Consider the following 113,118-nt stretch of genomic DNA (forward strand, 5'->3'; position numbering starts at 1 on the left):
CGACATCAGCCGCCGCTTCGACAATGGCGTGACGATCGGCGCCTATGCCACCAAGACCAATGTGTCGGCGGCGAGGTTCGGCGAAGGCAGCTTCGACAAGGGCATCTACATTTCGCTGCCATTCGACGCGCTGCTGCCGCGGTCCAGCAAGTTCTCCGCAAACTTCACCTGGGCTCCCCTGGTGCGGGACGGTGGTGCAAAACTGGGACGAATCAACCCGCTCTACGAAATGACGACCTCGCGGGACCCGAGGGCGTTCAGCTTCTCGCCGCCGGACGACAACAAGCCCAAGGCTGGGGACAACATTCTGGATTTCGGGCCGGCTCAATAACCGCGGCTTGCGAGAGAAGCCTGGCTATCGAATCTCGCACTTGGCGAGCAGAGAAGAAAGTCAGGCGGCTATCGCGATCGGGGATGCGGGCTTGCCACCATCGTCGGGGCGATGATGATGCTCGATGGCAAGTGGCTGGCTCGCGGGCCGCACACGATGCCGCTCCATGTGCACCCAGTCGACCACTTCCAGGTGCGGCTGATAGCCGGACAGCATCTGCTTCAGCGCAGCCTTCAAGGCTGGAACGTCGCTGCTTTCAAGCGTTGCATTCAGCACATCGAATTGGCGCCAAAGCTCTTCCCAAGGTGGGCAATTTTCGTGCGCCTTCATCACGCGCGGATGAGCCGTGGGCATGGCGTTGTTGCCGATCAGCAGCTCTTCGTACAGCTTCTCGCCAGGACGCAATCCGGTGATGTGCAGCTCGATGTCGCCTTCGGGCGTTGCCTCGTCGCGCACGGTGCGCCCCGAGAGTTCCACCAGCCGACGCGCCAGATCGATGATGCGCACCGGGTTACCCATGTCGAGCACAAACACGTCGCCACCCCAAGCCATTGCGCCTGCCTGGATCACCAGCTGGGCGGCCTCGGGAATCGTCATGAAATAACGCGTGATGTCGGCATGCGTGAGCGTGATTGGCCCACCCGCTTCAATCTGGCGCCGGAACAACGGCACCACCGAACCACTGGAACCGAGCACATTGCCGAAACGGACCATCGAGAAACAGGTTTCGGTACTCTGCTGCGCCAACCCTTGCAACGCCATTTCAGCCAACCGCTTGCTGGCCCCCATGATGTTGGTCGGCCGAACGGCCTTGTCCGTGCTGACCAGCACGAAGCGCCGGACCTTGCACTCCATTGCCACTCGCGCCGCGGTGAGCGTGCCGATCGCGTTGTTGCGCACGCCTTCGATCGGGTTGTGTTCGACGAGGGGCACGTGCTTGTAGGCGGCCGCGTGATAGACCGTGTCAGGGCGCCACGCATGCATGATCTCGCGCAGCCGGCGGGCATCGCACACCGAGGCCAGGAGCGGGATGACGCGAACTTCAGGCGCAAGCTCCTCGAGTTCCTGGTGAACGGCATAGAGCGCGTATTCGCTCAAGTCCACCAGCAGCAAGACCGATGGCGAAAGTTGGACGATCTGCCGGCAAAGTTCACTGCCGATGGAGCCACCAGCCCCGGTAACCAGAACCACCTGGCTGCGAATGTGCTTGTGCAGCAAGTCGGCAACCGGCGCCACCGGATCGCGGCCCAGCAGGTCTTCGATATCCACCTCGAGCAGGTCATTGACTTGCACCCTGCCGTTGGCCAGATCGGCCAGGGCCGGCAATGTGCGCACATGCAGACGCAGCGGCAAGAGCCGATTCAAAATTTCAACGCGACGCAAATGGCTGGCCGACGGCATGGCCAGCAACACATCGGTAATGCCCTGCCTGGCGGCGTTCTGCTCCAACCACTCAACCGAGTGAATTCGCACGCCGTTGAGCGTGTTGCCTTGAAGGTGGGCTGCATCGTCCACAAAAGCGCAAAGCATCATTTCGCGGCTTTGCGCCAATGCCGCGGCCAGCTGCAGACCGGCGCCGCCAGCACCGTAGATCACCACTTGCGGCAGGGCCTTGCGATGAAGTGCGCTCATGTACAGGCCGCCCAGCCAATAACGCGCAAACATGCGGCAACCCGCAATCGCGAGGAAGAGCAACAGCGGCGCCAGAATGCCCACCGTGCGCGGCACGCCCTTTACGCCGACCACGGAGAACATCAGTGCATAGCCGAGGCCAAACACGGTGCAGGCCCGCACGATCGCCATCAATGCAGCGCTGCCGGCATAGCGAAAGATGGCCCGGTACAAGCCGAAGACCACAAAAAGCGGCAACGCCAGGACCACAGCCATCACCGGCGCCGACCATTGCACCCCGCGCAGGGTTACCCATTGCTCATACCTAAAACTGAACGCCAGCCAAACGCAAAGCATGCACAAAGCCGCATCCACGGCCAATGCCAGCAAGCGTTTGGCAGGACGTGGCAGCGCAAGCAGCGGGGCAGCCAAACGATTGATCACCTGAGTTCCACCCGCCGCAAGCGTTGTTTCATTTCTTCATTTTCTGTGAAGAAATACCAGGGCACACCCCCAGTTCTGGGTATTCCGCCACGGTCAGATGTGAGTTTGTGTATTTTTTGTGTCGAGACAGGTGACGTGGTACTGAAGAAGATTTCCCTTTCTTCGAACCGAAGCCATGCTCAGTACAAGCTGCAAACTCAAGCCGCTTCCTTGTACTTGTACTCGGTATAGCGGTAGCCACCGTACTTGTAGCCGTAGCTTCCGTAGTGCCTGCGCGAGAGGTCCATGCCATTGAAGACCACGCCGTTAACTCGCTGCCCCGCGTGTGCCAGGCGCTTGACGCTTTCATTGAGCTCACCAAGTTGCGTGAGGCCGTCACGAGCAACCAGCAGGATGGCCCCGGTATGTGCAGCCACTGCCGCGGCATCAGCCGCAACCAGCACCGGCGGACTGTCGATTACCACCAGGTCGTACTGGGCAGACATGGCATTCAGCAAGTCGCCCAGCCTGGACGACAACATCATGTTCGCCGGGTTAACCGGGTAGTTACCGGTCGTAAGAACGTCGAGGTTAGGTACGACCTGGGCATGGATCGCCTGCTCGGTGCTCAGGTCTCCCACCAGCACGTCGGCCAGGCCGCCTTGCCGTGGAAGGCCGAAGGCTTTCTGGATGTGCCCCTTGCGCAAGTCGGCATCGATCAGCAGCACGCGTTTGCCGGCCTGCGCCATGATCACTGCGAAGTTGCCCGAAACAAAGCTCTTGCCCACGCCCGGCGTCGCGCCAGTGATGAGCACCCGGTTGTTCCCGGATTCCATCAAGGTCAGCTGCAGGGAGATGCGCAGGTTGCGCAAGCTCTCTATGGCGACACTTGCCGGCTCGGTGACGGCCAGCAATTGAACGCCGCCTGCACCGCCTGCAATGCGCTGGAGAATCTTCTCCTGTTCGACGGCAAGAGGGACAACGGAATAGACGTTCAATCCGAGACGATCTTCGATCTCTTGAGGATTCCGAATGCCGTTGGCCATTTTGCTGCGCAGGATGGCCAGCGAGATGCCAGCCAGCAAGCCCAGCACCAGCGACAGCGCCACAACCAGCGGTTTCTGTGGCCTAACAGGTCTCTTGGGCTCGGTGGCCTTGTCGAGCAAGCGCACGTTGCCGACCTTGCCTTCCTTGACGAGGCGCAATTGCAGCGAGCTGTTGAGCAGCGATTTGTAGAGTTCGCCGTTGACGCGAACGTCTCGCTCCAGCCGCAATGCGTCTCGCTGCTGAACCGGCATGGCGCTCACGCGGCGGTCGATGGCATCGAGTTCATGGCGGAAGGCAGCGATTTGCCCATCGACCACGCGCACCTTGGGGTTCGTTTCAGTGAAGCGCGAGAGCAAATCGCGTCGCAGTTGCTCTGACTCGAGCTTCTTGGTCTCCAATTGCACAGCCTGGCTCAAGATTGCCTTGGCTTCCTCATCGAAGGCAACGGTTCCGTTCTTGTTCCGGAAGTTCGCGTACGCATCTTCAGAGCCTTCGAGCTGTTTCTTGAACTCGGGCAACTGCCGGTCGAGAAATTCGAGCGTCTTCTCTGCCTCGGCTGCCTTGCGTTCGACATTTTGATGCACGTACTGCGCGCCGATTTCGTTGAGGATGCGCCGCAAGCGATCGCGATCGCTGTCTTCCAGGGTCGCGCTGATTACGTTTGACTGCTTGCCCTGCTCGCTGAGCTGGATTCGCTTTTGCAGATCCTCAGTGGTCGCAAGCACGGAAGCGCGAGAGACGACGAACTGTGCGCCGGGCTTGCCTTCGAGCTGCGAGACGATGAGCACGATTGTGCCGCCGGGCACTTGCTGGCTCAGCGGCTTGCCGAGCGTGCCGGTCAGCGGCTCGGCCAGGTCAGGGTGCGCGAGCGTGTATTGGCCATTGGCCTGTGCGGTGATGATGAAAGGCTTCTGGTCTTCGAACTCGGAAGGAACATCAAACTTGGCGATGTCGATCGCCTCCGTGCCCGAGACGTAACCGCTCATGCCCAAAAAACCAGGCTCTGACAGCACCTTGGCACGGCGGGCGAGCCACTCGCCGATCAGCGGCGTATAGCGTGGCTGCGCATCGATGTACAAGCGCGTTGCCTCGACCGCGCCGCTCATGATCATCCGCGACCGGATGACCTGGATTTCGCCAGTGGCTGGCGTCTTCACATCGAACAGGCTTCCCGTATCGCCAAGAAAACTCTTCGCATCGGGTGCGGAGTCTTCAACCTGGACCAGCAGGTTGGACTGATAGATGGGCGTTGAGAGCACCGCGTAGGCGACACCCAGCGCGACGGCGACGAACGTAATGCCCGCCACCAACCACTTGCGATCGATCAGGATGTCCAGGTATTCGGACAGGTGAATTACATCGTCGTCGTCGTCGCGCAGAGGCCCGGCAACGGCAACCGACGAGGCAGATGGGGAAGCAAGGGAAGTCATGAGAGTTTTCTAATGCGTTCGACCCACGCACTGGCGCCGGCATCGATGAGTTGCAGGGCTTGCTCGAAGGCCGGTCGGCCCAAGCGGTAGGGGTCGGGGATGTCGACGCGCGCAACCTCACCCAGACGGAACAATTTGCCGCGCGTAAGCGGGTAACGTTGGTTGATTTGGAGCCGCTGCTCTTCATCCATGACAAGGATCAGATCGGCCTGCTGGCACATCAGATTGGTCAGTTGGCGCGCGCGGTGGGCCTCGATGTCGAGCCCGCGCTCGGCCATGAGTTGACGCGCAATGGGATCAGCCGGCTGCCCCACCAGCGCACCAACGCCAGCCGAAGCTACCTCGAGCTGCGGCAAGGCAGCGGCGATCAAGGCCTCTCCCATCGGGCTGCGGCAGATGTTGCCGATACATACGACCAGGACGGACTTCATGACGCGGAACCGCCCATCAGGTCAGCAACACCCGGTGGTCGCACAAGACTATTAATCACAATTTGAAAACTCCCCTTCCAATAGTATTTTAGTTCCCGGCAGTCACCACAAGCCTCATGCACGCGCCGATGCGCGACGCCACACCAGCCGCGCCAGCACCTCTCCCAGCAAGAGCCCAACCGCGTCTGCCAGCAAGTCCTCCCACTCGGCAAACCGGTCGGGCGTGAAGGACTGCAACACCTCGATGAGCCCCCCGTAGGCCAGAAGCCCCAAAAGCACCGGCACGGGCTGTTTTGGCCACGCCCGATTGCCAAGAAAGGCCAGCACCGCAAATGCCAGGGCGTGGTTGCTCTTGTCCCACCCCGTGCTGGGCATTTGCGGCGATGGCGGCATCAGGCTGAGCACCAGCAACACAAGCATTGCGACAAGCAGCAGCCCACGCCAGAGGGCAGCCCTTTGCGCGAGGCGGAACTGCAGCTTCAAGCCGACGCCTCGGCCAGCACCTGCGCAATGACCGTGCAGCTCTTGTCGACTTCGACAGGAGTCAGCGTGGGATGAACGAGAAACATCAGGCTCGTTTCGCCAAGTGCGCGTGCAACGGGCAGCGGTTCGGTCGGCCGCCAGCCGGTGCCGTCGAATGCGCGCTCCAGATACACCTCCGAGCACGAACCCTGGTAGCAAGGCACGCCATGTGCCTGAATGGCATCGGCAATGCGATCGCGGCTCCAACCTTGGGCCAACCGCTCCGGCTGAACGTACACATAGCATTTGTAGTGCGCATGCACACTGCCGGCCGCGACGTCATGCGCAAACTCCGGCACGCGCACCACTGAATGGGGGCGCGCTGCCGCCCGCAACGCCTGCGCGTGGCTCGTGCGCGCGGTAGTCCATTCGGCCATGCGCGTCAATTGAATGCGGCCAATAACAGCCTGCATTTCGAGCATGCGCCAATTGGTGCCGAAACTTTCGTGCAGCCATCGAAAGCCCGGAGCGTGCTTGCGCTCGTACACGGCCTCGTAACTCTTGCCGTGGTCCTTGTACTGCCACATGGCACGCCACAGCGCTTCGTCGTCTGTCGTGACCATGCCGCCTTCGCCGCCCGTGGTCATAATCTTGTCCTGGCAAAAGGACCATGCACTTGCATGGCCGATGGAGCCGACCGACCTGCCTTTGTAGCGCGCGCCGTGCGCCTGCGCACAGTCTTCGATTACCTTGAAGCCGTACGTGGCGGCGAGCACCATGATCGGGTCCATGTCGCAGGGCCAACCAGCTAGGTGAACGCAGATGACGGCCTTGGTGCGCGGCGAGATCACTCGAGCGATGGTCTCGGCCGACAGGTTGCCGCTTTGCGCATCGACATCCGCAAACACAGGCGTGGCCCCCGCATTCACGACGCACGACACGCTGGCAATGAAAGTGCGTGGCGTGACGATTACTTCGTCGCCGGGCCCGATGCCCATGCCCTTGAGAATCACATCCAGCGCCAGCGTGCCATTGGCCAGCGCAAGCGCATGCGCGGTGCCTGCCCAGGCTGCGAATTCCGTTTCGAATGTGCGGCACTCCTGGCCGGTCCAGTAGTTGACCTTGTTGGACAGGAGCACGCGCTGCACGGCATCGGCTTCTTCGGCTGTGAAGCTGGGCCAGGGAGAGAAGGAGGTATTCAACACGGCGGATCAACCTTTGACAAATGGTTTGGCGGGATTGCCGACAACGGTGATGCCGGGCGGCACGTCGCGCGTGACCACGGCCCCCATGCCGACCAAGGCACCTCGTCCGATAACGAGGGGTTGGCCAGGCTTGCCTTGCTTGATGACTGCCCCGGCACCGATGTAGGCATGGTCTTCGATGCGAACATTGCCATTGCACTTGGCGCCGGGTGCGAAAGTGACGAAGTCGCCAATCACGCAATCGTGCTCGACATAGCTGTACAAGTTGGCATGAAAGTGCCGGCCAATACGGATGTTGGACGTGAGCGTGACGAACGGACTGAGCGCAGCCCCCTCGCCCAGCGAGACGTCGTCCATGACCACTGCGTTGGAGGCCCGGACTGTCCAAGGCTGCACGCCGTCGGCTGCACAGCGGCCGGCCAGCCTTTCGCGGACCGCGCTGTTCGCGATAGCAATCACGATCTGTCTCGTGCTTGCATCGACTCGCACGAACTCTTCATAGCGCAGCACGCGATGGCCATTGACTTCCTCGACTTCGGGCCGATCGTCCACGAACACCAACTGCGTTGCCGGGATGCCTTCGCGCGCCAGCTGTGCACGGGCCAACGGCATCACGCCGCGACCACAGCCGCTGACGCCATACACAGCAAACAGCGGCAAGCTCATTGTTTGTGCTCCATTCGCGATCCCGTAAAGCGCGGCATCGTGGCTTCGCCCGCCGCACTGATGCCATCACGCACCAGCACCTTGCGCACGGTGAGCCACAAGATCTTGATGTCGAGCCAGAGCGACTGATGGTCGACGTACCACACGTCGAGCTTGAACTTCTCGTCCCAGTTCAACGTGTTGCGCCCGTTGACCTGGGCCCAGCCCGTGATACCGGGGCGCACTTCATGGCGCCGCGACTGCTCGGTGGAGTACAGAGGCAGGTAGTCCATCAACAGCGGACGCGGGCCGACCAGGCTCATGTCGCCCTTGAGCACGTTCCAGAGTTCGGGCAACTCGTCGAGGCTGCTGGCGCGCAGGAAACGGCCGAATGGCGTCAACCGATCAGCATCGGGCAACAGCTGTCCATCGACGCCGCGCGCATCCGTCATCGTGCGGAACTTGACCATGTTGAACGGTCGCCCGTGCAAGCCCGGTCGCGTCTGGCGAAAGAACGCGGGACTGCCCAGCTTGCGGCGCACTCGCCACGTCAGGCACAACAGCGGCAGACCCAGGAGCAGCAACGCCAGACAGGCGAGCACGATGTCAAAAAAGCGCTTCATTTCGATTTCGCACCATTGGCCAGGCGCGTGAAGATGGCACCGAATTTGGCGACGCCGACCTTCAGGGCCAATTGCTCCCGGTAGTAGCGCTGCGCCTGCTGCCCCATGACTACCAAKGCGTCAGGCGGCATGGCTGCGAGTGCTTCGGCGGCGTCGGCCAGTGCATTGGCGTTTTCGGATTCAACGACTGCGCCGCCGCCTGACTGTGCAACCAACTCGGCCGCATCACCGTCGACCGCCATCAACAGCGGCTTGCCAACAGCCATGTAGGCCTGTGTCTTGGAGGGAATGGTGATCTCGAACAACGGATCCTTGCGCAGGTGGACCAACAGAGCCTCGGCGGCGTTGAGCAACGCACCCACCTCCGACATCGGCACAGGCGGCAGAAAGGTCACATTACCCAACTGCAGGTCGGTCGCCCGCTGCTTGAGCCGGGACATCTCGACACCGCCGCCGAGCAGCACGAAGCACACCCGCGCGTTGCGCGCCTGCAGGAGAGCGGCTGCGTCGAGCACCGCATCGAGTGCCTGGGCCTTGCCCATGTTTCCCGCAAAGAGGATGCGGAATTTTTCCGGGCCCGGGAAGGTGGCTGGCGGATGCCCTTGCGGCGAAGCCAACGCAACTTCATCGGCCCAGTTGTAGATCACTTCGACCTTGGCATCAGGTACGCCACGCTCCAGCAGCAGACGCTTGAAACCCGGCGAGAGGACGGCGATGTGATCCACGCGGCGATACACCCATTGGCATACGGCGGCCACCGCGCTCAAGGCCCGGGCGTTGTTGACCATGCCGGTGGCACGCAAGGTATCGGGCCACATGTCCTGTATGTCGTAGACCACCGGAACGCGGCGCAGCAGCCGCAGCAACCCGGCCGTGATGCCCACCGTGAGCGGCGGATGGTAGGCATAGATCACATCGGGCCGCCGCGCCATGAACAAGCCATAGAACAGCGATGAGGCAGCGAAGCTGGCGTAGTTCAACACTCGTTTGATCGCCGACTGGTCATGGTTGGGATAGAGCGGCACGCGCGTTACCTGCACACCGTCGATCACTTCACGCTGCAGCAACTTGATGCGGTAGCCCGGATACACCTTGCCACCCGGGTAGTTGGGGAAGCCGGTCAGCACCTCGACCTCGAAGCCCTGGCGCACGAGTTCGCGAGCGAACACGATGCCCTTGAACGTCGGCTCGGGGTCGAACCACTGCGTCAACAGCAACACGCGAGTTGCCATGCCTCAGTACTTTTTCCAGACCACGCGATTCACGTAGTCGGTGTAGCTATGGACGATGCGAAGCACCTTGTCCGACACATTGGGCATGCTGTAGTCGGCCACCTGGCGCAGGCCGCGTGCCTCGCCTCGGGGCTGGGTGTCCAGAATGGCCAAGCCTTGGCGAACACGCTCCACTTCGAGACCCACCATCATCACGGCGGCCTCTTCCATTCCCTCGGGTCGCTCGTGCGCCTCGCGCAGGTTGAGCGCCGGAAAATTGAGGATCGACGACTCTTCGTTGATCGTGCCGCTGTCGGACAAGGTGGCTCGTGCTGACAACTGCAGCTTGACGTAGTCATGAAAGCCCAGCGGTTTCAGCAGCCGCACCTGCGGATGAAAGCGCGCGCCCGTTGCGTCGATGCGCTTTTGCGTGCGCGGGTGCGTGGAGACGATGACCGGCAAGCCATGGTCTTCAGCAACCGCATTCAACACGGCAACCAGCTTGGTGAAGGACTGCGCAGACTCGATGTTCTCTTCGCGGTGGGCGCTGACCACGAAATACTGCTCAGCCTGCAAGCCCAAACGCTGCAGCACGTCGGACGCCTCGATGCGCGGGCGATAGTGCGTCAGCACCTCGAACATCGGGCTGCCAGTCTTGATGACCAGGTCGGGCGGCAGCCCTTCGCGCAGGAGGTAGTCGCGCGCGATGGTGCTGTAGGTGAGGTTGACATCCGCCGTGTGGTCCACGATGCGGCGGTTGGTTTCTTCGGGCACACGCTGGTCGAAGCAACGGTTGCCCGCCTCCATGTGAAAGATCGGGATCTTGCGGCGCTTGGCCGGGATCACCGAGAGGCAGCTGTTGGTGTCGCCCAGCACCAGCATGGCCTCGGGCTGCACCTCGCCCAGCACCTGGTCCACCGCGATGATGAGGTTGCCGATGGTGTGCGCCGCACTGGTGGCGTTGGCCGCGCTGTTCAGGAAGTGATCGGGCTTGCGCACGCCCAGGTCGTCGAAGAAGACCTGATTGAGTTCGTAGTCGTAGTTCTGGCCGGTATGCACCAGCACGTGGTCGCAGTGCTCGTCCAGGCGGGCCAGCACCCGCGACAGGCGAATGATTTCAGGCCGGGTGCCGACCACGGTCATGACTTTGAGTTTTTTCATGAGCAAAGATCTGAAGTCGTGGGGTCTACAGCGGGCAAGCGAAGGTGTCAGGCCGCGCGCGGTCGAACACCTCGTTGGCCCAGAGCATGACGACCATTTCTTCGGTGCCGATGTTGGTGATGTCGTGCGTCCAGCCGGGCACGGTTTCCACGATTTCAGATTTGTCGCCCGCGGTAACCAGCTCATGGGTTTCACCGGTTTGCATGTGCCGGAACTTGAAGCGCGCCTGCCCCTTGATGACAAGGAACTTCTCTGTCTTGCTATGGTGGTAATGACCACCTCGCGTGATGCCGGGATGCGCGGTGAAGAACGAGAACTGGCCTGCGTCCGGCGTCTTGAGCATCTCGACGAACACGCCGCGCGCGTCTCCATGTTGTGGCACCGTGTAGGCAAACGACTCGGGCGGTAGGTAGCTCACATAGGTCGAGTAGAGCGCGCGCACCAGGCCCGTTCCCACGCGGTCAGTCATGAGGGTGTTGCGGCTGTCCTTGAACGACTGGATCTGCCGGGCCAGTTCGCCCACGGTGATGGTGTATTGCGGCGCCACGGTGGCGAAACCCGCCGCATCCGTTGCAGCATCCGCGCCATCCATCAACTGAACGAAACGCTCGATGACGTCGTCCACGTACACCAGCGTGACGGCCGCTGCCGGGTCGTTGACCTGGATGGGGAGTCCGTGCGAGATGTTGTGGCAGAACGTGGCCACTGCCGAGTTGTAGTTGGGCCGGCACCATTTTCCGAAGACGTTGGGCAGCCGGAAGAGATGCACTGGAATGCCGTGGCTGCGAGCGGCTGCCTGCAGCGTCTCCTCGGCCCCGCGCTTGCTGCGGCCGTAGGGATTGTCGAACCCCGCCTGGGCGGAAGAGGTATAGGCGACCGGCACCTTCTTGCCCGTGGCTTCGGCCACTGCGCAGACAGCACGACTCAGGCTCTGCGTGAGTTCCGCGTTGCCGGTAGCGAATTCTTGCGGGTCCTGCGGGCGATTGACACCCGCGAGATGGAACACGAAGTCCACCCCCTGCAGCAGCGCGAGCAGTTGGTCTACGCTGTCGTCGCGAGTGAAGCAGACCACCTGCACGTCCTTGCGCTCAGCCAGGTGCAACTGGAGGTTCTTACCCACGAATCCGCGAGCGCCGGTAATCAACACTTTCATGGTCTTATTCCTGCGCCTCGGCGACCTCACCGCGTGCAATGCGCTGCATGAAGTCGAGCTTGAGCAGCAGCTTCTTCATGCCTTCGACGTCGAGACGGGTGGTGTTGTGCGAGTTGTAGTCTTCGCCGTGCGTGCTTCGGGTAATGCGCTGCTCACCCTGCTCCACATACTTGGCGTAATTCAGGTCGCGCCCGTCGGGCGGCACGCGGTAGTAGTCGCCCTGGTCTTCGGCGCACGCCATTTCCTCGCGGCTCAGCAGCGCTTCGTAGAGCTTCTCGCCATGGCGCGTGCCGATCTCGCGCACTTCGTGATCGGGTTTGCGCATCACCTCCAGAATCGCTTGGGTCAGCACCTGTACAGTGGCTGCCGGGGCCTTCTGCACAAAGATGTCACCGTTATTGCCGTGCTCGAAGGCGTGCAGCACCAGTTCGACGGCATCTTCCAGCGTCATCATGAAGCGGGTCATGGACGGGTCGGTCACGGTGATGGGCTTGCCTGCCAGCACCTGCTCCACGAACAACGGAATGACCGAACCACGTGACGCCATGACGTTGCCGTAGCGGGTGCCGCAAATGACGGTGTTCGTGCTTTCCAGATTGCGGCTGGCAGCGACCATGACCTTTTCCATCATGGCTTTGCTGATGCCCATGGCATTGATTGGGTAAACGGCCTTGTCGGTGCTGAGGCACACGACGCGCTTCACACCTGCAGCAATGGCCGCCTCCAACACGTTTTCGGTACCAAGCACATTGGTACGGACCGCTTGCATGGGGTGGAACTCGCAGGAAGGGACTTGTTTAAGCGCCGCTGCATGAAAAACGTAGTCGGCGCCTCGCATGGCCGCGCTCACACTCCGGGAGTCGCGCACATCACCGATATAGAACTTCAGCTTGGGATGGTTGTGGCGCTTGCGCATGTCATCCTGCTTTTTCTCGTCTCGGCTAAAAACTCTGATTTCAGCCAAATCCGATGATAAAAAGCGTCGAAGCACCGCATTCCCAAAGGAACCTGTGCCGCCAGTTATTAACAAAACTTTATGGCCAAACATCTACGCATCCATTTCAAAAAGACTTCGATTGGCATCAACTGCGACCGGGTCAGTTGCGATTTTTGCAGCGTAGGCACGGCATTTATCGGAAATACCTAAATAAGCATTTCTATTAGAAAACAAATCGCTCAAAGCCTCATTAAATTTAGCCGGGGCATCCAACGAAATATCCCAACCAACCCCGGCAAAAGTCAAGTTTCTCCAAGGCGTTTGATCGCTAACCAGGATAGGCACGCCAGCTGACAACGCTTCTACGAAAATATGACCAAAATTCTCACCTTTTGTTGGCACAAACAAAACGTCATAGCGCGAAATCGCCAACCTCACCTCATCGGCCTTTAAGCCGCCTAAATAATTGAAAGATACATTCGAAGGCAGCGTCAAGCTAAGCGTTCGGCATTCCTCCCAATACTCAAAATCCTCTTGAAAACCATAAACATCAAAACGCACAGGAAAGCGTAGATTTTTCAGCACCTCAATCGCAAAAATCAAATTTTTGATCGGCACAATCCTAGACACAAAGCAAATCCGAAGTCCGTCCGAAAAAAATTTCTCGGCAGGCAAAAATTCATCAAAAACAACCAAGTCAGATGCAATTTTTATTCGCGACTGCGCAGAATTCGAATCGATTTTTTGCGCCCTCACAATATCGTTAAATTCAATTGACGTAGATGCATGCCACAGGACCGATCGATGAAGTCCGAATAGATCCGCCAGAAACAAAAATACCTTCTTTTTAAAAGATTTAATTTTGAGAGCAGATGCAGCAAACTCCCCACGCGGGGCCACAATTATTCGAGAAACCTTTACCAACCCCAATCTGACTAGAACAAGAGGAAATATCGAAAACCAAAACTCAAAACAACTATTTATATACAGCACACCAATCGTTTTTGAGCGCAACAACGATATCAACGATCGTGCAAAGTGCCTCGGAGGCAAATACATTACTCGCGCGCGACCTCGGGAGATCCATTTCGAAGAATCAATTTCAGGATATGGATCTGCCGAAAGCAGGTCTCTATCCCGGGTAACTACCGAGAATGCAAACTCGTCGCCCAGTATTTGAACCAAGTTTGCAATCGTTCTAATAGGCCCTCCAGCTTTAACTCCAGGAAGGAAAAAACCTATAAGAATTACTACGCGCGGTCGCTTATCAGCGCTCATTCGTTAGACACTCGCGGCTGTTCGAATAGTGATGCTAGTTTTGTCGTGAGCTTTGAAAACTCGTAATGCAGCAGATCAGGTTCGCGATCGAAATCCTCTTGAATTGCCCAATCCATATTGGCAGTCGCCCACGCAACGAAGGCATCAATATCACCTCTTCGAAAACAGACAGTTCCAGTGAAACGAGAAAGCAACTCAGTAGTCGATCCTTTCTCTCCGAAATAGACGATTCTTCTACCTGAAGCCAAATAAGAATAAGCCTTCAATGGAACAGTACCCGAAGGCTCTTCTTCTCCTGGCGGCATAATTAAAAGCAGAAGCCTGGCCTCTCGCATCAAATAAGCAGCGTCAGTCTCAGGCACCAATCCCAAATGACGCCAGCGAGCGAATTTAGGAAAAGGCTCCCAAGCACCCGGTCCTGCTGTTAAAACCTGCAACGCGCTCAAGCTTTCAATTCCGGTCACAGCATTGGCAAGCTGTGCAATGAAATTTTTCGCAAACCCATCATATGGAGAACCTACGTAGACAAGTGAGCGGGAGGCAGCTTCAAGATCTGTAAAATCGAGCCTGCCACCAAATCGGTAATTCTTTTTATAGCCATTTGGTACAACCCGAAGTTTGCTAGCGTGAATTGAGTATCGCTTTACAAATCTATTTCGCACCTCATCCGTATTCAGAACCACGCAATCGGCCATTTGAACCAAATCACTTTCAATTCTTTTTYCGGCAATTTTATGAATCGGGGTCCGCCACTTAATACGATGATTTGATAAAAAGTCATCACGCAAGTCAGCCAAGACGAACTTTTTGTAGTTCCTTTTTATATGCACCGAAATAGCCTGAAGGCCATGAGGTGGAGTGCTTACAAGGACTACATCAGCCCACTGCACCAACTCCGCAAACGCCAGATCGCTCATTACCTGCCTAGCCCAACCAATGCTTGGATCAGGCCAAGCAACCAGACGTCGGATCACCCTGCGAATCGAGCCAAGTGAGGCATAGTCGACCTGAGGCGGAATAACGGTGACGTCTAAATCAACATTAGGGTTGTCAGAAGAACTCGACGGGGCATCAGAAAACGCAGCGACCACCTTCACGGTGTGACCAAGCATGCCAAGCTCGATTGCAAATTGTCTCAATCTAAATGAGCCAGCAAGTGAAGACGCACGAAAATCGTAGCCAATAATTAAAACTTTTTTCATAGCTCCCCGTGCTGTCGACGAACCACCAGGACTTTAGATCGCGAGCCTTTAAAATAAAAGTTACAAAAAAAACCGAATATAAGAATTAGCAACGCGTATTGATTACCGGCCCAACCGCCCATCTTAAGAAAAAACAACCCAGAAGTAAAAAACTGAAAGAAAAAACCCATGCCAATTAGCGCCGCGACGGGATGGAGCTTATTTCGCCTCAAAATAAAAATGAAAAATGCCAAAAACGTCATGGCAGATAAGACCAATAACGAAGAAATTCCAAACATCGAATAATAGTCTTTCAAATAAGTCCCAAAGGACCATTCGTAAGGCAACGTTCTCTCGATCTCACGAGCAGGCTGGGCAAGCACCGCCGACATTAATGGCATTCGGAGATGAAACCCGTAATACTCATTCTGACGAACAATTGTCTCGACAAAGACGTATGGTTGCTGGCCTATGTAACCTAGCGTGCCTTCCGTCAAATCGTTAGCTCCGGTTTCCGCATTAAATCTCTGAATTGAAAAAGTGGATATTGCCACCAAGCAGACCCCGCCGGCAATTGCAATTATGCGCCCAATTTTTTTTACGTCTTTGGTCGCCAGCGAACCACGAAATAACTGAAAAGCAAATATTAATGTTATTACACAAAACAATGCACCATCACGTGCAGTAAAACATAGACTGGAGATTACATACAGTATTGATCCGGCCATCATTGAGACTCGAATAAAACGGGACATACGCTCTTTGATAGCAATAAAAAGCATAATTGTAAAAACAACGTAAAAACTGGAAACTGCAACAGCTACTGTGGTGAGCCAACTCTCCGGCAAGATTCCAATCTTCTCCATATTGAGCGCAGATCTAACATCCACCGCACCAAGCGCGAGCGCTTGAAATGCATAAGGTATTTGATACAGTAGCGCGAACCATATAAATACACTGCTGATTTTATAAAACGCCTTTACGCCGCGACGATTAGCGATAACGAAATCTGGAAGCCTGTAGCCATTCAAAAGCAAAATAGGACTCAGAGTAATCAGCAACAGAATTGAGTATAGTAAAATATATGGCGTCTCGTTAATGCCACTCATAAATTCCGCCGCATCTCCCGAATAGAAAATGGAGGCACCAGCACTTGCGACATACATCGCGAGAACCAATTTAAACGGGTTTGACACCCTTCGCCAGCCGCGACGGGTTAATCGCAAAGTGCAGAGCAAATACAATGCCGAGATTAACGCAAAATGTAGTATTAACATACCGCCATTGATCTTTGTTATGCGGCCATGGATTTATCTGCGCCTAATCACCATTGCCGGATTGCCAGCGAGGACAACCCCTCCTTCTGGAAACGATTTGGTGACAATCGCACCAGCACCGACAATAGAATTTGCACCTAGAACGACCCCAGGAAGAAGTACAGCGTTCATCCCGATCCAGCATCCAGGGCCAATTATTACTGCCCTACCAGCGGTATGCGAATCGAGATTGTCAGGGTCATGATTCGCCGTAATTATTCCAACGTTCGGTGCGATATAGCAGCCTGCACCGATCGATATCCTTGCCCCGAAGTTTTGCAGGTAGACTCCGGGGGATTGGAAAATATTTAGATCGTCGACGTCGAAATCAATTGCATCCGATTTTGAGATGCGACAGGTTAAGGCTGTGGGCCACGGCATAGGCGGAGCAAGCCTTAAGATATTCTTTTGCCAAATAGCCCTTATTGCCCAGTAATAGCCGATATAGCCGACCTCGAAATGCCGGCCTTTCAAATATTTTTTGTCGAAAAAAATGCCGCAGAATACATCCGCTGCAGGCCTCGTAATGAATGAAAATCGCTTGAGCAGCTTGAATATCATAATTCAGCAAATCTTCTGATCAAAAAGCACAACGTCGCTCCACCGAACACCCATGGAAATATCCATGGAATCGATCTAAAAATAATACTTCGTGCGCGGCTTAGGCCAATGTCAGCCGCGTTACAGAAAATTACCAGACATACAAGATAAAAGACAAGCCCGGACAAACCATAAGCAATGCTCTGGAATTCTGGGAAAAAGAGAATTGCCCCAATCACAACTCCAGTCCGAGTGAGAAATCCGAAACTGGTAATTTTTAGCATCTCTTTTTGAAGACCCTTTGTTTGCATAACGGTAGAGATTGGCGAAGCTAAAAGCTGACACGTAAACCATCCGGTCAACCAAGGAACGAGAGCACCGGCTTTTACCCAGCTATCGCCAAAAATCAAAGGGATAAGCTGAGGCGAAACAATAGCTGCAAATATTATTGGCCCAATTCCAATTTGAGCAATGGAAGAAAGTATCTTCCCGGTAAATTCCGGCAACACACCTTCTCTTTCTTTTTCGGCAGAGTGAGCGTAATAGACCTGAGATATCGACCCTGCAACAAGACTTACCGGAATCTGTAGCAATTTCATCGCGAGCAAAAGATAGCCCGCTTCTTGCGTCGACGAGTTTGCTGCAATCAACACAAGAGGTGCTTGAATGGCTGCGGTATTGGTCAGCGCCTCGGGCGCTGAGTATCTCCAATAGTCTTTGTATTTACTCAGCATTCTGAAGACCGTAAGTCTACTGATTGCATGGATGCAATTGGACAACCTCATTTCAATGCTGCTTTGCACGAGAAATGCAGCAACGTTGCCACCGACTTGCGAGCTGTAAAGACCCCATGCGCCAATCGGCGCAATTCCTCCGATGATTTGGACGCACGAAGAGACTAAGGATTGAACAATCCGAGCTTTAGCAACGACCGTGAAATTCTTTGCTCGAATCAATAAATACTGTCCGATACTCAGCAAGCCCGCACTAAAGACACCTAAAGGAACCAATAAGACAAAAAGAGGAATCCGGTCAAAAGCAAGCCATACGCATAGGCAAATTACGAGGGTAATTGCACTGAAAATCACAAGTATTGCGAGAGCCGTAGCCCCTATATCTCTGGCATCGTTTTTGTCAGCCGGCAGCGGAATGGCCAATTCCATCCTGCCGCACGCAATAACGCCGGCTGTACCAACTATCGCAGAATAGGTAGCGAATGCCCCGAAATCACTTGGCGAATATAAGCGAGTGACCAATGGGAGGCTAAGCAATGTTATTGCTTGCGCAGCAACGGTGCTTCCCAATAGTAGCCCTGCGGCACGTAGGATGGCCGTTTTAGCTTTAAGCATGACCGAGAATATCTAATTTGATGAACTAACTTCAAATTTACCGTGCTCGGTATTTACAAACGTCCATCTGAGGCGTTTTTCGGAAGAACACCCTTTACATCAAATACCACGCACTGTTCTTTTCCCAGAGCGCGTATGCCGTCCGCTCCCAATTTTAAAAATTGGTGATGGCTAACCGCGAGAACCACTGCATCATATTTTTCCGGAACCAGCTCTCTCAAACATTCTTGCTTCAAAATTTCTTGAGCTTCGTCTCGATCAACCCACGGATCAAAAACGTCCACGGATAGGTTGTATTCCTTCAGTGCGATGACCAAATCGACAATCTTGCTATTTCGTATGTCGGGACAATTTTCCTTGAAGGCAAGTCCAAGAATTAATACACGCCCACCGACGACAGAGATTTTTTTTCGGAGCATGAGCTTAACTACTTCGTCAGCAACATGCAAAACCACATGATTATTAATTCGTCGCCCTGCCAAAATCACCTCAGGGTGATATCCAACTTCTTGCGCTTTATGAGTTAGGTAATAGGGATCAACTCCAATACAGTGCCCTCCTACTAAGCCGGGCCGAAAAGGCAAAAAATTCCACTTGGTGCCCGCGGCAGCCAATACCTCCAGCGTATCTATGCTCAGCCTATGAAAAATCAAACTGAGCTCATTCATTAATGCGATGTTTACGTCTCGCTGTATATTTTCAATAACTTTGGCTGCTTCGGCCACTTTAATGCTTGAAGCCTGATGGGTGCCGGCCAAAATTATTTCAAGGTACAACTGATTGACGATTTCTGCTATTTCTGGAGTGCTGCCACTCGTCACCTTTTTGATATTTGGAAGACGATGCTCTTTGTCACCTGGATTGATGCGCTCCGGGCTGTAGCCGCAGAAGAAATCGACGTTGAACTTCTTACCGCTGCACTTTTCCAGCACGGGCACGCAGACTTCCTCGGTCGCGCCGGGGTACACGGTCGACTCGAAGATCACGATGGCGCCCTGGCGCATCACCTTACCGACGGTTTCGCTGGCCCTCACCAATGGCGTCAGGTCGGGCCGATTGGCGTTGTCGATGGGGGTCGGAACGGTCACGATGAACACGGCGCAATCGTGCAAGTCGTCGGCATACGACGTGAAGGCCAGTTGCGTGGCAGCCTTCAGTTCTTCCGGCGTGGTCTCCAAGGTGTGGTCGTGTCCACCCTGCAACTCGGTAATGCGTTTGGCATTGATGTCGAAGCCGACAACGGAACGCTTCTTGCCGAACTCCACGGCAAGGGGAAGGCCCACATAACCAAGGCCGATGATTGCAATGGGTTGATTTGGATGAATGGCTTGCATGATGGGAACGTTGGGAACAAGAACTCCGACAGCGTCCTCTCAATGGAAGCTGTCGCCCTATCGCACCTGAACTGTCACCTTCAAAGGCCCGTCCACTTCCCGCATCTCGGCAGAGAAAGAACAGGCCTCGGCTTCAGTTGGTGTGCCTGACGTAAATCTCGCTCGCGGTGTTAGCCACAGCCGCCGACGGCAGGATCAAGCTGACCACGCGGTTCCACTTGACCAGCGGCACGGGGTCGATATAGACCACGTCCTGCGACTGCAGCCTGAACTGGCTCGCAATGGCAAGCGCTGCCGGGTTCCGCGCATTGAGGTTGAAGATGGCGGGTGCACCCGTCGCGCCCTGGCGAATGACGTAGATCTGGCCGGCGTTGGCGGTGGAGTTCAACGTGCCCCCGGCTTCGCCCAGCGCTTCGCTCAGGCTGAGGCGGCCGTTGCTGCGCATGGGCAACGCCAGTGGAGCCACGACTTCGCCCATGAGGAAGACCTTGTCGTCTTCCCGGTTGGCCACGCGCACGGTGTCGCCGTTCTTCAGCGGAATGCTGTTGCCGTCGTAGCCGGCTTCGCGCAGCCTGGTCATGTCGATCCGAATCGACTGGCCGTTGCGAATGAGCGTGACGGCCGAGCGGTTGCCCGCGGCCGTAATGCCGCCGGCTCGGTTGATGGCTTCGTTCAGCGTCATCGGCACGTCGGTGAAGATCTGCGAGCCGGGGGTGCGCACTTCGCCTTCTACATACGCACGGCGGCTGCGGAACGACTGGATGCGCACGGTCACTTGCGGGTCACGGATGTGCGGAAGGAGCAGCTTGCCGATCAGGTCGGAGGCGTCGCCCTCGCTCAGCCCCGCCACCCGCACGCGGCCGATGTACGGAAAGGCCACCTCTCCGTCGGAATCCACAATGAAGCCGGGAGCCACCTGCACGCCCGTCGGGTCCGCAGACTGCGAAATGACGGCGCCGGCATTCGGCAGCAGTTCGGGGTGGTCGTAAACGATGACGCCCACCACGTCGCCGGGGCCGATGGTGTAGCGCTCGCTCTTGCCGAACAGCGCATTGACCTCAGGCGGAACGCCCTTCGGGGCCGCCTGCGCCAGCGTGCGCACGAGCGCGAGGGAAATGGGGGTGATCTGGCCTTCGGGCGCCTCGTCGGGAAGATAGCGGAACTGGGATGCCAGTTCGCCCCCTGCCTCGTAGGGCTCCACGTTGCCCATGCCCGGCACGACCGCGCAGCCTTGAAGCACCACCACACATGCCAGTGTCGAAGCGAACTTCAGGACATTTGCATTTCTTCTCAATTCCGATCCCCCAAGGAAATTCCAATTTTTTAGCGCCAAAATAGCCAGGCGATAAAAACTACGCATGCACTTATTGCGGTGCAATTCTTTTTCACAATTCGTGGTTACCGCAGGCACACTGCTGGGCACTGCCAGGGCGCAGAGTGCCTCGTGGAGGCGCTGAACCGAGAACATGCAACTGCATGTCAATACCGGTCCGCTTGTCGTAGCGGCGGGCGTGATCCTAACAGTGGCACCCCGCTCGGATGAGTCACCACGGGGGCCTTGTTTCCTTTTGTAACTAAAACTACTGAAACTGGGTACACCTAAGCACGCACTTTTCTTTCCGCATCGCGGATGAGGCAAATAGATCAAATGCGCCGAATGCTTCACGCCGGGCAGCCGATTCCGGCGCGCTTCCGCGGGCATACTCGACGCTCTTTCAACAGCAGAGCTCCAGCAGCCTTTTGAATCATGAGCATCCTCAGTGAATTCAAGGAATTTGCCGTCAAGGGCAACGTCATCGACCTCGCGGTGGGCGTGATCATCGGCGCCGCGTTCGGCAAGATCGTCGACTCGCTGGTGGGCGACATCATCATGCCGCTGGTGGGCGTGGTGTTCGGCAAGCTCGATTTCTCGAACCTCTATGTGGTGCTGGGCACCGTGCCCCCCGGCGTGGCGAACACACTGGCAGACCTGAAGAAGGCCGGCGTTCCGGTGCTGGCTTATGGCAGCTTCATTACGGTGGCCGTCAACTTCGTGATCCTTGCTTTCATCATCTTCATGATGGTCAAGCAGATCAACAAGCTGCGGAAGACCGAAGAGGCCGCGCCGCCTGCTCCTGCCGCAACGCCAGAAGACATCACCTTGCTGCGCGAAATCCGCGACAGCCTCAAGCGCCCTTAAGCGCCCTTCAGCACGCGGGCCATGCGCAGCGCCTCGACGAGGCTCGACGCATCGGCCAGGCCCGTGCCCGCGATGTCGAACGCGGTGCCGTGGTCGGGGCTGGTCCGCACCAGCGGCAGTCCCAGCGTCACGTTCACGCCCTTCTCCACGCCCAGGTACTTGACGGGGATCAGGCCCTGGTCGTGGTACATCGCAACCACCACGTCGAACTCGCCGCTGGACGGCACGCCCTGCCTGGCGCGCGCGCGCATGAAGACGGTGTCGGGCGCATAGGGGCCGCTGGCGTCGATGCCTTCGGCGCGCGCGGCCTCGATGGCCGGCGCGATGATCTCGCGCTCTTCCGAACCGAACAGGCCGCCCTCGCCCGCATGCGGGTTGAGCCCCGCCACGCCGATGCGCGGCACGCGGCCGAGGGCATGCGTCAGCGCGCGGTGGGTGATGCGCAGGGTTTCGAGCACACCGTCGAAATGCACCGCCTCGATGGCGTGGCGCAGCGACATGTGGATGCTGACGAGCACGGTGCGCAGCTCGTCGTTGGCCAGCATCATGCGCACCGGCACGTCGGCCAGGGTGCGGCCCAGGTGGGCGGCGGCCTCGGCCTGCAGCAGTTCGGTATGGCCGGGGTACGGAAAGCCGGCGGCCGACAGCGCTTCCTTGTGCAGCGGCGCGGTCACGATGGCGCCGATTTCACCGCGCAGCGCGGCCCGCGCGGCCCAGACGACGCATTCGCCGGCCACGCGGCCGGCTTCGGCGCTGATCTGGCCCAGCTCGATTGGCGATGGCGGCGCAATCACCTGCAGCACGGGAATGCAGCCCGGCGGCACCGCCGCGGCTTCGGCGGCGGTTTCGATTTCCAGCACCGGCCATGCCGGCAGCCCAGGTGCTGCGAGCGCCTGCGAGGCCTTGCGCATCGTGCCCACATCGCCGGCAACGAACGCGCCATGCGTTGCATCGGGCGCGTCGCGAAAGGCCTTGGCGATGATCTCGGGGCCGATGCCCGCGGGATCCCCGAGGGTGATGGCGATGGCAGCGCTCATTGGAAAGGCACCTCCGTGCTCCGCACTGCGGTGCAAGCTTGCTTGGGGCGGCCCGGCGCTGCGCTCATGCCGGGTTGTCGATGTCGATGAACTCGTGCTTCAGCCCGAGCTGCGCCGCAACGTGCCCGGCCACGGCTGGCGCGCCGTAACGTTCGGTGGCGTGGTGCCCGCAGGCCAGGAAGGCCACGCCCATCTCGCGTGCGTAGTGGGCCTGGGGCTCCGAGATCTCGCCGGTGATGAAGGCGTCGGCGCCGGCCGCGATGGCGGCTTCGAAGTAGCCCTGCGCGCCGCCTGTGCACCACGCGATATTCCTGATGGCGCGATGCGCCGTGTCGACGAGCGTGACCGGCCTTTTCAGCACTTTTTCGACGTGGGTGGCGAGCGCCTTGGCGTTGGCGAAGCCTTCGCCGTTTTCCTGCGCGCCGAGAAAACCCAGTTCCTGCTCGCCGAAGCGCCCGGCCGATCCGGCATGGGCCACGAGCCCCAGTTGCAGGCCGAGCTGTGCGTTGTTGCCGAGTTCGGGATGCGCATCGAGCGGCAGGTGATAGGCGAAGAGATTGACGTCGTCACCTAGCAGCAGGCCCAGGCGCTGCTTCATCCAGCCGGTGACGCAGCCGTCCTGGCCGCGCCAGAACAGGCCATGGTGGACGAAGATGGCATCGGCATCGGCGTGGATCGCGGCCTCGATCAGCGCGCGGCTGGCGGTTACGCCCGAAACGATCTTGCGCACCACGGTGCGCCCTTCGACCTGCAGGCCGTTGGGTCCGTAGTCTTTGAAGCGCCCGGGGGCGAGCAGCAAGTCGAATGCGTGAAGCAGTTCGTGGCGGGTGGTGCTCATCGCGCCATTGTCGCGCCGCCCGCGATGGCCGCGCCATCCCGCATGGCATGGCCACGAGCGGCCAGGGGCAACAGCGCCAGCAGGAAGCCCAGCCCGGCCAGCGCCGCCACGTAGTGCGCCGGCGCCATGGTGTCGCGCTGCAGCCAGAGCGTGAGGATCACCGGGGTCAGTCCTCCGAAGACCGCGTACGACATGTTGTAGGCAAACGAAAGGCCGGTGAAGCGCACCGGCGCCGGGAAGGCGCGCACGCCCGCGATCGGCACCGTGGCGATGGTGCCCACGAACAAGCCCACCAGCGCGTAGTGCGCATAGAGCGTCGACGGCGTGCCGGGCAGCCCGCTGTAGAACAGGTAGGCCGTGGCGAACAGGCCGCCCCAGCCGATCAGCATGACGGTGCGCGTGCCGATGCGGTCGCTGGCCCAGCCGGCCAGCATGCAGCCGAGCGTCAGGGTCAGCGTGGCGAGCGCGTTGGCTTCGAGCGCCAGCGCGGCCGGAATGTGGTGCACCTTCTGCAGGTAGGTGGGCGTGTACAGCACCACGACCACGATGGCGGCCGACAGCACCCAGGTCAGCAGCGCGACGTACACGCAGGCCAGGCGATGCTCGCGCAGCACGGTGCGCAGCGGCGTCTCGCGCGCCACGCTGCGGCGCCCGGCCAGCTCCTTGAACACCGGCGTCTCGTGCAGGAAGCGGCGCAGGTACACCGACACCAGCCCGAACACACCGCCCAGCACAAAGGGAAGGCGCCAGGCGAACTCGCTCACCTGCACCGGCGAATAGTGCCGGTTGATGGCCACCGCAACCAGCGAGCCCAGCAGGATGCCGCCGGTGATGCCCGAGGTCAGCATGCCGATGCCGAAGCCGTAGCGCCTGGCCGGAACGTGCTCGCCCACGAACACCCAGGCGCCGGGCATCTCGCCGCCGATGGCCGCGCCCTGCAGCACGCGCATGGCCAGCAGCAGCAGGGGCGCCGCGACGCCGATGCTCGCGTAGGTCGGCAGCAGGCCGATCACCAGCGTGGGCGCCGCCATCAGGAAGATCGACAGCGTGAACATGCGCTTGCGGCCGAAGATGTCGCCGAAATGCGCGATGACGATGCCGCCCACCGGGCGCGCCAGGTAGCCGGCCGCGAAGATGCCGAAGGTCTGCAGCTGCCGCAGCCAGTCGGGCATGTCGGCTGGGAAGAACAGCGCCCCGAGCACGGTGGCGAAGAACACGTAGATGACGAAGTCGTAGAACTCCAGGGTGCCGCCGAGGGCGGACAGGCCGAGGGTCTTGTAGTCGCTCGAACCGAGCGTGCGTGCCGGTGCCGGCTGCGCGCCGTCCGGGAGGGTTGCTTGTGAAGTCATGGCTGGCAGGAAGGTCGTGACCGCGCGCCAGCCCGCGAAACCGGGTGAGAAAACGGAAAAATGGCGCGCCGACGAAATGCCTGGCCGCTTCCGCCGGGTGGGCAGCGCGGGAGGCCGGGGAAATGGGGGCCGGGTGGGACCTGCAAGGCGATGCTACGGGTTAACCCGGATTCACGCAGTGCAGCCAGCTCAATCTCGACCGCGCGGCGCGGTTTCTGTTCCGTGCGGTTGAGGGACAATTGACAACATCGCTGCGCTCCACGGCAGCCTTCCAACGTCTTTTTCACCAATCTTTCATGAAACGCACCTGGCTGCTCTTTGCACAAGCCGTGACTGTCCTGCTCGCGGCCTATTTCGTCGTCGCGACGCTCAAGCCCGAGTGGATCCACAAGCGCGCGACCTCGCTGGGCGGCGTGGTGTCGATCGTCGAGGCGCCCGCGGGCAACCCGAACATCCCGACGGCCGGCAGCCTGAGCGTGCCGGCCAAGAAGGCTTCGCCGGCGGTGGTGAGCATCAACACCAGCAAGGCCGCGCAACGCCATCCGCGCAGCAACGACCCGTGGTTCCGCTTCTTCTTCGGCGACCAGGACGACCAGCCCCAGGTGGGCCTGGGCAGCGGCGTGATCGTGAGCGCAGACGGCTACATCCTCACCAACAACCACGTGGTCGAGGGCGCCGACGAGATCGAGGTAACGCTCAACGACAGCCGCCACGCGCGCGGCAAGGTGATCGGCACCGACCCCGACACCGACCTGGCCGTGCTGAAGATCGAGCTCGACAAGCTGCCGGCGATCGTGCTGGGCGACTCCGACGCGCTGCAGGTGGGCGACCAGGTGCTGGCCATCGGCAACCCATTCGGTGTCGGCCAGACCGTGACCAGCGGCATCGTCTCGGCGCTGGGGCGCAACCAGCTCGGCATCAACAACTTCGAGAACTTCATCCAGACCGACGCGGCCATCAACCCTGGCAACTCGGGCGGCGCGCTGATCGACGTCAACGGCAACCTGCAGGGCATCAACACCGCGATCTATTCGCGCTCGGGCGGCAGCATGGGCATCGGCTTCGCCATTCCGGTGTCGATGGCCAAGATCGTGCTCGAAGGGATCGTGAAGGAAGGCCAGGTGCGCCGCGGCTGGATCGGCGTGGAGCCGAACGAACTCTCGCCCGAACTCGCCGAGACCTTCGGCGTGAAGGCGGACACCGGCGTGATCATCACCGGCGTGCTGCAGAACGGCCCGGCTGCCAAGGCCGGCATCCGACCCGGCGACGTGATCACTTCGGTGGGCGAGAAGAAGACGGACAACGTGCAGGCGCTGCTGACCGCGGTGGCCGGCCTGAAGCCCGGCAGCACCGCGAGGTTTGCGCTGCAGCGCGGCAGCGACAAGATGGAACTGGACGTGATGCCGGGCCTGCGGCCGAAGAGCCCGGTGCGGCAGGTACCGAATCAGCAGCAGCCCGAATAACGGGCTGCCGTCAGGCCAGCCGGCGGGTCAGGACTGCGCCGAATCGGCGCTTTCGTCTTCTTCGGGCTTCCTGGCGGCACTGGCGAAGTACTTGGCACCGATGATGCCCACCTCGTACAGCAGGCACATCGGCACCGCCAGCGCCAGCTGCGACACCACGTCGGGTGGCGTGAGCACCGCGGCCACGACGAACGCGACCACGATGAAGTAGCCGCGGAAGGACTTGAGCTTCTCGATGGTCACCATCTCGAAGCGCACCAGCAGCATCACGACGATCGGCACCTGGAAGGCCACGCCGAAGGCGATGTACAGCGACAGGATGGCCTCGACGTACGATGAAATGTCGGGCGTCGCCTGCACCGCTGCGGGGGCAAAGCGCTGGATGAAGCTGAACATCTTGTCCAGCACGAAGAGCTGCACGAAGGCAATGCCGGCATAGGCCAGCAGGCTGCCGAAGAAGATCAGCGGCAGCGCGAATTTCTTTTCATGGCTGTAGAGCCCGGGCGCGACGAACATCCACGCCTGGTACATGAGCCAGGGCAGCGCCAGCAGCACGGCCGCCATCATCAGCACCTTGAGCGGCACGAAGAACGGGGAGAACACGCCGATGGCGATGAGCTTCGCGTCGTGCGGCATGTGCGCCTTGATCGGCATCGCGATCAGGTCGATCAACCCGCCCGGGCCGGGCCAGATGGCCAGCAGGATGCCCGCGACCACGAGGCCATAGACGCAGTAGAGCAGGCGGTCGCGAAGCTCGACCAGGTGCGCCACGAACGGCTGTTCGGTGCCCGCCAGTTCGTCTTCTTTGTCTTTGTTCTTGTTGTCGGAATCGGCCATTGGAAAAGAAGATAGCGTGACGTCGGCCGGCGTGCGGCGCTCGCGGAACGCGGTGGTGGGGGACGCTAGTTGATCTTGTTGATCGTGTGCGGGCGGAAGCGCGCGACACGCGCGGCACCCGACAGCGCCTTGGTGCGCACGCCGTTGCGCGCCTTGTACCACTGCGGCGTGGCGCCCTGCTTCAGTCGCCAGTTCTTGCGGGGATGCTTGTATTCGGGCGGCGACGGCTCGGGTTCGGCCAGCGCCGAGAGGGTTTCGCCCGAACCGCTGAACTGCTTCTCGAATTCGCTCGCGCCGGTGTGGATGCTGTGCTCGACGTCGCGCGCCGCATCCTCGACGGTGGTCTTCATCTTGCGGAGCTCGTCGAGCTCCATCGAGCGGTTGACTTCGGCCTTGACGTCGTTCACGTAGCGCTGCGCCTTGCCGAGCAAGGTGCCGACGGTGCGGGCCACGCGCGGCAGCTTTTCCGGACCGATGACGATCAGCGCCACGACGCCGATCAGCGCCAGCTTCTCAATGCCGAGGTCGAGCACGTGCTGCTGCCCGCGCTCAGGACTTCTGACGCGCTTCGACGTCGATCGTCGACTTGTCGCTGTTGGCCGGCTGGCCAGTCACTTGCTGGGTGGGGGCCGGCGGGGTGGCGGCGTCGGACGAACCGTCCTTCATGCCGTCCTTGAAGCCCTTGACGGCGCCGCCAAGGTCCGAACCCATGTTCCGCAGCTTCTTGGTGCCGAAGATCATGACCACGACGAGCAGCACGATCAACCAGTGCCAGATGGAAAAAGAACCCATGGAGAACTCCTAAGAATGTGTCCGATTTTAGTCGGGCGGAATGTGACAGTTTGGACTAACGCCACTCAACCGCGAAGCCACGGGCGGGGGCCGCCCATGACATGGACATGGAGATGGTGAACCTCCTGGCCGCCCTCGCTGCCCGTGTTGACGACGACCCGGTAGCCGCCGTCCGGATAGGGCCTGCAGCCCTGCTCCAGCGCCAGCTTGGGCGCCAGGATCATGATCTTGCCCATGAGGGCCGAGTCGTCGGGCGTGAGCTGCGCCATCGAAGCGATGTGCTTCTTGGGCACCAGCATGAAATGCACCGGCGCCCAGGGCGAGATGTCGTGAAAACCGAACAGGTCGTCGTCTTCGTAGACCTTGCGCGAGGGGATCTTGCCTTCGATGATTTTGCAGAAGACGCAGTTCGGGTCAGATGACATCTTTGGGTTCCATGGGACGGCCGTCGTTCATGCGGATCATGCCCTTCACGATCCGGTACAGGAACCACAGCGAGATCAGGCTCCAGGCGATCCAGCCCGGCACGAAGAACAGCAGCCAGAGCCACGAAGTAACGATGTACAGCAGGCCGGCCCACAGCACCGAGCGGATGCGCCAGCTGAAGTGCGATGCCTGCCAGGTGCCGGCCGCGTCGTCGCGCTTGACGAAGTCGATCACCAGCGCAATCAGCAGCAGCAGCACGGAGGCCTGCGCCCCCGGCACGACGGCGCCGATGGCCACGATCAGGTGCAGGATGTAACTGACCCAGCCCCAGGTCTTGAGGGAGTCGTCGGGTTCCACGTTCACGATGTCGTTGGCCATGGTCGATGTCCTTTCAATCGTTGGAGGCTTCGGATTCCCGCGCCTGCACCTTGCGCAGCGCTTTTTCCTCGATGCCGCTGGTGCCCTCGCGGCGCTCGAGTTCCGCGGTGACGTCGGCGGGGGAAAAACCGTAGTGCGCCAGCGCCACCATGGTGTGGAACCAGAGGTCGGCCACTTCGTTCACTATTTTGGAGCGGTCGCCGCCGTGGTCGGCGTCCTTGGCGGCCATCACGACCTCGGTGGCTTCCTCGCCGATCTTCTTGAGGAAGGCGTCGGGGCCCTTGTGCAGCAGGCGCGCGACGTAGCTCTTGTCGGGGTCGCCTCCGCGCGCGGGCAGGCGGCTTTCGATGACCGAGGCAAGGCGTGCAAGGGCGTCGGAGGTGCTGTGGTTCACTGTGGCCGTCATTTGTAGATCGACTCCGGGTCTTTCAAGACGGGTTCGACCACGGTCCAGCCGCCGTTCTCGTACTTGCTGAAGAAGCAGCTGTGGCGGCCGGTGTGGCAGGCGATGCCGGGCTCGTGGCCGAGCTGGGTGACCTTGAGCAGCACCACGTCGTTGTCGCAGTCGAGGCGGATCTCGTGCACGGTCTGCACGTGGCCCGATTCCTCGCCCTTGAACCAGAGCTTGTTGCGCGAGCGGCTGAAATACACCGCGCGGCCGAGCTCGGCGGTCTTTTCGAGCGCCTCGCGGTTCATCCAGGCGAACATCAGCACGTCGTTGCTGCCTTGCTCCTGCGCGATCACGGGCACCAGGCCGCTCGCATCCCACTTCACTTCATCGAGCCAATTCATCGCGGTATTGTCGGGGATGGGGAAAGACCCTTGAGGCACGTTCAACGGTCGATCCGCACGGGAATGCCCCGCGCGGCCATGCGGGCTTTGGCCTCGCCCACCGTGTGCTCGCCGTAGTGGAAGATGCTGGCCGCCAGCACTGCATCAGCGCCGCCGGTCTGGATGCCGTCGGCCAGGTCGTCGAGGCTGCCGACGCCGCCCGAGGCGATCACCGGCACATTGACGGCATTGCTCACGGCGCGGGTCAGTTCCAGGTCGAAGCCGCTCTTGGTGCCGTCGCGGTCCATGCTGGTGAGCAGGATCTCGCCGGCGCCGCGGCGCGCCATCTCGGCTGCCCATTCGACGGCGTCGAGGCCGGTGTTCTTGCGCCCGCCGTGGCTGTACACGTCCCAGCCCGCCCCGCGCGTGGCGGCCTCTTCGGGGCTGCGGCGCTTGGCGTCGATGGCGACCACGATGCACTGCGAGCCGTATTTCTGCGAGGCGTCGTTGATCACCTGCGGATCCGAGATGGCGGCCGAGTTGAAGCTGGTCTTGTCGGCGCCCGCGTTGAGCAGCCGGCGCACGTCGGCCACGGTGCGCACGCCGCCGCCCACGGTCAGCGGAATGAAGACCTGCGAAGCCACGGCCTCGATGATCGGCAGGATCAGGTCGCGTCCGTCGCTGGTGGCGGTGATGTCGAGGAAGGTGAGTTCGTCGGCGCCCTGCGCGTTGTAGCGCGCGGCGATCTCGACGGGGTCGCCCGCATCGCGCAGTTCGAGGAAGTTGACGCCCTTGACGACGCGGCCGCCGGTGACGTCGAGGCAGGGAATGATGCGTTTGGCAAGCATGAAAAATGAACCGGTAGGAGATCAGAGAACGCGGAGCTGTTGCCAGCCCTGCCATTGGGCGCCGGGCGCCAGCAGGACGGGCTCGTCGATGCGGGCCGCCTCGACGCAGAGCATGTGGCGGAAGCCGTCTTCGGGCATGTCGGCGAGTTTCGCTCCGAGCACGGCACCGGGGTTCCAGACCACGGTTTCGCTGCAGCTCGCGCTTTGTGCGATTTCGAGTGTGCTGCCGGGCTGCACGAGGCGCAGCGGCTTGGCGGGCGCGGCGTAGACGCTGTCGAATTCCGCGTCGAAATGCAGCGCCGCGGCAGTTTCCACATGACGGTCGTCGCGCAGCGAATCCCAGCGGTTGGCGCCCTGCAGGCCTTCGAGGCGCACGTGGGCGATGTCGTCGACGCGCAGATAGGTGTGCAGCGCGGCCGCAAAGGTCCAGGGCGCATGGTCGATGTTGACGAGCGTGAGCGTGGTGCGCAGCCCGCCGGCGGACAGGGTCGCTTCCAGCCGTGCCTCAAAAGCGTGCGGCCAGAGCGTCCGGGTGGCTTCGTTGTCGCGCAGCGTCAACCGCAGCGTCTGCGGCGCATCGGCAGCCGCTTGCGCCCAAGGCAAATTGCGCATGAATCCATGTTTGGGCAGCATGCCGCGCTGGTTGAACTGGGGGCAGCAGATGGGCACGCCGCCGCGAATGGCGGCCTGCCCATCGAACACCGCGCGCGGACTCAGATAAAGTCGCTCCACCCCGCTGGCCGTGGCCCACGAGAGCACTTGGGCGCCATGCAATGCAACGGTCAGGGTGCTTCCATCGGCGCCCGTGGCGCGGATGGCGGGCTGGCCGCGGAACTCGATCAGGCTGGTTTCCATGCCCGGAATTGTAGGCAGCGACCGCGCGGTGGCACGGAATTGGCATCAAGGGCCCATTGCGTGCACGGGGCCTTCTTGGATACCCTGTGGCCGCTTGCATCGGGGGACAGCATGCAAGTCGGCCCCGTGCACTCGAAAATCACTCTCACACGACAGACAAAAAGGGGATACGCATGAAGAAGCTGCCGATGGCCGCATGGATCCTGATCGCGATGGTGCTCGGCATCGTCGTCGGCTACATGATCTTCTCGAGCTTTCCGGACAAAAAGGCCGCGAAAGAAATTGCAGATTACGTCTCCATCGTCTCGGACGTGTTCCTGCGCCTGATCAAGATGCTGATCGGCCCGCTGGTGTTCTCCACGCTGGTGGTGGGCATCGCGCACATGGGCGACGCCAAGTCGGTCGGCCGCGTGTTCGGCAAGGCCATCGGCTGGTTCCTCACGGCCTCGCTGATCTCGCTGGTGATCGGCCTGGTCATGGCCAACCTGCTCAAGCCCGGCGAGAACCTGGGCCTGCCGCTGCCCGACATCGGCGCCTCGGCCAACCTGGCCACCGCCAAGTTCACGCTGAAGGACTTCGTGAGCCACACGGTGCCCAAGTCGTTCGTCGAGGCCATGGCGAACAACGAGATCCTGCAGATCGTGGTGTTCTCGATGTTCTTCGGCGTGGCGCTGGCCTCGCTGGGCGACAAGGCCAAGACACTGGTGGCGGCCATCGAGGAGCTGTCGCACGCGATGCTCAAGATCACCGGCTACGTGATGAAGCTCGCACCCCTGGCGGTGCTGGCCGCCATGGCCGCCACGGTGGCTGTCAACGGCCTGAGCATCCTGCTGAAGTTCGCGGTGTTCATGGGCGACTTCTACCTGGGCCTGTTCGTGCTGTGGAGCGTGCTGATCCTGGCGGGCTTCCTGTTCCTCGGCCCGCGCGTGTTGAAGCTGCTGGTGCTCATCAAGGAAGCCTTCCTGCTGTCGTTCGCCACGGCCAGCTCCGAAGCGGCCTATCCGAAGATCCTGCAGGCGCTCGACCGTTTCGGCGTGAAGCGCAAGATCTCGAGCTTCGTGATGCCGATGGGCTACTCGTTCAACCTCGACGGCTCGATGATGTACTGCACCTTCGCGGTGCTCTTCATCGCCCAGGCCTACAACATCCACATGCCGATCAGCACGCAGATCACGATGCTGCTGATCCTCATGCTCACGTCCAAGGGCATGGCCGGCGTGCCGCGCGCCTCGCTGGTGGTGATTGCCGCCACGCTGAACCACTTCGACATCCCCGAAGCCGGCCTGCTGCTGATTTTGGGCGTGGACACTTTCCTCGACATGGGCCGCTCGGCCACCAATGCGGTGGGCAACTCCATTGCCACCGCGGTGGTCGCCAAGTGGGAGGGCGAACTGATGTCCGAGCGCGATGCCGAGGTCAACGCCCGCGCGATCGACGAAGAGGCGGCTGCCACCCTCGCCCACCCCGCACACGCGTGAGGCGCGCCATGAAGCCCAAGGCCACGCCGTCGGTTTTTCTCGCCGTACTGCTGCTGGCGGCCGCCATGCTCGTGCCTGCAAGGCCGGCACAGGCGCAGGAGCAAGCCCCCACCGCGCTGACCGGCACTCTTGCCAAGGCGCGCGAGACGGGCGCCATCACCATCGGCTACCGCGAATCGTCGGTGCCGTTCTCGTACCTCAATGCGCGCAAGGAGCCGATCGGCTATTCGATCGAGCTTTGCCGCGCGCTGGTGACGGCCATCGAGGACGCAGTGAACAAGAGCCTCACCATCAAGTGGGTGCCCGTCACGTCCGATTCGCGCATCGATGCGGTCGTGAGCGGCAAGGTCGACCTGGAATGCGGCTCGACCACCAGCAACCTCGAGCGCCAGAAGCGCGTGAGCTTCTCGCCGACGATGTTCGTCTCGGGTACCAAGGTGCTGGTGAAGAAGGGCTCGCCGATCAAGTCGTTCCGCGACCTCGCGGGCAAGAAGGTGGCGGTGACGGCCGGCACCACGAACGAGAAGACGCTGCGCGACCTGTCGGAAAAGTTCAAGCTGAACATCGACCTGCGGGTGGCGCGCGACCACGCGGAGTCGTTCGCGCTGGTGAAGAGCGGCCAGGCCGACGCCTTCGCGACCGACGACGTGCTGCTCTATGGCCTGATCGCGCAGGACGCCGCCAAGGCCAACTATGAGGTGGTCGGCGATTTCCTCTCCTACGACCCCTACGGGATCATGTACCGCAAGGACGATCCGCAGTTGAACAAGTTGGTCATCGACACCTTCCAGGTGCTGGCGGAAGACGGCGAGATCCATCGGCAGTACAAGCGCTGGTTCCTGCGCAAGCTGCCTTCGGGGGAGAGCATCAATCTGCCGATGAGCGAGCAGCTGGAAACGATCATCCAGACGATGTCGGTGAAGTCCGAATAGCTTCTTTTCAGGGCGCGGCCTGACGTTTTCTTACTCAGCGAACGGTCAGGAGGATTTCATCCAATTGCCTGAGGAACCCTGGGGCATCTCAACGGCATGGCGCCATGAAATTCTTTCTGGAAGCAGTGGCGGTACTCGGACTGGCCATCGTCCTGGCCGGGGTCATGCTGAGCCTGCTGGCAGGCGATCAAGACCTCGATGAAGCCGAGCCTGAAAAGGAACCGGCACGCCCGCCCAGGGCGGCGCCGGCAATGCGTCAGGCCGCCAGTTCGTCCGCGCGGGCCTGCGCGGCGGCGAAGTCGAGGTCGCCCGAGTAGATCGCGCGGCCGCAGATCACACCTTCCACGCCGTCGGACTCGACTTCGCAGAGCTTGTCGATGTCGGCCATGTTCGACAGGCCGCCCGAGGCGATCACGGGGATGGTCAGCGCCTGCGCGAGCTTGACGGTGGCCTCGATGTTGATGCCCGAGAGCATGCCGTCGCGGCCGATGTCGGTGTAGATGATCGATTCGACGCCGTAGTCCTCGAACTTCTTGCCCAGGTCGGCCACCTCGTGGCCCGTGAGCTTGCTCCAGCCGTCGGTGGCGACCTTGCCGTCCTTGGCGTCCAGGCCCACGATGATGTGGCCGCCGAAGGCGCTGCAGGCGTCCTTCAGGAAGCCGGGGTTCTTGACCGCGGCGGTGCCGATGATCACGTAGCGCAGGCCGTCGTCGATGTAGCGCTCGATGGTGTCGAGGTCGCGGATGCCGCCGCCGAGTTGCACCGGGATGTCGTCGCCCACCTCTTTCAGGATCGCCTTGATCGCCGCGTGGTTCTGCGGCTTGCCGGCGAAGGCGCCATTCAGGTCGACCAGGTGCAGCCGGCGCGCGCCGGCCTCGACCCACTTGCGGGCCATGGCGGCAGGGTCTTCGCTGAAGATGGTGGACTGGTCCATGTCGCCCTGTTTGAGGCGAACGCAGTGGCCGTCTTTGAGATCAATGGCGGGAATGAGGAGCATGGAAGTGACGCGAGTGTGCGGGATCCGGGCTGTGGGAGTGTCGGCCCGGTCGGAAAAATAGGTTCAGGGTTTCCAGTGGAGGAAATTGCGATAGAGCTGCAACCCGTGGTCCGCACTCTTCTCCGGGTGGAACTGGGTGGCAAAAATGTTATCGCGTGCGATGGCCGCGGTAAAGCTCGCGCCGTATTCCGCCTCGCCCACGCTGTGTTTGGGGTCCGCCGGACGGGCATAGAAGCTGTGCACGAAGTAAAAATAGCTCAGGTCGGGCACGCCCGCCCACACCGGATGCGGCTGGGCCTGGCGCACCTGGTTCCAGCCCATCTGCGGCACCTTGAAGCGGCTGCCGTCGGCCTGCAGGCGCCCGGCCAGGTCGAATTTGACGACTTCACCTGGAATGAGGCCCAAGCCGTCGGTCGGGCCTTCGTCGCTGCGCGACAGCATCATCTGCATGCCCACGCACACGCCGAACAGCGGCTTGCTGGCGGCCGCCTCGAGCACCGATTCCTGAAGGCCGGAGTCGCGCAGCTCGCGCATGCAGTCGGGCATGGCGCCCTGCCCCGGCAGCACCACACGGGTCGCCTTGCGGACCACGTCGGGGTCGGAGGTGACGAACACCTCCACGCCCACCTGGTCGGCCGCATGGCGAACGGCCTGCGACACCGAGTGCAGGTTGCCCATGCCGTAGTCGACGACCGCGACGGTATTTGCTGCTACAGATTTCATAGCTGTTCGCTGGCGGGCTTCAGAGCGAACCCTTGGTCGATGGAATGACCCCGACGGAGCGGGGATCGATTTCGAGCGCGCCGCGCATGGCGCGCGCAAAAGCCTTGAACACCGTCTCGCACTGGTGATGCGCATTGACGCCCTTGAGGTTGTCGATGTGCAGCGAGACGAAGGCGTGGTTCACGAAACCCTGGAAGAACTCGTAGGTGAGCTGGCTGTCGAAGGTGCCGATCATCCCGCTGGTGAAAGGCACGTGCATCACGAGGCCCGGACGGCCCGAGAAGTCGATGACGACACGGCTCAGCGCCTCGTCGAGCGGCACATAGGCATGGCCGTAGCGGCGGATGCCTTTCTTGTCGCCGACAGCCTTGGCCACGGCCTGGCCCAGCGTGATGCCCACGTCTTCCACCGTGTGGTGCCCGTCGATGTGCAGGTCGCCCTGGCAGTCGATGTCGAGGTCGATCAGCCCGTGGCGGGCGATCTGGTCGAGCATGTGGTCGAAGAAGCCGATGCCGGTGGAAAGCTTGGCGCGGCCGGTGCCGTCGAGGTTCACGCTGACGGTGATCTTCGTCTCGGCGGTGTTGCGGGTGACCGTCGCTGTGCGATCGGCAATCTGGGGGGTGGTCATAGTGAGGCTTCGAGTGCCGCGAGCATCCGCGCATTCTCGTCGGCCGTTCCGACGGTGAGACGCAGGCAGTTCGCGAGCAGTTCATGCATTTTAGAAACGTTCTTCACCAGAACGCCGCGAGCCTTCATACCCTCAAAAGTCCTGGCGGCATCGGGCACGCGCAGGAGGATCATGTTGGCGTCGCTGGGCCAGGTCTTCACGCCGGGCAGGCGGCCGAGCCCCGTCATCAGGCGCTCGCGCTCCTCGCGGATCTGCCGGGCCTGGGCCTCGAACACGTCGGCATGCTCCAGCGCGAACAGCGCAGCCTCGCAGTTGAGCACACTGATGTTGTAGGGCGGGCGCACTTTGTCGATCTCGGCGACCAGCGCGGCCGGACCCATCATGTAGCCCAGGCGGATGCCGGCCAGCCCGAACTTGCTGAGCGTGCGCATCAGCAGCACGTGGCCGTGCTTCGCCAGCCGGTCGATGTAGCTGCGGGCGGCAAAGGGCTGGTAGGCCTCGTCGATCACCACCAGGCCGCCCTGCGCGCCCTGGGCTTCGACGATCTTCTCGAGGACGGCGTCGTCCCAGAGGTTGGCGGTCGGGTTGTTGGGGTACGCGAGATAGACGATGGCGGGCTTCTCGCGCTCGATGGCGGCCAGCATGGCGGCCTCGTCGAGCTCGAAGTCGGCCGTGAGCGGCACGCCAACGAACTTCAGGCCCTGGAGCTTCGCGCTCATGGCGTACATCACGAAGCCGGGCACGGGTGCCAGCACGGCCGCACCCGGCAGGTCGCAGGCGATGGCCAGCAGCGAGATCAGTTCGTCCGACCCGTTGCCCAGCATCAGCGCGAAGCCTTCAGGCATTTGCGCATGTGCCGCCAGCGCGCTGCGCAGATCGGCGCCACGGTCGCCGGGGTAGCGGTTGAGCGCCAGCGCGCCGAGCCGCGTGCCGAGTTCGGCCTGCAGCGCGGGCGGCAGGCCGAAGGGGTTTTCCATGGCGTCGAGCTTGATGAAGCCGCGCGCGTCCTGCACCGCATAGCCATGCATGGCCCGCACGTCGTGGCGGATGCGGTCGAACGGCGGGCGAGCGGATTCAGGAGCGGTCATCGGGTGCAGTGATAGCTGTTCTTGAGGGCGCCGGACATGACCAGTTGCACGGGCATGTCGGCTTCGTAACTGTCGGCGTTGCGGGTCAGCTCGGTCTGGTAGAGCGAACGGGCCATGGAGGGTTCGAGGCGGCGGCCCTCGACGCAGAACAGCGGCTTCTGGCCGTTGCGCTGCGAAGATTCGACGCCTTCGCGCAGGCCTTCGAGCACGCCGACCAGGTAGTAGCTGGCGTAGGCCTTGCCCTCCTTCTCGTTGGCCTCGAGCGTGCGCAGCTCGCGGATGCTCATGGCCTGCGCGCCGGAGGCGACGGCGAGTGCGAGCAGCAGGAACGCGGCACGCTTCATCGGCATCACCTGCGGTAGCGCGGCGGCGGCGCGTAGGCGCCGTCGGCCGGGAAGGCGCTGGGCTGCGACGGGTCGGCGCCGCGGCGCTGGCGGCGCGGGGTGTCGCGCTCTTCGAGCTCGAACAGCGCGGCACCGATCACGCCGACGTTGCGCACGTCGCCGGCTTCGGTGTTCGCAGCGTAGGCGCGGCCGGGCGCTGAAAAACGGAAGGCGGCCACCTCGTTCTGGCTCTTGCGAAAGCCCTCGATGGTCAGCGACTGCAGCGGCCGCAGCACGTAGCCGCCGTTGCGCATGCTGCCGGGCTTGCCGTTGAGCACGTCGAGGCCGTCGACGGTGGCGATCACTTCGTAGCTGCGCTCGCTCAGGTTGCGAAAGCGCAGTGTGTAGCGCGCGCCTTCGACACCGGCGAGACGGAACATGTCCTCCCCGCCGCTGCCCCGGCGGGTGCGCTGCAGGGGCAGCGGACGGCCGTCCTCGTCGAGCACGGACCATTCGACATCGCCATCGGCCAGCAGCAGGTTCAGCCGCCGCTCGGGATTGCTGCCCACCGCGCGGCGCACGGCGGAGGCCTCGTTGTAGCCCACCGAGGCCACGTCGTCCGGCCGGTCGGACAGGCGCTTGGCGACGACGGTGCGGGTCTTCGATTCGATGCCCTCGCCCCATTGCGTGCCAAGCTGCGGCGCGGGTGCGGCCGGCGCGGCGGCGCTGGACGTGGCGCTGGCGGCGGCCGATTCGCGCGGAGCCTGCGGCATCTGGCTGCAGGCGGCCAACAGCGCGGCCCCCGCAATGGCAGTCGCGGCGAACCTGAACAGGCGCGAACCGAAGAGACGACCGATCATCTTGCTTGCTCCTCCCGAGGACGGGTTGTTGTTGGAGTTCAGATCTTACGCAGCCGCATGCGGGCGGCCTCGGCGTGCGCCTGCAGGCCCTCGCCCTCGGCCAGCGTGACGGCGACCGGGCCGAGCGCCTGGGCGCCGGCCTCGCTGACCTCGATCAGGCTGGAGCGCTTCTGGAAGTCGTAGACGCCCAGCGGGCTCGAGAAGCGCGCCGTGCCGCTGGTCGGCAGCACGTGGTTCGGCCCGGCGCAGTAGTCGCCCAGGCTCTCGCTGGTGAAGGCGCCCAGGAAGATCGCGCCGGCGTGGCGCAGCAGCGGCTCCCAGCGATTCGGTTCGCTGCTGCTGACTTCCAGGTGCTCGGGCGCGATGCGGTTGCTGATCTCGCAGGCCTCTTCCATGCTCTTCGTGTGGATCAGCGCGCCGCGGCCGTTGAGCGAGGCGGCGATGATTTCGGCGCGCGGCATGGTGGGCAGCAGGCGATCGATCTCGGCCTGCACGCGGTCGATGTAGGCGGCGTCGGGGCACAGCAGGATGCTCTGCGCCAACTCGTCGTGCTCGGCCTGGCTGAACAGGTCCATCGCCACCCACTCGGGCGGCGTGGTGCCGTCGGCCAACACGAGGATTTCGCTCGGGCCCGCGATCATGTCGATGCCCACGGTGCCGAACACGCGGCGCTTGGCTGCGGCCACGTAGGCGTTGCCGGGGCCGGTGATCTTGTCGACGGCGGGGACGGTCGCGGTGCCGTAGGCCAGCGCGGCCACGGCTTGCGCGCCGCCGATGGTGAAGGCGCGCGTCACGCCGGCCGCGTAGGCGGCGGCCAGCACGAGCTGGTTCTTCTCGCCCTTCGGCGTCGGCACGACCATGATGATTTCGGCGACGCCCGCGACGTGCGCAGGAATGGCGTTCATCAGCACGCTCGACGGATAGGCGGCCTTGCCGCCCGGCACGTAGATGCCGACACGGTCGAGCGGCGTGACCTTCTGGCCGAGCAGCGTGCCGTCGGCGTCGCGGTAGCTCCAGCTCTCGCCCGAGGCCTTCTTCTGGGCCTCGTGGTAGCTGCGCACACGGCGTGCGGCGGCTTCGAGCGCGCCGCGCTGCGCTGCGGGCAGCGACTCGAAGGCGGCCTTCAGTTCGGCCTGGGTCAGCTCCAGCTCGGGCAGCGTCTTCGCGTCGAGCTTGTCGAAGCGATTCGTGTACTCCAGCACCGCAACGTCGCCACGCGTTTGAACGTCGGCGAGGATGTCCGCCACCACCTTCTCGATGGCCGCATCCGCGTCCGCGGACCAATGCAGCCGCGCCTTGAATTCAGCGTCGAAGCTGGCTGAAGTCGTGGACAGTCGGGCGGGGGCTGCTTTCAGAGTCATGTGCGTGATGTTCAGGCGGAAGGAATGGCCGACGCGAACGCGTCGATGATGCGGCGGATGGGCTCGCGATTGAGCTTGAGCGCCGCCTGGTTGACCACCAGCCGGGCGCTGATGTCCATGATGCGTTCCACCTCGACGAGGTGGTTGGCCTTGAGCGTGTTGCCGGTCGAGACCAGGTCGACGATGGCGTCGGCCAGGCCCGTGAGCGGCGCCAGCTCCATGCTGCCGTAGAGCTTGATCAGGTCGACGTGCACGCCCTTGCTGGCGAAGAAGTCGCGCGACAGGCCCACGTACTTGGTCGCCACACGCAGGCGCGAGCCCTGCTTCACGGCCGAGGCGTAGTCGTAGTCGGCGCGCACGGCCACGCTGAGGCGGCAGGCCGCGATGCGCAGATCGAGCGGTTGGTACAGGCCCTGGTTGCCGTGTTCGAGCAGCACGTCGAGCCCGGTCACACCGAGGTCGGCGCCGCCGTACTGCACGTAGGTGGGCACGTCGGAGGCGCGCACCAGCACCACGCGAACGTCGGGGCGGGTGGTGCCAAGAATGAGCTTGCGCGACTTCTCGGGGTCTTCGGTGACCTCGATGCCGGCGGCCGCCAGCAGGGGCATCGTTTCTTCGAAGATGCGGCCCTTGGAAAGCGCCAGGGTGATCATGCGGCGGCTCCGGTCAGTCGTTCGATGTCGGCGCCCAGGCCGCGCAGCTTGGCTTCCATGCGGTCGTAGCCCCGGTCGAGGTGGTAGATGCGGTCGATCAGGGTTTCGCCCTCGGCCACGAGGCCGGCGATGACCAGGCTGGCCGAAGCGCGCAGGTCAGTGGCCATCACGGTCGCGCCCGAGAGCTGCTGCACGCCCTCGACCATCGCGACCTTGCCCTCGACGTGGATGTTGGCGCCCAGGCGAACCATCTCGTTCACGTGCATGAAGCGGTTCTCGAAGATGGTTTCGGTGACCATCGAGGCGCCGCGCGCGATCACGTTCAGGGCCATGAACTGGGCCTGCATGTCGGTCGGGAAGCCGGGGTATTCGGTGGTGCTGAAGCTCTGTGCCTTCAGATGTTCGCAGGCCGGGCCCTTGGAGCTGACGCGCACGCCGTCCTTCTCGCAGGCGACGGTGCAGCCCGCGTCGCGCAGCTTGTCGATCACGGCGTCCATGTGGTCGCCGCGCGCGTGGCGCAGGAAGGCCTCGCCGCCCGTGGCCGCGACGGCGCACAGGAAGGTGCCGGCCTCGATGCGGTCGGCCACCACGGCGTGTTCGCAGCCGTGCAGCTTCTCGACGCCCTGGATGCGGATGTGGCTGGTGCCGTGGCCTTCGATCTTGGCGCCCATGCGGATCAGCATTTCGGCCAGGTCGACGATCTCGGGCTCCTGCGCGGCGTTCTCGAGCAGCGTCTCGCCCTCGGCCAGTGCGGCGGCCATCAGAAAGTTCTCGGTGCCGGTGACGGTAACCATGTCGGTCAGGATGCGCGCGCCCTTCAGGCGGGTGCGGCCTTCGGGCAGGCGCGCGACCATGTAGCCGTGGTCGACCACGATCTCGGCGCCCATGGCCTGCAGGCCCTTGATGTGCTGGTCGACCGGCCGCGAGCCGATGGCGCAGCCGCCGGGCAGCGACACCTTGGCATGGCCGAAGCGCGCCAGCAGCGGGCCCAGGGCCAGCACGGAGGCGCGCATGGTCTTCACCAGCTCATAAGGCGCTTCCGGGTTGTTCAGGTCGCCGGCATTCAGGCGCACCGTGCCGCCGTCCTTCCCATCCTGGCCGCGCTCGGCCACGACGCCCATGTTGCGCACCAGCTTGAGCATGGTCGACACGTCCTGCAGGCGCGGCACGTTGTGCAGCGTCACGGGCTGGTCGGTCAGCAACGCCGCGCACAGTTCGGGCAGCGCGGCGTTCTTGGCGCCGGAAATGAGTACTTCGCCGCGGAGCTCTCGCCCGCCGCGAATCAGAAGTTTGTCCATCGAAATTCCAGCGAAATCAGGGGCCTGCGAGGGCCGGGGAGTTATTTTTCCACCGCCGCCCATTCGGCCGGCGTGTAGGTCTTCATCGAAAGCGCATGCACCTCGTCGGTGTGCATTTTCGCACCGAGGGTGGCGTAGACCCGCTGATGGCGCTGGATCGCGCGCTTGCCCTCGAATTCGGCCGAGACGATGGTGGCATACCAATGCCGGCCATCGCCCTCGAGCGTGATGTGCTCGCACGGGAGGTGGGACTGGATCAGGGCCTGGAGTTGTTCGGCGGTCATGGGGTCTGGAGAAGAAGCGTTCAGCCTCGGATTTTGTAGCCGATGCGCAGGAGATGGACAGCGATGGCGCTCACCGCCAGCCACGCGGTGCCGACGATGCCCAGGCTGAGCCAGGGCGATGCATCGCTCACGCCGAAGAAGCCGTAGCGGAAGCCGTCGATCATGTAGAAGAACGGGTTCAGGTGGCTCACGCTCTGCCAGAAAGGCGGCAGCGAGCCGATCGAATAGAACACGCCCGACAGGAAGGTCATGGGCATGATCAGGAAGTTCTGGAACACCGCCATCTGGTCGAACTTCTCGGCCCAGAGGCCGGCGATCAACCCGAGCGTGCCGAGCATCGCGGCCCCCAGCAGCGCGAAAACGACGATCCAGACCGGCGCCACGAAGTTCGGCATCGCGAAGAAGACCGTGACCGCGAACACGCCCAGCCCCACGGCCAGCCCGCGGATGACCGACGAGCCCACGTAGGCGAAGAACCAGCCCCAGTGCGACAGCGGCGTGAGCAGCACGAACACCAGGTTGCCCATGATCTTGCTCTGGATGATCGAGGACGAGCTGTTGGCGAACGCGTTCTGCAGCACGCTCATCATCACGAGGCCCGGCACGAGGAAGGCCGTGTAGCCGACGGTGCCGTAGACCGTCACGCGGCCCTCGAGCACATGGCCGAACACCATGAGGTACAGCAGCGCGGTGAGCACCGGCGCACCGACCGTCTGGAACCCGACCTTCCAGAAGCGCAGCGTCTCCTTGTAGAGCAGCGCGCGCCAACCGGTCACGGCCATCATGGAGCCCCCTTGCTCGGCACTGCGTGTCCTCGCTTCCCCCCGAGGGGGAGCTTCGCTTGCTTGGGGCGGCCCGGCGCGGCGCTCATCGCGCCACCTCCAGCGGGGTCTGCTCGCCGGCCATCAGGTCGATGAACACGTCTTCGAGATCGGCCTTGCGCATTTCCACGTCTTCCACCGCGACGCCGGCTTCGCGGATCGCGGCCAGCAGTTGTTCGACTTCATGGGCGTTCTGCGCCGGCAGCTGCACGATGCGCCCGGTGATGCGCGCATGCTGGGCGATGGCCCAGGGCAGCATGGCGTCGGTCTTGAAGCGCAGTACGTTGCTCGCGGCCGACTTCAACAGTTCGCTGGTGCGGTCGAGCGCGATCACCTTGCCGAGCTTGAGCATCGCGATGCGGCTGCACAGCGCCTCGGCTTCTTCGAGGTAGTGGGTGGTCAGCAGCACGGTGCTGCCCTGCTTGTTGAGCCGGGCGACGAACTGCCAGAGCGTCTGGCGCAATTCGACGTCGACGCCGGCCGTGGGCTCGTCGAGCACGATCACCGGCGGCTTGTGCACCAGCGCCTGCGCCACAAGCACGCGGCGCTTCATGCCGCCCGAAAGCTGGCGCATGTTGGCGCCGGCCTTGTCGGCGAGGCCCAGGCTGTGCAGCAGCTCGTCGATCCAGTCGTCGTTGTTCTTGATGCCGAAGTAGCCCGACTGGATGCGCAGCGATTCGCGCACGTTGAAGAAGGGGTCGAACACCAGCTCCTGCGGCACGATGCCGAGCTGGCGGCGTGCCTCGGCGTAATCGCGCTGCACGTCGAAGCCGTGGACGCTGATGGCGCCGGCCGTGGGGCGCGAAAGCCCCGCGAGCATGCTGATGAGGGTGGTCTTGCCCGCGCCGTTCGGGCCGAGCAGGCCGAAGAACTCGCCCGGCTCGATCTGGAAGCTGACCTCGTCGACCGCCTTCAGCCCTTGCTTGCCTTGGGCTTTCTGCTGTCTGGAGGGGGGATAGGTCTTGGAGACCGATTGGAATGAGATCGCGGGCATGGGAGCCCGCGATTTTACGGGGCCGCTTTACAAGCTGCCGCGCAGCGGCCCGATACCCTCATGCGGCCGCCGCCGGGCCGCCCCAAGGCGGGCCGCGCCTCCCCCTCGGGGGGTGGCGAATTACGCGCAGCAAAGCGGAGTGAAAAGCCGGGGGGCCAACAATGTCAGGGCGCCGCGGGCAAAAGGCCCGCAATGCCGTACAGCGCGGCCAGCTCGCGCAGCCGGGGCGAGAGGCCCTTGACGGAAAAGCCGCGTCCCAGGGCGCTGGATTCGCGCCGGCATTCGAGCAGCACGGCCAGCGCCGACGAATCGAACTGGGCCAGCGCGGTCGCGTCGACCACGGTGGACGACGAGTCGACCTGGCCCTTCAGCCCCTGCTGCAGCATACGCATGCAGGCGGGGGCCTCGTCGTGGGTGAGTCGGGTCGGCAGGACCAGCATCGTGCGCTCCGGTCAGCTCTTGCCGTTGCCCTTGTTGCGCGCGACCAGTGCGGCGATCAGGCCGTCGACACCGCTCTTGTTGATTTCCTGCGCGAACTGGGTGCGGTAGGTGTCGACCAGCCAGACACCCAGCACATTCAGGTTGTAGACCTTCCAGCCGGCGCCCTGGCCGGGGGTCTTCTCGAGGCGGTAGTCGAGCTGGACCGGATCGCCGCGGCCCTTGACCTCGGTGCGCACCAGCACGTCCTTGTCGTCGGGCGAGCCGCGGAACGGACGGATGGTGACGGTCTGGTCGGTCACCTGGTCGAGCGCGCCGGCATAGGTGCGCACCAGCAGGGTCTTGAATTCTTCCTGCAGGCGCTTCTGCTGCTCTGGCGTGGCCGTGCGCCAGGCCGGGCCGACGGCCGAGGCCGTCATGCGCTGGAAGTTGACGTTGGGCATGATCTTGCTGTCGACCAGCAGCATGATCTTGTTGACGTCGCCCGACTTGATGGACGAGTCGGCCTTGATCGTCTCGAGCACGTCGGTCGAGAGGCGCTTGACGAGCGCATCGGGCGCTTCGTCGGCGGCACGGGCGGGCTGGACGAATGCGAAAGCCGCACCGAACAGCAGGGCACCGGCCAGCACCAGGCGGCCGAGATCGCGACGTTGCAAGGTCTTGTCGTTCATGGAGAGTCCCTCATTCAAGTTTGAAAATCCACAGGCATCCGGAAAAGCCGGATGCTGAAACAGGAACGGATTCGAGGCGCATGGGGCCGACCGGGTTCCTGTCCGGGAGGTGAAGCCTTGCAACCGGATGCAAGCAGCCTTCCCTCCATGCTGCTCCTCGGCTTACTTGTCGCCGCCGTCGCTGCCGTCGCTGCCGTCGTTGGGCGGATTGCCGTCGTAGACCTGGCTGCGGCGGTGCTGCAGGAACGCATCGCGCGTGAACGAATACTTGTCGAGCGCCGCGTCGCCGAGCAGGCGGCCGGCGCGCAGGTACTGCGAACGCGTGTCGACGACGCGCAGCACCGTCAGCGAATTGCGCCAAGGGATGTCGCTCACATGGCCCAGCGGATCGCCGTACATGTCAAGCGGCTTGGCCGCAGTGTCGCGCACCGTCGAGGGGCCCAGCAGCGGCAGCACGACATATGGGCCGGCGCCGACACCCCAGTAGCCCAGCGTCTGGCCGAAGTCTTCCTCGTGGCGGGGAATGCCCGCTTCGGTCGCAACGTCCAGCAGGCCGCCGAGGCCGAAGAAGGTGTTGACGTTCAGCCGCATGAAGGTCTCGGCGCTGTTCTGCAGCTTCAACTGGGCCACGTTGTTGGCCAGGCTCCAGACATCGCCGATGTTGGAGAAGAAGTTGTTCACGCCGGTGCGCACCATCGAGGGCAGCGCCTTCTGGTAGGCCGTGGCCACGGGGACGAGCACCGCATCGTCGACGGTGTCGTTGAAGCGAGAAACACCGCGGTTGAATGGCTCGAACGGGTCGGCCGGATTGGCGTTGGGGCCGGTGGCGCAACCGGCCACCAGCGCGAAGACGGCTGCTGCGCTCATCCAGCGCGCATGGCTCGCTACGTTATTCATAGCAGCAGAAAGAGGGGCTCGTGTTTTCATTTCTTATTCGCTGTTCCAGGCGTCGAAGAATTGCCTTCGGCCGCCTTGCTGTACAGGAACTGGCTGATCAGGTTCTCCAACACCACGGCCGATTGGGTCGAAGTGATGGTGTCGCCGGCCTGCAGTGCCTTCTCCTCGGCGCCCGCCTCGATTCCGATGTACTGCTCGCCGAGCAGGCCACTGGTCAGGATCTTGAGCGAGCTGTCCTTGGGAAAACTGTAACGGTTTTGCAAAGCCAGCGTCACGTCGGCCTGAAAGGACTTGTCGTTGAAGGCGATGGATTCCACGCGGCCGACCACGACCCCCGCGCTCTTGACCGCGGTTTGGGGCTTGAGCCCGCCGATGTTGTCGAAGCGCGCGGTGACCGCATAGGTCTTCTGAAAATTCAGGCTCAGCAGGTTGGCCGACTGCAGCGCGAGAAACAGCAGCGCCGCCGCGCCGATCAGCACGAACAGGCCCACCCAGATGTCGTTGTTGGAACGTTGCATATCGACTCTTCCTAAATGCCTACGGATTGACTCAATCGAGAATCACCGCAGAACCGGCTTTGCCGGGCTGCAGGTGTTGCCCCCTGCAAGGGGGTAGGAGGCCACACGAAGTGGGCAAGCCTGGGGGTGTACTCGTTCATATGCTGAACATCATCGCGGTGAGCAGGAAGTCGAGCCCCAGTACCGCCAGCGATGCCGTGACCACGGTCTTCGTGGTCGCGCGCGACACGCCTTCGGGCGTGGGCTGGGCCTCGTAGCCCTGCAGCAGTGCGATGAAGGTCACGGTGAAGCCGAAGACGATGCTCTTGATGACGCCATTGCCGACGTCGCGCCATACGTCGACGCCGCCCTGCATCTGGCCCCAGAACGCGCCCGGGTCCACGCCCAGCATCAGCACGCCCACCACGTAGCCGCCCATGATGCCCACCGCGCTGAACACAGCCGCCAGCAGCGGCATGGTGATCACGCCGGCCCAGAAGCGCGGTGCGAGGATGCGCTGCACCGGATCGACCGCCATCATCTCCATGGCGCTCAATTGCTCGTCGGCCTTCATGAGGCCGATCTCCGCGGTAAGCGACGTACCGGCGCGTCCGGTGAAGAGCAAGGCCGCCACCACAGGCCCGAGCTCGCGCACGAGACTCAGTGTGACCAGCAGGCCGAGCGCTTCGGACGAGCCGTAGCGCTGCAGCGCGTAGTACATCTGCAGCCCCAGCACGAAGCCGACGAACAGCCCCGACACGCCGATGATCGCGAGCGAGTAGTTGCCCAGGAAATGGATCTGGTCGCGCACCAGCCCGAACCGGCGCATGATCTGCGCGCCCGGTCCGATCAGGCGCGTGAAAAGCTTCGCGCCATAGCCCAGGTTGGCCAGATGGCGGCGCACCGCGAAGCCGAGGTCGGCTGGTTTCCACCAGGTCATGAGCGCCCTCCTTCCACATTGCCGAAGTCGTCTTCGATGCTGACGCCGGGGTAGTGGAAATGCACCGGCCCGTCGGGCAGCGCATTGACGAACTGATGGACCAGCGGATCGTCGCTCTCGCGCACTTCGTCGGGCGTGCCCTGCGCGGCAATGCCGCCGTTGGCCAGGATGATCACGTGGTCGGCGATGCGGAAGGTTTCCTCGAGGTCGTGCGACACGATGATGCTGGTGAGTCCGAGCGTGTCGTTGAGCTGTCGGATCAGCCGCGCCGCCGTGCCGAGCGAGATCGGGTCGAGGCCGGCGAAGGGCTCGTCGTACATGACGAGATCGGGGTCGAGCGCGATCGCGCGCGCCAGCGCCACGCGCCGCGCCATGCCGCCCGACACCTCGCTGGGCATCAGGTCGCGCGCGCCGCGCAGGCCGACGGCATCGAGCTTCATGAGCACGATGTCGCGCACCAGCGCTTCGGACAACTGGGTGTGCTCGCGCAGCGGGAAGGCCACGTTGTCGAACACGCTCATGTCGGTGAACAACGCGCCGAACTGGAACAGCATGCCCATTCGGCGCCGCGCCGCGTAAAGCGCCGTTGCGTCGAACCTGACGACGTCCTGACCATCGAAGAGCACCTCGCCGCGCTGCGCCTTCTGCTGTCCGCCGATCAGGCGCAGCACGGTGGTCTTGCCGCCGCCCGATGCGCCCATCAGGGCGGTCACCTTGCCGCGCGGCACGGTGAAGGACACGCCGTCGAGAATGGCGCGCGCGCCGTAGCCGAACGTAACGTCGCGGAACTCTACAAAGGGATGTGGCAGTGGTGCGGCTGGGTCCATCTCAATAAAAAAGCCGGGCGCCCTTTCAGGCATCCCGGCATGCGGTTTCCGGCGGATGATACCGGGGACAAACCCGGGCCCGCGAAACTGAAACAAAAATCAGCGAGGCAAGTCGCTGAATCCCATCAAAAATTCATCGACCGCGCGGGCAGCTTGACGGCCCTCGCGGATCGCCCAGACCACCAGCGACTGTCCGCGGCGGATGTCGCCGGCGGCGAACACCTTCGGCACGTTGGTGGCATAGCCCCCGATGAAGTCGACCGTCGCCTTGGCATTGCCGCGTGCATCCTTCTCGACACCGAAGGCATCGAGCACGGTCGCCACGGGACTGATGAAGCCCATGGCGAGCAGCACGAGGTCGGCCTTGAGCACCTGCTCGCTGCCGGCCACTTCCTGCATCTTGCCGTCCTTCCATTCGACGCGAACGGTCTTCAGGCCGGTGACCTTGCCCTTCTCGCCGATGAACTCCTTGGTGGAGATCGCGAACTCGCGCTCGCAGCCCTCTTCATGGCTGGAGCTGGTGCGCAGCTTGATCGGCCAGTACGGCCAGGTCAGCGGGCGGTTTTCTTCCTCGGGCGGCTGCGGCATCAGTTCGAACTGCGTGACGCTCGCGGCGCCATGGCGGTTGCTGGTGCCCACACAATCGGAGCCGGTGTCGCCGCCGCCGATGACGATCACGTGCTTGCCGTCGGCGCGCAGCTGGCCCTTGACCTTGTCGCCCGCGTTGACGCGGTTTTGCTGCGGCAGGAACTCCATCGCGAAATGGATGCCGTCGAGGTCGCGACCGGGCACCGGCAGGTCGCGCGATTGCTCGGCGCCGCCGGTGAGCACCACGGCGTCGAACTCTTTCTGCAGCTGCTCGGGCGTGACGGTTTCCTTGGCGAGGTTCGTGACCTTGGAGCCCTTGCCCAGCGGATCCTTCGCGGCGCCGACCATCACGCCGGTGCGGAAGGTCACGCCTTCGGCCTTCATCTGCTCGACGCGCCGGTCGATGTGCGACTTCTCCATCTTGAAGTCGGGGATGCCGTAGCGCAGCAGGCCGCCGATGCGGTCGTTCTTCTCGAACAACGTCACGTCGTGGCCGACGCGCGCCAGTTGCTGGGCGGCCGCCATGCCGGCCGGGCCCGAACCCACCACCGCCACCTTCTTGCCGGTCTTGTGCTTGGCGGCGCGCGGCGCCACCCAGCCTTCGTCCCAGGCGCGGTCGATGATCGCGTGCTCCAGCGACTTGATGCCGACCGGGTCGTCGTTCACGTTGAGCACGCAGGCCGCCTCGCAGGGCGCGGGGCAGATGCGGCCGGTGAACTCGGGGAAGTTGTTGGTCGAGTCGAGCACCGCGAAGGCGTTTTGCCAGTCGTTGCGGTACACGAGGTCGTTGAAGTCCGGAATGATGTTGTTGACCGGGCAGCCGCTGTTGCAGAACGGCGTGCCGCAGTCCATGCAGCGCGCGCCCTGCACCTTGGCCTGTTCGGTGTTCAGGCCGACGACGAATTCCTTGTAATGCTTGACGCGCTCGTCGACGGGCTTGTAGCCCTCCTCGACGCGCTCATGCTCCATGAAGCCGGTGATCTTTCCCATCGTGATTCCTTTACACCCCCGTTGCTTGCTCACTGCGTGTAGCCGCCTCCCCCCTCAAGGGGGCAACACCAGCGGCCCGGCAAAGCCGGTTCCGCGGTGTTCCCCGAAGGGGCTGTGACTGTTTCACGCGCTGCATGCCGTACAGGGATTCATTCTGTTTTGGTTGATCTTCAAGCTGCGGCCGGGGCCGTTTGCGGTGCGGGGGCCAGCGCATGCGGCTCGRGGCCGATGTGCGCGTTGTTGCCGCTGCTCGTGAGCTCGACCTTGCGGTCGTGCAGTTCCGCGAGCGCGCGCTTGTATTCGTTCGGGAACACCTTCACGAACTTCGTGCGCGACACCGACCAGTTGTCGAGCAGTTCGCGCGCGCGCTTGCTGCCGGTCCAGCGGTGGTGCTCTTCGAGCAGCTTCTTCAGCTGCGCTTCGTCGGTCACGCCGCCGTGCCAGATCTTGCGATGCACGCTGGCGGTCTGCTCGGCGGAGGTCAGCACCTTGTCGAGCGAGACCATCGAGAGGTTGCAGCGCGTGGCGAACTGGCCGTCCTCGTCGTAGACGAAGGCCACGCCGCCGCTCATGCCGGCCGCGAAGTTGCGGCCCGTCTTGCCGAGCACTGCCACCGTGCCGCCGGTCATGTACTCGCAGCCGTGGTCGCCGGTGCCTTCGATGACCGCCGTGGCGCCCGACAGGCGCACGGCGAAGCGTTCGCCGGCCACGCCGCACAGGTAGGCCTCGCCGGTGGTCGCGCCGTACAGCGCCGTGTTGCCGACGATGGTGTTGCGCGCCGCTTCACCGCGGAACTCGAGGCTGGGGCGCACCACCACACGGCCGCCGGAGAGGCCCTTGCCCGTGTAGTCGTTGGCGTCGCCGATGAGGTACAGCGTGATGCCTCGCGCCAGGAAGGCGCCGAACGACTGGCCGCCCGTGCCTTCGAGCTGGATGCGGATCGAGTCGTCGGGCAGGCCCTGCGGATGCACCTTGGTCAGTGCGCCCGAAAGCATGGCGCCCACCGACCGGTTGACGTTGCGCGCCACCTCGATGAACTGCACCTTCTCGCCCTTCTCGATGGCGGGACGCGACTTCTCGATGAGCTTCACGTCGAGCGCGCGTTCGAGACCATGGTCCTGGTTCTCCACATGGAAGCGCGGCACCTCGGCCGGCACGTTCGGCAGCGCGAACAGGCGGCTGAAGTCGAGGCCCGAGGCCTTCCAGTGTTCGATGCCCTTGCGCATGTCGAGCAGGTCGGCGCGGCCGATCAGGTCGTCGAACTTGCGGATTCCGAGCTGGGCCATGATCTGTCGCACTTCTTCCGCAACGAAGAAGAAGTAGTTGACGACGTGCTCGGGCTTGCCCGAGAACTTCTTGCGCAGGATCGGGTCTTGCGTGGCCACGCCCACCGGGCAGGTGTTCAGGTGGCACTTGCGCATCATGATGCAGCCCTCGACCACCAGCGGCGCGGTGGCGAAGCCGAACTCGTCGGCGCCCAGCAGCGCGCCGATGGCGACGTCGCGGCCGGTCTTCATCTGGCCGTCGGCCTGCACTCGGATGCGGCTGCGCAGGCGGTTGAGCACCAGGGTCTGCTGCGTTTCGGCCAGGCCGATTTCCCACGGGCTGCCCGCGTGCTTGATCGACGACCAGGGCGAGGCGCCCGTGCCGCCGTCATGGCCGGCGATCACGACGTGGTCGCTCTTGCACTTGGCCACGCCGGCCGCGATGGTGCCGACGCCGATTTCGCTCACCAGCTTCACGCTGATGCTGGCGTGCGGCGCGGTGTTCTTCAGGTCGTGGATGAGCTGGGCCAGGTCTTCGATCGAGTAGATGTCGTGGTGCGGCGGCGGGCTGATGAGGCCCACGCCCGGCACGGCATAGCGCTGCTTGCCGATGTATTCGGTCACCTTGCCGCCCGGCAGCTGGCCGCCCTCGCCCGGCTTGGCGCCCTGCGCCATCTTGATCTGGATCTGGTCGGCCGAGTGCAGGTACTCGGCGGTGACGCCGAAGCGGCCCGACGCGACCTGCTTGATGCGCGAACGCAGCGAGTCGCCGTCCGCGAGCGGCAGGTCGACCTCGACGTTGGCCGCGCCGATCACGCTCTTGAGCGTGTCGCCCTGCTTGATCGGGATGCCCTTGAGTTCGTTGCGGTAGCGCGCCGGGTCTTCACCGCCCTCGCCCGTGTTGCTCTTGCCGCCGATGCGGTTCATGGCAATCGCGAGCGTGGCGTGCGCCTCGGTGCTGATCGAGCCGAGCGACATCGCGCCGGTGGCGAAACGCTTGACGATCTCCGCAGCCGATTCGACCTCGTCCACCGGAATCGCCTTGGCCGGATCGATCTTGAACTCGAACAGGCCGCGCAGCGTGAGGTGGCGGCGGTTCTGGTCGTTGATGAGCTGCGCGTATTCCTTGTACGTGTTCCAGTTGTTGGCGCGCGTGCTGTGCTGCAGCTTGGCGATGGCGTCGGGCGTCCACATGTGCTCTTCGCCGCGCGTACGCCAGGCGTATTCGCCGCCGGCGTCGAGCATGTGGGCCAGCACCGGGTCGTCGCCGAAGGCGGCCTTGTGCATGCGGATGGCTTCCTCGGCGATCTCGAAGACGCCGATGCCTTCCACGCGGCTGGCGGTGCCGGTGAAGTACTTGTTCACCGTCTCGCTGTTCAGGCCGATGGCTTCGAACAGCTGCGCGCCGCAGTAGCTCATGTAGGTGCTGACACCCATCTTCGACATGATCTTCGACAGGCCCTTGCCGATGGCCTTGACGTAGTTGTAGACCGCCTTGTCGGCGCTCAGCTCGCCCGGCATGTCGGCGTGCATGGCCGCCAGGGTTTCCATCGCGAGGTACGGGTGCACGGCTTCAGCGCCGTAGCCCGCGAGCACGCCGAAGTGATGCACTTCGCGCGCCGAACCGGTCTCGACCACGAGGCCGGCGGTGGTGCGCAGGCCTTCGCGAACCAGGTACTGGTGCACGGCCGAGAGGGCCAGCACGGCAGGGATGGCCACCTGCGTCGGGCTCACGCCACGGTCGCTGATGATCAGGATGTTGTGGCCGCCCTTGATGGCATCCACCGCTTCGGCACACAGCGAGGCCAGCTTGGCTTCGACGCCTTCGTCGCCCCATGCGAGCGGGTAGGTGATGTCGAGCGCGTAGCTCTTGAACTTGCCCTGCGTGTACTTGCCGATGTCGCGCAGCTTCGCCATGTCGGCGAAGTCAAGGATCGGCTGGCTCACTTCGAGCCGCATCGGCGGGTTGACCTGGTTGATGTCCAGCAGGTTGGGCTTGGGGCCGATGAAGGACACCAGCGACATCACGATCGCTTCGCGGATCGGGTCGATCGGCGGGTTGGTCACCTGCGCGAACAGCTGCTTGAAGTAATTGTACAGCGGCTTGTTCTTGCTGGAGAGCACGGCCAGCGGGCTGTCGTTGCCCATGGAGCCGATGCCTTCTTCGCCGGCCTGGGCCATCGGGCTCATCAGGAACTTGATGTCTTCCTGGGTGTAGCCGAAGGCCTGCTGGCGGTCGAGCAATGCAACTTGACTCAGCGGCGCCGAGACCGGCTCGGCCTTGACGCTGTCGAGCTTGATGCGCAGGTTCTCGATCCACTGCTTGTAGGGCTTGCTGTTGGCGAGGGTGGCCTTGACCTCCTCGTCGTCGATCATGCGGCCCTGCTCCAGGTCGATCAGGAACATCTTGCCGGGCTGCAGGCGCCACTTGCGCACGATCTTCTGCTCGGGCACGGGCAGCACGCCGGATTCGGAAGCCATGATGACGAGGTCGTCGTCGGTGACGCAGTAGCGCGAGGGGCGCAGGCCGTTGCGGTCGAGCGTGGCGCCGATCTGGCGGCCGTCGGTGAACACGATGGAGGCCGGGCCGTCCCACGGCTCGAGCATGGCGGCGTGGTATTCATAGAACGCGCGGCGGCGCGGGTCCATGGTGGCGTGCTGTTCCCAGGGCTCCGGGATCATCATCATCACGGCCTGGCTGATGGGGTAGCCGGCCATCGTCAGCAGCTCGAGGCAGTTGTCGAAGGTGGCGGTGTCGGACTGGTTCGCGAAGCTGATCGGGTAGAGCTTCTGCAGGTCGGCGCCCAGCACGGGCGACGACATCACGCCTTCGCGCGCCTTCATCCAGTTGTAGTTGCCCTTGACCGTGTTGATTTCGCCGTTGTGGGCGACGTAGCGGTACGGGTGGGCCAGCGGCCACTCGGGGAAGGTGTTGGTGGAAAAGCGCTGGTGCACGAGGCCCAGGGCCGAGATGCAGCGCTTGTCCTGCAGGTCGAGGTAGTAGGTGCCCACCTGGTCGGCCAGCAGCAGGCCCTTGTAGACCACGGTGCGGCTCGACATGCTGGGAACGTAGTATTCCTTGCTGTGCTTGAGCTTCAGGCGCTGGATGTTGGCGCTGGCGGTCTTGCGGATCACGTAGAGCTTGCGTTCCAGCGCGTCCTGCACGATCACGTCGTTGCCGCGGCCGATGAAGACCTGGCGCAGCAGCGGTTCCTTTTCGCGCACGGTGGGCGACATGGGCATGTCGCGGTTGACCGGCACGTCGCGCCAGCCGAGCAGCACCTGGCCTTCGGCCTTGATGGCGCGTTCCATTTCCTGCTCGCAGGCTTCGCGCGAGGCGTGCTCCTTCGGCAGGAAGATCATGCCGACGCCGTATTCGCCGGGCGGGGGCAGCGTGACGCCCTGCTTCGCCATTTCTTCGCGGTAAAGATGGTCGGGCAGCTGGATCAGGATGCCGGCACCGTCGCCCATCAGCTTGTCAGCGCCCACTGCGCCGCGATGGTCGAGGTTCTCGAGAATCTTGAGGCCCTGCAGCACGATGGCGTGGCTCTTCTCGCCCTTGATATGGGCCACGAAGCCGACGCCGCAGGCATCGTGCTCGTCGGCACCGGAATACAGACCGTGTTCTTGGAGATGTTTGATCTCGGCAGCCGTCGTCATGGCGCGCTCCTTCAGTTTTCGCAGGGAAATGGAGCATATTGCGATGCACAAAGAATGCCAAACACTTTAATAGGGGTCAGATTCCCATTAAATCTTGAGTTATCTAGTCAGAATTAAATTGGGGACATATTAAAAAAAGGAGCAAAAGAGCCAATGCATCAGCCAGCCGACGCTGCTTTTTCACCTCAGGATGAAGTGTTCGATGGCGGCCGACCGGCCTTGGCTTTGACTACCCGGCGGTCGGTGGACTTCTGCAGGCTGTCGAGAAAGTCGTCGTCGCCAGCGGCCCAGCCCCGCAATGTCGCCTCGGTCAGCGCGCGCTGGTCGGCCGCACGCACCCCGCCGCGCACCAGTTCGACATACGCGGCCTCGCGCGCGAACGGGGTGTTGCCGAGCTCCCAATACAGCGGGTGGGGGGTCAGCAGGCGGTCGTGCCGCAGTCCGGCGTAGTGGCCATGGCTGGACCAGGGAAAGTCGCGCGCATCGGCCACCATGCCCGCGCGCACCGGGTTGAGGTCGATGTAGGCCATGCAGGTCAGCAGGTAGCGGTCGGTCTGGATCAGCGTGGACCGGTAGCGGCCCTCCCACAGCGTGCCGCTGCGGCCATGGCGGTCGTTGAAGTAGCGCACGTAGCTGCGCCCCACCGACTGCATGAACTGGGGCAGGCCGGTGGGACTGTCGGGCGTGGCCAACAGGTGGAAGTGGTTGTCCATGAGCACGTAGGCGTGCAGCGCGATGCCGAAACGCGCAGCGTTCTCGGCCAGCAGCGCGAGCAGTTTCTCGCGGTCCGCGCGGTCCACGAAGATCGGCTGGCGGTTGTTGCCGCGCTGGATCACGTGGTGCGGCATGCCGGCCAGGGTGAGTCGGGGAAGACGGGCCATCTATTGCTCGCCCCCGGGCTGCGCGCGCTGCATGTCGCTTCGCCTTCCCCCGACCGGGGGCCACACCAGCGGCCCGGCAGAGCCGGTTGCGCGGTATTCCCGAATCGATTCCACGCCGCGCAGCCCGAATTTTTTCAGGACAGGCGGAAGCGCGTATCGCCCAGAGCGTCGAGTCCGAACTGCGCCAGCAGTTCGCGCAGCCGCGTGGCCGCGCTTGCCTTGCGCTGCCCGGTGTAGCGCGCCAGGATCAGCTCGTTCTTCATGCTGTGCTCCCAGCCGACCAGCTCGGTCACCGTGACGCTGTAGCCGTTGGCTTCAAGATACAGGCAGCGCAGCACGTTGGTGAGCTGGCTGCCGATTTCGCGCGTGTGCAGCGGATGGCGCCACAGCTCGGCCAGCGGGGTGCGCGACAGTGCGAGCGCCTTGGTTTCGCGCAGGCAGGCGGCCACTTCGGCCTGGCAGCAGGGAACGAGCACCATGCAGCGCGCTTTCTTGGCCAAGCCGAAGGCGATGGCGTCGTCTGTCGCGGTGTCGCAGGCATGCAGCGCGGTGACCACGTCGATCTGCGCCGGCAATTCACTCGCCTGCGCCGACTCGGCCACGGTGAGGTTCAGGAACGACATGCGCTCGAAGCCCAGGCGCTGCGCCAGCGCGCGCGAGCGCTCGACCAGTTCGCCGCGTGTCTCGATGCCGTAGACGTGGCCGCTGCCCTGGCGCGGCCGGAAGAACAGGTCGTAGATGATGAAGCCGAGGTACGACTTGCCCGCGCCATGGTCGGCCAGCGTCGCGCCCGCGCCCTCTTCCGGCAAGTCGCGCAGCAGTTGCTCGATGAACTGGAACAGGTGGTAGACCTGCTTGAGCTTGCGCCGCGAGTCCTGGTTGAGCCGGCCCTCGCGGGTCAGGATGTGCAGTTCCTTGAGCAGTTCGATGGATTGGCCGGGGCGCAGCGCGTCGGCCAGCTCTGCGTCGGCCTTGGCGGCCTTGTTCGTTTTCACGGTTCTTGTCGCATTGTTCGTGTTCATGGCTTGGCGCTCCCGGGGCCGACGTCGAGCGCCGCCCAGCCTTCGGAGCCCAGTGCTTCGAGCGTGTCGATGTTGCGTTCGAAGATGGCCTCGGCCTCGGGGAACGCCTCGACCGCGCGGCTCACGCTGTCTTCGCGCAGCAGGTGCAGCGTGGGGTACGGCGCGCGGTTGGTGGCATTGCCGATATCGTCGGCATCGGTGCCGGCGAACTGGAAGCGCGGATGAAAGCTCGCCAGCTGGAACACCCCGTCGAAACCGGCGCGCGCAAGCCGGCGTTCGGCACGCGCCGTGAAGTCGTTGAAGTCCAGGAAGTCGGCCAAGGTGTTCGGTGCAATCAGCAGGGTGGTGTCGCGCACGGCGGCGTCGAGTGCGGCAAGGTCTTTTGCTTCGGCAAGAAGCTCGTCCATCAGGCCGGTCTCCTCGGCCGGCTCGTACACGGCGTAGTGGACCTGCGCCTTCACGTGCACGGCCTTTGCGAACGGGCACAGGTTGAGGCCGATCACCGCGCGTTCGAGCCAGCGCCGCGTGTCGGCTTCGGCCTGGGCAGATGCGATTGTCGCCGGGTGGGTCATGCCATCTCCGCCGCAGGGCGAATCCGCCCCAGGCGCCGCGCGATCGCCATGCCGACCAGCGAGCAAGCCAGCGTGGCGGTCCAGGTCCAGTGCCAGCCGCCAACGCGATGAGCCATCCACGCCACTGCGGGCGGGGCCAGGAACTGGCCGAGCGAGGACGCCTGCTGCATGAGGCCGACCGTCGTGGACACAGTGGAGGGCCCCGGTGCCAGCCGCACACCCAGCAGGAACAGCGTGGCCGGCACCATGCCGCCGCCCAGCGAAAACGCGCACACGGCGATGTAGCGCAGCGCGGGCGGCAGGCCCAAGGCGTCCGGGCCCTGCCCTGCCTGCGCGAAGGCGGCCACGCCCCCGAGCGCCATCGTCAGGAAACCGAGCTGCAGCAGTCGCTCCGGCGCCACGCCGCGCTGCAGCCAGCGGCCGCCTGCAATGTTGCCGACGATGTTCATGGCGGCTGCGAGCGCAGTGAGCACCGCGTTCCAGGCGGCCGGTACACCCGCGCCGGCATAGATGGCGGGCAGGAAGCCGATCACCGCCATCCATTGCGACGAGTACACGGCGAAGGTCAACGCCACCAGCCAGGGCGCGCGCGCACCGACCGTGGCACGCAGGCGCGCAGACCAGCCGCCGGCGGCCTCGTGGCTCGCCACGGCGGGGCGAAGCCGGTCGGCTGGCACCGCCAGCCACAGCCAGAGTGCGGCCCCGGCCGACACGATCGACAGTGCCCACCACCAATCCGCCCATCCACCCCAGGCGATCAGGGCCGGGCCCAGCAGCAGCGCGAGGGCCACGCCGAGCGGCATGTAGGCACCCCAGAGGCCCAGCGCCGCCTTGTCCGCACCCGGCGGGGTCAGGGCGCGGATCAGCCCCGGCCCCGGCATGACCGTCAGCAGGAAACCGATGCCTTCGACGGCACGCAGCAGGAGCAGCCATTGCACGGCGTGCGCCCCGGCGACCATGCCGCCCAGCAGGCTGGCGACCGTCAGCACTGCCAGGCCCGTCAGCATGCTGCGTCGCAAGCCGATGGTGTCCGCCGCGAGCCCGGCCAGCAGCCCCAGCGTCATGCTCGCGACCTGCACCAGCGACAGCAGGAATCCCGCCTCGACCAGGCCAATGCCGAGCGATGCCTGCAGCGCCGGCACGGCGGGCGGCAGCTTGCCCAGGTGCAACGCCGCACTGACGCCGCCCAGCAGGACGGCCAGGGCGGCGGCGGGAACGTGCGGCCGGGCTGCGGATGGACTCACGCGATGCCCCGGCGCCCCGTGAGCCGCTCGTGTTCGCGCATGGCGAAACGATCGGTCATGCCGGCGATGTAGTCGGCCACGGCACGGTGCCTGTCGTGGCGCTCGGCATAGGAAGCAGGCATCTCGGCACTGCGCTCGAGATAGGCCTCGAACAGCTCCTGCACCACGTCGCGCGCCTGGTCGGTGGTCTGGGCGACCTGGGGATGCCGGTAGAGGTTGCGGAAAAGAAAGCGCTTGAGGTCTTCCGACTGGGCCTGCATGGCGGCGCTGAATGCGACGACAGGCGGAGCCTTGCGCACCGCGTCGGCGTCGGCCGGTGCGAGGGCTTCGAGCGCCGCGCGGGTCGCATCGATCACGTCGTAGACCTGCGCGCTCAGCATGCGCCGGATGGTCTCGTAGAGCACGCGGCGGCCCTGCAGCTGCGGATGCTCGGCGAGCGCCTCGCGGCGGTAGCGCTCGAACAGCTCGACCTCGGACAACTGCTCGACGCCGATGAGCCCCGAGCGCACGCCGTCGTCGATGTCGTGGGCGTTGTAGGCAATGGCGTCGGCAAGGTTGCACAGCTGCGCCTCCAGCCCCGGCTGGGTGCGGTCGAGGAAACGCCGGGCCACGCCGTGCGGTTCGGCCGCCTCCAGGCGTTCGGCGTTCGCGCGCGAGCAGTGCTTGAGGATGCCCTCGCGGGTCTCGAAGCTGAGGTTCAGTCCGTCGTACTGCGGATATCGATGCTCCAACGCATCGACCACGCGCAGGCTCTGAAGGTTGTGCTCGAAGCCGCCGTGCGCAGCCATGCACTCGTTGAGCGCGTCCTGGCCCGCATGGCCGAAGGGCGTGTGGCCCAGGTCGTGCGCCAGGGCGATCGCCTCGACCAGGTCTTCGTTGATGCGCAGGGCCCGTGCGATCGAACGGCCGAGCTGCGCGACTTCCAGCGAGTGCGTGAGCCGGGTGCGGAACAGGTCGCCCTCGTGGTTCAGGAACACCTGCGTCTTGTAGACCAGCCGGCGAAAGGCCGTGGAATGCACGATGCGGTCGCGGTCGCGCTGGAAAGCGTCGCGCGTGGGCGCGGGCGGCTCGGCATGCCGGCGACCGCGCGACCGCGCGGGCAGGCAGGCATAGGCCGCGAGGCTCATTGCGCCGCGCAGCTCTGCGCAAGCACTTCGCGCACGAGCGCGTCGGGTGCGCTGCGGACCACGGCGGAGCCGGGCCGGTCGATCACCACGAAGCGGATCTCGCCGGCCTCCGACTTCTTGTCGACGCGCATCAGTTCCAGGTAGCGGTCCGCGCCCAACACAGGACCCACGATCGGCAGGCCGGCCCGCTCGATCAGGCGCGTGAGCCGTTCGACGAAGGCGGCATCGACGCCGCCGAGCCGCTGCGACAGCCGTGCAGCCATGACCATGCCGCAGCCCACGGCCTCGCCGTGCAGCCATTCGCCATAGCCGAGGCCCGACTCGATCGCGTGGCCGAAGGTGTGGCCGAAATTAAGGATCGCGCGCAGGCCGGTTTCGCGCTCGTCCTGCCCGACCACCAGCGCCTTGATTTCGCAACTGCGCTTGACGGCATAGGCCAGCGCGGCCGGCTCCCGCGCGACGAGGGCGTCGATGTTGGCTTCGATCCAGTCGAAGAACGCCATGTCGTGGATCGGGCCGTACTTGATGACTTCGGCCAGTCCGGCACTGAGTTCGCGCGGCGGCAGGGTCTGCAGCGTGGCCAGGTCGCAGACCACCAGTTGCGGCTGGTAGAACGCGCCAATCATGTTCTTGCCGAGCGGGTGGTTGATGGCCGTCTTGCCGCCGACCGAGGAATCGACCTGCGCCAGCAGCGTGGTCGGCACCTGCACGAAAGGCACGCCGCGCATGTAGCTGGCGGCGGCAAAGCCCGTCATGTCGCCCACCACGCCGCCGCCCAGGGCGAACAACACGGTCTTGCGGTCGCTGCCGTGACCCAGCAGGTCGTCGAAGATCAGGTTCAGCGTCTGCAGGTTCTTGTGCACCTCGCCGTCGGGCAGCTCCAGCAGGTGGACCGTGCGGAAACGGCCCGCCAGGGCACCCTGCAGCGCCTTGGCATAGAGCGGCGCCACCGTGGTGTTGCTGACGATCAGGGCCGTGGCGGCGGCGGGCGTGGCGGCGAAGCTAAGGGGATCGTCCAGCAGGCCGGCACCGATCAGGATCGGGTAGCTGCGGTCGCCGAGCTGGATGTCGACGCGTTCGGTCGGGGCGGAAAGTACGGGCAGGGACATGGGCAGCGAGTTTAGGCGCTGCAGCCGGCGCAGGTTCAGGCAGTGGGCTCTTCCGGATGGGCGCCCGGCTCGACGATGCCCGCCAGCTCGAGCTGCATCACGATGATGTTCACCAGCATCGCGATCGTGGGACGGCCGGTATCGACCACGTCGTGAGCGGTTTCCCGGTAGAACGGGTCGCGCGCATCGTGCAGTTCCCGCAGCCGCCCCAACGGGTCAGCCACCTGCAGCAGGGGGCGCTTGACGTCGTGGCGCAGGCGCCGGAACAGGTCTTCGGGGGAGGAGCGCAGGTAGATCACGTGGAAGTGATCGCGCAGCTGGTTGCGGTTGGCCTCCCGCAACACCGCACCGCCGCCGGTGGCCAGCACGCCGTGGGCATTGGCCGCCAGCTCGGCAATGACGGTTTGCTCGAGATCCCGGAAAGCCACCTCGCCTTCGCGCTCGAAGTAATCGCGGATCGAGCAGCCGATGCGCTGCTCGATCACGTGATCGGTATCGATGAAGGGGAGATCCAGCCGCATCCCCAGGCGCCGGCCCACTGCGGATTTTCCGGCGCCGGGCAAGCCGACGAGTGCGACCGCCACGCGGTGGCTGCTACGCCCGCGCGTCAGCGCGCGGCGTTGCGGTCGGTAATCATCTTCGGAGTGATAAAGACGAGCATTTCGGTCTTGTTGGCAACGCGTTCGCGCTTGCGGAACAGTGCCCCCAGGTAGGGCACTTCACCCAGCACCGGCACGCGCGATTCGTCATTGGTTTCGGTGAGCTCGAAGATACCACCGATGACGACCGTGCCGCCGTTCTCGACCAGCACTTCGGTCTGCACGTGCTTGGTATTGATGGCCGGACCCGCCGACGTGTTCACGCCCCGGGCGTCCTTGCTCACGTCCAGCGTCAGGATGATGTTGCCTTCCGGCGTGATCTGCGGCGTGACTTCCAGCTTCAGCACCGCCTTGCGGAACGAGATCGAGGTGGCGCCGCTGGACGTGGCCTGCTGGTACGGAATTTCCTCGCCCTGCTCGATCAGCGCCTTGGTCTGGTCGGCCGTGATGACGCGGGGGCTGGACACCAGCTTGCCCTTGCCGTCGGCTTCGAGCGCCGAGATTTCGAGGTTCAGCATGCGCGAGAAGCTCGAGTTGAACAGCGAGATCGCGAAGGTGCCTGCCGCGTTGCCCGTGCCGCCCGCATCGCCCGCCGGGAGGTTGATGAAGTTGGAGTTGGTGAACGTGGAGGTGGCCGTGCTGGCTCCGCCATTGGTGCCCGCCGTGACGACGGGCATCGCGCCGAGATTGGCGAATGCGCGGTTGCCGGCGGACGATGCGAAGCGCTCGCCAGCGATGCCGCCGCCCAGCCGCACGCCGAGCGACTTGCCGAAGGTATCGGACGCTTCGACGATGCGAGCCTCGATCAACACCTGGCGAACCGGGATGTCCAGCTTCTGGATCAGATCGGTGATCTGGGCCAGGCGCGACGGAACGTCCGACACGAAGAGCTGGTTGGTACGCGACTCGGCGATGACGCTGCCGCGAGGGCTCAGGATGCGAGTCGTCGTACCGCCACCGCCACCGCCGCCAGACGAGGCACCCGTGCCGGTCAGCCCCTGCGCAATCGCGATCGCCTTGGTGTAGTTGAGCTGGAACGACTGGGTGCGCAGCGGCTCCAGGTTCTCGATCGCGGCCTTGGCCTCGAATTCGAGCTTTTCCTTGGCGTTGATTTCATCCTTGGGCGCAATCCACAGCACGCTGCCGTTCTTGCGCATGCCCAGGTTCTTCGCCTGCATGATGATGTCGAGGGCCTGATCCCAGGGCACGTCCTTCAGCCGCAGCGTCAGCGCGCCGTTCACCGAATCCGAGGTCACGATGTTGAAGTTCGTGAAGTCGGCAATCACCTGCAGCAGCGAACGGATTTCGATGTTCTGGAAGTTGAGCGACAGCTTTTCGCCGTTGTAGCCCACGCCTTGCGTCAGCTTGGTCGGATCGACCTTGCGGGCGCGGACCTCGACAACAAACTGGTTCTCGCTCTGGTAGGCACTGTGCTCCCAGTCGCCCTTGGCCTCGATCGTCATGCGCACGCGGTCGCCCGACTGCTGCGAAGTGATCAGCTGGACCGGCGTTCCGAAGTCGGCCACGTCGAGGCGGCGGCGCAGGCCCTCGGGCAGCGTCGACTTGGTGAACTCCACGACGAGGTTCTTGCCCTGCTGCTTGACGTCGACGCCGACCTGGTTGTTCGGAAGATCGACGATGACCCGGCCGGTGCTGTCGGCGCCAAGGCGGAAATCGACGTCCCGCAGCGGCAGCATGTCCCGGTTGCGGTTTTCCGCGAAGGTCGTGCCGGCAGACGCGACGAGCGCCGAGCCGGCCACCGGCTCGAGAATGACCAGCAGCGAATTGCCCTGGATCTCGGCCTTGTACGCGGTGGCCTGCTTCAGGTTCAGCACCACGCGGCTGCGTTCACCGGCCTGGACCACGTTCACCGAACGCAGGTTGCCCTGGTTCACTTCGATCGCGGAACGGCCGATGGCATTCGTGACGCCCGGAAAATCGAGCGCAATGCGGGCCGGCGCCTGGACGGCGAACCCGGCAGGCACCGCCGTGAGCGGTTGCGCCAGATCGATGCGGATCACTTCCGCGCCGGACTGAGTCGAGCTGGTCACGGCCTGGATGGCGTTTTGCGCATGGGCCACGGCCAATGCACCGAAGGCCAGCAGACCCAGGCCGGCAGCGCGCAGCCACTGTGCCATCGTTGATTTCTTTTGGTTCATTTCGCACTCTCTTGCAGCTGCAGCGTCGCGACGCGTTCGATCCATTCACCGGCGGCGTCTTGCACGATCTCACGCAAGGCGACTTCGGTTTCGTTGATACGGGTGATGCGCCCGTAGTTGAGTCCCAGGTATTCGCCGACGCGAACCTTGTAGAGCAGCTTGTCGACACGGACCAGCGCCACTGGCTGGCCGTTGCGGTTCATGCTGCCGACCATTGCCATCGAGTCGAGCGGGAAGGCTTCGAGCGCCTCCTTACGGCGTGCCAGTTCGGGCGCTATCAGCTCCGAAGTGCTCGGCTGGTTCGATTCGCGGCGGAGCGCCTGCGTCAGCTTCAGGATGTTGAAGGGCTCGAACGACGAGGCCTCGGTGTAGGTCTGCGGCGTGAACTTCTTGGGCTCTGAAATGGGCGGCACCGAGGGCTTCACCTGGGCGCGCTGCTCGGCCATCCAGCGTTGCAGGTCGTCCTGCCCGGAGTCGCAGGCACTCAAGCCCAGCGCGGCCAGTGTCAGCCACAGTACTTTGGCGGCGATCTTCATTTCTTCGCCTTCGGTGCGGCGGCGCGCTTCTGCGCAGCCCGCTCGTCTTCGTCGAGGTAGCGGAAGGTGCGCGCGGTGGCGTCCATCGTCAGCACGTCCTTGTCCTTCTGCGGGGTGACGGTGATGTTGTTCAGCGTCACGATGCGCGAGAGGCCCGCGACGTCGGCGGCAAAGGCGCCCATGTCGTGATACCGCCCGGTCACGCGAACGGCGATCGGAAGCTCGGCGTAATAGTCCTTGACCGACACCTGCCCCGGACGGAACAGCTCGAACTGAAGGCTGCGACCGAGGCCTGCCTGGTTGATGTCCGACAGCAGGGCGTCCATTTCGGCCTTGCTGGGCAGCTGCTTCTCGAGCAGGGTCACGTACTGCTGCACCTGTTCACGCTGCTTCTTCAGCAGTTCGAGGTTGGCCGCCTGGGCCACCTTCTTCTGGTAGTCGGCCTTCAGCGCGACTTCCTTGGAACGTTCGCTCTCGAGCTCGTCGTTCGAGTTGGTCAGCCAGACGAACCACAGGGCGACCAGCACCAGGGCGGTGACCGCCAGGCAAAGCGCGTACCGCGGCACCGCTGGCCACATCGACGGATCGTTCGGGTTGAGCCCGCGGAACTGCTCGCCGAAACGCTGCAATGCAGCGCCGACATCTATTTTCTGGGAGGGGCGATTGCTTGCCATGTTCCGTTACCCCTTGGATTGCGCCGCCGCAGCCACGGCCTTGTCGGCAGCGGCCTTTTGAGCATCGGTGGGGCGTTTCAGGCCAATGCGCATCGTGAAGTTCGCAACGCGGCGCTGGTCGCGCGGGGTCAGGTTCACGTTCGCCGACGTGATCTCGACCAGCTCCGGCTTGACCAGCCAGGGACTGTTGTTGCCCAGGTTGCGCAGCAGTTCCGAAACCCGTTCGTTCGACTGCGCCATGCCCTGCAGCGTGACCGTCTGGTTGTCCTGCTTCATGCTGGTCAGGTAGACGCCGTCGGGCAGCTGCCGAACCAGTTCGTTGAGCAGGTGCACGGGCAGGTTGCGGTCGCCCTGCAGGTCCTCGACGGCCTGCTGGCGCGCGCGCAGCGCTGCGATTTCTTCCTGCAGCGTCGAGATCTCCTTGATCTCGACTTCGAGCTTCTTGATCTCGGCCTGGAGAAAGCCGTTCTTCGATTGCTGCGCCGAGATCTGGGCCTCGAACCAGAGGTAGCCCAGGCCGGCGATCAGCAGGCCGAGCACCGCTGCAGCACCCAAGGTGCCAAAGAAGGCCTCGCGCCGCCGCTTGCGTGCAGCTTCGCGGTGCGGAAGCAGATTGATGAGGATCACTGCAGGAACCTCCGCATGGCCAACCCGCAAGAGGTCAGGTAGGACGGCGCTTCGCGACGGACCTTCTTTTCACGGATGTTCGAACTGAAGTCCATGCCGTCGAAGGGGTTCAGCAGAGAGCAGGCAAACGAGGTCTGCCGCGTGACTGCGTTGGTCAGGCCCGGCAGCGACGCCGAGCCGCCAGCCAGCAGCACGTAGTCGACGCGGTTGTGCGGCGTGCTCGTGAAGAAGAACTGAAGCGCACGCGCGATTTCCTGCGCGATGCCCTCCACGAAGGGCTTGAGCACGCCGGAGCCGTAGTCGTCGGGGAGGTCTCCGCTGCGCTTCTTGGCTTCGGCTTCCTCGGCGGAAAAACCGTACTGGCGCACGATCAGCTGCGTCAGCTGGGCACCGCCGAACGCCTGATCGCGGTCGTACAGCACTTCCTGGTTGCGCAGCACCTGCATGCTGGTGGTGAAGGCGCCCACTTCGAATAGCGCCACGATCGAGTCCACGCCCTTGCCGGGCAGCTGTTCAATCAGGCGGGCGGTCGCCAGGCGCGAGGCATAGGACTCGACGTCGAGGATCATCGCCTTCAGGCCGGCGGCTTCCGCCAGGCCTTCGCGGTCCTGCACCTTTTCCTTGCGGGACGCGGCGATCAGCACTTCCACGTCGCCTGCGGACGTGGTGCTCGGCCCCGTGACGCAGAAGTCGAGGCTGACTTCGTCCAGCGAGAACGGGATGTACTGGTTGGCTTCGGACTCGACCTGGATCTCGAGTTCCTGCTCGCTCATGCCGCCCGGAAGAATGATCTTCTTCGTGATCACGGCCGAGGGCGGCAGGGCGAGCGCCACGTTGCGGGTGCGCGTGCCGCTCTTGCGGACGACGCGCCGGACGGCTTCCGCCACTTCGTCGAACTTCTCGACGTTGCCGTCGGTGATCCAGCCACGTTCCAGGGGTTCGATGGCGCAGCGTTCCAGAACCAGCTTGCCGCTGGCCTCACGGCCGAGCTCGACCAGCTTGACGCTGGACGAACTGACATCCAGCCCCAGCAGGGGAGCGTTCTGACGACGAAACAATGATCCAAGAGCAGCCAAGTTAGGTCCCTCTCCCCCTGTATTTGTAACCAATAGAAAAAAATGCGTTCGGTTGCATGCTAGCAGCAGGCGTGGCGGCAACCAAGCAACCGCGGGGGGCAAAACCCTCAAGCGTTGTCAAAACCTGACGTCAAATCTGCATTCTGTAACTTTTGAATTAGAGCGATGCAGCAGCAACAAAAGATCGGATCGTGCAAAGAGAGCGGCTTTTTATAATGTCGGGTGACTCTCCGGCCCTCCATGCAAGAAACCTCAAGCCCCAAAGGGCCAGCCAAGACCCCCTCCCCCAAGTCCCAGCGCCCGACCTGGCTGAAATGGCTGTTGCGCTTTTTCTTCTGGGGGTTCGGCATTGCCGCAGCCGGCGTGCTCGCGGTGCTGTGCGTGGTGGCGGTGGCCCTGGCGGTCGCATACCCGAACCTGCCCGACATCAGTGAGCTCTCCGACTACCGGCCCAAGCTGCCGCTGCGGGTTTTCTCGGCCGAAGGCACCCTGATCGGCGAGTTCGGCGAGGAGCGCCGCAACCTCACCCCGATCTCGGCCATTCCGAAGGTCGTGAAAGACGCAGTGCTCGCGGCCGAAGACTCGCGCTTTTACGACCACGGCGGGGTCGACTACAAGGGCATGGTGCGCGCGGGCCTGGCGAACATGAACCGCGTGAAGAGCCAGGGCGCATCGACCATCACGATGCAGGTGGCGCGCAATGTCTACCTGAGTTCCGAGAAGACGCTCACCCGCAAGATCTATGAGGTGCTGCTGACCTTCAAGCTGGAGCACCTGCTCACCAAGGACCAGATCTTCGAGATCTACCTGAACCAGATCTACCTCGGCAACCGCGCCTACGGCTTTGCCGCCGCTTCCGAAGCGTATTTCGGCAAGCCGCTGCAGGACCTCACGATTGCCCAGGCTGCCATGCTGGCCGGACTGCCGAAGGCGCCGGGCGCGAACAACCCGGTCAACAACCCGCAACGCGCGCGCGGCCGCCAGTTCTACGTGATCGACCGCATGCAGGAAGCCGGCTTCATCACCGCCGAGCAGGCCGCCGAAGCCAAGAAGGAAGAACTCCATCTGCGCGACGCCGCCGATCCGAACCGCCTGCATGCCGAATACGTGGCCGAAACGGTGCGCCAGCTGATGTACGCGCAGTACGGCGACAGCACCTATACGCGCGGCCTCAAGGTCTACACCTCACTGGTGGCAGCCGACCAGGCCGCGGCCTATAAGGCGCTGCGCAAGGGCATCATGGACTACGAGCGTCGCCAGATCTATCGCGGCCCCGAGAAGTTCGTCGACCTGCCCAACGACGCCAAGGACCTCGACGAGGCCGTGGACGATGCGCTCAACGACCACCCCGACAACGGCGACGTGATGGCCGCGGTCGTCCTCAAGGCCACGCCCAAGCAGATCGATGCCGTGCGCGGCAACGGCGACCCCGTGCAGATCACCGGCGAGGGCCTCAAGCCCGCGCAGTCCGGCCTCTCCGACAAGGCCCCGCCCAACATCAAGATCCGCCGCGGCGCGGTCATCCGCGTGGTGAAGACGCCCAAGAACACCTGGGAGATCACGCAGTTGCCCGAAGTGGAAGGCGCGTTCGTCGCCATGGACCCGCGCGACGGCGCCATCAAGGCACTGGTCGGCGGCTTCGATTTCGGCAAGAACAAGTTCAACCACGTCACGCAGGCCTGGCGCCAGCCGGGTTCGAGCTTCAAGCCGTTCATCTATTCGGCGGCGCTCGAGAAGGGCTTCACCCCCGCCACGGTCATCAACGACGGCCCGCTCTTCTTCGACGCCGGCACCACCGGCGGCCAGCCGTGGGAGCCCAAGAACTACGGCGGCGGCTACGACGGCCCGATGTCGATGCGCACCGCGCTGATGAAGTCGAAGAACCTCGTGTCGATCCGCATCCTGCAGTCCATCGGCACGCGCTACGCGCAGGAGTGGATCACCAACTTCGGCTTCGACAAGGAAAAGCACCCGGCCTACCTGCCGATGGCGCTGGGTGCCGGCTCGGTCACGCCGATGCAGATGGCGGTGGGCTACTCGGTGTTCGCCAACGGCGGCTACCGTGTCAATCCGTACCTCGTGACCCGCATCACCGACCACAAGGACAAGGTGCTGGTCGACAAGCAACCCTCGGTGCTCAACGAGGCGAACCGCGCGATTCCCCAGCGCAATGCCTTCATCATGGACACGCTGCTGCAGTCGGTGGCCCGTGCCGGCACCGCCGCCAAGGCACAGGCGACGCTCAAGCGCCCCGACCTGTACGGCAAGACCGGCACCACCAACGACTCGCTCGACGCGTGGTTCGCGGGCTTCCAGCCCACCATGACGGCCATTTCGTGGATCGGCTACGACACGCCGCGCAACCTGGGCGACCGCGAAACCGGCGGTGGCCTGAGCCTGCCGATCTGGATCGCCTACATGGAGACCGCGATCAAGGGCATCCCCGTGACCGACATCGCCACCGCACCGCCTTCCGGCATCGTGAACGTGGGCGGCGAGTGGTACTACGACGACTACGCGCCGGGACGCGGCGTGGCAAGCCTGGGCGTGGAATCCGCGACTGCGGCGCCGGTGGAAGCCCTGACCGGCGCCCCGGTGAGCCCGCCGGCCCCGCCCGAGGAGCGCAACCGCATCCTCGACCTGTTCCGCAACTGACGACGAAGAAGAAGAGTCAGGCGGCCGCGAACGTCAGCGGCTGGCCTGCCTGCAGGGTCGCTTCACGCGACAGGTTGCCGAAGAATTCTTCTCCGGTCTTGGTATCGACCCAGGCCTGGCCGTCGTGGCGGTAATGGTAGCCACCGGAACGCGCGGCAAGCCAGATTTCCTGCAGGGGCTTCTGCAGGTTCACGATCAACTGGCTGCCGTTGCGGAATGAAATCGTGATCATCCCGCCCACCCTCTGGTTGTCGATGTCGGCGTCGGTCGCATCGTTGATGCGGTCGCATCCCTGCTCAATGGCGGCGAGCGCGGCTTCGGCGCGGTCCATGTACTCGGTGTCGGTCATTACAATTTCGCTATGTTGAACGTTCGCCAAATTCTAGTGAGCACCCGCGCCCGCGCTGCGCTCATGGTCTGCCTCGTTGCAGGTACCACCGCCCTGGTTGCCTGCGGACAGCGCGGTGCGCTGTACCTGCCGACCGATCCTGCCGCCGCCGGACGAGCCACGCTGCCGCAGCTCATGACGCCCGAGAGCCTGCGGTCCTCTTCGTCCATCTCCAGCGAGGCGGCGCCCGCACCGGCCGCTGCCGCCAGCGCACCGGCCAGCAACAACACGGAACCGCGCAAATGAGTGCCGGCATCAACCCCATCGCCCTGCCCGGCCAGCCGCACGTTGCGCAACGCGATGGCGCGCTGCACGTCGAAGGCGTCGCGCTCGAAGCGCTGGCGCGCGAGCACGGCACCCCTCTTTTCGTCTACTCGAAGCAATGGATGCTGGATGCCCTCGCGGCCTACCAGCGCGGCTTCGAGGGCCGCGACGCCCTCATCTGCTATGCGATGAAGGCCAACTCGTCTCTCGGCGTGCTGCGCGTGTTCGCGCAGGCCGGCTGCGGCTTCGACATCGTCTCGGGCGGCGAGCTGGCACGCGTGCTGGCCGTGGGCGCCGATCCGAAGAAGATCATCTTCTCGGGCGTCGGCAAGACCCGCGCGGAAATGCGCGAGGCCCTTGCCGCCGGCATCGCCTGCTTCAACGTCGAGAGCGAAGCCGAGCTCGACGTGCTCAACGAGGTGGCGCTGGCCGAGGGCAAGCGCGCGCCCATCAGCATCCGCATCAATCCGAACGTCGATCCCAAGACGCACCCCTATATCTCCACCGGCCTCAAGGGCAACAAGTTCGGCATCGCGCACGACCGCGCGGTCGAGGCGTACCGGCACGCCGCGCGGCTGCCGGGCCTGGAGGTGGTGGGCATCGACTGCCACATCGGCTCGCAGATCACCGAAGCCTCGCCCTACCTGGACGCCTGCGATCGCGTGCTGGACCTGGTCGAGGCGATCGAGGCAGCCGGCGTGCCGATCCATCACCTGGACTTCGGCGGCGGCCTGGGCATCGACTACAACGGCGAAGTGCCGCCCAAGGCCGATGCGCTCTGGCGGCAGCTGCTCGCCAAGCTCGACGCACGCAACTTCGGCCAGCGCAAGCTGGTGATCGAACCCGGCCGCTCGCTGGTCGGCAATGCCGGCGTCTGCGTGACCGAGGTGCTCTACACCAAGCCCGGTGAAGACAAGAACTTCTGCATCGTCGACGCGGCCATGAACGACCTGCCGCGCCCCGCGATGTACCAGGCCTTCCAGCGCATCGTGCCGCTGCGCAGCCGCGCCGGCGATGCACCGACCTACGACGTGGTCGGCCCGGTTTGCGAGAGCGGGGACTGGATCGGCCGCGACCGCGCGCTCAACGTGGTCGCCGGCGACCTGTTGGCCGTGCTGTCGGCCGGCGCGTACTGCATGAGCATGTCCAGCAACTACAACACGCGCGGCCGTGCCGCCGAAGTGCTGGTGAGCGGCGCCACCGCCAAGCTGATCCGCCGCCGCGAGACGATGGAAGACCAGCTGCGCGCCGAGATCGACGGCTGATTGCCGGTGCTCAGCCGGTGCGCAGCGGCTTCTCGCTGCCGCGCACCGCCACCGCGGGAGGCTTCGCCTTGCGCTTGCTCGCGAAATTCCACACCCGCCACGCGAGCAGCGCGGCAATGATCGCGGCATAGACGAACACTTCCGCGAAGTTGTTCTTGCCCGCGCGCATCCAGAAGAAGTGCAGCAGCCCGAGCCCCGAGATCACGTAGACCAGCTTGTGCAGCATCTGCCAGCGCTTCGCGCCCATTGCCTTGATGGCGCGGTTGAAAGAGGTGGCCGCCAGCGGCGTCAGCAGCACGAAGGCAGAGAAGCCCACCAAAATGAACGGCCGCTTCGCGATGTCCTTGGCGATGTCGCCCCACTCGAATCCCATGTCGAACCAGCTGTAGCACAGCAGGTGCAGCACCACGTAGAAGTACGCGAACAGGCCCAGCATGCGGCGCAGGCGTGCGAGTGCATTCCACTTGGTCATCACGCGCAGCGGCGTCACCGCCAGCACGATGCAAATGAAGCGCAGCGTCCAGTCGCCGGTGGCGCGGATCAGGAACTCGGCCGGGTTGGCACCGAGCCCGTCCGTGAAGGCGCCGTAGGCCAGCCGCGCGAACGGCAGCAGGCACAGCAGGAAGATGACCGGCTTGGTCGCCGGATGCATGAGCAGCTTGTTCATGGGGCGGGCGCCGGTTGCCGGGGCGCGCTCAGTAGTTCTTCTTCAGGTCCATGCCCGCATACAGCTGGCCGACCTGGGCTTCGTAGCCGTTGAACATTTCGGTCTTGCGCCGCTTGGCGAACAAGCCGCCGCCGTCGCCGATGCGGCGCTCGGTCGCCTGGCTCCAGCGCGGATGGTCGACGTTCGGGTTCACGTTCGAGTAGAAGCCGTACTCGTTGGCCGCCGCCTTGTTCCACGCGGTGCTCGGCTCCTTCTCGACGAAGCGGATCTTGACGATCGACTTGGCCGACTTGAAGCCGTACTTCCACGGCACCACGAGCCGTACCGGCGCGCCGTTCTGGTTGGGCAACACCTCGCCGTACATGCCGAAAGCCAGCAGCGTGAGCGGGTGCATCGCCTCGTCCATGCGCAGGCCTTCGGTGTAGGGCCAGTCGAGCACGCGCGAGCCGACAAAAGGCATGGTCTTCGGGTCGGCCAGCGTCACGAACTCGACGTATTTGGCGTTGCCCTGCGGCTCGACGTTCTTGATCAGTTCGGCCAGCGAATAGCCGACCCACGGGATGACCATCGACCAGCCTTCGACACAGCGCAGGCGGTAGATGCGCTCTTCCTGAGCGCTGAGCTTGAGCAGGTCTTCGATGCCGAACTTGCCCGGCTTCTTGACCAGGCCTTCGACCTCCACGGTCCACGGCCGCGTCTTCAGCGTGCCGGCGTTCTTGGCCGGGTCGGCCTTGTCGGTGCCGAACTCGTAGAAGTTGTTGTAGCTCGAGACGTCTTTGTAGTCTGTGAGCTTGTCCATCGACATGGCCCCCGGCACGGCCGACTTGCCACCTGGCAGCGGCGCGAGCTTGTTGGGCCGCTCGGCCTGGGCCCAGGCTTCGCGCGAGGCGAAGCCGGCCAGCGCCGCACCCGCCGCGCCGCCCGCCATGAGCTTGAGCAGGTCGCGCCGGCCTTCGTAGGCGGCACGCGGCGTGATCTCGCTCGACAGCGGGTGGATGAAGCCGTTGTCGCTGTTGCTGCGACGGATCGGTCGGGATTGGAACGACATGGCAGGCCTTTCGCGTGAATCGTTGTGCTCAGGGTAGTTCGTGAGCAGTCCCGATTTGGTTACGCGCCGCAGCGGCGCGCGGTTTCAATTCTTCGCGAAAGACCGCAGGCCCGTGCCTACAGGGTGCCGTAGCTGTGCAGCCCGCTCAGGAACATGTTCACGCCGAGGAAGGCGAAGGTGGTGACCGCCAGTCCACCCAGCGCCCACCACGCCGCCACGGTGCCGCGCAGGCCCTTTACCAGCCGCATGTGCAGCCAGGCCGCGTAGTTGAGCCAGACGATCAGCGCCCAGGTTTCCTTCGGGTCCCAGCTCCAGTAGCCGCCCCAGGCGTCGGCGGCCCACAGGGCGCCGAGCACAGTAGCGATGGTGAAGAAGGCGAAGCCGACGGTGATCGACTTGTACATGACGTCGTCGAGCACTTCGTTGGCCGGCAGCCGCGCCGCGATGCGCTTGCGTCCCAGGAGGATGCCGGCCGCGATCAGCGCGGAAATACCCGCATAGACCACCCAGTAGCTGCCGCCGGCTTCCTGCACGCGCTGGCGGAACGCCACCGGCACGAAGCACAGCGCCACGCCCAGCAGCCAGATCGGCGTGAGCTTGTACCAGCGCTTTTCGTCGGCCTGCTCCTTGATGAGGTAGGCGAAGGCCACCATGGCCGCGAGCGAGAAGGTGCCATAGCCGATGAAGTTGGCGGGCACGTGCAGCTTCATCCACCAGCTCTGCAGGGCTGGCACCAGCGGCTGGATTTCGTGCGCCTCGCGCACGATCGTGTACCAGAGCAGGAAGCCGACCGCCGCGCTGACCACCAGCATCACGAAGGCGCCGAGCGCGCGCGTCTTGTAGCGCTCTTCGAAGTAGAGATAGAACGCGGCCGTGAGCCAGCAGAACAGCACGAACACTTCGTACAGGTTGCTGACCGGGATGTGGCCGATGTCCGGTCCGAGCTGGTGGCTTTCGTACCAGCGCACCATGGTGCCGATCAGCGCCATCGTCACGGCCGCCCAGGCCAGCCGCGAGCCAATCATGTCGAAGGTGTCCGACTGCTTGCCGCCGAAAAAGCCGAGCCAGTAGAACAGCGTGCTCATGAAGAACAGCACGCTCATCCAGAGGATGGCCGACTGGCTCGACAGGAAATACTTGAGCCAGAACACCGTGTCGGCGCGCGCCAGCTCGCCCTGGTACGAACTGATGGCCAGCAGCGACGCCGCAGCCACGATGATGGCCAGCAACCGCAGCGGCCGCCAGAACCAGCCGATGGCGATCATCGCGATCACGGCAGCGGCCAGGATCGGCTTCTCGTAGTAGTCCATCGACCCCGCGTACCGCGTGAACGCAAACAGCCCACCGGCCAGGACCAGCACCGCGAACACCCAGTCGAACGGGTTGCGGCGCGAAAGCCAGCTTTCATTGAGCGTGAGGGTCGTGGTGTTCATCGTGTCTGTGCTTCTGTCTTGCTCAGGGCGAGCAGCTTGTGCTTGAGGTGCTCGAATTCGCGGTCGCTGTCGATGGTCTTGCGATTGACCGAGAACGCCATCGTGGCCGCTGTCCCGGATGTCTGGCCTTCGGCAGCCGTGCCGTCGGGCGTCAGCCACACCCAGAGGCGGCGCTCGCGCACATACAGCATGGCAAAAATCCCGACGATCAGCAACAGGCAGCCCAGATAGACGACGTTCTTGCCAGGGGCACGCGCCACCTGGAACACGCTGGCCTGCACCTGGGTGAAGTCGGTCATCATCATCGCGACCGGGGCCGGGTAGAAATGTGCGTCGCTGATGGCCAGCACCGCCTGCGTCAGGTAGGCCTGCGATTTCTGGTCGTTCGGCAGCGCGGCAAGGCCGGCGCCTTCGCGGCCCAGGTTGAGCACCTCGAACAGCACGTCGTTGAGGATGCGCACCAGCACGCCGCCGGCGCGCTCGCGCTCGGCCTCGGGCACGTTGACTTCCATGAACTCGGCAATCGCCTGCCAGCCTCCCGCCGTGGTGGCGTCGGCCTTGGCGCGCTCGGTGCCCGCGAACAGCGCCAGCGCGCGGGTGGCCGATACGCGCAGTTGCTCGGCCATCTCCGGGCGCTTGGGGTCGGTGGCCTTCGCGATGTAGCGCTCAATGGCACGGGCGCGGGTGTCGGCATCGCCGAGCGCGGCGCGCATGCGCACGAAGCCGTCCATCGAGCCCTGCTCGTCGGCGGGCACGCGCAAGTAGCGGAACGGATCCTCGGGCTTCTCGCGCATCCCCAGCAGGAACACCGGCTGGCCGTCGCCGGTGTCGACCGGCACCATGTAGTTCTGGTACTCGCGCGCCTGGCCGGCGGCGTCGCGCAGCTTGTAGCCGATGCTCGGGCCGATGTTGCGCAGCACCTTCGGCTTGTTGGTCTTGTTGGCGGCGCCCAGGCGCGACTCGATGTCGTGGCGCAGGTCGACCTTGCGCACGTCGGCGCCGCTGCCCATGGCGCCGCCATCGGCAAAGTTCTCGACGTTGATCACGCGCAGCGCGGCGAACTCGAGCGTGAGCTTGTCGCGGCCGTTGGTGATCTCGGTGCTCGGGCCGCCGATGATGCCCTCCACCTCGAAGGGCTTGGCCGCGGCCGCCATCGGCACCGCCTTGAGCTTCACCCTGGAGCCGCCGTCGTCGAAGCTCGACTGGTAGATCTCCACGCCCTTGTAGCTGGCCGGATGGTTGACCTCGATGCGCGCCGGCACCTGCGCGCCGGTCTCGCGGTCGTGCAGCACCACCTCGCTCGCGAACAGCTTGGGCATGCCGGTCGAGTAGTAGTCGACGATGAACTTCTTCAACTCGATGGAGAACGGCAGCTCCTGCAGCAGCACGCCGTCAGACTGGTTCAGGATGGCCACGCTGCCCTGCCCGCCTTCGGGCACGAGGATGTTGCCGCGGAAGGTCGGGTTGGCGGCCGACAGGCGGTGCTCCGGCGCCACGTCGGCGATCATGCCGCCGCCGGTGAACACGCTCTTGCCGTTGAACCAGGTCTGCGCGCGCACCACCAGGTCGCCGTCGAGCAGGCCGCCGATGCACACCAGCACGATGGCGCTGTGCGCCGCGATGTAGCCCAGCTTGTGGGCACCGCCGGCGCGCGCGGCGACCATCCAGCCGGCGGCAGTCGGCCGGCTGCCGCTGGTGGCGTCGCGCCGTTGCAGCTTGACCTTCCAGCCACCGCTCACCAGCAGCTGACCGATGCGGTTGGCCGCCGCTTCGGGCGTTTCGCCGAGCCGGTTCTCGGCGCGCTGGCCGAAGGCCTTGAGGCTCTGCGCGCGGATGTCTTCCTTGAAGGTCTTGAGGTCGACCATGATGCGCGGCGTGTTGCGCGCAATGCACAGCGCGGTGCTGATCACGAGGAACAGCAGGATCAGCAGGAACCACCAGGCGCTGTAGATCGAGTCGAGCCTGGCCGCGCGGAACAGTTCGGCCCAGAACGGCCCGAACTGGTTGATGTAGTTGTTGATCGGCTCATGCTGCTTGAGCACGGTGCCGATGATCGACGCGATGCAGATGATGGTGAGCAGCGCGATCGCGAAGCGCATCGACGAAAACAGCTCCACCGCAGCGCGAAGCATCTGCGGGCCGCGATGAACGCGAAGGCCATGGGTGGAGACGGACATCGGACGACAGTAAGGAAAGAGAGGAAAAAAGCAAAAAGGCGGGCCATCCTGCTGGATCGGCCCGCCTTTTGTTTGGGGTTATTTTCGGCGGCTGGTTCACGCTCCAGGGAGCGCCATCATCAACGCAAACCGGCAATGTAGTCGGCGACGGCCTTGATTTCCCTGTCGTTGAGCTTGGCGGCGACGCCGGTCATGGGAACGCTGTTCAGGCGCACGTTGTCGCGGAAGGCCGTGAGCTGGGCCACGGTGTAATCGGCGTTCTGGCCGCCCAGGCGCGGGTATTGGGCGGGGATGCCCGCGCCGTTCGGGCTGTGGCAGCCGGCGCAGGCCGGGACCTGGCGCTCGCCGATGCCGCCGCGGTAGATCTTCTCGCCCAGGGCAATCGTGTCCTTGTCCTTCGAGAAGCCCGGCTTGACCTTCTTCGAGCCGACGAACCAGGCGATGTTGCGCATGTCCTCTTCGGACAGAGCCGAAGCCAGCGGCTTCATGATCGCGCTCTTGCGCTTGCCGGACTTGAAGTCCTGCAGCTGCTTGAGGATGTATTCGGGATGTTGCTGCGCCAGCTTCGGGTTGGCCGCGATGGCGGAGTTGCCGTCCGCGTTGTGGCACGAAGCACAGCTCTGGCTGTTGGCCGGCGTTGCGTTGAATACCGCGTCCCCCTTGGCGGGGTCGGGTTTGGCAGGCGCCGGGGCCGCCGCACTCGGAGCAGCCGCGTGTTCATCGGCTGCAAAACTCGCGCTGGATGCGATGCCCACGAGGGCTGCAAGCAGAATATTGGCAAACAACTTCATATCGGGGGCTTCGAATTTATGGCGCAAAACCTCACGATTCTACAATGTGGGCCTTGTTTCGAAAGTCCGTAGATGCCCTCCCCGCGCGCCAAGCCCGCTGCCTACCCTCCCCGCGCGGCTCCCGCCGCGGACCCCCAGGTCGCCGAACGCGAACGCGTGGCACTGGGCTGGTTGCACACCGCCCACTTCCTGACCAGCGCCCCCCAGCTTGAGCACCTGCCCCCCGTCGACCTGCCCGAGATCGCCTTCGTCGGCCGCTCCAATGCGGGCAAATCGACTGCCATCAACACCCTCACGCAGCAGACGCGGCTGGCCTTCGCCTCCAAGACGCCCGGCCGCACGCAGCACATCAACCTGTTCGGCATCGGCAAGCAGAAAGTCGACGATGCGGTGCTGGCCGACCTGCCCGGCTACGGCTACGCGGCCGTGCCCAAGGAGGCCAAGCTGCGCTGGCAGCGCGTGATGGGCAACTACCTGATGACGCGCGAGAGCCTGCGCGGCGTGGTGCTCATGTGCGACCCGCGCCACGGCCTGACCGAACTCGACGAGATCCTGCTCGACGTGATCCGCCCGCGCGTGCAGCAGGGCCTCAAGTTCCTCGTGCTGCTGACCAAGTCCGACAAGCTCACGCGCAGCGAAGCCGCCAAGGTGCTGTCGATTACGCGACTGAACGCCGGCGGCGGCGAGGTGAAACTGTTCTCGGCGCTGAAAAAGCAGGGCGTCGGTGAAGCAGCCGAGCTGCTGTGGCGCTGGGTGCACCCGGAAGAGACTGCAGCAGCCCCCGCCGAACCGCCGGAGCCGCCAGCAGAGACCTGACTGAACCCCAGAACAGGCTGCATCGGCCGTCCAGCGTGCGTAGTTCACTATCAAAAGAATAGCGACAGTCAACCCAAGGAGACAAGAAGCATGATCGAGACCTTCCAACGCAGCCTGCCCAATGGCACCACCCTGAGTTGCCGCGCTGCCGGCCAGCCGGGCCGGCCGCTGATGGTGTTCCTCCACGGCTTCCCCGAAGCCTCGTTCATCTGGGACGAACTGCTGGCGTACTTCTCGGACCCGACCCACGGCGGCTACCGCTGTGTGGCACCCAACCTGCGCGGCTTCGAGAAGTCGAGCGCGCCGACCGACGTGGCGGCCTACAAGGCTCACCTGCTGATCCAGGACATCCAGCAGCTCGTGGCGACCGAGAGCACCGACGGCACCATGGCCGCGCTGGTGGCCCACGATTGGGGCGGCGCCTTTGCCTGGGGCTATGCCAACGCGTTCCCGCAGCAGATCCGCAAGCTGGTCATCATCAATTCGCCGCACCCGGGCACCTTCACGCGCGAACTGCGCAACAACCCGGCGCAGCAGCAAGCCAGCGCCTACATGAACTTCCTCGCGCGCCCCGACGCCGAGGCGCTGCTCGCCGCCGACGACTTCAAGCGCATGTGGCCCTTCTTCACGCTGATGAAGGCCGGCCCGGACGGCTTCGGCTGGCTCACCGAGGAAGTGAAGCAGAAGTACCGCCAAGTCTGGGGTGCAGGCCTCACCGGCGCCTGCAACCTCTACCGCGTGACGCCGATGAAGCCGCCGCTGCCCGGCCAGACCGTCGACGGCATCCCGGTGCTGCCGCGCGAACGGCTCACGGTGGACGTGCCGACCTTCGTGTTCTGGGCGCTCGACGACGCGGCGCTGCTGCCCGGCCTGCTCGAAGGGCTCGACGAGTACGTGCCTAAGCTCGAGGTCAAGAAGGTGCCGGACGCGACCCATTGGATCGTGCATGAGCAGCCGCAACTGGTTGCCCGCGAGATCGAGGGATTCTTGCAGCGGAACTGATGCCGCCGCCGGGCCGCCCCAAGGCGAGCCCCGCCTCCTCCTCGGGAGATGGAGCTGCACGCAGCGAAGCGAAGTGAAAAGCCGGGAGCCCTTCCTTCAATAGATCGGCGGTTCGCCCTCGGGGCGGGTCTTGAAACGGCGATGCACCCAGTAGTACTGCGAGGGCATCGTGTCGATGTAGCCCTGCAGCCGCGTGTTCATGAGCGCGGTATCGGCCTCCACATCGTCGGTCGGGAAGTTCTGCCACTGCGGCAGCACCTCGATCTCGTAGCCGCCGGGCGTCAGCTTCGACACCACCGGCACCACCTTGGCCTTGCCCAGCCGTGCAAAGCGCGACAGCGAGGGCACGGTGGCCGCCTGCACGCCATAGAACGGCACGAAAATGGTCTGGTCGCGGCCGAAGTCCATGTCGGGCAGCAGGTACAGCAGGCCGCCCTTGCGCAGGCCCTGCAGCACGGGCTTGATGCCGTCCACCCGGTTGAGCGCCGCCACATCGCCGAAGCGGGTGCGGCCCTCGCGGATCCAGGCGTCGACCATCGGATCGCGCTGGGTCGTGTAGATGGTGGCCGAGGGGCGCGCCGTGTGCATGGTCAGCGCGGTGGCCGCGGCGTCCAGGCCGTAGAAGTGCGGCGCGAACAGGATCATCGGCGCATCGCCGTCGGCGATCTCGCGGATCTCCGACGCCGCCCCAACTACCTTGAGCCGGCTCGCCACGACCTTCTTGGGCGCATGCCAGAGCCAGCTGCGGTCCAGCCAGGACTGCGCCACATAGACGAAGGTCTGGCGCGCGATGGCGCGGCGCTCGGCCTCCGACTTGCCGGGGAAGCAGACCGCCAGGTTGGTGTCGACCACGCGCCGCCGCGGCACGGCGACGGTGTGCAGGATGCGGCCGAGGAACGCGCCGAAGCCGCGCACGAGCGGCAGCGGCAGCGGCGCGATCACGCGCATGAAGCCGATGCCGAGCCGGGAACCGAGGCTCATGCGGCCTCCCTGGCGGCTGCGGCCACGCGCTCGGCGCGCGGCTCCTTGTAGCGGGCGTAGTCCCACACGTACTGGCCCGGCAGGCTGTGGATCAACCGGCCGATGGCGTCGTTCATGGCCGCAGCCGCGTCCTCGATGGAGGCTGACGGGTCGGTCAGCGCCGTGCCGACGATGGGCTCGAAGCGGACCACGTAGCCGGCGCCGTTCGGCAGCCGCTCGCAGACGCTCAGGAAGCAGGCCGCGCCGGTCTGTTGCGCAAGGCGGGGAAGCAGGGTCATGGTGTAGGCGGGCCGGCCCAGGAACGGCGCCCAGACGCCCTGCCCCATCGGCGGCACCTGGTCGGGCAGGATGCCGGTGTAGCCGCCGCTGCGCAGCGTGCGGATCAGGCCGCGCACGCCGCTGTTGTTGGTAGGCAGCGTCTGCAGGCCGGGCCGGTCGCGCGAGCCGGCGGCGATCAGGTCGGCCATCCACTTCTTGCGCGCCGGCCGGAACAGCGCGGTGATCGGCCCGTAGGCCGACAGGAAGCGCTCGCCGATCGCCTGGCCGCACATCTCCCAGCTGCCGAGGTGCGGTGCCACCAGGATCACGCCCTTCTTGGCCTGCATGGCGGCCTCGAAGGCCTCCACGCCTTCCCAGCGCACCACGCGGTGAAGCACGGTCTCGCCATGCGGGCGCAGCCAGAGCCAGGGCAGTTCGGAAGCCATCTTGCCGGCGGCGGCGATGGCGGGACGGTATTGGTCGGGCGCGAAGCCCGCGCTCTCGGCATTGGCCTTGAAGCGGCGGCGGTAGTCCGGCGCGCTCCACCAGACCAGCCAGCCCAGCATGGCACCGAGCCGATGCATCAACGGCATCGGCACGCGGGCGAGCAGGCGAAACAGGGTGATCATTGAAAGCGGGAGGGTCAAAAAACGGACGCGCGCGCATGGTATGCGCGGCTCGAATAGAATCCAAATTGTCGCCGAGTTACGGAACAACTTGCAGGGCGACAAACACAAGCGCGAAAGCGATTGTGCCCGTCGATTCATCGACATCTGCTAAAGCGTTCGCCAGGGCTCCGCAGAGTTGGCAACGCGCCAAATCACTTCAAGGAGCTTTGAACAAAATGGCGAACGACTTCCTCTTCACTTCCGAATCGGTTTCCGAAGGCCACCCCGACAAGGTTGCCGACCAGATCTCCGACGCGATCCTGGACGCGATCTTCGAGCAGGACCCGCGCAGCCGCGTGGCCGCCGAGACGCTGACCAACACCGGCCTCGTGGTGCTCGCCGGCGAGATCACGACCAACGCGCACGTCGACTACATCCAGGTCGCGCGCGACACCATCAAGCGCATCGGCTACGACAACACCGAGTACGGCATCGACTACAAGGGCTGCGCGGTGATGGTCTGCTACGACAAGCAGTCCAACGACATCGCCCAGGGCGTGGACCACGCGAGCGACGACCACCTGAACACCGGCGCCGGCGACCAGGGCCTGATGTTCGGCTACGCCTGCGACGAGACGCCCGAGCTGATGCCCGCGCCCATCTACTACGCGCACCGCCTCGTCGAGCGCCAGGCACAGCTGCGCAAGGACGGCCGCCTGCCCTTCCTGCGCCCCGACGCCAAGAGCCAGGTCACGATGCGCTACGTCGACGGCAAGCCGCACAGCATCGACACCGTGGTGCTCTCCACGCAGCACAGCCCAGACCAGAGCGAGACGCCGACCAAGATGAAGGCCTCGTTCAACGAAGCCATCATCGAGGAGATCATCAAGCCCGTGCTGCCGAAGGAATGGCTCAAGGACACGCGCTACCTGATCAATCCGACCGGCCGCTTCGTCATCGGCGGCCCGCAGGGCGACTGCGGCCTCACGGGCCGCAAGATCATCGTCGACACCTACGGCGGCGCCTGCCCGCACGGCGGCGGCGCGTTCTCGGGCAAGGACCCGTCGAAGGTCGACCGCTCGGCCGCCTATGCCGCACGCTACGTGGCCAAGAACATCGTGGCCGCGGGCCTGGCGCGCCAGTGCCAGATCCAGGTGGCGTACGCCATCGGCGTGGCGCAGCCGATGAACATCACGGTCTACACCGAAGGCACCGGCGTGATTCCTGACGACAAGATCGCCGAGCTCGTGCGCGAGTTCTTCGACCTGCGTCCGAAGGGCATCATCCAGATGCTCGACCTGCTGCGCCCGATCTACCAGAAGACCGCCGCCTACGGCCACTTCGGCCGCGAGGAGCCCGAGTTCACCTGGGAAGCGACGACGCAGGCCGCCGCACTGCGCGCGGCAGCCGGCCTCAAGTAAGCGACAAGAACCGGCGGTGGGTCGTCAGAAGCGGTACGCGCCGCTCAGGCCCACCGTCCAGTTGCGGCCCGGCGCGGGCTCGTAATAGCGCGCATTGCCCTCGTTGACGATGACCGAGCCCACGTAGCGCCGGTCGAACAGGTTGTCGACACGCGCGAAGGCATTGAACTCCCAGCGCTCCCATTTCTTCAGGTAGCCCGCATACACCGCCGCGACGGCATAGCCCGGCGCGCTCGCGGTGTTGGCATCGTTGGCCTGGATGCGCCCCAGCGCGCGCATCTCGACGCCGGCGCGCCAGCCTTCGGGCGGCACCCAGCCCAGCGATGCGAACAGCGACTGCCGCGCGATGCCGGGAATGCGGTTGCCCGCGGCGACGGTGTTGGCCGCCGCGCACGGTGACGGCGAGCAGAAGGCGTCGCGGTAGGTCGCGTCCAGCCACGTGTAGGCCAGTTGCGTGCGCCAGTGGTTCGCGGTCTCATGCTGCCAGCCCAGCTCAAAGCCGTTGCGCTTCGTGCGCCCCGCGTTCTGGAAGGTGGCACGGCCGCCGACGTTGGTGTCCGTCACGATCTCGTCGCGCGTGCGGGTCTGGAACAGCGCTGCCGTCAGCAGGCCACCGGCAAGCCGCGCCTTGGCGCCGAGTTCGATGCTGTCGTTCACCGCCGGCCGCAGCGCGAAGTTGAGCCCGCTCGCGCCATTTGCCCGATAGGAAAGTTCGTTCAGTGTCGGCGTCTCGAAGCCGCGGCCGATGGAGCCGTACAGGGCCAGGTCGGGCGTCGCCTGGTAGCGCAGCGAGGCCACCGGCAGGGTCTTGCTGTAGCGCGCACTGCCGCTGTCGTCGCGGTTCGTGCCGACGATGTAGCGGTCCTGCGAGTTGAAGTGCACGCTGCTGCGGCGCACGCCGGCTTCGAGCGTCCAGCGCTCGGCGAAGCGCCAGGTCGCTTGCGCGTAGGGATCGAGGTTCCAGACGTCGTTGAGCTCGTTGCGCCGCAGACGGCCCTGCACGCCCAGCACGGGCGCCGCGACGCGGCCGAGGTAGTTCTCGTAGCCGCGGCGCTTTTCGCGCAGGCTGTCGTAGCCCAGGCCGGCCACCACGTCGAAGGGCCGATCGGCCAGGGTCAACGCAGCATTCCAGCGAATGTCGACACCGCCGTACTGCCGCGACAGGTCGATCACGCCGCCCGCGTGCAACGGGTTCTGCTGCGCCGACACCGGAATCGATTGGTACTGCGTGGTCTTTCGCTCGCCGCCGTAGACCATCAGGCGCAGCCCCTGCTCTGCGTTGATGCGACGCTCGTACAGCAGGCCGGCCTGTATCTGCTCGACCGTCTTGCGGGTGTCGTACTGCGTGGCCAGCGGCGCGTTGCGCGGCGCCAGCGCGTACTGGTCGGCCGTGAGGCCCAGCGGGTCCTGCGCGTCGACGCGCACGCTGTTGAAGACCAGCGTGAGCCTGTCGCCGTTGTCGAGCGCGATGCCGAGCTTGCCGTTTTCGATGTCGCGCCGCGCGGCGCTGTGCTCGCGCCAGCCGTCGGTATGGAAGCGGCTCGCGCCGAGCAGGTAGTCGACCGCGCCCTGCGACCCGCTGAGCTGCAGCGACTGCCGCCAGGTGCCGAAGCTGCCGCCCGCGAGCGAGTACGACAGCCGTGGCGGCCCCTCGCCCGAGGCGGTGAACGCCTGCAGCACACCGCCCGAGGAGTTGCCGTACAGCGCGGAGAACGGCCCGCGCAGGATCTCGACGCGGTCCAGCGAGCCGATGTCGATGTTCGAGGTCTGCCCCTGTCCATCGGGCAAGGTCGCAGGAATGCCATCGACATAGAGCCGCACGCCGCGCACGCCGAAGGTCGAGCGCGCACCGAAGCCGCGGATGGACAGCTGCAGGTCCTGCGCGTAGTTCAGCCGGTTCTGCACCTGCAGCCCCGGCACCGCGCCCAGGCTTTCGGAGAGGTTGACCTGCAGGCGGCTGTCGCGCACCTCGTCGCCGTCGACGCGGTCGACCGAGCCGGGCACGTTGAAGGGCGCAACCTCGCCGCGCGGCGTGGAGACGGTGATCTCGCGCAGGCGCGCGCCGCTGGCGCCTGGATCGGCCGGCGGCTCCTGCTGGGCCTGCGCGGCCAGCGGAACACCCAGCAAGAGAAGGCAGGCGGCGGCGACGGGCGCAAGTTTCATCGCGCCGATTCTGCTTCGGCATGCCGGCCGCGCATGTCGCGGTGGCGCGACTCTCAGGGAAAACTAGCGGGCCGGCGCCTTGCGCCAGGCATGCCAGGCACCCACCACGACCGGGATGCCCAGCGTGATCCAGGCCAGGACGTCGCCCAGCCCGCCGTCGCTGAAGAGCGCCGAGATCAGCCCGAAGGTCGTCAGCAGGCCCAGCACCGTCGGCCAGCCCCACATGCGCCAGAAGCTCCGGTGCTGCGTCATGCCTGCACCTTCATGGCCGATGCCGGCTCGGGTTGTGCAGTGCCGCCGGAGACGCGCGCTTCATGCGCCGCGGCCCTCGGGGACGCGGGCACGGGGTTGCCCCGCTTGAGCCACAGGTACAACCCGCTGCCCAGCACGATGATGGTCGCTACGTCGAGCAGCGCCCAGATGATCTGCATCGGCATGCCGCCGTAGTCGCCGAAGTGCAGCGGCTGCGACACCAGCAGCGCCATGAGGTACCAGGGCAGCTTCGGCACCGCAGTCACCTCCGCTGTCTTGGCATCGACCAGCACCGGCTGGAACAGCTTCGATGTGAAGGGCTCGTTGCCACGCACGAAGAAGGTCGTGTGGTGCGGGCTCGAGAACGATGTGCCGGGGAAGGCAATGAACGACAGCTTCATGCCGGGCGTCTTCTGCATCGCGGCGTCCATCGAGCGCTGCACCGAGGCACGCTCGTTCACCGCCACGATGGGTTCGTTCTTGTAGGGCGCGAGCAGCGAACTGAGCTGGTCGTGCTGCCAGTACTTGATGAGCAGGTCGGCCCAGGTGTTGATCATGCCCGTGGAGCCCACCACGAACAGCCACACCAGCGTGACGATGCCAAGCAGGTTGTGCAGGTCGAGCCACTTCAGGCGCGGGCGCTTCTCGCGCCGCACCGTGCCGAAGTCGAGCTTGCGCATGAAGGGTGAATACAGCACCACGCCCGAGACGATGGCCACCAGCAGCAGCAGGCCCATGAAGCCGAGGAAGAGCTTGCCCGCCAATCCCGCGAACAAGTCGACGTGCAGCTTGAACATCACGTACATGAAGCCCTCGTCGAACTTCGGCTGCGCGAGCACCTCGCCCGTTCGCGCGTCGATCGCGACCGACTTGAAGTCCTCCGTGGCTTGCGGCGTGGGCGTGAGCGTGACGAACCACAGGCCGTCGTCGTCCTCGGGCTGTGAGACGAACTGCACCACGCGGCCGGGGTGCTTCGACTTCGCGATGTCGAGCACGCGGTCGAGACTCACGCGCGGCGCGCCCGCGGGCATCTTCGGCGCCTCGACCTCGGTGCCCAGCAGATGGCCGATCTCGTGATGGAAGATCAGCGGCAGGCCCGTGATGCACAGCAGCAGCATGAACACCGTGCACACGAGGCTGCTCCACTTGTGCACCCAGGCCCAGGTCTTGATTTTTCGGCTGTTCATGTGGGGGCTGTTCCTGAAGGTCGTGTTCTAGAAGCGATAGGTCGCGCTCGCGACGATGTTGCGGCGCGAGCCATACCAGCAGTCGCCGCGCGACAGGCAGGTGCTGAAGTAGATCTTGTCGGTCACGTTGTTGATGTTGAGCGCATAGCGCCAGCGGTCGGTCTCATAGGCGAACACGAGGTCGGCCAGCGCGATGCCCGGCACGCGCGGACCGGTGCCGAACTGCGTGTCGCGAAACGAACTCATCAGGCGCACGCCGGCGCCGGCGGAAAAACCGTTCACGCCGCCGATGGAAAACCTGTACTTCGCCCAGAAACTGGCCTGGTGTTTGGGCAGGCCTTCGATCTGCGCGTCGGCATCGGTGTAGTTGTAGTGGGCGATCAGGTCGAGGTTCGGGCCGGCCGAGCCCTTGGCCTCGAGTTCCACGCCCTTCGTCTTCGTCAGGCCGCGCTGCGAGAACACGTTGGGCTGCTCCTCGACGATCTGGTTCTTCTCGCGCAGGTCGTACACCGCTGCGCTGAAGGCCAGGGCGCGGTCCCTGGGCTCGTACTTGACGCCGGCTTCCCACTGCTCGCCGCGCAACGGCGTGAAGATGCGGCCTTCGCGCGGCGACTGCGGCGTGAACGACTCGCTGTAGCTCAGGTACGGCGACCATCCCGACGGCGAGGCGTACATCAGCCCGAAGCGCTTGGTGGTGGCGCTGCTCTTTTCCTCGTTGCTTCCCGCGGCACTGGACACGGCCCTGTCTTGCCGCAGGCCCGCCACGAAGATCCAGTTGTCGAGCCTGACCTGGTCCTGCAGGTAGACGCCCGTCTGTCGCTGGCGGGTGCGCGGCCTCGCATCGCGCACGGGCTCGTCGAGATGGCCGTAGACCGGCGCGTAGACGTCGATGGTGTCGAAGGTGGTGCCGCCCCAGACGTTCTCGCGCTGGCGCGCGAAGTCCGCGCCCACGAGCAGCGTGTGCTTCAGCGCGCCGGTCTGGAAGCGGCCCTCGACGTGGTTGTCGAGCGTCTGCGTGCGATTGCGGGTCAGTTGGCTGTCGTAGTAGCGGCCGAGCACGCGCTTGAAGACCGGGTCGGTGGACCAGCTGTCGAATCCGCTGAACGAACTGCCGTAGTGGTAGCGGTTGTCGTTTTCGTTGCGCGCGTAGCGGAAGTTCTGGCGGAAGGTCCAGCTGTCGTCGAACTTGTGCTCGAACTGCCAGCCGAAGGTCTTGCGCTCGCTGTCGTAGTAGTCGCCCGGCTCGCCGATGAAGCGGCTGCTCGGCAGGCGTCCGTTCGGGTTCGGCAGCAAGGTGCCCTCCCACGGCAGGAACTGCGAGCTGCTGCCGCTCTTGTCCTTCTGCCAGAGGCCCTGCAGCGTCAGCGAGGTCATGGCATTGGGCCGCCAGGTCAGCGAGGGCGCAATCACGCTGCGGTCGTCGGGCACGTGGTCGACCTGCGTGCCGGACTTGCGCTGCAGCGCGATCAGGCGGTACGACAGTGAGCCGTCGGCGTTCAGCGGGCCGGTGAGGTCGGCCTGGATCTGCTTGCGGCCGAAGCTGCCAAACTGCACGCCCACTTCGCGCTGGGCCTCCTGCAGCGGCCGCTTGCTGACCATGTTGACCACGCCGGCGGCCGTGCCGGCGCCGAACAGCATGCCCGAGGGGCCGCGCAGCACTTCGAGGCGCTCCAGCGTGTAGGGCTCGGTGCGGGTGGTGCTGGTGTAGTAGCCGTAGGCCTGGCGCAGGCCGTCGAGGTAGACGTCGGGATAGGCGCCGCGCACCCGCACGGAGTCGGTGCGGGAATCGAGTCCGTAGGCATCGGAACGTACGCCGGCCGCGTAGTTGAGCGCGTCCTGTACATTGGCCGCGCCCTGGTCGACCATCTGGTCGCGCGTGATCACGGTCACGGACTGAGGCGTTTCAGACAGCGGCGTGTCGGTCTTGGTGGCGGTGACCGCATTTTTCGCGCGGTAGCCGATCACCGGCGTGGTCGCCGTCTCGGTTTCGGCATTCGCGTCGACCCGTACTTCCGGCAGCGAGCCCGCATTCGTCGCCTGGGCCAGCACCTCGCGCTGTGTGCAGATCGCCAGACACCCTATCAGCACCGATGCAGCCTTGCGCCGCGCCTCCAACCTCTTCATCCCGGCCTCATTACAAATATTATTAAGAATGATTCGCATTTTATTGCGTGACTTATTTGTGCCTCCCCAATCACCGCTCCGATGAAGGGTGTTACGTTGCGGAATTGCGTCTGCGGGTCCAGGGCGAACCGGCTACCATGCCGCCCGCACGCTTCCCGTGCGTTGGCAAGCCCTCATGCTCAAGCTCATCGCCTTTCTGTTTCCCGCACTGAGCGGTCCGGCTCTGCGGCTGATGGTCCTCGCGGCTGCCATTGCGCTGGCCGGCTGCGCGGGGCTCCCACCGCGCACGCCTGAATCGCCCACCCTGGCGATTGCGGCCTCGCCCGCCACCGAGCTCGGCCGCGCCGCCGTCAGCCTCGACTCCCCGCCCGACGGCCTGAGCAGCATGCGGCCGCTGATCGAGGCCTCTTTTGCGCTCGACGCCCGGCTGGAGCTGATGCGGCGCGCGAAGTCGTCGCTCGACATCCAGACCTACCAGCTCGGCAACGACAAGACCGGCCGCCTGCTGCTGCGCGAAATGCGCAATGCCGCCCGGCGCGGCGTGCGCGTGCGGCTGCTCCTCGACGACTTCTACACGGCCGGCATGGACCGCCTGCTGCTCGGCCTCGCCGCCGAGCCCAATGCCGAGATCCGGCTGTTCAACCCGTTCGTGAACGCGCGCGACCACTCGTCGGGGCGGTGGCTGGAGTTCTTCACCGACTTCCGGCGCCTCAACCACCGCATGCACAACAAGCTGTTCGTGGCCGACGGCGCCATGGCCATCGCGGGCGGCCGCAACCTGGCCGACGAGTATTTCCTGCGCAGCGAGAGCGCGAACTTCATCGATTTCGAGCTGCTGCTGGTCGGCCCGGTGGTCCCCGAGTCAGCCGCCATCTTCGACACCTACTGGAACAGCGACGTGGTCTACCCCCTGCAGCGGGTGGCCGGCACCAGCAGCACGCCGCAGGCGCTGAAAGCCGATTTCGAGGAAGCAACCTCCCCGGCCCACGCACCGCCGCCCGACCCGCTGCCTCCCACCGACCTGCTCGGCGACCTGCCGCTGGGCGCCCAGCTTGCCCGAATCGACGAGGCCAAGTGGATGCGCGCCGAGGCCCACGCCTCCGCCGACAGTCCCAACAAGGCGCTGGGCGTCATGGCGCAACCCATGGAGCCGCTGGCACAGCGCTTCCACGAGATGCTGGCCACGGCCAGGTCGAACGTGGTGGTGATCTCGCCCTACTTCATTCCAGGCGACGAGGGCATGGAACGCATCCGCATGGGGCGTGAGCACGGTGTGAACATCACCGTCATCACCAATTCGCTGGCCGACAGCGACGAGCCGCTGGTCAACATCAACTACAACCGCTACCGCGTCGACATGCTCAAGCTGGGCGTGAACCTGTACGAAGTCAGCACCCGGCAGCTGCGGCGCAGCGGCCAGTTCCGCGACCTGCTCAAGAAGGCCCGCGGCCGCCTGCATGCCAAGCTGGCACTGGTCGACCGCCAGTGGGTGCTGCTCGGCTCCATGAACCTCGACCCGCGTTCCGCCCGGCTGAACACCGAATTCGGCATAGCCGTGCGAAGCTTCGACCTGACGCAGGCGCTGCTATTCGCCTACGAGCTCGACGACATCGAGGGCGTCTACCGCGTGGTGCTCAAGCCCGACGGCCAGAACGTCCAGTGGATCGGCACCGGCGACGTCCACAACGAGGTGCTCGACAGCGAACCGGATTCGAGCATGCTGACGCGGCTGCAGCTGCTGCTGTTCTCGTGGTTTGTGCCTACGGACCAGTTGTAGGCGGCTGCAGAACCCCTTGAAAGCCCGCCGATTGCCCTTATGATTAGCACTCGCTGCTGATGAGTGCTAACAGCCTCGCTTCCAGTCGATGGGCTGCCGGCCTCCGGTCCGGCACCCGACCACAAATCCGTTTCTTATCCATACATCCAGGAGATGCAATGAAACTTCGTCCTTTGGCCGATCGCGTGATCGTCAAGCGTGTTGACAGCGAAACCAAGACCGCCTCCGGCATCGTCATCCCCGACGCAGCCGCTGAAAAGCCCGATCAGGGTGAAGTCCTGGCCGTGGGCCCGGGCAAGCGCAACGACAAGGGCGAGCTGGCCGCACTGACTGTCAAGGTCGGCGACCGCGTCCTGTTCGGCAAGTACAGCGGCCAGACCGTCAAGGTCGGCGGCGACGAACTGCTGGTCATGAAGGAAGACGACCTGTTCGCGGTCGTCGAGAAGTAATTCAAATATCCCATTCGGAGTAAACAAACATGGCAGCAAAAGACGTAGTCTTCGGCGGTGAAGCCCGCGCACGCATGGTCGAGGGTGTGAACATCCTGGCCAACGCAGTCAAGGTGACCCTGGGCCCCAAGGGCCGCAACGTGGTGCTCGAGCGCTCGTTCGGCGCCCCCACCGTCACCAAGGACGGTGTGTCGGTCGCCAAGGAAATCGAACTCAAGGACAAGCTCCAGAACATGGGCGCGCAGCTCGTGAAGGAAGTGGCTTCCAAGACTTCGGACAACGCCGGTGACGGCACCACCACCGCGACCGTGCTGGCACAAGCCATCGTTCGCGAAGGTTTCAAGCTGGTGGCTGCCGGCATGAACCCGATGGACCTGAAGCGCGGCATCGACAAGGCCGTGACGGCCCTGGTCGCCGAGCTGAAGAAGGCTTCCAAGCCCACCACCACGTCGAAGGAAATCGCTCAAGTCGGCTCGATCTCGGCCAACAGCGACGAAACCATCGGCAAGCTCATCGCTGACGCGATGGACAAGGTCGGCAAGGAAGGCGTGATCACCGTGGAAGACGGCAAGTCGCTGGACAGCGAACTCGACGTCGTCGAAGGCATGCAGTTCGACCGCGGCTACCTGTCGCCCTACTTCATCAACAACCCCGAGAAGCAATCGGCGCTGTTGGACAACCCCTTCGTGCTGCTGTTCGACAAGAAGATCAGCAACATCCGCGACCTGCTCCCCACGCTGGAACAAGTCGCCAAGGCTGGCCGTCCGCTGCTGATCATTGCCGAAGAAGTCGAGGGCGAAGCCCTGGCTACGCTGGTCGTGAACACGATCCGCGGCATCCTGAAGGTCGTGGCTGTGAAGGCACCTGGCTTCGGCGACCGCCGCAAGGCCATGCTGGAAGACATCGCCATCCTGACGGGCGGCAAGGTCATCGCTGAGGAAGTGGGCCTGACGCTCGAAAAGGTGACGCTGGCCGACCTGGGTCAAGCCAAGCGCATCGAAGTGGGCAAGGAAAACACGATCATCATCGACGGCGCTGGCGCCGCTGGCGACATCGAAGCCCGCGTGAAGCAAGTGCGCGTGCAGATCGAAGAAGCCACGAGCGACTACGACCGTGAAAAGCTGCAAGAGCGCGTGGCCAAGCTGGCCGGCGGTGTTGCCGTGATCAAGGTTGGCGCCGCCACCGAAGTCGAAATGAAGGAAAAGAAGGCTCGCGTCGAAGACGCCCTGCACGCTACCCGCGCTGCAGTGGAAGAAGGCGTTGTGGCTGGCGGCGGCGTGGCTCTGCTGCGTGCCAAGCAAGCCGTGGGCGACTCGATCAAGGGCGACAACGCCGACCAGGACGCCGGCGTCAAGCTGGTGCTCAAGGCCATCGAAGCACCCCTGCGCGAAATCGTGAACAACGCCGGCGGCGAAGCCTCGGTGGTGGTGAACGCTGTGTTGGCCGGCAAGGGCAACTACGGCTTCAACGCTGCGAACGACACGTACGGCGACATGCTCGAGCTGGGCATCCTGGACCCGACGAAGGTCACGCGCACCGCACTGCAGAACGCCGCTTCGGTGTCCTCGCTGCTGCTGACGACCGAAGCCATGGTTGCTGACGCACCCAAGGACGAAGGCGCTGCCGGCGGTGGCATGCCCGACATGGGCGGCATGGGTGGCATGGGCGGCATGGGCATGTAATTGGCTCGCCCCCAGGCTGCGCGGCACTTCGTGTCCGCTACGCCTACCCCCCAACCGGGGGCGACACCTGCGGACCGGCAGAGCCGGATCCGCGGTGTCTCGCGAAATGAAAGAAGCCCGGCTTGCGCCGGGCTTTTTTCATGGGCGGTCGTGATCGCTCTGCTACTGGAATTGCGCCTGCACCGCCTTGTAGAGCGCCTGGAAGCGCGCATGCCTCGTCCTGTGGACATTGGCTACTTCGGTCGAGGCAACCAGCTTCTGCTTCACAGGCGGCAGCGTGCAAACCTCGGCCACCGAGCCCCCATCCGCCAACCACGCCAGCCGCGCCGCACCCAGTGCGCCACCCGTCTCGCCGCCCGCATAGAGCGTGAGCGGCACGCCGAAGATGTCGGCCAGCAGCTGCCCCCACCACACGCTGCGCGCACCGCCGCCCACCAGCGCCACGTCGCGCAGCGGCATCCCGGCCGGCAGCCGCAGGGTATCGAAGCCGTCGCGCAGGCCGAAGCTCACGCCCTCGACCACGGCGTACGCGATTTCCGCTGGCCCGTGTGCGTGCGTGAGGCCGAACAGCACGCCCTGCGCGTTGGGGTTGTTGTGCGGCGAGCGCTCGCCGGAGAGGTACGGCAGGAACAGCGGGCAGCCCTCGCGCTGTGCCAGCGGGACGGACGCCGCCGCTTCGAGCAGCGCGGCCTCGTCCGCGAACCTGAAAGTCTTTGCGGCCCAACTCACCGCGCTCGCAGCCGAGAGCATCACCGACATCTGGTGCCACCGCCCCGGCAGCGCATGGCAAAAGGCGTGCATCGCCTGCGCGGGGTTCGGCAGGAAGCGGTCGGTCGAGACGAACACGACGCCCGAGGTGCCGAGTGACACGAATCCCTGCCCCGGCTCGACGAGGCCCATGCCGACGGCGCTGGCCGCGTTGTCGCCGGCACCGCCGGCGATCACCACGCTGGCGCGGCCCACGCCCCAGCGCGCCGCCAGTTCGGGTTTGAGCTGCGCCGACATCTCGCTGCCTTCGACCAGCCGCGGCATGTGCGCGCGCGTGAGGCCTGTGGCCGCCAGCAGTTCGTCGGACCAGTCGCGCGCACCCACATCGAGCCACAGCGTGCCCGCCGCATCGGACATCTCGCTGACCGCCTCGCCGCTGAGCATGAAGCGCAGCCAGTCCTTGGGCAGCAGCACGCGCGCCACACGGCCGAAGATTTCAGGCTCGTGCTCGCGCACCCACAACAGCTTGGGCGCGGTGAACCCCGGCATCGCGAGGTTGCCCGCGATCTCGCCGAGCCTCGGCACGGCGCGCGCAAGCGCCTCGCACTGCGCACCGCTGCGGCCGTCGTTCCAGAGAATCGCAGGGCGCAGCACCTCGCCCGCCGCATCGAGCAGCGTGGCACCGTGCATCTGTCCCGACAGGCCGATGGCGCGCACCGCCGCGAGTTCCTCGGGATGCGACTTGCCGAGCGCACGCATCACCTCCTCGAGCGCATGCCACCACTGCTGCGGCGCCTGCTCCGACCACAGCGGCCGCGGCCGTTCGACCGCGAGCGGCGCGCGGGCCACGCCGACGATGCGGTGGTCGTCGGCGAGCAGCAGCGCCTTGAGCTCGGACGTGCCGAGGTCGAGTCCCAGGTACAAGATGGACCCCCTGGCTTTGTCTAGGAAGAGATGCCGCCGCCGAAGCGGGTGTCTGCCTGCTTTCGGAATTCGCTCGGCGTCATTCCCTTGATTTCAAGAAAACGTCGATTGAAATTCGCCACATTGTTGAAGCCAACCTGGTAGCAGATGTCGGTCACGTAGTGATCGGTCTGCATCAGCAGGTGGCAGGCGCTGTTGATACGCACGCGGTTGACGAAGTCGGTGAAGCTGTTGCCGGTGGAGCGCCGGAAGAAGCGGCTGAAGCGGCTCTCGCTCATACCCAGTTCGGCCGCCACGTCCGACATCGAGATCGACTCCGCCATGTTGCTGGTGATGCGGTTGACGATGTCGTTGATCTGGTCGACCTGCGCATCGCCCTCGATGCCCTGGGCGCCCTGCATCTGCACGCTCGACAGCAGCCGGTAGTCGGTGCATTGCGCGAGGTCGGCCATGAACTCGAGGAACCGTCCGAGCCGGCGCACGCCGCGCGCGGCCTTGATGTTGTCCCAGTGCGTCTGCGCCTGCTGCGACATGCCGAAGAACTCGATGCCGTGCCGCGCACGTTCGAGCAGCTGCATCACTTCGCGCAGCTCGGGAATCTCGGCCGCGGCGTGCTCGATCGGCTCGTGGCGGAACTGGATCACCCGGTCGCGCCCAGCGGCGCCGCCTTCGGGCACGTCGAGCGAAATCCAGTTGTGCGGCAGCCGGGGCCCGCAGAGCACGAGGTGTCCGGGCTGGAACGGCCCGATCCAGTCTCCTATGAAGGCCTTGCCCGAGGTCTCGGTGATCAGGTGCAGCTCGTAGTCTTCATGGAAATGCCATCGCACCAGCGGGCTCGGGAAGCCGTGCGCCAGGCAGCGCACCAGGCCGGTTTCGGGGGCCTCGTAGCCCAGCGACGGGGAGCGCGCAATATCGCGCTCCAGCTCGGGTTGGCGCTGACGGGGAATCGAGCGTTTGCGTGTGGACGTTGTCATGGCAGCACGGGTCAGGACCGGGAAGCGACGGCCCCATTGTCTTCCTGCGCCAGCGCGGCGTGAACCGCTTCGAGCGTGGGTGGATCGGCGCCTTCGCGGGTGCAGTTGAGGGCGGCGGCCGTGGCGGCGAAGCGCATCACCTCGCGCCAGGCGTCGTCGCCCAGCTCGCCGAGCTGGGCCGGGTGCTCGACGCCGTGCGCGAGCAGCGCCACCGAGAGCCCGGCCGTGAAGGTGTCGCCCGCGCCGATGGTGTCGACCACCTTGACGCGGGGCGCCGCCACGGCGAGCGGCGCGTGCCCCGTGCGCCAGAGCGTGGCGCCCGCGCCGCCGCGCGTGACGACCACGGCGTGCGCGCCGGCCTGCAGGCAATCCGCCGCCAGTGCATCGACCGGCCGGCCGGGGGCCAGCAGTTCGGCATCTTCGTCGCTGAGCTTGACCAGGTCGGCCATGGCCAGCCAGTCCGTCATGCGCTCGCGGTAGGCGGCCATGTCGGGAATGAGGCTGGGCCGCACGTTCGGATCGAACACGATCACGCGGCGGCCCGCGTTGGCCGTGACCAGCTCGGCAATGCGCGTGGCCGCCGGCTCCTGCAGCAGCGAGATCGAGCCGAAATGAAGGAAGCGGCAGTCCGCCGGCAACTGCGGCAGCGGCTCGGGCGCCCAGGTGGCGTCGGCGCTGCCGCGCGTGTAAAAGGCATAGCGGTTGGTCTGCGGCGTGCGCTCGACGAAGGCCAGGGTCGACGGCGCGTTGCTGCGCAGGATGAGGCGGGTGTCCACGCCGTTGCGTTCGAGAAAACGCATCAGCCGTTCGCCGAACAGGTCGGTCGACAGCTGCGTGAGAAAGCCGGTGGGCTGGCCGAGGCGCGCGCAGGCCACGGCCGTGTTGAGCGGAGAGCCGCCCTCGTGGCCCAGGAACGCGAGCGTGCCGGCCTCGCTGGCGGTGAAATCGATCAGGGCTTCGCCCGTGAGTGCAATGCGCATGGTGCTCGGATTTTCCTCTGTCAGGGCAAGGCGCGTGCATCGGCCAGGAAGCCGCGTTCGGCGGCGAGCGTGGCGGGATGGTCGAGCAGCTCGGCAAAGAGGCGCGGCGGGATGGTGATGGCTCCCACGYCGAGCCCCAGCAGGGCAAGGTAGGCCGCGCGCGAACGGATGCTCGCCACCAGCAGGCGCGTGCCGGACGAAGGACGCTGCGCGACCAGTGACTGCATCTGCGCGATCAGCGCCAGCCCGTCGACACCGGCGTCCTCGAGCCGCCCGAGGTACGGCGCCGCATAGGCCGCGCCCAGTTGCGCCGCGAAGTGCGCCTGCTCGGGCGCATACACGGCCGTCCACGTGACGGGCACGCCTTGCGCGATGAGCCGCGCGCCGGCATCGAGGCCCTGGCGCGTGGCGGGGATCTTCACGACCAGCTGGCCCCGGTCGAAGTGCGAGAGCAAAGCGTCCGCGTCTTCGAGCATGCCGTCGACGTCGCTCGAATACACCTGCGCCTGCACCTGGCGCGCGCCCAGTTCGATGCAGCGTTTCAGCAAACCGGGCACTTCGCCGCGGCCAATGCCCGCACGCTTGAGCAAGGTCGGGTTGGTCGTCACGCCATGCACCACCGGGTGCGGCAGGCAGGCCTGCAGTTCAGACAGGTCGGCACTGTCGAGGTACAGATGGAAGTCTTCGTTCATCGCATTTTTGCAAGCATGCAGAGAATCATCAGCTCATGACATTGCCGCCATCGACATTCAAGGTCTGCGCCGTGATGTAGCGCGCCTCGTCGCTGGCAAGAAACACGGCCGCGCCCGCGATGTCGGCCGGCACGCCCATGCGGCCGAGCGGCACCTCCAGGCCCACGCGGCGCTTCTTCTCGCCGGGCGGCAGCCCTTCGGCCTTGGCGAACAGGCTGTCGACATGGTCCCACATCGGCGTGTCGACCACACCGGGTGCAATGCCGTTGACACGGATGCCGTGCGGCGCCATGGCCAGCGCGGCGCTCTGCGTATAGCTGATGACCGCGGCCTTGGTGGCGCAGTAGTGCGACACCAGCGCCTCGCCGCGCCGCCCGGCCTGCGAGGCCATGTTGATGACCGACGCGCCCTGCGTGCCCGCTTCGACCATGTGGCGCAGCACGGCCTGCATCACGAAGAACATGCCCTTCACGTTGACCGCGAACAGCCGGTCGAACGAAGCCTCGTCACTGTCGAGCAGCGGCGCCAGGTCGAACACGGCAGCGTTGTTGAACAGCGTGTGGATCGGACCGAAAGCGACCTGCGCCTCGGCCAGCATGTGCGAGATGGCCTGTGTGTCGGTCACGTCGGCCGCGATGTAGGCCAGCTTGTCGGGGTGGCGCTGCTGCAGCGCCCGCACGGCCTCGGGCGCCCCTGCAGCGCGGTCGACCACGCTGCAGCGCGCGCCCTCGGCAATGCAGGCCTCGGCCACGGCCAGACCGATGCCGCCACCGGCGCCGGTCAGCAGCACATGGCGGTTCTTCAAACGTTCGCTCATATCGTTGCTCCAGAGTTCAGGAAATTTGCCACGCGCCCGCTCGCTGCGCGCACGGCGTCGACCAGCCGTGCATCGCCCGCGGCGGTGCCCCACAGTCCCGCGTCCGAACACAGCGCGAGCACCGGATCGGCGGCGTCGCAGATCGCGTGCGCCGCGGCCTCGTCCATGCCCTGGTCCTGGTAGGCATAGGGCAGCGCGCCACGATGCCAGCGCTGCAGGAAGGCCAGGAACAGCGCGGGCAGCATCGCAACGCTGTCGATCGGCTGCCCCGCGGCGAGCCGCTCGCGCACTGTGGGCGCGATGAAGCCCGGGATCTTCGAGAAACCGTCGGCCGCCACGCGCTGGTTGGTGTCGCGGATCGCGGGGTTGCCGAATCGGTCGAGCACCACGTCGCGGTAGGCCGCGAGGTCGATCGGGCTCGGGCTGAGGCACGGGATCACATCGTCGGTGACGTAGTCGAACGCCATCCTGCGGATGGCCGCGTCGTGCGTGCCTTCGTGGATGAAGTTCAGCCCTGCCAGCGTGCCCGCCCAGGCGATGCAGCTGTGCGTGGCGTTGAGGATGCGGATCTTGGCCTCTTCGTAAGGCTGCACCGATTCGACCAGCTCCACGCCCACGCGGCCCCAGTTGGGGCGCCCGGCCGCGAAGTTGTCCTCGATCACCCACTGGATGAAGCTCTCGCCCGTGATGGCTGCCGCATCGTCGCGGCCGGTCGCGGCCTTCACGCGCGCGCGCAGCTCGGGCGGCGGGCGCGGCGTGATGCGGTCGACCATCGCGTTCGGGCAGGTGGTGTTCGCTTGCACCCAAGCCAGCAAATCGCCATCGCCCGCGCGCTCGATGAATTCGAGCAGCCCGGCACGGAAGCGATCGCCGTTGTGGCGCAGGTTGTCGCAGTTGAGCAGCGTCACCGCGCCCGCTTGCGCGGCCTTGCGCGCGCGCAGGATCGCGCAGACGGCGCCATAGATGGTCACGCCCTCGCCACCCGCCTCGCCGCGCCGCGCGCGCTCGATGTCGGCCGCGAGATCGCCGAACGACAGGTCCAGCCGGCCCTTGGTATCGAGGTAGTAGCCGGCCTCGGTCACGGTGAACGAAATGATGCGCGTGGACGGTGCCGCGCCGCGCGCGACCACCGCGGCCAGCGAAGGCTCCCACGGCAGCACTTCGCGGATGGCTTCGATCTGTTCGTAGCGGTACTCGCCGGCCGGCGACACGGTTTCGAGCGTGTAGCGGCCGCCCTGCGCCTGCAGTGCGGCGACGAGCTCGGCCATGTCGGGCCGGATGTTGGCGCCCGAGAGCGACCAGCGGGTGTCACCCGCATCGATCAGCCGTTGCAAATAGACGGCCTGGTGGGCCCGATGGAACGAGCCGAGTCCAAGGTGAAGCACCATGGACTCCGAAGGAGCCGGTGGAGTTGGCGCGTCGAGAGGCGCTGCTGCGAGGGTCACGGGAATGTTCCGGAAGAAATCAGGCGGAGACCGAACGGCCTTCACGGTTGAACAAATGGAGCACCGACGGATCGAGCTCGACCGCCACGTCGTCGCCGGCGTGCAGCGGCGTGCGCTCGTTCTGGCGTGCGATCAGCGGCACGCCGCCCACGTCGACGTGGATCAGCGTGTCGGCGCCGAGGGCTTCGACCAGCTCGACGCGGCCCTGCACATCCGACACCGGCGCGCCCTGCTTCGGATGCACGCGCAGGCCTTCGGGGCGCACGCCCAGGAAGCCGTCGGCCGGCAGCTTGCCGCCGGTGGCGGCCGAGAAGCTGGGAATCGCATTCGCCGCCACCATGTTCATCGACGGCATGCCGATGAACTGCGCGACGAACTGGTTGGCCGGGTGGTCATACAGTTCGAGCGGCGTGCCGACCTGCTCGATCAGCCCGTCCTTGAGCACCACCACGCGGTCGGCCAGCGTCATGGCTTCGACCTGGTCGTGCGTCACGTAGATGGTGGTGGCGCCGAGCGCGCGGTGCAGCTTGTGGATCTCGACGCGGGTGTTGCCGCGCAGCGCCGCATCGAGGTTCGACAGCGGCTCGTCGAACAGGAACACCTTGGGCGCGCGCACGATGGCGCGGCCGATCGCCACGCGCTGGCGCTGGCCGCCCGACAGGTCCTTCGGCGTACGGTCAAGGTACTGCGTGAGGTTGAGCGTCTTGGCCGCATATTCGACCTTGGTCCTGATCTCGCTCTTGCCCACGCCCGCGAGCTTGAGCGCGAAGGACATGTTGTCGTACACGCTCATGTGCGGATAAAGCGCATAGCTCTGGAACACCATCGCCAGGTCTCGCTTGCCCGAGGGTGTCCAGGTGATGTCCTTGCCGTCGAGCAGCAGGTTGCCGCTGGTGATGGGCTCGAGCCCCGCGATCAGCCGCAGCAGCGTCGACTTGCCACAGCCCGATGGCCCCACGAAGACGATGAACTCGCCCTTCTGGATTTCGAGGTCGACGCCCTTGATGATGTTGACTTCACCAAAGCTCTTCTTGATGTCTTTGAGTTGCAGGTAGGCCATGAGTTGTCTCCCTTTCTTTACTTGACGGCGCCGAAGGTCAGGCCTTGCACCAGTTGCTTCTGGCTGAACCAGCCGAACACCACGATGGGCGCGATGGCCATCAGCGAAGCTGCCGACAACTTGGCCCAGAACAGGCCCTCGGGGCTGGAGTACGAGGCGATCAGCGTGGCCAGCGTGCCGGCCTTGGCGGAGGTGAGGTTGAGCGCCCAGAAGGCCTCGTTCCAGCTCAGCACCAGGCACAGCAGGCCGGTCGATGCGAGGCCGCCCACCGACAGCGGCATCACGACGTGTCGGAACTCGGTCCACAGGCTGGCGCCATCCATGCGCGCAGCTTCGAGGATCTCGTTCGGAATGTCCTTGTAGGCGCTGTAGAGCATCCACACCATGATCGGCAGGTTCGACAGCGTGAACACGATGGTCAGCGCGGTGAGCGAATCCAGCATGCCCGCGGTCTGCGCGATCACGTAGATCGGCACCAGCGCGCCCACGGCCGGCATCATCTTGGTGGAGAGCATCCACATCAGGATGTCGCGCGTCTTCTTCGTGCGGAAGAAGGCCATCGAGTACGCGGCCGGCGCCGCGATCAACAGGCCGAGGATGGTCGAGCCCAGGCTGGTGATGAGCGAGTTGCGCGCGTACAGCAGGTAGTCGCTGCGCCGCTGCACCTCGCCGAAGTTGTCGAGCGTGGGCTCGAAGACGAAGAGCGGCGGTACATGGATCGCCTGCAGCTCCGTCTTGAAGGCCGTGAGGAACAGCCAGCCGAGCGGGAAGAACAGCAGCAGCGCGACGGCCCACGCACCCACGGTGCGCAGCAGCTGCGGCAGGAAGTTGCTGGGAGCTTGTATCTGTTGCATGGCTCGCGGCTCCTCAGTCCAGGTTCTTGCCGATGATGCGGATCAGGAACACGGCCACGATGTTGGCCAGCACCACCGCGAACAGAGCGCCCGCCGAGGCCACGCCCACGTCGAAGTTCATGAGCGACTGCTTGAAGATCATGTAGGTCATGTTCGTGCTCTCGTTGCCCGGGCCGCCGTTCGTGGTGATGGCGATCTCGGCGAACACGCTGAGCAGGAAGATCATCTCGATCATGATCACCACCGCCATCGGGCGGCCGAGGTGCGGAATGGTGAGATAGAAGAAGCGCTGCACCGCGCTCGCGCCGTCCATGCGCGCGGCCTCCATCTGCTCGCGGTCCAGCGACTGCAGCGAGGTGATGAAGATCAGGCAGGCGAACGGCAGCCACTGCCAGGCCACCATGATGATCACGGAGAGCAGCGGCACGTCGGTGAGCCAGTCGACCGGCTGGGCGCCGAAGGCGCGCCACACGTCGGCCAGCACGCCGTAGATGGGGTTCATCATCATGTGCTTCCACAGCAGCGCGTTGACCGCGGGCATGACGAAGAACGGCGAGATCAGCAGCACCCGCACGATGCCGCGCCCAGGGAAGGGCTCGTTCACCAGCAGCGCGAGCAGCACGCCCAGCACCACCGTGATGACGATCACGCTGCCGATCAGCAGCAGCGTGTTCCACGTGGCCGGCCAGAAGTCGGGGTCGGTGACGAAGTAGTGAAAGTTCTCGATGCCCGCGAAGGTGTGCTCGCCGGGCTGCATGAGGTTGTAGTTCACCAGCGAGAAGTACAGCGTCATCACGAGCGGCACGATCATCCAGGCGAAGAGCGTGAGCACGGCGGGCGCCATGAGGGCGCGGGGCAGGAGTCGTTTCATGGGCAGTCCCTTCTTGTTGTCTCTGGCTCCTTCCCCCTCTGGGGGAAGGCGGGGATGGGGGCTGCCTGATCAGGCGCGGCACCGAACGTGCGCCGCGAGCCCCCACCCCTACCCWCCCCCAGCGGAGGAGGGAGCAAGCCCGAAGACTTACTTGTAGTACCCGGCCTTCTTCATCTCGCGCTCGGCCGCCGTCTGCGAGGTCTTCAAGGCCTGGTCGACCGTCACCTTGCCCGACAGCGCCGCGCTCATCTGCTGGCCCACCGCCACGCCGATGGCCTGGAACTCGGGAATGGCCACGTACTGGACGCCGACGTATGGCGACTTGGGCAGCGTGCTGTCGGTGAGATTGGCCGTGTCGATGGCCTTCTTCTCGGCTTCGGCGAACTTCGCAACCTTCTGGAACTCGGGGTTCGCGTAGGTCGACTTGCGCGTGCCGGTCGGCACCGAGGCCCAGCCGGTTTCCTTGGCCACGAGGTTGACGTAGTCCTTGGAAGTGGCCCACTTGATGAACTTCTGCGCGGCCTCGTCCTTGGTCGAGCTTGCCGGAATGGCGAGGTTCCACGACCAGAGCCAGTTGGCACCCTTCGGCGTAACGGCGGTCGGCGCCTGCGCGAATGCCACCTTGTCGGCCACCTTCGACTGCTTCGGGTCGCTGATGAACGAGGCCGCGATGGTCGCGTCGACCCAGGCCGCGCACTTGCCTTCGTTGAAGAGCGCGAGGTTCTCGTTGAAGCTGTTGGCCGAGGCGCCCGGGGGGCCATCCTTCTTCATCATGTCGACGTAGAAGGTGATCGCGTCCTTCCAGGGCTTGCTGTCGATCTGCGGCTTCCACTGCATGTCGAACCACTGGCCACCGTGGGTGTTGACCAGCGTGGTCAGGAAGGCCATGTTGTCGCCCCAGCCCGGCTTGCCGCGCAGGCACATGCCGTACACACCGGCCTTCGGGTCGTTGGCCTTGTCGGCGAACTCCTTCACCTGCGCCCAGGTCGGCTGGTCGGAGAACTTGACGCCGACCTTGTCCGCCAGGTCCTTGCGGTACATGAGCATCGAGCTCTCGCCGTAGAAGGGCGCGGCGTAGAGCTTGCCGTCGTTCGACAGGCCGTTGCGGATGGCGGGCAGCAGGTCGTCCACGTCATAGGCGGCGTCGGTGACGATGGGCTTGAGCCAGCCCTTCTTCGACCAGATCGGGGTTTCGTACAGGCCGATGGTCATCACGTCGAACTGGCCGCCCTTGGTGGCGATGTCGGTGGTCACGCGCTGGCGCAGCGTGCCCTCTTCCAGCGTGACCCACTTGAGCTTGATGTCGGGGTTGGCTTTTTCGAAGAAGGGGGTGAGCTTCTGCATCTCGATCATGTGGCCGTTGTTCACGGTCGCGATCACGAGTTCGGTGGCAGCCTGGGACACGGCGCCCGTGCCGATGAGTGCGAGGACGAGGCCCGCTTTCAGAAAACGCTTCATGTTGTCTCCTAGAGGTGAGCGACGCCCTCTTGTTTGTCGGGTCGCCGTGGTCGGATTCTGGAGAAACGCGCTTGCGGTTTTGGTACTTCCGCAGTCGATACCAGTACTTTCATGCACCAGTTGGCTAGTGAATTCCCTAGTTCACGCAAGACAGCATGTAAAACGGCAACCCAAAGGCTTCAGCCGCCGCCCAGCAACTGGCGCCGGAACTGGGCGGCGGCCGGCGAAAGCGCACGGTCCTCGCGGGTGATGAGGCAAATCGGCGGCACGCGCACCGGCAGTTCCACCGGAACGGTGCGAAGCACGCCCAGCCGGGCGTAGTGGCTGGCCTGCGAGGCAGGCATCACAGCCGCCATGTCGGAGCTTTCCAGCAAGGCGGTGATGGCAATGGGCGATGCCGTTTCGATGATGTCGAGCCGGGCCTGGATGCCCGCCTCGCGCATCGCCGCCTCGAAGCGCCCGCGCTGCGGCGAGCCCGGCGGCTGCAGCACCCAGGACCAGTTCGCCATCTCGGCCAGCGTGACCGTGGGGCGATCGAACACCGGGTGCGCGATGCGCACCACCACCACCTGCGATTCGCCCAGCAGCGGCACGCTCGCGTACTTCGCCTCGTCGTGGCCGTCGGTGAGCCGGCCCAGCACGAGGTCGACATCGCCCTGCTCCAGCTGCGCCTGGATCACGTCGCTGGTCTCGACCACCACCGACACGGCCACCTGCGGATGGCGGCGGTGGTACTCCACCAGCGCCGGCGCCAGCAGCTCGGGCACGGCGCCCGGTACGCTGCCCACGCGCAAGGCGCCGCTCAGGCCCGAGCGCAGGGCCAGCATCTCCTCGCGCGCAGTGCCGAAGTCGCTGAGCACGCGGCGGGCATAGCGGATCAGGATCTCGCCGTAGGGCGTGGGCTCCATGCCCCGCGCCAACCGCTCGAAGAGCTTTTCACCGAGCGAGTCTTCAAGCTGCTGCAGCAGCTTGGTGGCCGCGGGCTGGCTGATGTTCATGGCCTCGGCCGCGCGGCCGAGATGGCGGTGGGCATCGAGCCGGGCCAGCAGCAGCAACTGGCGCGGCCGAACGTGGAGCATCAGCGAGGCGTCGGTCGAGCCGGAGTTCATGCACAAAAGTATATGAAGCTTCGGGCTTTTTCGATTGGATCGGGATGGCGAAGCTCCGTACGCTCGGTCCCCACAACAAGCAGGAGACGACCCGATGAAGCTTTACTCCCTGGCCCGCGCGGCAGGCCTGGCCGCCGCGCTGCTGGTCGCGGCGTCGGCCGGCGCCCAGTCCGCCTACCCCGACAAGCCCCTGCGCATCATGGTGGGCGCCTCGCCCGGAGGCGGTACCGACATCCTTGCGCGCGTGCTGGCCGACAAGCTGTCGCCAGCGCTCAAGCAGCCCGTGGTGGTCGAGAACCGGCCCGGCGCCTCCAACACCATTGCCGGCGAACTCACGGCCCGCGCGCCGGCCGATGGCGCCACGCTGCTGCTGGCCACCAACACGGCGCAGGCAGTGGCGCCGCACATCCTCAAGCTCAAGTACGACCCGCTGAAAGACCTGCAGCCCGTGGGTCTGGTGGCCGTGATGCCCAACGTGCTGGTGGTGTCCGCGAACTCGCCGTACAGGTCGGTGAGGGACCTTGTGACGGCGATGGCAATGAAACCCGGCGGCTTCAAGTACGCGTCGTCCGGCATCGGCAGCACCCAGCACGTGGGCGGCGAGGCCTTCAACCTGGCCACCGGCATGAAGTCGATCCATGTGCCCTACAAGGGCAGTTCGCAGGCGCACGTCGACATCATCTCGGGAGAGGTCGACATGATGTTCGACAGCACCTCCTCGGCCATGGGCCAGATCAGGGCCGGCAAGTTCCGCGCGCTGGCCGTGAGCGCGCCGCAGCGCTCGCCCGAGCTGCCCGACGTGCCCACGCTGGCCGAGCAGGGCATCAAGGGTGCCGACGTGTCCACCTGGTACGGCCTCTACGTGACGGCCGGCACGCCCCGCCCCGCGATCGAGCGGCTGAGCGCCGAACTCGTGCGCACGCTGAAGCTGGCCGATGTGCAGAGCCGCATCAAGGCACTGGGCGGCGAGCCTGGAACACTGACCGGCGAACCCTTCGCGGCGATGAACAGGCAGGAGTTCGACCACTACGGCCAGCTCGTGCGCGACGCCAACATCAAGGCCGAATGAGCCGGCCCTTGTTCCCCTTTTTCTTCAACCGCATCCAACCGACACCATGCCCACCCCACCCAAGACGCCGAGCGTGATCTCCGCCAAGCCCCGCATCGCCGTGCTGCTCGGCGACCCCGGCGGCGTCGGCCCCGAAATGGCCGTGAAGCTGCTGGCGCGCCAGCGCAACCTGGACGCCGCGCGCGTGCTGCTGATCGCCGATCCGGTGGTGCTGGCCGCTGGCGAACGCGTGGCGGGCCTGAAGCTGGCCCCGCTGCAGGTCGCGAGCCTCGACGAGCTGCATTTCGAGGACGGCCGGCCCAGCCTGCTCGCGCGCGACTGGATGAAGGGACAGGAGCCGGTGCCCGGCGAGTCGAACGAACAGTCCGGCCGGGCTTCGTTCGAGGCGCTGGAACTGGCCACGCTGGCGGTGCGCCGCGGCCAGGCCGAGGGCATCCTTTTCGCGCCGCTCAACAAGCATTCGCTGCGCCTGGGCGGCCTCGTGCACGAGGACGAGCTGCGCTACATGCAGGAGCGCTTCGCGGTGACGGGCTTCGTCTGCGAGTTCAACCTCACCGGTTCGCTGTGGACCTCGCGCGTGACCTCGCACATTCCACTGAAGGACGTGGCGAGCCACATCACCGTGCAGGGCGTGAGCGACGCGGTGAAGATCATCGCCGCCGCGCTGCGCCGCGCGGGCGTGGCGGAACCGCGCATCGCGGTGACGGGGCTCAACCCGCACGCGGGCGACGGCGGCTCCATCGGCATGGAGGAAATCGAGATCATCGCGCCCGCCGTCGAGCGGCTGCGCGCCGAGGGCTTCGACGCACGCGGCCCGTTCTCGCCCGACACGGTGTTCATCGGCGCGCGCCGCGGCGACGTTGATGCGGTGGTGTCGATGTACCACGACCAGGGCCAGATCGCGATGAAGCTCATGGGCTTCGAGCAGGGCGTGACGCTGCATGGCGGCCTGCCTGTGCCGGTGGCCACGTCGGCCAGCGGCAGTGCATTCGACATCGCGGGCCGGGGCATCGCGAACATCGAGGGCCTGCAGCAGGCCTTCGACCTGTGCGTGCGCATGGCGAGCGGCCAGGAAAAAGGGCCGCTTGCGCGGCCCTGACGATCCAGCGCTGCGTGCGCCGTTGCAAAGCTCAGGCGCTCGCCGGTGCGCCGTGCGGGTTGGTCTCGGGCTGGGAGGGCTGCACGTAGAAATAGATCAGCACGAGGTTGACGATCGGGATGAGCATCAACAACTGGAGCCAGCCGCTCTTGCCGATGTCGTGCAGGCGGCGCGCGCCCACGGCCAGCGCGGGCAGCAGGAAACCCAGCGCCGCGATGACGTACACGAACTGATGAATGAGGCTCGCAACGATGAGCACGATGACCTCGGCCAGCACGAACCACCAATATTCCGAGCGCGATGCGCGCCCGTTGAAATCGGCGTATTTGCTGAAACAAGTCTTGACCGCTGTTTGAAAATCCATTGATCGACTCCTCTTGATGGGTCCCAGGGAAATTTCCCCGGACCGATCATATCGATGCATCTTCCAACGGCAAACTCGGCCATTCGTACGCAAACAAACGGCTTATTTCAAGAAGCCGCCCAACGAATCCGGGTCCGGATTCTTCAGTTTCCCAGCCGCTTCAACAGCCCTGCCGTCGATGCATCGAGCCCCGCGACGTCGCCCGAGGCCAGGCGCGGCTCGATGTCGCGCGCGAGCACCTTGCCCAGCTCCACGCCCCACTGGTCGAAACTGTTGATGCCCCACAGCGCGCCACTGGTGAACACGCGGTGTTCGTACATCGCGAGGAAGGCGCCCAGCGATTCGGGCGTGAGCTTCTCGAACACGAAGAAGGTGCTTGGCCGGTTGCCCGGGAAGTTCTTGTGGCCGCCCTCGTCGAGCTTGCCGACCATCAACGCCTGCGCTTGCGCGAGCGCGTTGGCCAGCAGCTTGGGGTGATGGCCTTCAAGGTCGTGCGCCGCGTCGCGCACCGCCACGAATTCGAGCGGAATCACGTCGGTGCCCTGGTGCAGCATCTGGAAGTAGGCATGCTGGCCGTTGGTGCCGGGCTCGCCCCAGAGCACGGGCGAGGTGCCGAAGTCCACGGGCTTGCCGCTGGCATCGACCTGCTTGCCGTTGCTTTCCATCTCGAGCTGCTGCAGATAGGCCGGCACGCGCTTGAGTGCGCTGTGGTACGGCGCGATGCTGCGGCTCGTGAACTTGTGGAAGTTGCGATACCAGACGTCGAGCAGGCCCAGCCGCACCGGCAGGTTGTGCTCCAGCGGCGCGGTGCGGAAGTGCTCGTCCATCGCATGCGCGCCCGCCAGCAGGCGGCGGAAACCGTCGGCGCCGATGGCCAGCGCAATCGGCAGGCCGATGGCCGACCACAGCGAATAGCGCCCGCCCACCCAGTCCCAGAAGCCGAAGGTGGTGTCGATGCCGAACTTCTTCGCCGCTTCCACGTTGGTGGTGAGCGCCGCGAAGTGGCCCGCGATGTCGGTGCCGCCCGACTGCTCGTACCAGCGCCTGGCCGACTGCGCGTTGGTCATCGTCTCGGCCGTGGTGAAAGTCTTCGAGGCAATGAGGAACAGCGTGTGCTCGGGCGCCAGGCCCTGCAGCACGCCGGCCAGCTCGTGGCCGTCGACGTTCGAGACGAAGTGGAATCGCTTGCCCGGCGCGGCGAACTCGGCCAGCGCCAGCACCGCCATCTGCGGGCCGAGGTCGGAGCCGCCGATGCCGATGTTGACCACGTCGGTGATCGTGTGGTCGCCGCGCACCTTCTCTGCATAGGCCAGCATCGCATCGAGCGTGGCGTGCACCTCGCGCAGCTCGTTCGCGGTCTTGGGCCCGGTCGGCGCATCGGCCGGCGCGCGCAGCAGCGTGTGCAGCACGGCGCGGTCTTCGGTGACGTTGATGTGCTCGCCCGCGAACATGGCGTCGCGGTGCGCCTCGAGGCCGCATTCGCGGGCCAGCGCGAGCAGCAGCTCCTCGGTGCGTGCGTCGACCAGGTTCTTCGACAGGTCGGCGAAGACATACGGCGCCTCCTGGCTGAAACGCGCAAAGCGGTTCGCGTCGTCCACGAAGGCATGGCGCACGTCGAACTGGCGGCCCGCCGTTTCGAAGCTGGACTGGAGTTGCGCCCAGGCCGGCGCATGGTCGCAGCGAAGGGTCATGGCCATGTTTACTTGCCGCTTTCCTGCATGAGTTTTTCGAGCTTCACAGCGTCGGCTGCGAAGGCGCGGATGCCTTCCGCGAGCTTCTCGGTGGCCATGGCATCTTCGTTCAGCGCAAAGCGGAAGCCCGCCTCGTCGTAGCTGACCTTGGCGATGTCGCCCCCGGGTGCGGCCTTGGCGTCGAGCGCGTGCTGCAGCGGTTCGTTGCTGGCGGCCAACTCGGCCAGCAGCTCGGGGCTGATGGTCAGCAGGTCGCAACCAGCCAGCGCCTGGATCTGTCCCACGTTGCGGAAGCTCGCGCCCATCACCTCGGTCTTGATGCCGTGCTGCTTGTAGTAGTTGAAGATTTCCCGCACTGACTTGACGCCCGGGTCGTTGGCGCCGGCACTGGCCGCTTCGTCCCACTTGGCGCCGGCCGACTTCTTGTACCAGTCGTAGATGCGGCCCACGAAGGGCGAGATGAGCTGCACGCCGGCCGCGCCGCAAGCCACGGCCTGCGCGAACGAGAACAGCAGCGTGAGGTTGGTGCGGATGCCCTTCCTCTCGAGTTCGCGCGCCGCCTCGATACCTTCCCAGGTGGAGGCCACCTTGATCAGCAGGCGCTTTTCGGTGTCGATGCCTTCGGCCTTGTAGAGCGCCACGATGCGCTCGCCGCGCGCCACGGTCGCGGCCGTGTCGAAGGACAGGCGGGCGTCGACCTCGGTCGACACGCGGCCCGGGATGATCGAGAGGATTTCGCTGCCGAAGCGCACCAGCAGGCGATCGATGACCTCATCGAGCGGCTTGCCGGCGTGCTTCTTCACGGTTTCATCGAGCAGCGGCCGGTATTCGGCCTTCTGCACGGCCTTGAGGATGAGCGACGGATTGGTGGTCGCGTCCTGCGGCCTGGAAACGCTGAGCTGCTTGAAGTCACCGGTGTCGGCGACGACGGTGGTCCACTGGCGGAGGGCATCGAGTTGGTTCATGAAATGATTATCCAGTGCGGGTTGTGACAAGTCCTGCACGCAGTTGCGCGTGGGCCGATGTTTTCATGCGCACCGTAGCACGGGTTTTCCGCCGCTCTATCAGCCTGTTGCGTACAGGGTTGTCAGCCGCCCTGCCCTACACCGGCTGTGGTCCGTGGCTGACGGCATCGGCCGCCCGCCCGGGGCTACGCTGCGCTCCACGCCGAAATTTTCAGCCAGGAGCCCCCCATGTCCCATCGCCAACGCGGCCCCGCGCCTCCCGACGGCCAGCCCTTCGACGACCGCCGCACCAGCGCGGCGATCGGCACCATGGCCACCGCTTTCGTCATGGGCGGCGCCGCGGCCTGGCTGGCCCTCCAAGCTTCGCGCACCGCGCGTGTGCAACCGGCCGGCCCGGCCGACGGCGCACCGCTGATGCGGGCTCCGCTGCAGGTGGTGGCGCCGGTCGACCTGCGGCGCTATGCCGGCATCTGGCACGAGCAGGCGCGCCTGCCGAACCGCTTCCAGAAAGCCTGCGCCGGCCCCGTGACCGCCGAGTACACACTCCAGCCCGACGGCACCGTGCAGGTCGTGAACCGCTGCGCGCGCGCAGACGGCAATTTCGACCAGGCGACCGGCACCGCGCGCGTGGTGCCCGTGGCAGGCCAGCCCGGCGCGGGCCGACTCCAAGTGCGCTTTGCGCCCGCCTGGCTTAGCTGGCTGCCCATGGTCTGGGGCGACTACTGGATCCTGAAGCTCGACCGCAACTACGAGGTGTCGCTCGTCGGCACGCCCGACCGCGAATACCTCTGGGTGCTGTCGCGCGCGCCGCGCCTGGACGACGCGGTGCTGAAGGCCGAGCTGGACTACGCCAGCAGCCTGGGGTTCGACACCGACAAGGTGGTGCTGACCGGTAGATAGCGCTGCAGCTGCGACGGCAGCATGGCCGGCGTGGTGCAGTGGATGGCCTGCCAGCCGAAGGCGCGCGCCGCCTCGACGTTGGCGGCGGAGTCATCGATGAACACGGTCTGTTGCGGATCGAGCGCGTAGCGCATCGCCAGCACCTCGTAAATCTCGCGCTCGGGCTTGAGGAACTTCACGTCGCCCGAGAACACGCCGCCGTCGAAGCGCTGCATGAACGCATGCCGGCGCTCGATGGCGCGGGCGTACGACGCAGGCATGTTCGACAGGTAGTACAGGCGCAGCGGCTGGCCGGCCTCGCGGTGCGCGACCAGCTGTTCGAGCATGTCGACCGTGACGCCGATCGGCTCCAGCCGCTCGCCCAGTCCTTCGAGCATGGTGCGAAGCGGCCCGGCCGGCAGCGAGAGCCGGGTCGACATGCGGGCGATGGCATCGTCCAGCGTGCGGGTGCCGCAGTCGAAACCCGTCCAGTCGTCGTGATGGAAAAGTGCCCGGCCCATGGCGACCGCGGCGGCCTCAGTGGGCGCGTGCTGCGCGAGATGGGCCTGTACCAGCCGGGTGGGCTCCCATGCGAACAGCACGGCGCCCAGGTCGAAAACCACGTTCATGGCGCCATTGTTTCATGCACCGGGCACCACGCTCACGCCGTGGGCTCCCAGCGACAGCGTGGCCTGCGCGCCCGCCGCCAGCGGACGGGACAGGTCGTTCGACACCACGAAGACCGGTCCCAGGGTAGTGTCGAAGCCGTATTCGTAGAAGCTGCCGAGGTACGCCGCCTTGCGCAGCGTGGCCGGCAGGCCGCTGCCCGCGTCCGCGGCGCCGATCTGCCAGGCTTCGGGACGCACCGCAACCTTCACCGTGCCGGGTGCCACCGCATGGCGCGGCTGCAGGCGCAGCGGGCCGAGCGCCACGCTGCCGTCGGCGTGCGCCGTGGCGGGGAACACCATCGCCTCGCCCATGAAACCGGCGACGAACTCGCTCTCGGGCCGCCCGTAGAGCTGCTCGGGCGTGCCGCGCTGGGCGATCACGCCGTGGTCCATCACGATGATCTGGTCGCTCACGGCCAGCGCCTCGCTCTGGTCGTGCGTGACGTAGGCCACGGTCAGCTTCAAGCGCTGCTGCAGCGCGCGGATTTCCTCGCGCATCTCGCGGCGCAGGCGGGCGTCGAGGTTGGAGAGCGGCTCGTCGAAAAGCAGCACCGCCGGCTCCAGCACCAGCGCGCGCGCCAGCGCCACGCGCTGCTGCTGGCCGCCCGAGAGTTCGCTGGGCAGCCGCTCGTCGAAGCCGACCAGGCCCACGCCGCGCAACGCCTCGCGTGCCCGCGCGGTGGCCTCGTCCTTCTTCACGCCGCTCATGCGCAGCCCGTAGCCCACGTTCTCGATCACGTTCATGTGCGGGAACAGCGCATAGCTCTGGAACATCATGCTGACGTTGCGCTCGGCCGGCCCCAGCGTGGTGACGTCGCGCCCGCCCATGAAAATCGAACCCGAGGTCGGCGACTCGAGCCCCGCGATCATGCGCAGCGTAGTCGTCTTGCCGCAGCCCGACGGGCCGAGGATGGTAGTGAGCGTGCCGACCGGCACTTCGAAGCTGATGCCCTTGACGGCCAGCGGCGCGTTCCTGTCGGTGCCGTAGCGCTTGGTGACGTTGCGGAATTCGATGCCGTTCATGCCAGGCCTTCCATTTTGTGATGTCCCTGATGCTGCGGCGTGGCCCCTCGTCGTCCCAGCTTTCGCTCTCCCACCACGAACTGCACCAGTGCAATCGCCAGCGACATCAGGATCATCAGCACCGTGCAGTACGCCAGCGCGATACCGTAGTCGCCGTTGCCGACGCGGCCGATGATGTAGGTGGTGGCCAGCTCGTTCTCGGCCGTGACCAGGAAGATCACCGCGCTCACCGTCGTCATCGCGCGCACGAAGCTGTAGACCAGCGCGGCCACCAGCGCGGGCTTCAGCAACGGCAGCACCACCTTGAAGAGCGTCTGCGAGGTCGATGCGCGCAGCATCAGCGAGGCTTCGTCGAGCGAGCGGTCGAGCTGCTTGAAGGCCGCCGTGCCCGCCCGCACGCCCACTGGCAAATTGCGAAACATGAAGCACAGCACGATGATGAGCCCCGTGCCCGTGAGCTCGAATGGCGGCACGTTGAAGGCCAGGATGTAGCTCACGCCGAGCACCGTCCCCGGGATGGCGAAGGCCAGCAGCGCGCCGAACTCGAACAGCCCCTGTCCCCTGAACTCGTTGCGCGCCAGCAGCCACGCGATCAGCAGGCCGAGCGCCGCAGTGATGGGCGCCGAGATGCCCGCGAGCTTGAGCGTGGTGATCAGCGAGTTCCATGCCGTACCCGCCCACACCAGCCCGAACTGCCCCCATTCGAGCGAGAACGCGTTCCTGAAGTGGTTCAGCGTGAAGCTGTAGTCGCGCCCCCAGGTCTGCACGAAGCCGCCCGCGAAGGCGAACAGGTAGACCACCGCGGTGAACGCGATCCACGGCAGCGCGATGCACAGGATGGTGCGCCGCACGCCGTCGGGCAGCGCCATCGGAATGCCTGCGTCGCCCTTGCCGCTCACAGTGGTGTAGTTCTGCTTGCCGAGCACGCCGCGCTGCAGCGCGAACACGCCGAGCGCAAACAGCGTCAGCACCCAGGCCAGCGAGGCGGCGCGGCCCTGATCGTACTGCGCGCCGACGATGGCGAAGAAGATGTCGGTCGACAGCACCGAGAACTGCCCGCCCACCACCACCGGGTTGCCGAAGTCGGCGATGCTCTCGATGAATCCCACCAGGAAGGCGTTGGCCAGCCCCGGCTTCAGCAGCGGCAGCGTGATGGTGAAGAAGGTGCGGCGGCGGTCGGCGCGCAGCATCTGCGCGGCTTCCTCGAGGCTTGGCGCAATGCCCTGCACCACGCCCCGCATGATCATGAAGGCGATGGGCGTGAACGCGAACAGCTGCGCCACCAGCACGCCCGGCATGCCATAGAACCAGCGCGTGGGCTCGATGCCGAACACGTTCTCCAGCACCTGGTTGACGATGCCGGCGCGGCCGAACAGCAGGATCAGGCCGAGGCCCACCACGAACGGCGGCGTGATGATCGGCAGCAGCGCCAGCACCCGCAGCGCGCCTTGCCCGCGCTTGCTGCCGCGCTCGGCCATCAGCGCCATCAGCGTGCCGAGAAAGGTCGTGCCGGCCGCAGTGAGCAGGGCCAGTACCAGCGTGTTCCACGCCACGCCGCAGCGCACGCCGCCGGAAAGGCACCCCAGCCCCCAGATGCGTTCGGTGAGCACGCGCGCGACAAACGCGGCGATCGACCACTGCCCGTCCTCGTTGAAGAACGCGCCCGACAGCGCCTTGCTCACCGGGTAGGCGATGAACAGCGCCATCAGCACGCCGCAGCCGATGACCGCGGCCGCCACGAACAGGTCACCCTTGAAAAGGCCGAGCCGCGCGATGCCGA

At 64.8% G+C, this 113,118-nt stretch carries 108 protein-coding genes (2 of these 108 running past the window's edge); 17 read left to right on the forward strand and 91 right to left on the reverse strand.

Going from position 1 to position 113,118, the window contains the following annotated elements:
* Positions 1-331: the end of a YjbH domain-containing protein gene (locus AC1DFC_RS15060; RefSeq protein ID WP_478179501.1), read on the forward strand. It extends 2,687 nt beyond the left edge of the window; the window shows 331 of its 3,018 coding nt (coding positions 2,688-3,018); its start codon lies off the left edge, out of view; it ends in the stop codon at positions 329-331.
* A gap of 60 nt (positions 332-391) precedes the next feature.
* Here the strand turns inward: AC1DFC_RS15060 and AC1DFC_RS15065 are convergent, their stop codons facing one another.
* The 18 genes from AC1DFC_RS15065 to AC1DFC_RS15150 form a co-directional block, all read right to left on the reverse strand.
* Positions 392-2,386: a polysaccharide biosynthesis protein gene (locus AC1DFC_RS15065; RefSeq protein WP_478179502.1), complete on the reverse strand. Its 1,995-nt coding sequence runs from the start codon at positions 2,384-2,386 to the stop codon at positions 392-394.
* Positions 2,387-2,583: 197 nt separating this feature from the next.
* Complete coding sequence (locus AC1DFC_RS15070; RefSeq protein ID WP_478179503.1) at positions 2,584-4,842, reverse strand: polysaccharide biosynthesis tyrosine autokinase; 2,259 nt, start codon at positions 4,840-4,842, stop codon at positions 2,584-2,586.
* Complete coding sequence (locus AC1DFC_RS15075; RefSeq protein ID WP_478179504.1) at positions 4,839-5,273, reverse strand: low molecular weight protein-tyrosine-phosphatase; 435 nt, start codon at positions 5,271-5,273, stop codon at positions 4,839-4,841. Before AC1DFC_RS15075 ends, AC1DFC_RS15070 begins: the two co-directional genes overlap by 4 nt.
* A gap of 114 nt (positions 5,274-5,387) precedes the next feature.
* The gene (locus AC1DFC_RS15080) at positions 5,388-5,756 is read right to left on the reverse strand and encodes a VanZ family protein (protein ID WP_478179505.1); all 369 of its coding nucleotides are present in this window, start codon (positions 5,754-5,756) and stop codon (positions 5,388-5,390) included.
* Positions 5,753-6,940, reverse strand: a complete 1,188-nt coding sequence (locus AC1DFC_RS15085; RefSeq protein WP_478179506.1) for a DegT/DnrJ/EryC1/StrS family aminotransferase — start codon at positions 6,938-6,940, stop codon at positions 5,753-5,755. The genes AC1DFC_RS15080 and AC1DFC_RS15085 overlap by 4 nt, the downstream gene beginning before the upstream one ends.
* A 6-nt stretch (positions 6,941-6,946) precedes the next feature.
* The gene (locus AC1DFC_RS15090) at positions 6,947-7,606 is read right to left on the reverse strand and encodes an acetyltransferase (protein WP_478179507.1); all 660 of its coding nucleotides are present in this window, start codon (positions 7,604-7,606) and stop codon (positions 6,947-6,949) included.
* Positions 7,603-8,208, reverse strand: a complete 606-nt coding sequence (locus tag AC1DFC_RS15095) for a sugar transferase (protein ID WP_478179508.1) — start codon at positions 8,206-8,208, stop codon at positions 7,603-7,605. The genes AC1DFC_RS15090 and AC1DFC_RS15095 overlap by 4 nt, the downstream gene beginning before the upstream one ends.
* A complete protein-coding gene (locus tag AC1DFC_RS15100; RefSeq protein ID WP_478179509.1) occupies positions 8,205-9,440 on the reverse strand; it encodes a glycosyltransferase family 4 protein in 1,236 nt (411 codons plus the stop codon). Before AC1DFC_RS15100 ends, AC1DFC_RS15095 begins: the two co-directional genes overlap by 4 nt.
* 3 nt (positions 9,441-9,443) lie before the next feature.
* Positions 9,444-10,580: a non-hydrolyzing UDP-N-acetylglucosamine 2-epimerase gene (gene wecB / locus AC1DFC_RS15105; RefSeq protein ID WP_478179510.1), complete on the reverse strand. Its 1,137-nt coding sequence runs from the start codon at positions 10,578-10,580 to the stop codon at positions 9,444-9,446.
* Between the two features lie 25 nt (positions 10,581-10,605).
* On the reverse strand, positions 10,606-11,733 hold the full coding sequence (gene wbjC / locus AC1DFC_RS15110) for a UDP-2-acetamido-2,6-beta-L-arabino-hexul-4-ose reductase (protein WP_478179511.1): 1,128 nt from the start codon (positions 11,731-11,733) through the stop codon (positions 10,606-10,608).
* 4 nt (positions 11,734-11,737) lie between these two features.
* Positions 11,738-12,781: a polysaccharide biosynthesis protein gene (locus AC1DFC_RS15115; protein ID WP_478179512.1), complete on the reverse strand. Its 1,044-nt coding sequence runs from the start codon at positions 12,779-12,781 to the stop codon at positions 11,738-11,740.
* Positions 12,782-13,948, reverse strand: a complete 1,167-nt coding sequence (locus AC1DFC_RS15120; protein WP_478179513.1) for a glycosyltransferase family 4 protein — start codon at positions 13,946-13,948, stop codon at positions 12,782-12,784.
* Entirely contained in the window at positions 13,945-15,150 is a 1,206-nt protein-coding gene (locus tag AC1DFC_RS15125) for a glycosyltransferase (protein WP_478179514.1), read from the reverse strand. Before AC1DFC_RS15125 ends, AC1DFC_RS15120 begins: the two co-directional genes overlap by 4 nt.
* A complete protein-coding gene (locus AC1DFC_RS15130; protein WP_478179515.1) occupies positions 15,147-16,295 on the reverse strand; it encodes a hypothetical protein in 1,149 nt (382 codons plus the stop codon). The genes AC1DFC_RS15125 and AC1DFC_RS15130 overlap by 4 nt, the downstream gene beginning before the upstream one ends.
* Positions 16,296-16,439: 144 nt before the next feature.
* Complete coding sequence (locus AC1DFC_RS15135) at positions 16,440-17,006, reverse strand: DapH/DapD/GlmU-related protein (RefSeq protein WP_478179516.1); 567 nt, start codon at positions 17,004-17,006, stop codon at positions 16,440-16,442.
* Positions 17,003-18,334, reverse strand: coding sequence for an oligosaccharide flippase family protein (locus AC1DFC_RS15140; RefSeq protein ID WP_478179517.1), 1,332 nt, complete (start codon positions 18,332-18,334; stop codon positions 17,003-17,005). Before AC1DFC_RS15140 ends, AC1DFC_RS15135 begins: the two co-directional genes overlap by 4 nt.
* Before the next feature lie 53 nt (positions 18,335-18,387).
* Complete coding sequence (gene tviB / locus AC1DFC_RS15145; RefSeq protein WP_478179518.1) at positions 18,388-19,668, reverse strand: Vi polysaccharide biosynthesis UDP-N-acetylglucosamine C-6 dehydrogenase TviB; 1,281 nt, start codon at positions 19,666-19,668, stop codon at positions 18,388-18,390.
* A gap of 133 nt (positions 19,669-19,801) precedes the next feature.
* Positions 19,802-21,028, reverse strand: a complete 1,227-nt coding sequence (locus AC1DFC_RS15150) for a polysaccharide biosynthesis/export family protein (protein WP_478179545.1) — start codon at positions 21,026-21,028, stop codon at positions 19,802-19,804.
* Positions 21,029-21,415: 387 nt separating this feature from the next.
* Between AC1DFC_RS15150 and mscL the strand changes: the two genes are divergently transcribed.
* Positions 21,416-21,847, forward strand: a complete 432-nt coding sequence (mscL, locus tag AC1DFC_RS15155; protein ID WP_007835307.1) for a large conductance mechanosensitive channel protein MscL — start codon at positions 21,416-21,418, stop codon at positions 21,845-21,847.
* Here mscL and pdxA read toward each other — a convergent pair.
* The 3 genes from pdxA to AC1DFC_RS15170 all read right to left on the reverse strand — a co-directional run bounded on the left by pdxA (position 21,844) and on the right by AC1DFC_RS15170 (position 25,071).
* Positions 21,844-22,884 (reverse strand): 4-hydroxythreonine-4-phosphate dehydrogenase PdxA, encoded by a 1,041-nt coding sequence (pdxA, locus tag AC1DFC_RS15160; RefSeq protein WP_478179519.1) that lies wholly within the window; start codon positions 22,882-22,884, stop codon positions 21,844-21,846. The two genes, mscL and pdxA, sit on opposite strands and share 4 nt — an antisense overlap.
* Before the next feature lie 64 nt (positions 22,885-22,948).
* Positions 22,949-23,722 carry a Nif3-like dinuclear metal center hexameric protein gene (locus tag AC1DFC_RS15165; RefSeq protein WP_007835304.1) on the reverse strand — a complete coding sequence of 258 codons (774 nt, stop codon included), beginning with the start codon at positions 23,720-23,722 and terminating at the stop codon, positions 22,949-22,951.
* Entirely contained in the window at positions 23,719-25,071 is a 1,353-nt protein-coding gene (locus tag AC1DFC_RS15170) for an MFS transporter (protein WP_478179520.1), read from the reverse strand. Before AC1DFC_RS15170 ends, AC1DFC_RS15165 begins: the two co-directional genes overlap by 4 nt.
* 296 nt (positions 25,072-25,367) lie before the next feature.
* Here AC1DFC_RS15170 and AC1DFC_RS15175 point away from each other — a divergent pair, with 296 nt between their 5' ends.
* Positions 25,368-26,534, forward strand: coding sequence for a trypsin-like peptidase domain-containing protein (locus AC1DFC_RS15175; RefSeq protein ID WP_007835300.1), 1,167 nt, complete (start codon positions 25,368-25,370; stop codon positions 26,532-26,534).
* A gap of 27 nt (positions 26,535-26,561) precedes the next feature.
* Here the strand turns inward: AC1DFC_RS15175 and tatC are convergent, their stop codons facing one another.
* From tatC to AC1DFC_RS15220, 9 genes are all read right to left on the reverse strand, one after another.
* The gene (tatC, locus tag AC1DFC_RS15180; protein WP_056586067.1) at positions 26,562-27,371 is read right to left on the reverse strand and encodes a twin-arginine translocase subunit TatC; all 810 of its coding nucleotides are present in this window, start codon (positions 27,369-27,371) and stop codon (positions 26,562-26,564) included.
* A 65-nt stretch (positions 27,372-27,436) separates the two neighbouring features.
* A complete protein-coding gene (tatB, locus tag AC1DFC_RS15185; protein WP_007835284.1) occupies positions 27,437-27,904 on the reverse strand; it encodes a Sec-independent protein translocase protein TatB in 468 nt (155 codons plus the stop codon).
* Between the two features lie 16 nt (positions 27,905-27,920).
* Complete coding sequence (gene tatA / locus AC1DFC_RS15190; protein ID WP_007835282.1) at positions 27,921-28,163, reverse strand: Sec-independent protein translocase subunit TatA; 243 nt, start codon at positions 28,161-28,163, stop codon at positions 27,921-27,923.
* A 65-nt stretch (positions 28,164-28,228) separates the two neighbouring features.
* The gene (locus AC1DFC_RS15195; RefSeq protein ID WP_007835279.1) at positions 28,229-28,588 is read right to left on the reverse strand and encodes a histidine triad nucleotide-binding protein; all 360 of its coding nucleotides are present in this window, start codon (positions 28,586-28,588) and stop codon (positions 28,229-28,231) included.
* Positions 28,578-28,967, reverse strand: a complete 390-nt coding sequence (locus AC1DFC_RS15200; RefSeq protein WP_007835277.1) for a DUF4870 family protein — start codon at positions 28,965-28,967, stop codon at positions 28,578-28,580. Before AC1DFC_RS15200 ends, AC1DFC_RS15195 begins: the two co-directional genes overlap by 11 nt.
* 13 nt (positions 28,968-28,980) lie before the next feature.
* Positions 28,981-29,373, reverse strand: coding sequence for a phosphoribosyl-ATP diphosphatase (locus tag AC1DFC_RS15205; protein ID WP_413332273.1), 393 nt, complete (start codon positions 29,371-29,373; stop codon positions 28,981-28,983).
* The gene (gene hisI, locus AC1DFC_RS15210; RefSeq protein WP_413313818.1) at positions 29,370-29,759 is read right to left on the reverse strand and encodes a phosphoribosyl-AMP cyclohydrolase; all 390 of its coding nucleotides are present in this window, start codon (positions 29,757-29,759) and stop codon (positions 29,370-29,372) included. The genes AC1DFC_RS15205 and hisI overlap by 4 nt, the downstream gene beginning before the upstream one ends.
* Positions 29,760-29,800: 41 nt before the next feature.
* Positions 29,801-30,586 carry an imidazole glycerol phosphate synthase subunit HisF gene (hisF, locus tag AC1DFC_RS15215; RefSeq protein WP_007835271.1) on the reverse strand — a complete coding sequence of 262 codons (786 nt, stop codon included), beginning with the start codon at positions 30,584-30,586 and terminating at the stop codon, positions 29,801-29,803.
* 21 nt (positions 30,587-30,607) lie between these two features.
* Positions 30,608-31,441, reverse strand: a complete 834-nt coding sequence (locus tag AC1DFC_RS15220) for a D-hexose-6-phosphate mutarotase (protein ID WP_007835269.1) — start codon at positions 31,439-31,441, stop codon at positions 30,608-30,610.
* 173 nt (positions 31,442-31,614) lie between these two features.
* Between AC1DFC_RS15220 and AC1DFC_RS15225 the strand changes: the two genes are divergently transcribed.
* Both AC1DFC_RS15225 and AC1DFC_RS15230 read left to right on the forward strand, forming a co-directional pair.
* The gene (locus tag AC1DFC_RS15225; protein WP_007835265.1) at positions 31,615-32,919 is read left to right on the forward strand and encodes a dicarboxylate/amino acid:cation symporter; all 1,305 of its coding nucleotides are present in this window, start codon (positions 31,615-31,617) and stop codon (positions 32,917-32,919) included.
* An 8-nt stretch (positions 32,920-32,927) separates the two neighbouring features.
* Entirely contained in the window at positions 32,928-33,851 is a 924-nt protein-coding gene (locus AC1DFC_RS15230; protein ID WP_007835263.1) for an amino acid ABC transporter substrate-binding protein, read from the forward strand.
* Positions 33,852-34,107: 256 nt separating this feature from the next.
* Here the strand turns inward: AC1DFC_RS15230 and hisA are convergent, their stop codons facing one another.
* From hisA to AC1DFC_RS15390, 32 genes are all read right to left on the reverse strand, one after another.
* Positions 34,108-34,848: a 1-(5-phosphoribosyl)-5-[(5-phosphoribosylamino)methylideneamino]imidazole-4-carboxamide isomerase gene (gene hisA, locus AC1DFC_RS15235; protein ID WP_007835261.1), complete on the reverse strand. Its 741-nt coding sequence runs from the start codon at positions 34,846-34,848 to the stop codon at positions 34,108-34,110.
* Positions 34,849-34,911: 63 nt separating this feature from the next.
* The gene (gene hisH / locus AC1DFC_RS15240) at positions 34,912-35,571 is read right to left on the reverse strand and encodes an imidazole glycerol phosphate synthase subunit HisH (RefSeq protein ID WP_478179521.1); all 660 of its coding nucleotides are present in this window, start codon (positions 35,569-35,571) and stop codon (positions 34,912-34,914) included.
* 19 nt (positions 35,572-35,590) lie between these two features.
* Positions 35,591-36,199: an imidazoleglycerol-phosphate dehydratase HisB gene (hisB, locus tag AC1DFC_RS15245; RefSeq protein WP_007835258.1), complete on the reverse strand. Its 609-nt coding sequence runs from the start codon at positions 36,197-36,199 to the stop codon at positions 35,591-35,593.
* On the reverse strand, positions 36,196-37,287 hold the full coding sequence (gene hisC, locus AC1DFC_RS15250) for a histidinol-phosphate transaminase (protein WP_413313823.1): 1,092 nt from the start codon (positions 37,285-37,287) through the stop codon (positions 36,196-36,198). Before hisC ends, hisB begins: the two co-directional genes overlap by 4 nt.
* Positions 37,284-37,631, reverse strand: a complete 348-nt coding sequence (locus AC1DFC_RS15255; RefSeq protein ID WP_157632216.1) for a hypothetical protein — start codon at positions 37,629-37,631, stop codon at positions 37,284-37,286. The genes hisC and AC1DFC_RS15255 overlap by 4 nt, the downstream gene beginning before the upstream one ends.
* A gap of 5 nt (positions 37,632-37,636) precedes the next feature.
* A complete protein-coding gene (locus tag AC1DFC_RS15260; protein ID WP_413332268.1) occupies positions 37,637-38,470 on the reverse strand; it encodes a hypothetical protein in 834 nt (277 codons plus the stop codon).
* 38 nt (positions 38,471-38,508) lie between these two features.
* Positions 38,509-39,831 (reverse strand): histidinol dehydrogenase, encoded by a 1,323-nt coding sequence (hisD, locus tag AC1DFC_RS15265; RefSeq protein WP_007835254.1) that lies wholly within the window; start codon positions 39,829-39,831, stop codon positions 38,509-38,511.
* Between the two features lie 11 nt (positions 39,832-39,842).
* Entirely contained in the window at positions 39,843-40,484 is a 642-nt protein-coding gene (gene hisG / locus AC1DFC_RS15270) for an ATP phosphoribosyltransferase (protein ID WP_478179522.1), read from the reverse strand.
* Positions 40,481-41,782 carry a UDP-N-acetylglucosamine 1-carboxyvinyltransferase gene (murA, locus tag AC1DFC_RS15275; protein WP_007835252.1) on the reverse strand — a complete coding sequence of 434 codons (1,302 nt, stop codon included), beginning with the start codon at positions 41,780-41,782 and terminating at the stop codon, positions 40,481-40,483. The genes hisG and murA overlap by 4 nt, the downstream gene beginning before the upstream one ends.
* 41 nt (positions 41,783-41,823) lie before the next feature.
* Positions 41,824-42,066, reverse strand: coding sequence for a BolA family protein (locus AC1DFC_RS15280; protein ID WP_007835251.1), 243 nt, complete (start codon positions 42,064-42,066; stop codon positions 41,824-41,826).
* Positions 42,067-42,086: 20 nt separating this feature from the next.
* Positions 42,087-42,842 (reverse strand): ABC transporter permease, encoded by a 756-nt coding sequence (locus tag AC1DFC_RS15285; RefSeq protein ID WP_042673676.1) that lies wholly within the window; start codon positions 42,840-42,842, stop codon positions 42,087-42,089.
* A gap of 91 nt (positions 42,843-42,933) precedes the next feature.
* A complete protein-coding gene (locus tag AC1DFC_RS15290; protein WP_007835247.1) occupies positions 42,934-43,881 on the reverse strand; it encodes an ABC transporter ATP-binding protein in 948 nt (315 codons plus the stop codon).
* A 164-nt stretch (positions 43,882-44,045) separates the two neighbouring features.
* Positions 44,046-44,321, reverse strand: coding sequence for an STAS domain-containing protein (locus AC1DFC_RS15295; protein WP_007835246.1), 276 nt, complete (start codon positions 44,319-44,321; stop codon positions 44,046-44,048).
* 12 nt (positions 44,322-44,333) lie between these two features.
* Positions 44,334-44,990: an MlaC/ttg2D family ABC transporter substrate-binding protein gene (locus AC1DFC_RS15300; RefSeq protein WP_007835245.1), complete on the reverse strand. Its 657-nt coding sequence runs from the start codon at positions 44,988-44,990 to the stop codon at positions 44,334-44,336.
* Between the two features lie 162 nt (positions 44,991-45,152).
* Entirely contained in the window at positions 45,153-45,887 is a 735-nt protein-coding gene (locus AC1DFC_RS15305; protein WP_478179523.1) for an MlaA family lipoprotein, read from the reverse strand.
* 26 nt (positions 45,888-45,913) lie between these two features.
* Positions 45,914-46,405, reverse strand: a complete 492-nt coding sequence (gene mlaD / locus AC1DFC_RS15310; RefSeq protein ID WP_007835243.1) for an outer membrane lipid asymmetry maintenance protein MlaD — start codon at positions 46,403-46,405, stop codon at positions 45,914-45,916.
* A 136-nt stretch (positions 46,406-46,541) separates the two neighbouring features.
* A complete protein-coding gene (mlaE, locus tag AC1DFC_RS15315) occupies positions 46,542-47,324 on the reverse strand; it encodes a lipid asymmetry maintenance ABC transporter permease subunit MlaE (protein ID WP_007835242.1) in 783 nt (260 codons plus the stop codon).
* A complete protein-coding gene (locus AC1DFC_RS15320; RefSeq protein ID WP_413313828.1) occupies positions 47,321-48,184 on the reverse strand; it encodes an ABC transporter ATP-binding protein in 864 nt (287 codons plus the stop codon). Before AC1DFC_RS15320 ends, mlaE begins: the two co-directional genes overlap by 4 nt.
* 66 nt (positions 48,185-48,250) lie before the next feature.
* Complete coding sequence (locus AC1DFC_RS15325; protein ID WP_413313829.1) at positions 48,251-49,729, reverse strand: glutamate synthase subunit beta; 1,479 nt, start codon at positions 49,727-49,729, stop codon at positions 48,251-48,253.
* Positions 49,730-49,899: 170 nt separating this feature from the next.
* Positions 49,900-54,654 (reverse strand): glutamate synthase-related protein, encoded by a 4,755-nt coding sequence (locus tag AC1DFC_RS15330; RefSeq protein ID WP_478179524.1) that lies wholly within the window; start codon positions 54,652-54,654, stop codon positions 49,900-49,902.
* Between the two features lie 185 nt (positions 54,655-54,839).
* The gene (locus tag AC1DFC_RS15335; protein ID WP_007835236.1) at positions 54,840-55,535 is read right to left on the reverse strand and encodes a transposase; all 696 of its coding nucleotides are present in this window, start codon (positions 55,533-55,535) and stop codon (positions 54,840-54,842) included.
* A 134-nt stretch (positions 55,536-55,669) separates the two neighbouring features.
* Entirely contained in the window at positions 55,670-56,557 is an 888-nt protein-coding gene (locus tag AC1DFC_RS15340; RefSeq protein WP_413332264.1) for a class I SAM-dependent methyltransferase, read from the reverse strand.
* On the reverse strand, positions 56,554-57,129 hold the full coding sequence (locus tag AC1DFC_RS15345; protein WP_413332262.1) for a DUF1415 domain-containing protein: 576 nt from the start codon (positions 57,127-57,129) through the stop codon (positions 56,554-56,556). The genes AC1DFC_RS15340 and AC1DFC_RS15345 overlap by 4 nt, the downstream gene beginning before the upstream one ends.
* Positions 57,126-58,373, reverse strand: coding sequence for an MFS transporter (locus tag AC1DFC_RS15350; RefSeq protein ID WP_413332261.1), 1,248 nt, complete (start codon positions 58,371-58,373; stop codon positions 57,126-57,128). The genes AC1DFC_RS15345 and AC1DFC_RS15350 overlap by 4 nt, the downstream gene beginning before the upstream one ends.
* The gene (locus AC1DFC_RS15355; RefSeq protein ID WP_007835227.1) at positions 58,370-59,500 is read right to left on the reverse strand and encodes a deoxyguanosinetriphosphate triphosphohydrolase; all 1,131 of its coding nucleotides are present in this window, start codon (positions 59,498-59,500) and stop codon (positions 58,370-58,372) included. Before AC1DFC_RS15355 ends, AC1DFC_RS15350 begins: the two co-directional genes overlap by 4 nt.
* On the reverse strand, positions 59,497-60,609 hold the full coding sequence (gene aroB, locus AC1DFC_RS15360) for a 3-dehydroquinate synthase (protein ID WP_478179525.1): 1,113 nt from the start codon (positions 60,607-60,609) through the stop codon (positions 59,497-59,499). Before aroB ends, AC1DFC_RS15355 begins: the two co-directional genes overlap by 4 nt.
* Before the next feature lie 35 nt (positions 60,610-60,644).
* Positions 60,645-61,193, reverse strand: a complete 549-nt coding sequence (locus AC1DFC_RS15365; protein ID WP_042673659.1) for a shikimate kinase — start codon at positions 61,191-61,193, stop codon at positions 60,645-60,647.
* 23 nt (positions 61,194-61,216) lie between these two features.
* Positions 61,217-63,367 (reverse strand): type IV pilus secretin PilQ, encoded by a 2,151-nt coding sequence (locus AC1DFC_RS15370; RefSeq protein WP_007835221.1) that lies wholly within the window; start codon positions 63,365-63,367, stop codon positions 61,217-61,219.
* On the reverse strand, positions 63,364-63,903 hold the full coding sequence (locus AC1DFC_RS15375; RefSeq protein WP_007835218.1) for a pilus assembly protein PilP: 540 nt from the start codon (positions 63,901-63,903) through the stop codon (positions 63,364-63,366). The genes AC1DFC_RS15370 and AC1DFC_RS15375 overlap by 4 nt, the downstream gene beginning before the upstream one ends.
* The gene (locus AC1DFC_RS15380) at positions 63,900-64,577 is read right to left on the reverse strand and encodes a type IV pilus inner membrane component PilO (RefSeq protein WP_007835217.1); all 678 of its coding nucleotides are present in this window, start codon (positions 64,575-64,577) and stop codon (positions 63,900-63,902) included. Before AC1DFC_RS15380 ends, AC1DFC_RS15375 begins: the two co-directional genes overlap by 4 nt.
* A 6-nt stretch (positions 64,578-64,583) precedes the next feature.
* Positions 64,584-65,204, reverse strand: coding sequence for a PilN domain-containing protein (locus tag AC1DFC_RS15385; protein WP_007835215.1), 621 nt, complete (start codon positions 65,202-65,204; stop codon positions 64,584-64,586).
* Positions 65,201-66,280, reverse strand: a complete 1,080-nt coding sequence (locus tag AC1DFC_RS15390; RefSeq protein WP_007835214.1) for a pilus assembly protein PilM — start codon at positions 66,278-66,280, stop codon at positions 65,201-65,203. The genes AC1DFC_RS15385 and AC1DFC_RS15390 overlap by 4 nt, the downstream gene beginning before the upstream one ends.
* 240 nt (positions 66,281-66,520) lie before the next feature.
* On the opposite strand from AC1DFC_RS15390, the gene AC1DFC_RS15395 reads away from it, so the two are divergent.
* Positions 66,521-68,935: a penicillin-binding protein 1A gene (locus AC1DFC_RS15395; protein WP_007835212.1), complete on the forward strand. Its 2,415-nt coding sequence runs from the start codon at positions 66,521-66,523 to the stop codon at positions 68,933-68,935.
* A gap of 16 nt (positions 68,936-68,951) precedes the next feature.
* On the opposite strand, the gene cyaY is transcribed toward AC1DFC_RS15395, so the two are convergent.
* Positions 68,952-69,284: an iron donor protein CyaY gene (cyaY, locus tag AC1DFC_RS15400; protein WP_413332257.1), complete on the reverse strand. Its 333-nt coding sequence runs from the start codon at positions 69,282-69,284 to the stop codon at positions 68,952-68,954.
* A gap of 12 nt (positions 69,285-69,296) precedes the next feature.
* On the opposite strand from cyaY, the gene lptM reads away from it, so the two are divergent.
* Both lptM and lysA read left to right on the forward strand, forming a co-directional pair.
* On the forward strand, positions 69,297-69,569 hold the full coding sequence (lptM, locus tag AC1DFC_RS15405) for an LPS translocon maturation chaperone LptM (protein WP_413332255.1): 273 nt from the start codon (positions 69,297-69,299) through the stop codon (positions 69,567-69,569).
* The gene (lysA, locus tag AC1DFC_RS15410) at positions 69,566-70,852 is read left to right on the forward strand and encodes a diaminopimelate decarboxylase (protein ID WP_413332253.1); all 1,287 of its coding nucleotides are present in this window, start codon (positions 69,566-69,568) and stop codon (positions 70,850-70,852) included. The genes lptM and lysA overlap by 4 nt, the downstream gene beginning before the upstream one ends.
* A 10-nt stretch (positions 70,853-70,862) precedes the next feature.
* On the opposite strand, the gene AC1DFC_RS15415 is transcribed toward lysA, so the two are convergent.
* The 5 genes from AC1DFC_RS15415 to AC1DFC_RS15435 form a co-directional block, all read right to left on the reverse strand.
* Complete coding sequence (locus tag AC1DFC_RS15415; protein WP_413332251.1) at positions 70,863-71,519, reverse strand: protein-methionine-sulfoxide reductase heme-binding subunit MsrQ; 657 nt, start codon at positions 71,517-71,519, stop codon at positions 70,863-70,865.
* A gap of 28 nt (positions 71,520-71,547) precedes the next feature.
* Positions 71,548-72,567, reverse strand: coding sequence for a protein-methionine-sulfoxide reductase catalytic subunit MsrP (gene msrP, locus AC1DFC_RS15420; protein WP_007835206.1), 1,020 nt, complete (start codon positions 72,565-72,567; stop codon positions 71,548-71,550).
* Between the two features lie 116 nt (positions 72,568-72,683).
* Positions 72,684-74,000, reverse strand: a complete 1,317-nt coding sequence (ccsB, locus tag AC1DFC_RS15425; protein ID WP_007835203.1) for a c-type cytochrome biogenesis protein CcsB — start codon at positions 73,998-74,000, stop codon at positions 72,684-72,686.
* Positions 73,997-76,177 (reverse strand): cytochrome c biogenesis protein ResB, encoded by a 2,181-nt coding sequence (locus AC1DFC_RS15430; protein WP_413332245.1) that lies wholly within the window; start codon positions 76,175-76,177, stop codon positions 73,997-73,999. Before AC1DFC_RS15430 ends, ccsB begins: the two co-directional genes overlap by 4 nt.
* A 119-nt stretch (positions 76,178-76,296) precedes the next feature.
* Positions 76,297-76,968, reverse strand: a complete 672-nt coding sequence (locus AC1DFC_RS15435) for a c-type cytochrome (RefSeq protein WP_007835200.1) — start codon at positions 76,966-76,968, stop codon at positions 76,297-76,299.
* A gap of 72 nt (positions 76,969-77,040) precedes the next feature.
* Between AC1DFC_RS15435 and yihA the strand changes: the two genes are divergently transcribed.
* Positions 77,041-77,784, forward strand: coding sequence for a ribosome biogenesis GTP-binding protein YihA/YsxC (yihA, locus tag AC1DFC_RS15440; RefSeq protein ID WP_413332242.1), 744 nt, complete (start codon positions 77,041-77,043; stop codon positions 77,782-77,784).
* Positions 77,785-77,874: 90 nt separating this feature from the next.
* Positions 77,875-78,786 carry an alpha/beta fold hydrolase gene (locus AC1DFC_RS15445; protein WP_413332240.1) on the forward strand — a complete coding sequence of 304 codons (912 nt, stop codon included), beginning with the start codon at positions 77,875-77,877 and terminating at the stop codon, positions 78,784-78,786.
* A 96-nt stretch (positions 78,787-78,882) separates the two neighbouring features.
* Here the strand turns inward: AC1DFC_RS15445 and AC1DFC_RS15450 are convergent, their stop codons facing one another.
* Positions 78,883-79,767 carry an LpxL/LpxP family acyltransferase gene (locus AC1DFC_RS15450; protein WP_478179526.1) on the reverse strand — a complete coding sequence of 295 codons (885 nt, stop codon included), beginning with the start codon at positions 79,765-79,767 and terminating at the stop codon, positions 78,883-78,885.
* Positions 79,764-80,654: a lysophospholipid acyltransferase family protein gene (locus AC1DFC_RS15455; RefSeq protein ID WP_413315215.1), complete on the reverse strand. Its 891-nt coding sequence runs from the start codon at positions 80,652-80,654 to the stop codon at positions 79,764-79,766. The genes AC1DFC_RS15450 and AC1DFC_RS15455 overlap by 4 nt, the downstream gene beginning before the upstream one ends.
* A 215-nt stretch (positions 80,655-80,869) precedes the next feature.
* Here AC1DFC_RS15455 and metK point away from each other — a divergent pair, with 215 nt between their 5' ends.
* A complete protein-coding gene (metK, locus tag AC1DFC_RS15460) occupies positions 80,870-82,054 on the forward strand; it encodes a methionine adenosyltransferase (RefSeq protein ID WP_007835178.1) in 1,185 nt (394 codons plus the stop codon).
* 24 nt (positions 82,055-82,078) lie between these two features.
* Here the strand turns inward: metK and AC1DFC_RS15465 are convergent, their stop codons facing one another.
* The 4 genes from AC1DFC_RS15465 to AC1DFC_RS15480 form a co-directional block, all read right to left on the reverse strand.
* Positions 82,079-84,217, reverse strand: coding sequence for a TonB-dependent receptor (locus tag AC1DFC_RS15465; RefSeq protein WP_007835176.1), 2,139 nt, complete (start codon positions 84,215-84,217; stop codon positions 82,079-82,081).
* A 63-nt stretch (positions 84,218-84,280) separates the two neighbouring features.
* Positions 84,281-84,469 carry a hypothetical protein gene (locus AC1DFC_RS15470; RefSeq protein ID WP_042673654.1) on the reverse strand — a complete coding sequence of 63 codons (189 nt, stop codon included), beginning with the start codon at positions 84,467-84,469 and terminating at the stop codon, positions 84,281-84,283.
* Complete coding sequence (locus AC1DFC_RS15475) at positions 84,466-85,656, reverse strand: PepSY-associated TM helix domain-containing protein (protein WP_478179527.1); 1,191 nt, start codon at positions 85,654-85,656, stop codon at positions 84,466-84,468. The genes AC1DFC_RS15470 and AC1DFC_RS15475 overlap by 4 nt, the downstream gene beginning before the upstream one ends.
* A gap of 27 nt (positions 85,657-85,683) precedes the next feature.
* On the reverse strand, positions 85,684-87,780 hold the full coding sequence (locus tag AC1DFC_RS15480) for a TonB-dependent siderophore receptor (RefSeq protein WP_478179528.1): 2,097 nt from the start codon (positions 87,778-87,780) through the stop codon (positions 85,684-85,686).
* 175 nt (positions 87,781-87,955) lie between these two features.
* Between AC1DFC_RS15480 and AC1DFC_RS15485 the strand changes: the two genes are divergently transcribed.
* The 3 genes from AC1DFC_RS15485 (at position 87,956) to groL (ending at position 91,688) form a co-directional block, all read left to right on the forward strand.
* Complete coding sequence (locus AC1DFC_RS15485) at positions 87,956-89,557, forward strand: phospholipase D family protein (RefSeq protein ID WP_478179529.1); 1,602 nt, start codon at positions 87,956-87,958, stop codon at positions 89,555-89,557.
* 158 nt (positions 89,558-89,715) lie between these two features.
* The gene (locus tag AC1DFC_RS15490; RefSeq protein WP_007835162.1) at positions 89,716-90,006 is read left to right on the forward strand and encodes a co-chaperone GroES; all 291 of its coding nucleotides are present in this window, start codon (positions 89,716-89,718) and stop codon (positions 90,004-90,006) included.
* Positions 90,007-90,035: 29 nt separating this feature from the next.
* The gene (groL, locus tag AC1DFC_RS15495) at positions 90,036-91,688 is read left to right on the forward strand and encodes a chaperonin GroEL (protein ID WP_007835158.1); all 1,653 of its coding nucleotides are present in this window, start codon (positions 90,036-90,038) and stop codon (positions 91,686-91,688) included.
* A 162-nt stretch (positions 91,689-91,850) separates the two neighbouring features.
* Here groL and xylB read toward each other — a convergent pair whose 3' ends face one another.
* The 11 genes from xylB to AC1DFC_RS15550 form a co-directional block, all read right to left on the reverse strand.
* Positions 91,851-93,320, reverse strand: coding sequence for a xylulokinase (gene xylB / locus AC1DFC_RS15500; protein ID WP_478179530.1), 1,470 nt, complete (start codon positions 93,318-93,320; stop codon positions 91,851-91,853).
* A 20-nt stretch (positions 93,321-93,340) separates the two neighbouring features.
* Positions 93,341-94,294 (reverse strand): AraC family transcriptional regulator, encoded by a 954-nt coding sequence (locus tag AC1DFC_RS15505; protein ID WP_413332228.1) that lies wholly within the window; start codon positions 94,292-94,294, stop codon positions 93,341-93,343.
* Between the two features lie 11 nt (positions 94,295-94,305).
* Positions 94,306-95,274 (reverse strand): carbohydrate kinase family protein, encoded by a 969-nt coding sequence (locus AC1DFC_RS15510; RefSeq protein ID WP_007835152.1) that lies wholly within the window; start codon positions 95,272-95,274, stop codon positions 94,306-94,308.
* 20 nt (positions 95,275-95,294) lie between these two features.
* On the reverse strand, positions 95,295-95,966 hold the full coding sequence (locus AC1DFC_RS15515; protein WP_478179531.1) for a transaldolase family protein: 672 nt from the start codon (positions 95,964-95,966) through the stop codon (positions 95,295-95,297).
* 28 nt (positions 95,967-95,994) lie between these two features.
* Positions 95,995-96,783, reverse strand: a complete 789-nt coding sequence (locus AC1DFC_RS15520; protein ID WP_413332223.1) for an L-iditol 2-dehydrogenase — start codon at positions 96,781-96,783, stop codon at positions 95,995-95,997.
* Entirely contained in the window at positions 96,780-98,171 is a 1,392-nt protein-coding gene (gene dalD / locus AC1DFC_RS15525) for a D-arabinitol 4-dehydrogenase (protein ID WP_478179532.1), read from the reverse strand. Before dalD ends, AC1DFC_RS15520 begins: the two co-directional genes overlap by 4 nt.
* A gap of 76 nt (positions 98,172-98,247) precedes the next feature.
* Positions 98,248-99,288: an ABC transporter ATP-binding protein gene (locus tag AC1DFC_RS15530; RefSeq protein WP_413315202.1), complete on the reverse strand. Its 1,041-nt coding sequence runs from the start codon at positions 99,286-99,288 to the stop codon at positions 98,248-98,250.
* Positions 99,289-99,305: 17 nt separating this feature from the next.
* On the reverse strand, positions 99,306-100,142 hold the full coding sequence (locus tag AC1DFC_RS15535; RefSeq protein WP_007834022.1) for a carbohydrate ABC transporter permease: 837 nt from the start codon (positions 100,140-100,142) through the stop codon (positions 99,306-99,308).
* A 13-nt stretch (positions 100,143-100,155) separates the two neighbouring features.
* Positions 100,156-101,013, reverse strand: a complete 858-nt coding sequence (locus tag AC1DFC_RS15540; RefSeq protein WP_007834021.1) for a carbohydrate ABC transporter permease — start codon at positions 101,011-101,013, stop codon at positions 100,156-100,158.
* A gap of 147 nt (positions 101,014-101,160) precedes the next feature.
* Positions 101,161-102,471, reverse strand: coding sequence for an ABC transporter substrate-binding protein (locus tag AC1DFC_RS15545; protein ID WP_478179533.1), 1,311 nt, complete (start codon positions 102,469-102,471; stop codon positions 101,161-101,163).
* A 179-nt stretch (positions 102,472-102,650) separates the two neighbouring features.
* Positions 102,651-103,580: a LysR family transcriptional regulator gene (locus tag AC1DFC_RS15550; RefSeq protein WP_007834019.1), complete on the reverse strand. Its 930-nt coding sequence runs from the start codon at positions 103,578-103,580 to the stop codon at positions 102,651-102,653.
* 94 nt (positions 103,581-103,674) lie between these two features.
* On the opposite strand from AC1DFC_RS15550, the gene AC1DFC_RS15555 reads away from it, so the two are divergent.
* Together AC1DFC_RS15555 and AC1DFC_RS15560 are read left to right on the forward strand one after the other, a co-directional pair.
* Complete coding sequence (locus AC1DFC_RS15555; RefSeq protein ID WP_007834018.1) at positions 103,675-104,649, forward strand: Bug family tripartite tricarboxylate transporter substrate binding protein; 975 nt, start codon at positions 103,675-103,677, stop codon at positions 104,647-104,649.
* Between the two features lie 46 nt (positions 104,650-104,695).
* Entirely contained in the window at positions 104,696-105,748 is a 1,053-nt protein-coding gene (locus AC1DFC_RS15560) for a 4-hydroxythreonine-4-phosphate dehydrogenase PdxA (protein WP_413332217.1), read from the forward strand.
* A 31-nt stretch (positions 105,749-105,779) separates the two neighbouring features.
* Here AC1DFC_RS15560 and AC1DFC_RS15565 read toward each other — a convergent pair whose 3' ends face one another.
* From AC1DFC_RS15565 to tal, 3 genes are all read right to left on the reverse strand, one after another.
* Positions 105,780-106,112: a DUF805 domain-containing protein gene (locus AC1DFC_RS15565; RefSeq protein ID WP_007834009.1), complete on the reverse strand. Its 333-nt coding sequence runs from the start codon at positions 106,110-106,112 to the stop codon at positions 105,780-105,782.
* Between the two features lie 143 nt (positions 106,113-106,255).
* On the reverse strand, positions 106,256-107,809 hold the full coding sequence (pgi, locus tag AC1DFC_RS15570) for a glucose-6-phosphate isomerase (RefSeq protein ID WP_478179534.1): 1,554 nt from the start codon (positions 107,807-107,809) through the stop codon (positions 106,256-106,258).
* Between the two features lie 2 nt (positions 107,810-107,811).
* Positions 107,812-108,768: a transaldolase gene (gene tal, locus AC1DFC_RS15575; protein WP_007834007.1), complete on the reverse strand. Its 957-nt coding sequence runs from the start codon at positions 108,766-108,768 to the stop codon at positions 107,812-107,814.
* A gap of 228 nt (positions 108,769-108,996) precedes the next feature.
* On the opposite strand from tal, the gene AC1DFC_RS15580 reads away from it, so the two are divergent.
* Positions 108,997-109,668, forward strand: a complete 672-nt coding sequence (locus AC1DFC_RS15580; RefSeq protein WP_413335588.1) for a lipocalin family protein — start codon at positions 108,997-108,999, stop codon at positions 109,666-109,668.
* Here AC1DFC_RS15580 and AC1DFC_RS15585 read toward each other — a convergent pair.
* The 3 genes in view from AC1DFC_RS15585 to AC1DFC_RS15595 are tightly spaced (at most 12 nt apart) and all read right to left on the reverse strand, a layout consistent with a single transcriptional unit that may run on beyond the window.
* Positions 109,614-110,276 (reverse strand): HAD family hydrolase, encoded by a 663-nt coding sequence (locus AC1DFC_RS15585; RefSeq protein ID WP_478179535.1) that lies wholly within the window; start codon positions 110,274-110,276, stop codon positions 109,614-109,616. The two genes, AC1DFC_RS15580 and AC1DFC_RS15585, sit on opposite strands and share 55 nt — an antisense overlap.
* Positions 110,277-110,288: 12 nt before the next feature.
* Positions 110,289-111,338, reverse strand: a complete 1,050-nt coding sequence (locus tag AC1DFC_RS15590; RefSeq protein ID WP_056594817.1) for an ABC transporter ATP-binding protein — start codon at positions 111,336-111,338, stop codon at positions 110,289-110,291.
* Positions 111,335-113,118 carry the 3' portion of an ABC transporter permease gene (locus tag AC1DFC_RS15595; protein ID WP_478179546.1) on the reverse strand. It continues 478 nt past the right edge of the window, so 1,784 of the gene's 2,262 nt are visible here — the last part of the coding sequence; its start codon lies off the right edge, out of view; it ends in the stop codon at positions 111,335-111,337. Before AC1DFC_RS15595 ends, AC1DFC_RS15590 begins: the two co-directional genes overlap by 4 nt.

The organism is Variovorax sp. 10L421, from assembly GCF_056395365.1.

Coding starts and splice junctions, on each gene's coding strand:
- AC1DFC_RS15070 (WP_478179503.1), bottom strand. CDS start 4,842: ATGACTTCCCTTGCTTCCCCATCTGCCTCGTCGGTTGCCGTTGCCGGG.
- AC1DFC_RS15075 (WP_478179504.1), bottom strand. CDS start 5,273: ATGAAGTCCGTCCTGGTCGTATGTATCGGCAACATCTGCCGCAGCCCG.
- AC1DFC_RS15090 (WP_478179507.1), bottom strand. CDS start 7,606: ATGAGCTTGCCGCTGTTTGCTGTGTATGGCGTCAGCGGCTGTGGTCGC.
- AC1DFC_RS15095 (WP_478179508.1), bottom strand. CDS start 8,208: ATGAAGCGCTTTTTTGACATCGTGCTCGCCTGTCTGGCGTTGCTGCTC.
- wecB (WP_478179510.1), bottom strand. CDS start 10,580: ATGAAAAAACTCAAAGTCATGACCGTGGTCGGCACCCGGCCTGAAATC.
- wbjC (WP_478179511.1), bottom strand. CDS start 11,733: ATGAAAGTGTTGATTACCGGCGCTCGCGGATTCGTGGGTAAGAACCTC.
- AC1DFC_RS15115 (WP_478179512.1), bottom strand. CDS start 12,781: ATGTTTGGCCATAAAGTTTTGTTAATAACTGGCGGCACAGGTTCCTTT.
- AC1DFC_RS15120 (WP_478179513.1), bottom strand. CDS start 13,948: ATGAGCGCTGATAAGCGACCGCGCGTAGTAATTCTTATAGGTTTTTTC.
- AC1DFC_RS15130 (WP_478179515.1), bottom strand. CDS start 16,295: ATGTATGTCGCAAGTGCTGGTGCCTCCATTTTCTATTCGGGAGATGCG.
- AC1DFC_RS15135 (WP_478179516.1), bottom strand. CDS start 17,006: ATGATATTCAAGCTGCTCAAGCGATTTTCATTCATTACGAGGCCTGCA.
- AC1DFC_RS15140 (WP_478179517.1), bottom strand. CDS start 18,334: ATGCTTAAAGCTAAAACGGCCATCCTACGTGCCGCAGGGCTACTATTG.
- tviB (WP_478179518.1), bottom strand. CDS start 19,668: ATGCAAGCCATTCATCCAAATCAACCCATTGCAATCATCGGCCTTGGT.
- AC1DFC_RS15150 (WP_478179545.1), bottom strand. CDS start 21,028: ATGCGTAGTTTTTATCGCCTGGCTATTTTGGCGCTAAAAAATTGGAAT.
- mscL (WP_007835307.1), top strand. CDS start 21,416: ATGAGCATCCTCAGTGAATTCAAGGAATTTGCCGTCAAGGGCAACGTC.
- pdxA (WP_478179519.1), bottom strand. CDS start 22,884: ATGAGCGCTGCCATCGCCATCACCCTCGGGGATCCCGCGGGCATCGGC.
- AC1DFC_RS15165 (WP_007835304.1), bottom strand. CDS start 23,722: ATGAGCACCACCCGCCACGAACTGCTTCACGCATTCGACTTGCTGCTC.
- AC1DFC_RS15170 (WP_478179520.1), bottom strand. CDS start 25,071: ATGACTTCACAAGCAACCCTCCCGGACGGCGCGCAGCCGGCACCGGCA.
- AC1DFC_RS15175 (WP_007835300.1), top strand. CDS start 25,368: ATGAAACGCACCTGGCTGCTCTTTGCACAAGCCGTGACTGTCCTGCTC.
- tatC (WP_056586067.1), bottom strand. CDS start 27,371: ATGGCCGATTCCGACAACAAGAACAAAGACAAAGAAGACGAACTGGCG.
- tatA (WP_007835282.1), bottom strand. CDS start 28,163: ATGGGTTCTTTTTCCATCTGGCACTGGTTGATCGTGCTGCTCGTCGTG.
- AC1DFC_RS15195 (WP_007835279.1), bottom strand. CDS start 28,588: ATGTCATCTGACCCGAACTGCGTCTTCTGCAAAATCATCGAAGGCAAG.
- AC1DFC_RS15200 (WP_007835277.1), bottom strand. CDS start 28,967: ATGGCCAACGACATCGTGAACGTGGAACCCGACGACTCCCTCAAGACC.
- AC1DFC_RS15205 (WP_413332273.1), bottom strand. CDS start 29,373: ATGACGGCCACAGTGAACCACAGCACCTCCGACGCCCTTGCACGCCTT.
- hisI (WP_413313818.1), bottom strand. CDS start 29,759: ATGAATTGGCTCGATGAAGTGAAGTGGGATGCGAGCGGCCTGGTGCCC.
- hisF (WP_007835271.1), bottom strand. CDS start 30,586: ATGCTTGCCAAACGCATCATTCCCTGCCTCGACGTCACCGGCGGCCGC.
- AC1DFC_RS15220 (WP_007835269.1), bottom strand. CDS start 31,441: ATGGAAACCAGCCTGATCGAGTTCCGCGGCCAGCCCGCCATCCGCGCC.
- AC1DFC_RS15225 (WP_007835265.1), top strand. CDS start 31,615: ATGAAGAAGCTGCCGATGGCCGCATGGATCCTGATCGCGATGGTGCTC.
- AC1DFC_RS15230 (WP_007835263.1), top strand. CDS start 32,928: ATGAAGCCCAAGGCCACGCCGTCGGTTTTTCTCGCCGTACTGCTGCTG.
- hisA (WP_007835261.1), bottom strand. CDS start 34,848: ATGCTCCTCATTCCCGCCATTGATCTCAAAGACGGCCACTGCGTTCGC.
- hisH (WP_478179521.1), bottom strand. CDS start 35,571: ATGAAATCTGTAGCAGCAAATACCGTCGCGGTCGTCGACTACGGCATG.
- hisB (WP_007835258.1), bottom strand. CDS start 36,199: ATGACCACCCCCCAGATTGCCGATCGCACAGCGACGGTCACCCGCAAC.
- hisC (WP_413313823.1), bottom strand. CDS start 37,287: ATGACCGCTCCTGAATCCGCTCGCCCGCCGTTCGACCGCATCCGCCAC.
- AC1DFC_RS15255 (WP_157632216.1), bottom strand. CDS start 37,631: ATGAAGCGTGCCGCGTTCCTGCTGCTCGCACTCGCCGTCGCCTCCGGC.
- AC1DFC_RS15260 (WP_413332268.1), bottom strand. CDS start 38,470: ATGATCGGTCGTCTCTTCGGTTCGCGCCTGTTCAGGTTCGCCGCGACT.
- hisD (WP_007835254.1), bottom strand. CDS start 39,831: ATGACTCTGAAAGCAGCCCCCGCCCGACTGTCCACGACTTCAGCCAGC.
- hisG (WP_478179522.1), bottom strand. CDS start 40,484: ATGATCACCCTGGCGCTTTCCAAGGGCCGCATCTTCGAAGAAACGATG.
- murA (WP_007835252.1), bottom strand. CDS start 41,782: ATGGACAAACTTCTGATTCGCGGCGGGCGAGAGCTCCGCGGCGAAGTA.
- AC1DFC_RS15280 (WP_007835251.1), bottom strand. CDS start 42,066: ATGACCGCCGAACAACTCCAGGCCCTGATCCAGTCCCACCTCCCGTGC.
- AC1DFC_RS15290 (WP_007835247.1), bottom strand. CDS start 43,881: ATGCCCGCGATCTCATTCCAATCGGTCTCCAAGACCTATCCCCCCTCC.
- AC1DFC_RS15295 (WP_007835246.1), bottom strand. CDS start 44,321: ATGCTGGTCCTGCCGACCCGACTCACCCACGACGAGGCCCCCGCCTGC.
- AC1DFC_RS15300 (WP_007835245.1), bottom strand. CDS start 44,990: ATGAACGACAAGACCTTGCAACGTCGCGATCTCGGCCGCCTGGTGCTG.
- AC1DFC_RS15305 (WP_478179523.1), bottom strand. CDS start 45,887: ATGAATAACGTAGCGAGCCATGCGCGCTGGATGAGCGCAGCAGCCGTC.
- mlaD (WP_007835243.1), bottom strand. CDS start 46,405: ATGCAACGTTCCAACAACGACATCTGGGTGGGCCTGTTCGTGCTGATC.
- mlaE (WP_007835242.1), bottom strand. CDS start 47,324: ATGACCTGGTGGAAACCAGCCGACCTCGGCTTCGCGGTGCGCCGCCAT.
- AC1DFC_RS15320 (WP_413313828.1), bottom strand. CDS start 48,184: ATGCCTGAAAGGGCGCCCGGCTTTTTTATTGAGATGGACCCAGCCGCA.
- AC1DFC_RS15325 (WP_413313829.1), bottom strand. CDS start 49,729: ATGGGAAAGATCACCGGCTTCATGGAGCATGAGCGCGTCGAGGAGGGC.
- AC1DFC_RS15335 (WP_007835236.1), bottom strand. CDS start 55,535: ATGGCCCGTCTTCCCCGACTCACCCTGGCCGGCATGCCGCACCACGTG.
- AC1DFC_RS15340 (WP_413332264.1), bottom strand. CDS start 56,557: ATGAACACGAACAATGCGACAAGAACCGTGAAAACGAACAAGGCCGCC.
- AC1DFC_RS15345 (WP_413332262.1), bottom strand. CDS start 57,129: ATGACCCACCCGGCGACAATCGCATCTGCCCAGGCCGAAGCCGACACG.
- AC1DFC_RS15355 (WP_007835227.1), bottom strand. CDS start 59,500: ATGAGCCTCGCGGCCTATGCCTGCCTGCCCGCGCGGTCGCGCGGTCGC.
- aroB (WP_478179525.1), bottom strand. CDS start 60,609: ATGTCCCTGCCCGTACTTTCCGCCCCGACCGAACGCGTCGACATCCAG.
- AC1DFC_RS15370 (WP_007835221.1), bottom strand. CDS start 63,367: ATGAACCAAAAGAAATCAACGATGGCACAGTGGCTGCGCGCTGCCGGC.
- AC1DFC_RS15375 (WP_007835218.1), bottom strand. CDS start 63,903: ATGAAGATCGCCGCCAAAGTACTGTGGCTGACACTGGCCGCGCTGGGC.
- AC1DFC_RS15380 (WP_007835217.1), bottom strand. CDS start 64,577: ATGGCAAGCAATCGCCCCTCCCAGAAAATAGATGTCGGCGCTGCATTG.
- AC1DFC_RS15395 (WP_007835212.1), top strand. CDS start 66,521: ATGCAAGAAACCTCAAGCCCCAAAGGGCCAGCCAAGACCCCCTCCCCC.
- cyaY (WP_413332257.1), bottom strand. CDS start 69,284: ATGACCGACACCGAGTACATGGACCGCGCCGAAGCCGCGCTCGCCGCC.
- lptM (WP_413332255.1), top strand. CDS start 69,297: ATGTTGAACGTTCGCCAAATTCTAGTGAGCACCCGCGCCCGCGCTGCG.
- lysA (WP_413332253.1), top strand. CDS start 69,566: ATGAGTGCCGGCATCAACCCCATCGCCCTGCCCGGCCAGCCGCACGTT.
- AC1DFC_RS15415 (WP_413332251.1), bottom strand. CDS start 71,519: ATGAACAAGCTGCTCATGCATCCGGCGACCAAGCCGGTCATCTTCCTG.
- msrP (WP_007835206.1), bottom strand. CDS start 72,567: ATGTCGTTCCAATCCCGACCGATCCGTCGCAGCAACAGCGACAACGGC.
- ccsB (WP_007835203.1), bottom strand. CDS start 74,000: ATGAACACCACGACCCTCACGCTCAATGAAAGCTGGCTTTCGCGCCGC.
- AC1DFC_RS15430 (WP_413332245.1), bottom strand. CDS start 76,177: ATGTCCGTCTCCACCCATGGCCTTCGCGTTCATCGCGGCCCGCAGATG.
- AC1DFC_RS15435 (WP_007835200.1), bottom strand. CDS start 76,968: ATGAAGTTGTTTGCCAATATTCTGCTTGCAGCCCTCGTGGGCATCGCA.
- yihA (WP_413332242.1), top strand. CDS start 77,041: ATGCCCTCCCCGCGCGCCAAGCCCGCTGCCTACCCTCCCCGCGCGGCT.
- AC1DFC_RS15445 (WP_413332240.1), top strand. CDS start 77,875: ATGATCGAGACCTTCCAACGCAGCCTGCCCAATGGCACCACCCTGAGT.
- AC1DFC_RS15450 (WP_478179526.1), bottom strand. CDS start 79,767: ATGAGCCTCGGTTCCCGGCTCGGCATCGGCTTCATGCGCGTGATCGCG.
- AC1DFC_RS15455 (WP_413315215.1), bottom strand. CDS start 80,654: ATGATCACCCTGTTTCGCCTGCTCGCCCGCGTGCCGATGCCGTTGATG.
- metK (WP_007835178.1), top strand. CDS start 80,870: ATGGCGAACGACTTCCTCTTCACTTCCGAATCGGTTTCCGAAGGCCAC.
- AC1DFC_RS15465 (WP_007835176.1), bottom strand. CDS start 84,217: ATGAAACTTGCGCCCGTCGCCGCCGCCTGCCTTCTCTTGCTGGGTGTT.
- AC1DFC_RS15470 (WP_042673654.1), bottom strand. CDS start 84,469: ATGACGCAGCACCGGAGCTTCTGGCGCATGTGGGGCTGGCCGACGGTG.
- AC1DFC_RS15475 (WP_478179527.1), bottom strand. CDS start 85,656: ATGAACAGCCGAAAAATCAAGACCTGGGCCTGGGTGCACAAGTGGAGC.
- AC1DFC_RS15480 (WP_478179528.1), bottom strand. CDS start 87,780: ATGAAGAGGTTGGAGGCGCGGCGCAAGGCTGCATCGGTGCTGATAGGG.
- AC1DFC_RS15485 (WP_478179529.1), top strand. CDS start 87,956: ATGCTCAAGCTCATCGCCTTTCTGTTTCCCGCACTGAGCGGTCCGGCT.
- AC1DFC_RS15490 (WP_007835162.1), top strand. CDS start 89,716: ATGAAACTTCGTCCTTTGGCCGATCGCGTGATCGTCAAGCGTGTTGAC.
- groL (WP_007835158.1), top strand. CDS start 90,036: ATGGCAGCAAAAGACGTAGTCTTCGGCGGTGAAGCCCGCGCACGCATG.
- AC1DFC_RS15505 (WP_413332228.1), bottom strand. CDS start 94,294: ATGACAACGTCCACACGCAAACGCTCGATTCCCCGTCAGCGCCAACCC.
- AC1DFC_RS15510 (WP_007835152.1), bottom strand. CDS start 95,274: ATGCGCATTGCACTCACGGGCGAAGCCCTGATCGATTTCACCGCCAGC.
- AC1DFC_RS15520 (WP_413332223.1), bottom strand. CDS start 96,783: ATGAGCGAACGTTTGAAGAACCGCCATGTGCTGCTGACCGGCGCCGGT.
- dalD (WP_478179532.1), bottom strand. CDS start 98,171: ATGGTGCTTCACCTTGGACTCGGCTCGTTCCATCGGGCCCACCAGGCC.
- AC1DFC_RS15530 (WP_413315202.1), bottom strand. CDS start 99,288: ATGGCCTACCTGCAACTCAAAGACATCAAGAAGAGCTTTGGTGAAGTC.
- AC1DFC_RS15535 (WP_007834022.1), bottom strand. CDS start 100,142: ATGCAACAGATACAAGCTCCCAGCAACTTCCTGCCGCAGCTGCTGCGC.
- AC1DFC_RS15540 (WP_007834021.1), bottom strand. CDS start 101,013: ATGAAACGACTCCTGCCCCGCGCCCTCATGGCGCCCGCCGTGCTCACG.
- AC1DFC_RS15545 (WP_478179533.1), bottom strand. CDS start 102,471: ATGAAGCGTTTTCTGAAAGCGGGCCTCGTCCTCGCACTCATCGGCACG.
- AC1DFC_RS15550 (WP_007834019.1), bottom strand. CDS start 103,580: ATGAACTCCGGCTCGACCGACGCCTCGCTGATGCTCCACGTTCGGCCG.
- AC1DFC_RS15555 (WP_007834018.1), top strand. CDS start 103,675: ATGAAGCTTTACTCCCTGGCCCGCGCGGCAGGCCTGGCCGCCGCGCTG.
- AC1DFC_RS15560 (WP_413332217.1), top strand. CDS start 104,696: ATGCCCACCCCACCCAAGACGCCGAGCGTGATCTCCGCCAAGCCCCGC.
- AC1DFC_RS15565 (WP_007834009.1), bottom strand. CDS start 106,112: ATGGATTTTCAAACAGCGGTCAAGACTTGTTTCAGCAAATACGCCGAT.
- pgi (WP_478179534.1), bottom strand. CDS start 107,809: ATGGCCATGACCCTTCGCTGCGACCATGCGCCGGCCTGGGCGCAACTC.
- tal (WP_007834007.1), bottom strand. CDS start 108,768: ATGAACCAACTCGATGCCCTCCGCCAGTGGACCACCGTCGTCGCCGAC.
- AC1DFC_RS15580 (WP_413335588.1), top strand. CDS start 108,997: ATGTCCCATCGCCAACGCGGCCCCGCGCCTCCCGACGGCCAGCCCTTC.
- AC1DFC_RS15585 (WP_478179535.1), bottom strand. CDS start 110,276: ATGAACGTGGTTTTCGACCTGGGCGCCGTGCTGTTCGCATGGGAGCCC.
- AC1DFC_RS15590 (WP_056594817.1), bottom strand. CDS start 111,338: ATGAACGGCATCGAATTCCGCAACGTCACCAAGCGCTACGGCACCGAC.